The organism is Burkholderia diffusa (assembly GCF_001718315.1).
Lineage (GTDB): Bacteria > Pseudomonadota > Gammaproteobacteria > Burkholderiales > Burkholderiaceae > Burkholderia > Burkholderia diffusa_B.
The window spans coordinates 3,190,136-3,302,873 of the sequence record NZ_CP013362.1; the positions used below are offsets into that span (position 1 = coordinate 3,190,136).

The following is a 112,738-nucleotide window of genomic DNA, read 5'->3' on the forward strand; positions in this document are numbered from 1 at the left end:
AACACTTCCTTGCCGCTCTTCTCGCTCTTCACGTAGCCGCGCGCGATCAGTTTTTTCAGCGCGTAGGTCGCGACGTGCGTATCCTCGATATTGAGCACGAAGCAGATGTCGGCAAGCTTTTTCTTGCGTTCGCGATGGCTTACGTGGTGCAGCAGCGACACCTCGACCGCCGTCATATCCTTCGCACCGGCGGCCGACATGCACCGCACCATCCATCGGTTGAATGCGTTGCCGGCCATGATGAGCCCGTATTCGAGTTCCGACAGCTCCGCGCTCGAATCGGAAACGAGGTGTTCGGATGACACGATCTTGGTCGGAGGACGCTTCATGGAAAGGCAGCGCAAGCAGGATGTCAGGGTGTGCCGAGTGTACGACAGAAGCCGCGACATACGAGCTAGGCAAAAACGCTTATTGGGAAGTTGTCGATATTTTATTGACAATGTGCGCTAACATTGCCGTCCGAACCGTGCCAGTCCGATGACGCAACCCCGCATTTATCCGCTCGGCGATGCCGCCCTCGTCTGCGAGGTGCCGCCGCCCGCCACGCTCGATTGCCAGCGCCGCGTCTGGGCCGTCGCCGAGGCCGCGCGCGCATGGCCCGACGTGATCGACGTCGTGCCGGGCATGAACAATCTGACGATCGTATTCGATGCGCTCGCCGCGACGGCCGAGTCGTTCACGCCCGCGCTGCGCGACGCATGGGAAACCGCCGACGTCGAGCACGCGGACGGCCGCGAGATCGAGATTCCGGTCCAATACGGCGGCGCAGCCGGCCCCGACCTCGCGGCCGTCGCCGCACACACGGGGCTGTCGGCCGATGAAGTCGTCGCGCGACACGCCGCCGGCGAATACGTCGTGTTCTTCATCGGCTTCCAGCCGGGTTTCGCGTATCTCGGCGGCCTCGATGCGTCGCTGCACACGCCGCGCCGCGCGGCGCCGCGCCTGGAAGTGCCGGCCGGCTCGGTCGGCATCGGCGGAGCGCAGACGGGCATCTACCCGGCCACGTCGCCCGGCGGCTGGCAGCTGATCGGCCGCACGTCGCACGTGCTGTTCGACCCGGCGCGGCCGCAGCCGACGCTGCTGCTGCCCGGCGACCGCGTGCGCTTCACCATTGCCGGAGTCGACGCGACATGACCCAGAATTCAGCACCGGGCACGATCGAGGTGCTCCGCGCCGGCCCGCTGTCGACCGTGCAGGATCTCGGCCGCCGTGGCATGCGCCATCTCGGCGTCGCGCAGGGCGGCGCGCTCGACGGCCTCGCGCTCGAAGTCGGCAACCGGCTGGTCGGCAATCGCCCCGACGCGGCGGCCGTCGAAATCACGATCGGCCCGGCCGCGTTCCGCTTCACCCGCGCGACGCGCATCGCGATCACCGGCACCGAATTCGGCGCGACGCTCGACGGCAAGCCCGTGTATTCGTGGTGGAGCCTGCCGGTCGACGCCGGGCAGACGCTCGTGCTGCCGGCCGCGAAACGCGGGATGCGTGGCTACCTGTGCATCGCGGGCGGCATCGATGTGCTGCCGATGCTCGGTTCGCGCAGCACCGATCTTGCGTCGCGCTTCGGCGGCCTCGGAGGCCGCGCGCTGCGCGACGGCGATCGGCTTCCGGTCGGTGTGCCGCCGGCCGGCGCCGGCTGCCTCGCGGCCGATGCGCCCGAATTCGGCGTGAAAGCGCCCGCGTGGTGCGCGTTTGTGCGCGTCGACGAACCGCCGCGCCGCCACCGGCCCGCGCATGCGCCGTGGGCGATGCCCGTGCGCGTGCTGCCGGGCCCCGACTACGCGTCGTTCGCGGCCGATTCTCAGCAGGCGTTCTGGGACGAGGAATGGCTCGTCACCGCGAACAGCAACCGGATGGGCTATCGTCTCGCCGGCGCCGAGCTGGTACGCGAGCGGCCGGTCGAGCTGCTATCGCACGCGGTGCTGCCCGGCACGATCCAGGTGCCGCCGAACGGCCAGCCGATCGTGCTGATGCACGACGCGCAGACCACCGGCGGCTACCCGAAGATCGGCACGGTGATCCGCGCGGATCTCTGGAAACTCGCGCAGGCGCGGCTCAACCTGCCGATCCGCTTCGTGCGCACGACACCCGATGCCGCGCGCGCCGCGCTGACCGCGGAACGCGCCTATCTGCGGCAGATCGACGTCGCGATCGAGATGCGCGAGGAGACCCGCCGCCGCACGCAATCGCGCGCGGCGTGACAATGGCGGAAGCAGGACGAAGGACGCGCCACGCCATCAGTGGACGAGGAACATCATGGAAATCGATCTGAATGCCGATCTCGGCGAAGGATGCGGATCGGACGAGGCGCTGCTCGACCTCGTCACGTCGGCGAACATCGCGTGCGGCTGGCATGCAGGTGGCGCCAACGCGATGCGCGACTGCGTGCGCTGGGCCGTGCAGAAGGGCGTGTCGATCGGCGCGCATCCGAGCTTTCACGATCCGGAGAATTTCGGTCGCAAGGAAATGCAGTTGCCGGCCAGCGACATCTATGCGGGCGTGCTGTACCAGCTCGGCGCGCTGTCGGCGATCGCGCAGGCCGAGGGTGGCCGCATCGCGCACGTGAAGCCGCACGGCGCGCTGTACAACCAGGCCGCGCGCGACCCGATGATCGCCGACGCCGTGGTGTCCGCGATCCACGACTTCGATCCGTCGCTTGCCGTGTTCGGGCTCGCGAACAGCGTGTTCGTCGCGGCCGCGCGGCACGCGGGGCTCGCCGCGGTGGAGGAAGTGTTCGCCGATCGCGGCTATCGCGCGGACGGCTCGCTGGTGCCGCGCAGCCAGCCCGGTGCACTGATCGACGACGAGGAAGCGGTGCTCGCGCGCACGCTCGACATGGTGCGCGAGCGGCAGGTGCGGGCGGTGAGCGGCGAGTGGGTGCCGCTCAATGCGCAGACCGTCTGCCTGCACGGCGACGGCCCGCATGCGCTCGCGTTCGCGAAAAGGATTCGTGCGGCGCTGGAGGCGGCGGGTGTCGATGTCGTCGCTCCGGGCGCGCTGGAGGCCGGCGAAGACGCGTGAGCGGCGCGCAAGCTGCGCTGCGCTCGACAAAAGCCGCCGCACAAAAGAAAAAAGCGCCCTCGTGGCGCTTTTCCGTTGGCGCGATCGCTGCGGCTTCGCCGTCTGTCGATTCTCGCCCCCCGAAACCGTCTGTCGACGGTGACCGGAAAATCTTCCGGATTAAAAAACGTCCGCCGCCGCCCGATTTACTGCTTACCCCGGTTGGACGACGGAGCGTCGCTTATTCGCAAGTCGGCCTGCATGCGTTGTTGTTGTCCGACGATGGTTGGCCCCGCCGTACATGCAGACGCTTTCCGCGGCCGACACGTGTGCACCACGTGCCGGCAACGCGCTCACCCCGCGCTTTGTTTTCTGCTACCCCGTAGAACTTTTTCTATTCTTTTCATTTTTTCAACTTGTGGATCGAAGAATAGATATTGGCCGAACGGGATGTCAATCGTTTGAAACGCTATTTTCTGACGAATCGAGGGTTTTCCTTATCGAATCGCACGCCCATACAGGCGTTTGACGCTGCGCGCGCAGCGTCGATCAAACAGGGGAGGATCGGTTCGGGCCCGCCGGCGTCGCTCAGTTCGCGTCGACGCTGTAACCTTGTTGACGCAACAATTCGAGCACGCCGCGCGGGCCGCCCAGATGTAGCGCGCCGATGGCGACGAATACCGGCCGGTTCGGCGCGGCGATTGCCGTCATCCGCGCAACGAAGCGCCGGTTGCGTTCGTACAGGATCTTGTTGTCGATCGACGCCGACAGCGCCTTCGAACGGGCCAGCCGCTCGCTCTTCGCGACCGCCCACGCTGAAATCGCATCAGCGTCGCCAATTTGCCACAGCCGGTGCAGCGCCTTGATGTCGTCGGCGTTCTGCGCCGGCGTCTGCACCATGTCCTGCGCGAGCATCTCGCGCTGTTCGGCGAGCGTCAGCCCGGTGAACGCGCGCATCTGCTCGGCGAGCGTCTCGAGCCCTATCACCCGGCCACCCTTTTTCTTCAGGAACACGTTCTGCAGTTGCGCCTCGGTGCCGTACTCGGTCTGCAGGCCGGCCGACAGCGAGTCGTAGGTCTCGACGACCAGCGCCGCGAGCCACGGCCGCATCCGGCGGATCTCCGCGAGCGCGGCCGGATTGCCGCGCAGGCGCCCCGCGAGGCGCTGCCACAGCGGCTCGGGCAACAGGCGCTGCAGGCACGGGTAGCGGCACACGCCGTACTTCGACACGTCGTCCTGCGATTCGAGCAGATCGTCCGGCGACAGCTCGAGCGCGAGCGTCGGCGACGCCGCAAGCGCCCCGAGGATGCGCGGCCGGAACGGCTGAGCGGGTGGATAGTCGGACGGGTCGCCCGTATGCAGCGTGCCGAGCACGTACAGCGTGACCTTGCCCTTCGTAGCCACGTAGAACGGCATGCGCGCGGGCTGCACGCGCACCGTGCCGCGCGCGACCGTGCCGTTGGACACGGAAGGCGCATGGAAGCCCGGCAGGCTCATGCCGGGCGGCGGAACCTGCGACGTATGGATCGGCGAACTGGCCGGCGCACGCCCTTCGGCACGCGCGGCCTCGACGGGAACGACGAGGCCGGCCGCGACGCACGCGCCCGCCAGCGCCGCACCCGTGACCGTGCGCACGCTCCAGCGCCGTGCGTTGCGGCACGCGCGCATCACCCGCGCGCGGCCGGCCCCCGAACGGCGCACGCCGGACGCGCGCGCCGCCAAACCATCAGGCATTCGCCTCCCCCACCTCCTCGGCGCGATGGCAGGCCACGCGGCGTCCGTCGACGTCGCGCAGCTGCGGTTCCTCGACACGACAGCGCTCGATCGCGTACGGGCAGCGCTGGTGAAACGCGCAGCCTGACGGCGGATTGAGCGGCGACGGCAGCTCGCCCTGCAGCTTGATCTGCACGCGGCGGTCTTCCTCGAAGATCGCCGGCGTCGCCGACATCAGCGCGCGCGTGTACGGATGGCGCGGACGCGCGTAGATCGTCGCCTTGTCGCCGAGTTCGGCGACGCTGCCGAAGTACATCACCATCACGTCGTCGGCGACGTGCTCGACCACCGACAGGTTGTGCGAGATGAACACGTAGCTCGTCTTGAACTGCTCCTGCAGATCCATGAAGAGGTTCAGGATCTGCGCCTGGATCGACACGTCGAGCGCGGACACCGGCTCGTCGGCAACGACGATCCGCGGATCGAGGATCATCGCGCGCGCGATCGCGACCCGCTGGCGCTGACCGCCCGAGAACATGTGCGGATAGCGCTTCGCGTGCTCGGGCCGCAGGCCGACCGTGCGCATGATCTGCGCGATGCGCGACGCGCGCTCGGCCGCCGTCAGGTTCGTATTGATCTCGAGCGGCTCGGACAGCGTTTGCTCGACCGTCTTGCGCGGGTTCAGCGACGCGAACGGATTCTGGAACACCATCTGCACGCGGCGGCGCAGGTCGGCGACCGTCTCGCGGTTCGCGCCGGCCACGTCCTTGCCGTCGATCGTCAGGTGGCCCGACGTGGGTGTTTCGATCATCGTGAGCTGGCGCGCGAGCGTCGATTTCCCGCAGCCCGATTCGCCGACGACGGCGAGCGTCTTGCCGCGCTTCAGCGAGAACGACACGCCGTTGAGCGCCTTCACCGTGCCCTGCCCGAACATCCCGCGCTTGACCGTGTAGTGCTTTGCGAGCTGATCCGCGACCAGCACCGCTTCCTCGTCGTGCGGCGTGGCGCGGACTTCCTTATCTGCATTCATCGTGCGCCTCCCGTCAGGTCGAGGTTGGAAACGTTGAGCGGCTTGATGCAGCGCGCCCGCATCGCATCGTTGGCCGGCACCAGCGTATCGAGCGCCGGACGCGCCTTGCGGCAATCGTCGACGACGTACTTGCAGCGCGGCGCGAACAGGCACCCGGACGGGCGATCATCGCGGCCGGGCACCATCCCCGGCAATGCGGCAAGGCGACGCGCCCCCTGATTGTGCTCGGGAATCGCCGCGAGCAGCGCTTCGGTGTACGGATGATGCGGCGCACGGAAGATGTCCGGCACGCGATTGGTCTCGATGACCTCGCCCGCATACATCACCGCGACGCGCTGCGCGACCTCCGACACCACGGCCAGGTCGTGCGAGATCAGCACGAGCGCCATCCCGCGCTCCTTCTGCAGCTTCACGAGCAGATCCATGATCTGCGCCTGGATCGTCACGTCGAGCGCGGTGGTCGGCTCGTCGGCGATCAGCAGCTTCGGGTTGCACGCGACCGCCATCGCGATCATCACGCGCTGGTTCATCCCGCCCGACATCTGGTGCGGGAACGCCGTGATGCGATTCTTCGCGTCGGGAATGCCGACCTGATCGAGCAGCTCGAGCGCGCGCCGATGCAGCGCGTCGCCGCGCAGGCCTTCGTGCAGCTTCAGCACTTCCTTGATCTGGTAGCCGACCGTGTAGCTCGGATTCAGGCTCGTCAGCGCGTCCTGGAACACCATCGCGATGTCCTTGCCGACGATCTTGCGGCGCGCTTTCGGCGACGCCTTCAGCAGGTCCACGCCGTTGAACGTGACCTCGTCGGCCGTCACCTTGCCCGGCGCGTCGATCAGGCCCATCAGCGCCATCATCGTCACGCTCTTGCCGGAACCCGATTCGCCAACGACGCCCACCACCTCGCCCGGCGCGATCGACAGGTTGATCCGGTCGACGGCGGGCAAGCCGTTGAAGTTCACCGCGAGATTGCGGATGGTCAGGAGATTCTGGGTCATGTCAGGCCATCCGCTTCAGTTTGGGATCGAGCGCATCGCGCAGCCCGTCGCCGAGCAGGTTGATCGCGAGCACCGAAATCAGGATCGACAGGCCGGGCATCGTCACGATCCACCACGCGTTGTCGATGTAGTCGCGCGCGGACGCGAGCATCGCGCCCCACTCGGCGGTCGGCGGCTGCACGCCGAGGCCGAGGAAGCCGAGTGCCGCGGCGTCGAGAATGGCCGACGAGAAGCCGAGCGTCGCCTGCACGATCAGCGGTGCCGTGCAGTTGGGCAGCACCTGCGAGAACATCAGGCGCAGCGTGCCGGCACCGGCCACGCGCGACGCCGTCACGTATTCCTTCTGCAGTTCGCCGAGCGCGGATGCGCGCGTGAGACGCACGTAGGCCGGCAGCGCGACGATCGCGATCGCGAACATCGTGTTGGTGAGGCCCGGGCCGATGATCGCGACGACCGCGACCGCGAGCAGCAGCGACGGCAGCGCGAGCAGCACGTCCATGATGCGCATCACCGGCGTGTCGGCCCACTTCTGAAAGAACGCGGCGACCAGCCCGAGCACGATGCCGGGGATCAGCGCGAGCACGACCGACACGAAGCCGATCCAGAACGACATGCGCGCGCCGAACATCAGGCGCGAAAGGATGTCGCGGCCGGCTTCGTCGGTGCCGAGGATGAACTGCCAGTTGCCGCCCGCGAGCCACGCGGGCGGGATCTTCACGTAGTCGCGGTATTGCTCGACCGGGCTGTGCGGCGCGATCAGCGGCGCGAGGAGCGCGACCACGATCAGCGCCAGCACGACGATGCCGGCGCCGACGGCGCCCCGGTTGCGCGAGAAGTTGGCCCAGAACTCGCGCAGCGCGAGCGCACGGCCGCCGGCCGGCGCGGATTCGCTCGGCAGGGTGTTTTGCAGATTGCTCATGGAATTACCTCGTGTGGCGGATGCGCGGATTCAGCACGCCGTACAGCAGGTCGACGACCAGATTCACGACGATCACGAGCGTCGCGATCAGCAGGATGCCGCCCTGGACGACCGGATAGTCGCGGCGGCCGATCGCATCGATCAGCCACTTGCCGACGCCGGGCCACGAAAAGAGCGTCTCGGTCAGCACGGCGCCAGCAAGCAGCGTGCCGATCTGCAGGCCGATCACGGTGACGACCGGGATCAGCGCATTGCGCAGCGCATGCACCACGACCACGCGCGCGGGCGACAGCCCCTTCGCGCGGGCGGTGCGGATGTAGTCTTCGCGCAGCACTTCGAGCATCGACGAGCGCGTCATCCGCGCGATCACCGCGAGCGGGATCGTGCCGAGCACGATGGACGGCAGGATCAGGTGGCTGAGCGCCGACTTGAACGAGCCTTCGTCCGGCGCGAGCAGCGCGTCGATCAGCATGAAGCCGGTCGGATGCGGGAAGTCGTATTCGACCGCGATGCGCCCTGACACGGGCGTCCAGCCGAGGTATGACGAAAACACCATGATGAGGATCAGCCCCCACCAGAAGATCGGCATCGAATAGCCGGTGAGCGCGGTGCCCATCACGCCGTGATCGACGACCGAGCCGCGCCGCAGCGCGGCGACCACGCCGGCCGGCAGCCCGACCACGAGCGCGAACACGAGCGCGCAGAGCGACAGCTCGACGGTCGCCGGGAAGCGCGCGAAGAACTCGCCCGCGACACTGGTGTTGGTGATGATCGACGTGCCGAGGTCGCCATGCAGCGCCCGGCCGATGTAGTGGATGTACTGCAGGGGCAGCGGCTGGTCGAGCCCGAGGCGTTTCATCGCCTCTGCATGCATCGCGGGATCGACGCCGCGCTCGCCCATCATCACTTCGATGGGATCGCCCGGTATCAGGTGAATCAGCGCAAACGCCAGGATGGTGATGCCGATGAAGGTCGGAATCACCATGCCCACGCGGCGCAACACGAATGTGAACATGATGCGTCTCGTATTTTCTCGTGGGAAATGTGCGACCGGCGACGAGGGGCTTTTGGCCCCTCGCCGCCGGATGAGTTCAAGCCGGTCTTCTCGATGACGACAGCTTACACGGGCCGTGTTACTTCACGCCGACTCCGTCGAAGCGCGCATAGCCGAGCGGCTCGATGCGCATGTCGACCACGTTCTTGCGTACCGGCTGGTAGACCGTCGAGTTCGCGATCGGCGAGAACGGCAGCTGCTGCGCGAAGATCTGCTGGGCCTGCATGTAGATCTTCGTGCGCGCGTCCTGGCCCGTCGTCGTGCGACCCTTCTGGATCAGCTCGTCGAACGGCTTGTAGCACCAGTGCGAGAAGTTGTTGCCCTTGATCGCCTCGCAGCCGAGCAGCGTGCCGAGCCAGTTGTCGGGGTCGCCGTTGTCGCCCGTCCAGCCGATCAGCATCGTGTCCTGCTCGCCCGTGTGCGCGCGCTTGATGTACTCGCCCCACTCGTACGTGACGATCTTCGCCTTCACGCCGATCTTCGCCCAGTCGGCCTGGATCATCTCGGCCATCAGGCGGGCGTTCGGGTTGTATGCGCGCTGCACCGGCATCGCCCACAGCGTGATGTCGAACCCGTTCGGATAGCCGGCCTTCGCGAGCAGCGCCTTCGCCTTCGCGGTGTCGTTCGGGGCCATCTTCAGGTTCTTGTCGTACGACCATTGGGTCGGCGGCATCGGCGCGCTGGCGGCCTGGCCCGCACCCTGATAGACGGATTCGAGGATCGCCTTCTTGTTGATCGCCATGTCGAGCGCCTGACGCACTTCGAGCTTGTCGACCGGCTTGTGCTCGACGTTGTACGCGAGGTAGCCGAGGTTGAAACCCGGCTGCGACGGCATGTCGATGCCCGAGTCGGCCTTCAGCGTCGCGATGTCGGCCGGACGCGGATAGCTCATCACCTGGCATTCGTTGCGCTTGATTTTCTGCACGCGCACGCCCGGATCGGGCGTGATCGAGAAGATCAGCTTCGACAGCTTCACCGCGCCCTTCTTCCAGTAGTCAGGATTCCCGTCGAAACGGATCGTCGCGTCCTTCGTGTAGCTGCGGAAGATGAACGGGCCCGTGCCGACCGGCTTCTGGTTGATGTCGGCGGCCTTGCCGGCCTTCATCAGCTGATCGCCGTATTCGGCCGACAGGATCGACGCGAATTCCATCGCCATGTTCTGGATGAACGGCGCGTTCGGCTCGGCCAGCGTGAACTTCACGGTGTACGGATCGACCTTCTCGACCTTCGTGATCAGCTTGTCGAGGCCCATGTCGGTGAAGTACGGGAACGACACCGGATAAGCCTTGCGGAACGCCTGGTTCGGATCGAGCATGCGCTCGAACGTGAACACGACGTCGTCCGCGTTGAATTCGCGCGTCGGCTTGAAGAAGTCGGTCGTGTGGAACTTCACGCCATGACGCAGGTGGAACGTGTACACCTTGCCGTCGGACGAGACGTCCCACTTCTCGGCGAGGCCCGGCTCGACCTTGGTGCCGCCGCGCTCGAATTCGACGAGACGGTTATAGACGGTGAACGTGGCGGCGGTGAAGTCGACGCCGGTCGTGAATTGCGCGGAATCGAAACCCGCCGGGCTGCCTTCTGAGCAGTAGACGAGCGTTTTGTTCGGGATCTGTGCGAATGCAGAACCCGCGACGCCGAACGATGCCGCTGCCACGCCTGCCATGGCGGTAACACGCAGGGTGTGCAACAGACGGTTGTATTCCATGTTTCCTCCAGGTCTCCAGATCGGAACCGGTCCCCCAGGGGCCGGGTACGCGGGATATTACTTGAGCTAGCGATTTTGCAACAAGCTGGAGAAAAAACTCTTCTAGACGCATTTGCGCGGGTTTTTGCGGATGTCTCGCCTGCGCGAAAAGTGCGTCGGCGCGCGCGAGCGGCGAATTCGTTCATCCCGCGCGTGTTTCCTTCGACAACTAAACAATTCGTACGCGGGCGCGAACGATCGCCGCACCGGTTTCGGGCGCCTGCGCGCGCATCATTGCAGCTTTCGCAACGATGGACGCGCTGCAATTCTGCCGTCAGGCCGGCGCGTCGAGATCCGCGCTGCGCGCGGGCACGAACGCGACCGCGACGATCGACAGCGCGAGCCCGGCCATCACGTAATAGGTCGGCGCGAGCGGCGTGCCCGTCACCTTGATCAGCCACGTGACGATGAATTGTCCGAAACCGCCGAACAGCATCACCGCGACGTTGTACGCGATCGACAGCCCCGTCGAGCGCACGTTGGCCGGGAACAGCTCGGCGATCATCGCGCCGAACGGCCCGTAGTAGCCGGCGAGCGTCACCGACAGCACGGCCTGCACCGCGATCAGCCGCCCGATGCTCGGCGCCGCGTCGAGCCACGCGAACAACGGATACATCAGCGCGAGCGTCAGCACGAGCGACCATAGCGACAGCCCCTTGCGGCCGATGCGGTCCGACCACGCGCCCGCGACCGGCGACAGCACCATCAGCAGCAGGTTGCCGACGATCACCGCGTAGAACGATTCCGCATACGGCAGCTTCAGCTGCTTCACCGCGAAGGTCGGCAGATAGCTGATCAGCACGTAGATCGTCACCGTCAGCGCGATCACCGAGCCGAGCCCGCACAGCACCTCGCGCGGATGGCGCGTGAACACTTCGCCGAGCGTCGCGCGGCGTGCGCTTTGCTGCGCATGCAGGAATGCTTCGGAATCCGCCAGATGACGGCGGATATAGAAACCGATTGGACCGATCACGAGCCCGAGGATGAACGGCACGCGCCAGCCCCAGCTGCGCAGCGCGTCGTGCGACAGCCCGCGCGTGACGGCCGCGCCGACCAGCGCGCCGATCAGCAGCGCGGCCGCCTGGCTCGCCATCTGCCAGCTGCCGTAGAAACCGCGTTTCGAGAAAGGCGCGGCTTCGATCAGCAACGCGGTCGCGCTGCCGAATTCGCCGCCCGCGGAGAAACCCTGCAGCAAGCGGCCGAGCACGATCAGGAGCGGGCCGCCGATGCCGATCGCCGCATAGGGCGGTGCGATCGCGAGCAGGAAGATGCCGGCCGTCATCAGCAGGATCACGAGCGACAGCGCGGCCTTGCGGCCCGCGCGATCGGCGTACAGGCCGAACACGATGCCGCCGATCGGGCGCATGAAAAACGCGACGCCGAACGTCGCGGTGGTCAGCAGCAGCGACGAGTATTCACTGGTGGTCGGGAAGAACAGCTCGGCGATCACGACGGTCATGAAACCGAACACCGTGAAGTCGTACCACTCGAGCGCGTTGCCGATCACGGCCGCGGCGACGGCCCGCCGGTTCAGCGCACGCTCGGGCCGGATCGTTTTCGTTGAATTCGCAATCGTCGCCATGCGAGCCTCGTCCTCGTGAATTCGCCGTATCGGGCGGCGCGGCGTGCGGGATGCCGCGGCGCGCTGGTGTGCAGCGAGTGTAGAAAGCGACGGAACCGTTTTCAAGCATAAAAAACGCCCGCCATCGTCCGATGGCGGGCGTTTTGCGGTTTTCGCCACATTGCGGCATCGCACGATGCCGTGTGTTGGCTGCTTCACGGACACGGGCCATGCGATCTGCTTCCACCATTTCGCCTGGCCGTCATTCTCGCCGCCACGAGAGCACTTTCGTCCTCGTCTGATTTCCCGAGCCATTTCTTTCCATTAACTTTCGCCCGATGCCATTCAAACCGCCAGATCACGCGGCGTCCGGCAAGCGCCGCAACGTTGGTCTGTCACAACACGCCTTTCTCGCACACCGTCGTGGACAACAACAAGCTTCCCTATTACAAGGCAAACCGGCTGCTGTGGAAATGGGCGCGATGCGAAGGTGTCGACGGCTGTGAAGTCGTTCGCGAAGCCGGGCTATCGTTGAACAAAGCACCGCCGCCGGTGCCGGCGTCCCCCAAACGCGCCGAACCGGCTCGGCGGCCCGTCAAGTGCCTGACGCACGCAGATCGCATGAACAACATGTTCGACGACCTGCTCGCCGCTGCCGAGGCCCTTGCGCGATTCAAGAAATGGCTCGACACGCCGGAAGTGCCAAGACTCTCCTCGCCCATACCAATAGCAAAGCTCACAAAACACCGAACGATCGCGCCCCTGGATATTCAGGAGATTCCGCGCGCAATGCGCAGACTCTCGATGCCGGTATCGGCGATGCTGATGGAACGGTGGTTTGCCGGGACGCTCAACTATTCGCCGACTGACAAGGACGAAGCGCTATGCATCAATCAGGACGGTCAACCCTATCCTGCCGACATGTATGACATGAGGTCCATCAAGCTCGAATGGATTCTCAAACACGCTCGCGCGAAGGTGCAATACATGGCGCTTCAACAACGTGAGCGGCTCACTACGCCGCGGGCTGTTGAATCACTGTCCAAGTGCTTGTCTCGTGTCAGAGCATCGGACACGACCATTGATACGCTGGCGCTTTGCAACGGAAATCTCGCGGAATTGCACAAACGCTTCCAGTTCCAGTTCGCCGGCGTCGAAAGTACGTTCGGCCAGAAACTGGATGAATTCATTCTGAAACGGCTGACCAATAGCGGACTGCCGGACGATCTGACAGGCGCACTGGGATCGTTCAACGTTTATGCGGCAGTCACCCATGTCGAATTCAATCGCGGAGCAAGCCGCGCCACGATCAATTCGATTTATCTCTACGTGCGCGACAACTATACATTTTCCGACCGGAGCGACGGTCAGTCTCAATACCTCGGACACTGGAACCACAAGCGCGTTGTCCTCGTACCTGCAACCGCTGCAGCCGGAATTGCCGGAATTCGCTGGCTGGACTATCCCGTCGTCGTCGAAGGAAAGCGGTCCCGAGACAACATTTACTATCCGGTCAGGAACAAGTCGTTTCGCGAGTGGCAGCTACGGCATCGACGTGGCGGCGACTTCATCATCTTCTCGGACTACCGCCGCGTGACGCTCTCCCACCCCATCGAGATCGAGTTTCCGTGAGTGCCGCGGCAGAATCCGTCGGTATCGGAACGCTCGCCCTGCTGTTGGCCAGCATTCTTTGCGTGATCGCTTCGATCGCAATGGTCGGCGTGCTGCACTTCATCTGGTCGGGCTACGGTGGCCGAATATACAGCTTACGCCGAATGATCTACGTGTCGATCCGGCGCATCGCCGTCACGCTCGCTACCCTGATTGTGCTGGGCATCGCGTGGCGGTACTGGCATGACGCGCGATTGCGGGCGGCCTGCGGCCTCCAGGATCAGATGACTGAATACTCGCCTGACGGCCGCTATGTCGCGAAATATTGCTACTTCAGAGACACGATCATTCTGCGGCTGTATGGCAACGACAACACGAGGCTTCTTGCCGAGCGAACCTACCGGGACACATCCGGGGTCTTGGTCGGCGTCACCTGGACGCAGAACGCCTTGACCTATCCAGAAGGCGATAACCTCGAGACGATCAAGCTCCCACCCTCCGTTTACGATCGAATGCTGACGCTGCTTCCATAACGCATGCGCGACATCTTGAACAGCCGGCATCCCTCGCCGTCGGCAAATCGTTCCGAGCGGCATCGGCGCGAGCAGAAGCCGTTTTCAAGCATAAAAAACGCCCGCCATCGTCCGATGGCGGGCGTTTTGCGGTTTTCGCCACATTGCGGCATCGCACGATGCCGCCGCGCACGTCAGCCCATCTTCGTGAATGCGCTGCACCAGCCCTTCGCCGATACCTGCTTGCCGGGGAATGCGCCGCACGGGCCCGAAGCGGAGCCCTTCTTGCCCTGGTACAGCATGCAGGCCGCGCAATCCTGGCCTGCTGCGTATTTCGGATACTTCGCCTTGTCGACCTTCGTGGCATCGGCCTTGTAGCCGAGCGCCACCGCGGCCGGATCCGTTTCCGACAGCATCGGCGCATCAGCCAGCGCTTCGCGCGACAGCGCCAGCGCGGACACGGCACCAATGCTCGTAATCAGGAAACTCCGACGGGATGTTTTCATGGGGGACTCGCTCCAACGTTATCGGTTTGAAAGCCGTTCTGGCGACGGCCGTTCGACAGAATAACGCTCAAGCGAATAAATGTGCGCGCCGAAATGCCGGAGATAAGAGATTTCACACGGCCGGCCCGCACGAATGCGGGCCGTGTGCGTCATGCACGCGACGTCATGTCGCCGACACGCTGCGCGAGCGCAAGCGACGCCGTCAGCCCCGGCGACTCGATGCCGAACAGGTTCACGAGCCCGCGCACGCCATGCTGCGCCGCGCCCTGCACGATGAAGTCGGCCGGCGGCTCGCCGGGCCCCGCGAGCTTCGGCCGGATCCCCGCGTAGGCCGGCTGCAGTGCGTCGTCGGGGAGCCCGGGCCAGTATGTGCGGATCGATGTGTAGAACGCCTGCGCGCGCGCCGGATCGACTTCGTAGCGCAACGCATCGACCCACTCGACGTCGGGGCCGAAGCGCGCCTGCCCGGCCAGGTCCAGCGTGAGATGCACGCCGAGCCCCGCGCGGTCGGGCATCGGATAGACGAGGTGCGAGAACGGCGCGCGCCCCGACAGGCTGAAATAGTTGCCGCGCGCGAGATAGAGCGGCGGGACCCAGCGCGGGTCGAGCCCGCGCGTGCGGCGCGCGAGCGCCTGCGCGCCGAGGCCGGCGCTGTTGATCACGCACGCGGCCTCGATTTCGGTCGGCGCGTCGCCACCGGTACGCACCACGAAGCGGCCGCCGCGCAGCACGTCGATCGACTCGACCGGGGATTTCAGCGCGCACATCGCGCCGTCGCGCTCGGCGTCGCCGAGCAGCGCCAGCATCAGTTGGTGACTGTCGACGATACCGGTGCTCGGCGAGAACAGCGCCTCCGCGCATTCGAGCGCGGGCTCGAGCGTCTGCGCCTCGGCGCGCGTGAGCGGCATCAGGTCGAGCACGCCGTTTTCCGCGGCGCGCGCGGCGATCGCCTTCAACTGCTTCACCTGCGCGGCGCTCGTCGCGACGAGCAGCTTGCCCACGCGCCGGTGCGGCACGTGACGCGTCTCGCAGAACTCATACAGCAGGTCGCGCCCGTGCACGCACGATATCGCCTTCAGCGAACCGCGCGGGTAATAAAGCCCCGCATGAATCACCTCGCTGTTGCGCGAGCTCGTGCCCGTGCCGATCGCGTCGGCCGCCTCGAGCACGATGGTTTCGCGCCCGCGCGCGGCCAGTTCCCGTGCAATCGCAAGACCGACGACACCCGCGCCGATCACCACACAATCCATCTGCTCCATGACGTTTCGCGTCGCTTGCGCATCAAGGGGAGAGAAGAGAATTGTACGTCCCGGTTCGCCCGCTTGCCGAACGCATCCGGATCGGCCTGCACGCGTCGCACGGCGACGCACGGCGCGACGCGTGCACGTCGCCGACGCGCACGCCGCCCGCTCAGAATCCGATCGGCCGCCGCTTCGCCGCGCCCTCGTCGGCGCGGATGTCGGACGGTGCGATCGCGTCGCGGCCGTCGAGCCGCGCGGCACCGAACGCATGCAGCAGCGCACGGCGCATCGTGCGCGGCGGCGTCGCGGCCAGCACGTCGAGCGCGTCGTCGTCGAGCGTGTCGGGGAAGCGCCGCCCCCACGCGTGCGACGTGCGGATCTCGTCGTAGATCGTCTGCGCGATCCGACGCGCGCCGGCCGCGTCCGGCGGCGCGATCTCGTACACGTTCATCCGGTTCAGCAGCGGCTCGGGAATCGCCTGCGCATCGTTCGCGGTCGCGACCCAGATCACGTTGCCCGCATCGATCGGCACTTCGGCGAATTCGTCGACGAACGCACGCGCGGTGTCGTGCTCGAGCAACGCGTACAGCGCGCCGAGCGGATCGTATTGCGCATCGCTGCCGGCCTTGTCGATCTCGTCGACCGCGATCACCGGGTTCGCATAGCTGCCGTTGACAAGCGCATCGAACACCTTGCCGGGCTTCGCGTTCTTCCATTGCGACGACGCGCCCGACAGGATCCAGCCGGCCGTCAGCGAACTCATCGGCACGTAGTGATACGCGGTGCCGAGCATCTGCGCGAGCGCCTTCGCGAAATGCGTCTTGCCGATGCCGGGCGGCCCGAGCAGCAGGATCGGCATCAGTTCGAGCCGATCGTCCGTCTCGAGGCACAGCGCGACCTGCTTGCGCACGTCGTCGAGCGGCTCGGTGAAGTTGGGCAGCGCGTCGCCGAGCTGGTCAAACGACGGCATCCGGTTCGGTTTCACGCAAAAGCGCAGATTGCCGGTCTTGAGCATCCGCTCGTAGGTGGCGCGCAGTGCGTCGCTCGCGCTCTCGTTCAGGTCGTTCAATGCGGTCTCGACCTGCTCGAGGTCGTACACCGTGCTGAAGGACGCCACCGCCAGTTCCTGTTTCACCATCGCCGTCGTCATACCAACCTCGCTACCGCTGCCGTCACACGACCATCAGACCCTTACGATTTCAGTGTAGCGATCCCGCATCGGCGCGCAAGCAAGCAGCCGCCCCGGTGTGCTGCTAACACCGCGCGCGCTGCAGCGCCGCGCCGCGCGGCGTATGATCGATGATTCACCGACCGGCCGCCGCGCCGGCCTCGCCACAGCGCCCGCGCGGCGCCGTGCGCTTCGTTTCGAAGGTATGCCGATGTCCATCCCCGCTGCCGTCCCGCGCGTCGACACCGATGCGATCCATGCCGTCGACGCCGCGCTCAAGTCGCGCCGCGCGATTCGCGCGTTCCTGCCGACGCCCGTGCCGCGCGACACGCTCGAGGCGATCCTCGAAGCCGCGAGCCGCGCGCCGTCGGGCACCAACATCCAGCCGTGGCGCGTGTACGTCGCGACCGGCGCGACGCGCGACGCACTCGCCGCGGCCCTGACCGCGGCATACGACGATCCGGCGCGCGATGAGAAATACGTCGCCGAGTACGATTACTATCCGCGCGAATGGGTGTCGCCGTATATCGACCGGCGCCGCAAGGTCGGCTGGGATCTGTATGGTCTGTTGAACATCGGCCGCGACGAAAAGGCCCGCATGCACGCGCAGCACGCGCGCAACTTCCGCTTCTTCGACGCGCCGGTCGCGTTGTTCTTCACGCTCGACCGCGTGATGACGCGTGGTGCATGGCTCGACTGCGGAATGTTCCTGCAGGGCGTGATGACGGCCGCGCGCGCACGCGGCCTCGACACCTGCCCGCAGGCCGCGTTCGTGCCGTTTCACCGGATCGTCGCCGGGCATCTCGGCATACCGGCGAACGAGCAGCTCGTCTGCGGGATGTCGCTCGGCCATGCGGACCCGAATGCGATCGAGAACCGCCTCGTCACCGAGCGCGCGAGCGTCGCCGAATTCGCGCGCTTTTTCGCTTGAAATCGCGTGACGCGCACCTACCTTTCGATCAGGACCGGATCGTGCTGCGAACCTGCGGCGATGCGTCCTGTCACACTACCGCCCGGATCGATCGGGCGTAAGATGTGCGTCCGTTCCCCGCTACCCCGCGTTTCCGGAGAAGTTTCATGCTGAAACACGGCCTGGCCGTCCTGCTGCTCGCGAGCGCCGCGCTCGCGGCCCATGCGCAGAGCCCCGCACCGGCCACCGTCGCATGGGAGATCCAGGTAGTGCGCGACGGTCAGACGATCGACACGTTCCAGCAACGCACCACCGTGGGTCAAACCCGTACCGACACCCATCGCTATCCGTCCGCCGTGCCCGTCGGCTGCGGCAATGCCGCGCGCGTCGTGCCGACCGAGCGTTCGCGCTCGGTGACGGTCGCGCCGCTCACCGTCGACGACGCCGCGCATACGGTGTCGCTCGCGCTCGACGTGCAGGAAACCCTCGACGACGAAAACGCGACGCGCAGCGATCCGTGCCTGCCGACGTCGCCGCGACAGATCGTCGCGAGCCATCCGGGGCTGTCGGTCGGCGGCGACGCATGGACCGACTGGACGCTCGTCGAGCAGCATCCGCATCTCGTCTACCGCGTGCGCGCGCACGTCGCGAAGGACTGAACGCCATGTCCGCCGACGCCCTGTCCTTGCCGTTCGCCGAACCGCACGCCGCGCCCGACGAAATCACCGCGGTGAGCTGGAACCTGCACAAGGGCCGCTCGCCGCTCGGCTTCACCGCATGGAATGCGATGCGCAACTGGATGCAGTCGACGCACGCCGACGTGTATTTCCTCCAGGAAGCGATGGCGCGCCGCATGCCGCGGCCGATGCTCGCGCCCGGCTTCGGCGCGCCGATGGACGACGCGGTCGACGACGTATGGCACTGCCAGGCCACCGAGATCGCGCAGGCGCTCGACTGGCAGATCGCGCTCGGACCGAACGTGTTCAAGCCGTCGTGGCGGCACGGCAACGCGATCCTGTCGCCGCATCCGCTCGATCTCGGCGGACGCTGGGACATCTCCGCTCACCGCTTCGAACGGCGCGGGCTGCTGGTCGCGCGCGCGACGCTCGCGGGCGCACGGCCCGTCACGCTGCTGTGCGCGCACCTCGCGCTCACGCGTGCGGCGCGGCTGCGCCAGATGCACTGGATCGCGCACTGGATCGTGCGCAATGCGGGCGACGACCCGCTCGTGCTCGCCGGCGACTTCAACGACTGGCGCAACGATTCGGTCGCGCTGTTCGGCGAGATCGGGCTGTCCGAGGTCGCGACGCTGCTCGGCCAGTCGGGCCGCACGTTCCCTGCGTTCTCCCCCGCGCTCGCGCTCGACAAGATGTTCGTGCGCGGGCTGACGCCGCTCGAATGGCAGGCGCCGTCCGGCGAAACCGCGTGGCTGTCGGATCACCTGCCGTATATCGCGCGGCTGCGCCTCGATGCGCAGTGACCGGTAGCGCGGTCAGGCCGCCGCCCTCTGCCTCGTCGCGGCGATCACGCCCGGCCCGAACTTCTTGATGATTTCGCAGCTGTCGCTCGCGGGTCGGTGCAGCCTCGGCGCGATGCTCGCCGCCGATCAACGAAAGCAAGTTGCAAGGTTGCGTTGCGCCAAATCCGCGCAGCCGCGCGGGTCAAGCCCGCATCTGCCCCAAGCAGGGTAAAATAACCAGTTCGTCAATCGTCTGTCATCGAGAAGGCGCGTGTCCGACGCGCCGGCCGGCCGATCTGCGATCGGGCCGACGCACTCGGTTTTTTTGCCCGTTTTTGGGCCCGTTACACGCGTTAGCGACGCGCGTCCGTTTTCAAAGCCATGAGCAAATACGACACCGCCACCGTCCAATCCGTCCATCACTGGACCGACACGCTTTTCAGCTTCACCTGCACCCGTGAGCCGAGCCTGCGCTTCAACAACGGCGAATTCACGATGGTCGGCCTCGAGGTCGACGGCAAGCCGCTCGCGCGTGCCTACTCGATCGTCAGCCCGAACTACGAAGAGCACCTCGAATTCTTCAGCATCAAGGTCCAGAACGGCCCGCTGACGTCGCGCCTGCAGCACCTGAAGGTGGGCGACTCGGTGCTGATCGGCAAGAAGCCGACCGGCACGCTCGTCGCCGACAACCTGCTGCCCGGCAAGACACTGTGGATGCTGTCGACCGGCACGGGCCTCGCGCCATTCATGTCGATCATCCGCGACCCGGACATCTACGACCGCTTCGACAAGGTCATCCTGACGCACACCTGCCGCCTGAAGGGCGAGCTGGCGTACATGGACTACATCAAGCACGACCTGCCGGGCCACGAGTACCTGGGCGACATCATCAAGGAAAAGCTCGTCTACTACCCGACGGTCACGCGCGAGGCGTTCGACAACGAGGGCCGGATCACCGACCTGATCGCAACGGGCAAGCTGTTCACGGACCTCGGCGTGCCGGCGTTCTCGCCGGAAAACGACCGCGTGATGCTGTGCGGCAGCACCGCGATGCTGAAGGACACGACGGACCTGCTGAAGCAGGCGGGCCTCGTCGAAGGCAAGAACAGCGCGCCGGGCCACTACGTGATCGAACGCGCATTCGTCGACTGATCGAACCCCGAATTTTTGCCGCATCAAGAACCGGAGCAAAAGCTCCGGTTTTTTTTCGTCCCCACTTGGCGAATTCGTAACAAACCACGATCATTCCATGTCAAATCGTTACATTTGGATACGGGCTGTCCAGGTGCTTTCGTGTCGGTATTTTTCCTACAACAGCTTCACTCCGATTATTCACATTTACCCTTAAATGTCCGCCTGACATGACTTTTTAAGAAATTTTGAGATATTATTCGGCCCGCGTGGTTGCCGTTCCGGCGGTCATTGAAGGGTCGGATTCAAACGTTACAAGATGTAACTTTTGTTACCCGGACATGGGGCGATTCTCTGGCGGCGACCGTCATCGAAACGGCAGCCGATCCACGCAGCCAGCCGGTGCCTGAACCGCTTTCTGACAGCAGGGAGAGTCATGGATACGTCGCTCAACGCGCCCACGGGCGCTCATGCCCCGTTCCCGTCGCAGCCGCTCGTGCACGGCTGCGACGCAGCCGCGCCCGCGGCCGAAACCCTGCCCGAACGCGACACGTCCGCCGCCCGGATCGCGGCGCTGTCCCTTCAGTTGATGGCCGCCGACGAGGCGGCCCGCCGCCATCTCGCCGGCGAGCTGCATGACGGACTCGGCGCCGAACTCACCGCCGCGCGCTTCGCGCTGGCAAACGTTCAAACGTGGCTGCCGGCAGATGCGCCGGACGGCTGCCTGCGCGCGCTCGAGCTGGCGCAGCAGGCGCTCGACTCCGCCACCGACGCCAACCGCCGGCTGATCGACGAGCGCGACACGCCGGCGCTTGACGGCGGCGTCGTCGGTGCCCTGTCGGCATGGGTCGACAATCACACGGCCCGCACCGGCCTGCGCACGAGCTTCGTCTGCGCGGCCGACGCGCGGCTCACGCAACTCGGCGGCGCCGGCGCGCTCGCCATCTTCCGCGTCGCGCAGGAAGCGCTGTCGAACGTCGCGAAGCATGCGCGCGCGACGTCCGTCGACGTGCAGATCGACACAGACGACTCGCATATGTCCCTGATCGTCACCGACGATGGGACCGGTTTCGCTCGTAGCCGGCGCACCGGCTACGGACTTGCCGGGATGCGCGCACGCTGCGAGGCGTTCGGCGGCACCTTCGACGCGAGCGCACCGGAAGCGGGCCGCGGCACGCGCGTCACCGCGCGCTTCGCGTGGGACTCGCTGTTCGCGGTGCCGGCGGCCGCGCGCCGCGCATCGCTTTCATGAGGCCGTCATGAGCCTGAACATCCTGCTCGTGGACGATCACGCGATCGTCCGTCAAGGGATCCGCCACCTGCTGATCGACCGCGGCATCGCGCGTAACGTGACCGAAGCCGAGACCGGCAGCGATGCGGTGGCCGCCGTCGACCGCGAGGCCTTCGACGTGATCCTGCTCGACATCTCGCTGCCGGACACGAACGGCATCGAGGTGCTCAAGCGCATCAAGCGCAAGCTGCCGGGCGCGCCGGTGCTGATGTTCTCGATGTATCGCGAGGACCAGTACGCGGTGCGCGCGCTGAAGGCCGGCGCGGCCGGCTACCTGTCGAAGACGGTGAATGCCGCGCAGATGATCGGCGCGATCCAGCAGGTCGCGGCCGGCCGCAAGTATGTGAGCCCGGCGATGGCCGAGGCGCTCGCCGAATACGTGTCGTTCGAGAACGAACCGCTGCCGCACGAAAAGCTGTCCGACCGCGAATACCAGACGCTCTGCATGCTCGCGTCGGGCAAGCGCCTCACCGACATCGCGAACACGCTGTCGCTGTCGGTGAAGACGGTCAGCGTGTACCGGTCGCGGCTGCTCGAGAAGATGCGGCTGTCGAACAACGCGGAGCTGACCTTCTACGTGATGAGCAACCGGCTCGTCGACATGGCGCCCGCGTCGGGCGCCTGATTCGTCGTCCTCGCCGTGCCGGGCGGCGCCGCACACAAGCGCTTGTTTTATCGGACGATTCCCGAGCGCGCCGCTGCGCCGCAGCGGGCCTTCCACGCCAAATCGGCTAAAATCGCGGGTTTTCACTCACTCGGCGCCGCCGGCCTCGCGCGCGCTGGAAACTCATCCGCAATGTCCCTCTTCCGCAAGAAAAACGTCGATCGCATGATCGCCGGCGCGCACGCCGCCGGGCTCAAGAAAGCGCTCGGTGCAATCGACCTCACCTTCCTCGGCATCGGCGCGATCATCGGCACCGGCATCTTCGTGCTGACCGGCACGGGCGCCGTGCAGGCCGGCCCCGCGCTGATGCTGTCGTTCGTGATCGCCGCGATCGCGTGCGGCCTCGCGGCACTGTCGTACGCCGAATTCGCATCGACGATCCCGGTCGCGGGCTCGATCTACACGTACTCGTACGCGACGCTCGGCGAGCTCGTCGCGTGGATCATCGGCTGGGACCTGATGCTCGAATACGGCCTCGCGGCATCGGCCGTGTCGGTCGGCTGGTCGGGCTATCTGCAATCGCTGCTGCAGGGCTTCGGGCTCACGCTGCCGACCGTGCTGACGGCCGCGCCCGGCGCGATTCCGGGCGTCGTCACGTGGTTCAACCTGCCGGCGTTCCTCGTGATGCTGGTGATCACGACGCTGCTGTCGATCGGGATCCGCGAGTCGACCCGCATCAACAACATCATGGTGTTCATCAAGGTGTCGGTCGTGCTGCTCGTGATCGCGGTCGGCATCTTCCACGTCACGCCGGCGAACTGGAAGCCGTTCATGCCGCACGGCTGGAACGGCGTGTTCGGCGCGGCGGCCGTGATGTTCTTCGCGTTCATCGGCTTCGATGCGGTGTCGTCGGCGGCCGAGGAAGTGAAGAATCCGAAACGCGACCTGCCGATCGGCATCATCGCGTCGCTCGCGGTGTGCGCGGTGCTGTACGTGACGGTCGCGGCGGTCGCGACCGGCATCGTGCCTTCGGCGGAGTACGCGAACGTGTCGCACCCGATCTCGTACGCGCTGCAGATCGCCGGCGAGAAGTGGGTCGCGGGCTTCATCGATCTCGGCGCGGTGCTCGGCATGCTGACCGTGATCCTCGTGATGAGCTACGGCCAGACGCGGATCATCTTCGCGATGTCGCGCGACGGTCTGTTGCCGGCGGCGCTGTCGCGCGTGCATCCGCGCTACGCGACGCCGTTCCTGACGACCTGGCTCGTCGGCCTGTTCTTCGGGCTGATTGCCGCGCTCGTGCCGCTGAACGTGCTCGCCGAGCTGATCAACATCGGCACGCTCGCCGCGTTCTCGATGGTGTCGATCGCGGTGCTGGTGCTGCGCCGCACGCACCCGGAACTGCCGCGCGCATTCCGCTGCCCGGGCGTGCCGGTGGTGCCGATCCTCGCGGTCGGCGCGTGCCTGTTCCTGATGCTGAACCTGCAGCCGGTCACGTGGGCCGCGTTCGGCATCTGGCTCGTGATCGGCCTTGCGATCTACTTCCTGTATTCGCGCCACCGCTCGAAGCTCGCGCTCGGTCAGCACGACGCGCATTGACCGCTGCCGCTGCGCGCGCACGCCGCGCGCGGAACGGTGCGACACCTCGCGGGGCCGAATCCCGGCCCCGCGCACTTCCCCTTCTCCACCTCCCGAGCGCCGGCCGCGACACGCGCGCAGCGGGTTCATCGCCGCGAATCCGGTTTTCCGAATTCGCGCGCATTCAACGCATTTCAATCAATTAAACAACGCATCGTGCACCGCGATTAAATTACCAATAAACGACAAAAAATAATCCTGGAATCTTCATTGACCTAATTCGACCGCGAAACTAGTATTCAGACCGATCACCGCCGAAATGCCCGCCCAGCCTTGCGCCACCGAACCGCCAGGCCGTCGCGCGCAGCGCGCGGCATGACGAAAACGATATTGCGGGGGCCATCCTTTCTCGATTTAAATTCTTACATAAATTCCCGAAGCCAAAACTCCGGAAACCGTTATCCGATTTTTATCGAATCGGATAATCCGTTCGCGCGTTCGTATCGAATTGCCTCCGCATGGAGGCATGGTGCAGTACTGTCCGAAGTTCAACTGGAACCTGAGAGGTCAGTCATGAACAATACTTTGGTCAATGTCACGGCAAAGACCGAGATCAACGCTGCCAACAGCACGATCGCCGAGCTCAAGGAGTATCAGAGCCGGAACTGGGCGATCGGCATGAACGGGGATACGCTCGCGCCGGACGGCTTCCTGTCCTTCTTCACCGAGCGCAGCCTGCCGTTCAGCTACTACGTGCGGGCGCGAGGCGTCTCCGTCGGCGAGCCGAGTGCGTACACGGCGAACATCGAAACGCTCACGCAGCACATCGCCGCGATCCGCGCCGCCGAGTCGAACCTCGTCGCCGCGACGATTCGCGAACTCGAACTGTACAAGTCGCGGAACTGGGCGATCGGGCTGAACGGCACGACACTGCAGCCGGACAATTTCCTGCCGTTCTTCGGCACCCGCTCCGTGCCGTTCGAATATTACGTGCGCAGCGGCGGCGTCGAACTCGGCTCGCCGAGCGCCTACGACACCAACATCCGCAACCTGAAGCAGTACCTCAGCGCGCTGTGACCGTCGCGATGTGCCGTCCCGCCGGGCACCCGCACCGCCCCGGCGGGTAGGCCTGCGCCGCCCCGCCCACGCCGGACGGGGCGGCGCACTGACTCCCCATGCACTGCGCGGGCGAACCCGCTTCACCGCATCGTTCCCGCCATCGTCCGGCATCCGGGCATCCCGTCGTTTCGCTCATTCGCCGCCTTGCGCCGCGCCGATCCGCACGGCCGCCTGCACGCTTGCGCCGGGCGGTTCATAATCCCGCCATCGAACGACGGGCCGGAGCGATCGGGCCCGTCAAGCAACAGGAAGCGAATGATGGAAAGCGTCGATCTCGATGTACTGAAATCCAGCGCGCGGTGGCTCGACGAAGGGCGCCGCGTGCTGCTCGTGACGGTCGTGAAGACGTGGGGCTCGTCGCCCCGCCCCGAGGGCGCGATGCTCGCGGTGCGCGAGGACGGCCTCGTGGTCGGCTCCGTGTCCGGCGGCTGCATCGAGGACGACCTGATCGCCCGCGTGCATGCAAGCGGGATCGCGCCCGATGCGCGCCCCGAGGCCGTCAAGTACGGCGTGACGGCCGAAGAGGCGCACCGCTTCGGGCTGCCCTGCGGCGGCACGATCCAGCTCGTGCTGGAGCCGCTCACGCGCGACAGCGGGATCGCCGCCCTGTGCGCGGAAGTCGAAGCCGGCCGCCTCGTCACACGCACGATGACGCTCGCGACCGGCCGCGCGTCGCTGTCGCCCGCGCAGGCGACCGACGGGCTCGCGTTCGACGGCGAGCGGCTCGTGACGATCCACGGGCCGCGCTACCGGATGCTCGTGATCGGCGCGGGACAGTTGTCGCGCTATCTGTGCCAGATCGCGGTCGGGCTCGATTATCAGGTGACGGTCTGCGATCCGCGCGAGGAATATACGGATGCGTGGGACGTGACGGGCACGCGCGTCGTGCACACGATGCCCGACGACACGGTGCTCGACATGAAGCTCGACGCGCGTTCGGCCGTGATCGCGCTCACGCACGACCCGAAGCTCGACGATCTCGCGCTGATGGAGGCACTGAAGACGCCCGCGTTCTACGTGGGCGCGCTCGGCTCGCGGCGCAACAACGCCGCCCGGCGCGAGCGGCTGCTCGAATTCGATCTCAGCGAGGCGGAACTGGCGCGGCTGCACGGGCCGGCCGGCATCTACATCGGCAGCCGCACGCCGCCGGAAATCGCGATCTCGATCCTCGCCGAGGTCACGGCCGCGAAAAACAACGTATCGCTGCCGACGATCCTGCAGGTCGAGGGCGCGAAGGCCGCGCGCGAGATCGCGGCAAACAGCGGCGCGGCCTGCGGCCTCTGAGGCCGCTCGCCGACGCGGCGCGGCCGCGCCGCAGGGCCGCCATGCGCAGGCGGGAAACCGGCGCGCGTCGCTGGTCGAATCAGGCGAGACCCGCAGCAAGCGCCGCAGCGACGGAGCCGACCACCAGCACGACGCCGACCGTGCGGCGTTTGTTCAGCTCCGTCCACAGCAGCACGCCCGTCAGCGACAACAGGATCAGCGAACCCGCGATCGTGTCCATCAGCAGCACCCAGCCGAGATTCATGCCGACGCCGCGATGCAGGTTGTTCAGCGTGGTCAGGAACGTATTTCCGGTGCGCTTCACCGATACGTAGCCATTCCCGACCCAGTATTCGGCCTGCAGGTTCTGATGTGGACCGAACAGGCCCATCTGCCAATGCTCCGGCTGCATCACGCGCTTGTCGCCCCAGGCGACGGGCTGCGCGGGCTCCTTGCGCACGCGGCCGGGCCGTCCGTCGAAGTGCAGTTCGCGTTGCAGCCACTTCGTCATCGCAGCCGGCGACTTCGGCGCCGGGTCCGGCAACGCGATCTGCATCTGCTCGACCTGCGGCTCGCCGGTCGGAATCTTCAGCGGCGGTGCACGGTGGTTGAGCAGCACGCCCGTCACGCCGAACAGCAGCCCGAGCACCGCGCCCCAGAGCCCGACCCAGCCATGCACCTTGCGCAGCCATTTGATGAAGGTCGCGCGGCGCGAGCGCTGGCGGCGCGCCGCCAGTTCGGCATCGCTCAGGGGCCGTGCGGCCGGATGCAGCACGGTGACGCCCGCGGGGGGCCTGCCCGCCTGCGGCGGGGCGATCGTGTCGGGCGCGTTCACGCGAGAATGTCCATTCGTTCAAAGCAACGGGCGGCGCACGGAAAACATGCGCCGCCCGGATAACATGAAAATGAGAATGGGTATCATTACATAATTGACGCGGCCGCTCAATCCTCTGCGCATGCCGCGCCGACGGCAAAATCCGGCGATAGCCGACAAAAGCCCGCGAATTGCACGCCGATCAGGGTCAATGGAAGAGAAATGCCGGCGAAATGATCGCGAAAGGCCGGGACAGCATTTCGCAAGAAAAAACGCGGCCGGCGAACGCTCAGCGGCGCAGCGGCGGTAGCGGAAAGTGCGGCGCGGCGTCGCCCGGCTCCGGCTCGGTCCGGTCGAGCGCGTACAGCCACGCCAGCAGATCGGCGACGGCCTGATAAAGCTGCGGCGGAATCCGGTCGTCGAGATCGACCTGCATCAGCAGCGACACCATCTCCGGCGCGGTATGCACGTACAGCCCGGCATCCCGCGCGCGAGCGACGATCATCTCGGCGAGCAGGCCGTAGCCTTTCGCAACCACGCGCGGCGCGGTATCCCCCCCCTTCGGATCGTAGACCAGCGCGGCCGCGCGCTTGCGGGACGTCATGCTCATCACGGCACCTCGCCGTCGGCGCCCGGCGTGCCGCCGCCGGCCGCGCTGCGCGCATACGCGGCGGCGGCGGCCTGCGCGACGAGCGGGTCGAAGCCGTCCGGTTCGTCGCCGACCGCACGGATCGACAGTCCGCCCAGCTGCAGCCCCGATCCCTCGAATCGTTGCCGCAACGCAGCCTCGTTCCGCGTAAGCCGGTCGGCGCCGGCCGAATTCGCCCGCAGCCGTGCGACGAGCTGCGCGCCGTTCAGCACCAGCTCCGCGTCGACCGTGCCGAGCGACGGCAACGTGAGCGTGAGCCGCGTGCGCCATGCGATCCCGTTCCCTGCGTCGTCAGCGCCGCGCGACGCGTGCCCGCCCGGATCGTCAGGCTCGATCGTCCAGTCGAGCCGTGCGCCGGGCCATGCCTCGCCCGCCCAGCGGAACTGGTCGGTCGCGAGCGCATCGAGCTGCTGTCGGACGATCGGCACGGCGGCAGGATGCACGGGAGCCGGCGCCTGCGGATCGGCCGACGCGGCGGCCAGTTCGGCGCGCGCGGGCGTCCAGCGCGCGTCGGGGCGCTCGCCGAGCGGGTCGGTCGTCGCGGCCGTGGCCGTCGCCGCACCTTGCCGAGCGGCAGCCGCGTTCTGCGCAAGCTCGCGCGGCACCGCACCGCCCGGCGCGGACGCGCCCGGCTGCGCGGCGGTTCGCGCCACCGTCGGCAGCGGCAGGCGCTGCGCGAGCAGTTCGTCGAGCACGTCGGGTGCGTCGTGCTGCGCGGCATCCGGGGCGGGCTGCACCGGCGCGGTCGCGAGGCGCGCCTGCGGTTCGCGCATCAGCGCTGCAAGCGGGCGCTGGCCGGCCAGCCACTGCGCGAGATGGGATTCGTAAAAGAGGCCGCTTTCGCTCACGGCCCGCGCGAGCGCCGCACGCAGCGCCGCGACGGGCGGCGCGGTCGCCGCATCGCGCGCGGCTGCAACGTCGGACGCGGAAGTGGCGCTGGCGGGCGTGGTGGCGGACGCAACCGGACCGGCGGCCGGCTGCACGTCCGGCGGCACGGCCGCCGCCGTGCCCAACAGCACGGCAGGATCGGCCAGCAGCGGCGTGCGCCCGGCGATCACGGGCGTCGCGACGCCGCCCGAGCGCGAGATCGCGTCGAGCACGAGCGCGACATCGGACAGCGCGGTCTGCGCGGATGCCGGCGGCGGCGCCGGCGGGGCCCCTGTCGAAGACGGCAACGGCGCGCCGGTGCCCGGCGTGCCGACCTGCACGGTCGCACCGCCGCCGGCGGGCGCCGTCACGGGGCCGGTCAGCAGGCTGTCGAGGCGACTCGCCAGCAGGGCGGCCGCAACGGAGTCGATACCGGTCATGATCGGAGCCTGCTCACCTCAGCCACATCGTTGCGAAGCCGGGCACGCGGCAACCGCCGCCCCGGCAAACGGGCACTACCCGCGAGCGCGGTAGAGATCGGTCAATACCTGAGTCGAGCGCCGCGCCTCGAACAGCGCGGACAGCCGCGCAACGTCCGGGCTCGCGAGATCGCGGATCGCGGCGTCGTCGGCGAGGATGCGGCGGATCAGCCCGAGCTTGCGGCCGAGGTCCGCCTGGTCGAGCGCGACGCCCGGATCGGCCTCCTTCAGCCCGTCGACGAGACGCAGGAATTCGGCCTGCAACTCCGGCAGCGCGCTCCAGTCCGCGCCGCGCGCCGCTGACAGCATGCGGCTCGACACGGCCGCGAGCGCCTCGTAGCGAGCGAAGTATTCGGCCTTGAGATTCATCGTGCCGCGCCCGCCGCCTGTTGCGCGGCCATGCGCGCGACTTCCGGAGCGATGCCCGTCCATGCTTCCTCGAGCGTCGCGAGCAACCCGTCGACCTCGACCAGCATCGCGTCGCTCGAGTGCATGTTGGCTTCCAGCAGGCGACGGACGATATACGTATACAGCGCGTCGAGGCGCCCGGCGATCTGGCCGCCCGCGTCGCGGTTCAGCGACGCCTGCAGGCCGCTCTCGACGATCCCGATCGCCTTGCCGATCGCCTCGCCGCGTGCGGGCACGTTGCCCTGCTGCAGGTGCATGCGCGCGAGTGCGATCGCCTGGCGCGCGCCCTGGTACAGCATCGCGATCAGCCGGTGCGGGGAGGCGCCCATCACCCCCGTCTCGACGCCGACACGCGCGTACGCACTGGCTCCAGCGTGTCCTGGGGAAAACATGCGCTTCTCCTTGTGATGCGTTGGCTATGCGGTGGCCGCCGCCCTGCGATGCACGACGCGGCCCTGTTCCAGAGTTATCGGAAGGGAATTGAAAAGCTTTAGGCGCACGGCCCGCCGGCTGGCCGTGCCCCCGGGGTGGCCCGTCGGCGCCGGATGGCCGTCCCCGGATGGCCGTCCCCGGGTGCCCGTCGCGTCACACCGACATCTGCATGATGTCGTTGTATGCGCTCACGAGCTTGTTGCGGACCTGGAGCCCGAACTGGAAACCGATGTTGGCCTTCTGCATGTCGACCATCACGTCGTTCAGCGACACGTTCGCCGCGCCGACTTCGAACGCCTGCGCCTCGCCGAGCGCGTGCTTCTGGTCGCCGCTGATCTTGTCGAGCGACGCCTTCATCGCGCTCGCGAACGTGCCGGCCGTCGCCGCGCCCGAACCGGCGAGCGCCGCCGTCGGGCTCGCGAGGCCGCCGCTCGCCTGCGCGGCCATCGCCTGCATCTGTTGCAACACCGAACCGATTCCGCTGACGTTGGCAGCCATGCTGTCCCCATACATATAAGAAAAGAGACCCGGACGCGCCGGGCGGTCAGGCGGCGCCGCACGACGCGCACCATGCCGGATCGCGAAAAAGGATAGCAGCGCGGCGCGCGCCAAAGCCGCGAAAGTACGGGGGAAACCCCGCTCTTTTCGGTCGATCGGAGTCCGGCCCCGGTCCCGATAATCGCATCGTGTCATTGTCCGTCCGCTCGTCCGAGCGGCTCAGTCGTCCCGCTCCGGAGAAATTCCACGCATGGATTCGCAGGCCAACTCGCTGATCAACCCCGACGCCCGCACGGGCCTCGCCAGCCCGGTGCCAGGCGCCACCGCGGCCGCCGCGTTGCCGGGAGCAGGCGGCGCCGGCGCGGACTTCGGGTTCGGCGGCTTCGCGGAACGCATCCCCGGCATCACGCGGATGAAGGGCAACCCGAAACTGCCGTTCGTGATCGCCGTCGCGCTCGCCATCGCCGCGATCACCGCGCTCGTGCTATGGAGCCGCGCGCCCGACTATCGCGTGCTGTACAGCAACCTGTCGGACCGCGACGGCGGCGCGATCATTACCGCGCTCCAGCAGGCAAACGTTCCATACAAGTTCGCCGACGCCGGCGGCGCGATCCTCGTGCCGTCCAACCAGGTGCACGAAACGCGCCTGAAGCTCGCCGCGATGGGCCTGCCCAAGGGCGGCTCGGTCGGCTTCGAGCTGATGGACAGCCAGAAATTCGGCATCAGCCAGTTCGCCGAGCAGGTGAATTACCAGCGCGCGCTCGAAGGCGAGCTGCAACGCACGATCGAGTCGATCAATGCCGTGAAGACGGCGCGTGTGCATCTCGCGATCCCGAAGCCGTCGGTGTTCGTGCGCGACAAGGAAGCGCCGAGCGCGTCGGTGTTCGTCGACCTCTACCCGGGCCGCGTGCTCGACGAGGGCCAGGTCCAGGCGATCACGCGGATGGTGTCGTCCGGCGTGCCCGACATGCCGGCCAAGAACGTGACGATCGTCGACCAGGACGGCAACCTGCTGACGCAGACCGCGTCGGCCACCGGCCTCGACGCGAGCCAGCTCAAGTACGTGCAGCAGGTCGAGCACAACACGCAAAAGCGCATCGACGCGATCCTCGCACCGATCTTCGGCGCCGGCAACGCGCGCTCGCAGGTCAGCGCGGACATCGATTTCTCGAAGCTCGAGCAGACCTCGGAAAGCTACGGCCCGAACGGCACGCCGCAGCAGGCCGCGATCCGCAGCCAGCAGACCAGCAGCGCGACCGAACTCGCGCAGGGCGGCGCATCGGGCGTGCCGGGCGCGCTGTCGAACACGCCGCCGCAGCCGGCTTCCGCGCCGATCGTCGCCGGCAACGGCCAGAGCGGGCCGCAGTCGACGCCCGTCAGCGACCGCAAGGACCAGACGACCAACTACGAGCTCGACAAGACGATCCGCCATGTCGAGCAGCCGATGGGCAACGTGAAGCGGCTGTCGGTCGCCGTCGTCGTGAACTACCAGCCGGTCGCCGACGCGAAGGGCCACGTGACGATGCAGCCGCTGCCGCCCGCGAAGCTCGCGCAGATCGAGCAGCTCGTGAAGGACGCGATGGGCTACGACGAGAAGCGCGGCGACTCGGTCAACGTCGTGAACAGCGCGTTCTCGACCGTCAGCGATCCGTACGCCGACCTGCCGTGGTGGCGCCAGCCGGACATGATCGCGATGGCGAAGGAAGCCGCGAAGTGGCTCGGCATCGCGGCGGCCGCGGCGGCGCTCTATTTCATGTTCGTGCGCCCGGCGATGCGCCGCGCGTTCCCGCCGCCCGAGCCGGCCGCGCCGGCACTCGCGGCGCCGGAGGATCCGGTCGCGCTCGATGGCCTGCCCGCGCTGGAACAGGCGGACGAGCCCGATCCGCTGCTGCTCGGCTTCGAGAACGAAAAGAACCGCTACGAACGCAACCTCGACTACGCGCGCACGATCGCCCGCCAGGATCCGAAGATCGTCGCCACCGTCGTGAAGAACTGGGTGTCCGATGAACGCTGAAGGCCTGACCAAGAGCGCGCTGCTGCTGATGTCGATCGGCGAGGAAGAGGCCGCTGAAGTATTCAAGTTCCTCGCGCCGCGCGAGGTGCAGAAGATCGGCGCCGCGATGGCCGCGCTGAAGAACGTCACGCGCGAGCAGGTCGAAGGCGTGCTGCAGGAGTTCGCGAAGGAAGCCGAACAGCACACCGCGCTGTCGCTCGATTCGAGCGAGTACATCCGCTCGGTGCTGACCAAGGCGCTCGGCGAGGACAAGGCCGGCGTGCTGATCGACCGGATCCTGCAGGGCAGCGACACGAGCGGCATCGAGGGCCTGAAGTGGATGGACTCGGCCGCCGTCGCGGAACTGATCAAGAACGAGCATCCGCAGATCATCGCGACGATCCTCGTGCACCTCGACCGCGACCAGGCGTCCGAGATCGCGTCGTGCTTCACCGAACGGCTGCGCAACGACGTGATGCTGCGGATCGCGACGCTCGACGGCATCCAGCCGGCCGCGCTGCGCGAGCTCGACGACGTGCTGACCGGCCTGCTGTCCGGCAGCGACAACCTGAAGCGCAGCCCGATGGGCGGCATCCGCACCGCGGCCGAGATCCTGAACTTCATGACGAGCAATCACGAGGAAGGCGTGCTCGAAAGCGTGCGCCAGTACGACGCCGACCTCGCGCAGAAGATCGTCGACCAGATGTTCGTGTTCGAGAACCTGCTCGACCTCGAGGATCGTGCGATCCAGATGGTGCTGAAGGAAGTCGAATCGGAAACGCTGATCATCGCGCTGAAGGGTGCGCCGCCCGCGCTGCGCCAGAAATTCCTCGCGAACATGTCGCAACGCGCGGCCGAGCTGCTCGCCGAGGATCTCGACGCGCGCGGCCCGGTGCGCGTGTCGGAAGTCGAGACGCAGCAGCGCCGCATCCTGCAGATCGTGCGCAACCTCGCCGAGAGCGGTCAGATCGTGATCGGCGGCAAGGCGGAAGACGCATATGTCTGATTCCGCGCGCGACCGCGCCGGCACCCTGACCGCGTACCAGCGGTGGGAGATGGCGTCGTTCGATCCGCCGCCGCCCCCGCCGCCGCCCGACGACGCGGCCGCGGCCGCCGCCGCGCTCGCCGAGGAACTGCAGCGCGTGCGCGACGCCGCGCATGCCGAAGGCCATGCGGCCGGTCACGTCGAAGGCCAGGCGCTGGGTTACCAGGCCGGTTTCGACCAGGGCCGCGAGCACGGCTTCGAGGCCGGCCAGGCCGAAGCCCGCGAACAGGCCGCGCAGCTCGCGGCGCTCGCCGCGTCGTTCCGCGAAGCCGTGTCGAGCGCCGAGCACGATCTCGCGTCCGACCTCGCGCAACTCGCGCTCGACATCGCTCAGCAGGTCGTGCGCCAGCACGTGAAGCACGATCCCGCCGCGCTCGTCGCGGCCGTGCGCGACGTGCTCGCTGCCGAACCGGCGTTGTCCGGCGCGCCGCATCTCGCGGTGAATCCGGCCGACCTGCCCGTCGTCGAAGCCTATTTGCAGGACGATCTCGACAAGCTCGGCTGGAACGTGCGCACCGACGCATCGATCGAGCGCGGCGGCTGCCGCGCGCACGCCGCGACGGGCGAAGTCGACGCGACGCTGCCCACTCGCTGGCAGCGCGTCGCCGCCGCGATCGGCAAGGTGAGCGCATGGTGACGCCCGCGCCGACGCCCGAATCGATCCTGTACGACGGCATGACGCCGCTCGAGCGCGAGCTCGCGCTCGCGTCGTTCGGCCCCGAGAGTCCGCACGGCGCCGCGCATGACGCGCCGGCGCATGCGGCGGATGCCGCGGCCGACACGCCGCGCGCGCCGCACAATCCGCACATCGCGCACTGGCGCACGCACCTGAGCGGGCTCTCGGCCCGCAGCCACCGCGCGCTGCCGCTGCGGCCCTGCGGGCGTCTCACGCGCGCCGCGGGCCTCGTGCTCGAGGCGATCGGCCTGCGCCTGTCGGTCGGTGCCGAATGCACGATCGAATTGCCGCCCGGCAGCACGCTGCCGCATGCGGAAGCGGAAGTCGTCGGGTTCTCCGGCGATCGCCTGTTCCTGATGCCGACCACCGACGTCGCGGGCGTCTTGCCCGGCGCGCGCGTGTGGCCGCTGGAGGCCGCACCCGTCGCCGATCCGCTCGCGGGCGCAAAGCGGCTGCCGGTCGGCTGGGAAATGCTCGGGCGCGTCGTCGACGCGTCGGGCCGCCCGCTCGACGGCCTCGGCCCGCTTGCATCGAAGGTCGACGCGCCGCTGTCGGCGCCGTCGATCAACCCGCTCGATCGCGAGCCGATCCACCACGTGCTCGACGTCGGCGTGCGCGCGATCAACGCGCTGCTCACCGTCGGCCGCGGGCAGCGGATGGGCCTGTTCGCGGGCTCCGGCGTCGGCAAGTCGGTGCTGCTCGGCACGATGGCGCGCTACACCAGCGCGGAAGTGATCGTGATCGGACTGATCGGCGAACGCGGCCGCGAAGTGAAGGAATTCATCGAACAGATCCTCGGCGAAGACGGGCTCGCGCGCTCGGTCGTCGTCGCGGCGCCGGCCGACGTGTCGCCGCTGCTGCGGATGCAGGGCGCCGCATACGCGACGTCGCTCGCCGAGTATTTCCGCGATCAGGGCAAGCACGTGCTGCTGCTGATGGATTCGCTCACGCGCTACGCGATGGCGCAGCGCGAAATCGCGCTCGCGATCGGCGAGCCGCCCGCGACCAAGGGCTATCCGCCGTCGGTGTTCGCGAAGCTGCCCGCGCTCGTCGAGCGCACCGGCAACGGGCCCGAGGGCGGCGGCTCGATCACCGCGTTCTACACGGTGCTGACCGAAGGCGACGACCAGCAGGACCCGATCGCCGACTCGGCGCGCGCGATCCTCGACGGCCACATCGTGCTGTCGCGCGCGCTCGCCGAAGCCGGCCACTATCCGGCGATCGACATCGAGGCGTCGATCAGCCGCGCGATGACCGCGCTGATCGACGAAACGCATCTCGACCGCGTGCGGCAGTTCAAGCAGATGCTGTCGCGCTACCAGCGCAATCGCGACCTGATCGCGGTCGGCGCGTACGCGGCCGGCCGCGACGCGCAGCTCGACCGCGCGATCGCACTCTACCCGCGCATCGAATCGTTCCTGCAGCAGGGCTTTCGCGAATGCGCGCCATTCGCGTCGAGCCTCGGCGCGCTCGATGCGCTGTTCGACGTACACGGAGGCTGACCACGATGGCACACGGCTTTCCCCTTCAACTGCTGCTCGATCGCGCGCAGGAAGATCTCGACACGGCCGCGAAGCAGCTCGGCACCGCGCAGCGCGACCGCACCGCGGCCGCCGACCAGCTCGAGGCGCTGCTGCGCTATCGCGACGAATACCACGCGCGCTTCGCGCAGTCCGCGCAAAGCGGCATGCCGGCCGGCAACTGGCGCAACTTCCAGGCGTTCATCGACACGCTCGACGCGGCGATCATGCAGCAGCGCAACGTGCTGGCCGCGGCTGAAGTGCGCATCGACGAGGCGCGCCCCAACTGGCAACAGAAGAAACGCACCGTCGGTTCATACGAAATCCTGCAGGCGCGCGGCGTCGCGCAGGAAGCGCAGCGTACGGCGAAGCGCGAACAGCGCGACGCCGACGAACACGCCGCGAAGATTCTGCGCATGCGGGCCGATGCGGCCCGCTCGGCGTAACCGCTCACCGCTTTCGAACGAGAGAATCGTCATGCCTCCACTGCCACTGCTCGGCGTGCTGCTCGACACCGCCGGCACCGCACTCAAGGCGATCCGCGACGCGGGTTCGTCCGCTTCCGCCAAGTCCGCCGGCAACGATGCCGCAAGCAGCCCGGCCGCCATGCCGTTCGCGCAGACGCTGAAGCAAAGCGTCGTCACGCGGCGCGACGCTGCAACCGCCGGCACGCCGGACGTCACGACGAAACCGGCTTCGTCGACCTCCGCCGCCGGCACGAAATCCGCCGGCCACGACGACGACCCGTCGACCGAAGCCGCAATCGCGCCCGTCAATCCCGACGCGGCCGCGCTCGCCGCGGCAGCCGCCGTGCAGGCGCAACTGCAGGCGCGCGCGAGCGACGCGGCGCCGGCCGATGCCGATACCGCTGCCACCGCCGTCGCCACGACAGCGAAGGCCGTGTCCGGCCAGGCCGACGCCACGGCCGCGCTGACGACTCACGCAAGCAAGGATGCGGCCGCCGAGCCTGCCGTGCCGGTGTCGGGTCGCGACACGCTGCAGGCGGCGCTCGCGAAGCTGACCGGCGGCGCGGGCGCAATCGCGATGCCCGCGACCGGCACGGCAGCGACGGCGGCAGCGCCCGCGGCGACGACGTCCGCATCGGCCGCCGGCGCGTCGCCGACGCCGAAAGTCCCGACTTTCGACCGCACGCTCGCCGACGCGAAGGGCGCGCTCGCGACGCAGCAGGCGCCCGCACAAGCCACCGCAACGGCGCTGCAGGCCGGTGCCACGGCCCAACCCGCCGCGCAGCATGCATTCGCGGCCGTCGAAGAAACCGCCAGCCCGGCCCCCGATGCGACGGTCGCTGCCGCCGCAACGGCTGCGGCAGCCGCACAGGCGAACCTCCAGGCATCGCCCGCCGCAAGCTCGATCGCCGCGGCCAACGCACACGTGCTGGCGCCGCACGTCGGCACGGCCGACTGGACGGATGCGCTGAGCCAGAAGGTCGTGTTCCTGTCGAATGCGCACCAGCAGAGCGCCGAGCTGACGCTGAACCCGCCGGATCTCGGCCCGCTGCAGGTCGTGCTGCGCGTCGCGGACAACCACGCGCACGCGCTGTTCGTGTCGCAGCACGCGCAGGTGCGCGACGCGGTGGAAGCCGCGCTGCCGAAACTGCGTGAAGCGATGGAAGCGGGCGGGCTCGGCCTGGGCAGCACGACCGTCAGCGACGGTGGCTTCGCGTCGCAGCAGCAGAACCCGCAGCAAAGCTTCGCCGGCGGCCGGTCGCCATCGCGCGCGCGCGCCGGATCGTCAGCCGTCGATGCACCGGTCGACGTCGCGCAATCCGCAGCGGCCGGCGCGACCGTGAGCCGCGCGGGCCTCGTCGATACGTTCGCCTGAGCATTGCGTCGCTCGCGCGCCGGTATGTGCCGGTGCGCGCCGCTCAGCGGCCGTGCGCCGCCGCGGCCGTCTCGCCGCGCGGCACGACGCCCCGGCGCGACGCGACGATGAAGTCCGCCGCGCGCTCGCCGATCATCACCGACGGCGCATTCGTGTTCCCGCCGATTAGCGTCGGCATCACCGACGCATCCACCACGCGCAACCCTTCGACGCCCCGCACGCGCAGTTGCGGATCCACGACCGCACGCGCATCGGAGCCCATCCTGCACGTGCCGACCGGGTGATAGATCGTGTCGGCATGCGCGACGATCGTCGCGCGCAGCTCGGCTTCGCGCTGGTCAGCCCGCGTGTACAGCTCGCGCCCGCCCTGCGACGCGAGCGGCGCCTGCGACAGGATCCGGCGCATCGCCTGTGCGCCGCGTACGAGCAGGTCGAGATCGCGCGTATCGCTGAAGAAGCGCGGATCGATCAGCGGCGCGTCGCGCGCATCGCCGCTCGCGAGCGCGACCGTGCCGCGGCTGAACGGGCGCAGCGCGCACACGTGCAGCGAATAGCCGAAGCCCCAATGCATCTTGCGGTTGTGGTCGTCGACGAGCGCGGTGCAGAAATGCAGCTGCAGGTCCGGACGATCGAGCGACGGATCGCTCTTGATGAAGCCGCCGGCCTCCGCGACGTTGCTGGTCATCATTCCGGTGCGGCTCGAGAAGTAGCGTGCGAGCGCCGGCGTCATCTTCGCGATCCCGCGCAGGCAGACGCCGACCAGCTCCGACGAATTCACGCGCGTGTTGATGATGAAGTCGATATGGTCGATCAGGTTGGTGCCGACGTCCGGCGCGTCCTGCACGACGGCGATCCCGTGCCGGCGCAACTGCTCTGCCGGACCGATCCCCGAGCACATCAGCAGCTGCGGCGAATTGAACGCGCCCGCCGACAGGATCACTTCCGCGCGTGCGCCGAGCGTCTCGACGCGCCCGTCGCGCGACACCGCGACGCCAACCGCGCGCTTGCCGTCGAAACCCACGCGCAGCACCGTCGCATCGGTGATCACGTGCAGGTTCGGCCGGTTGCGATCGTAGATGTAAGCGCGCGCGACGCTGCAGCGCGAGCCGTCGCGATGCGTGACCTGATAGAAGCCGACGCCTTCCTGCGTCGCGCCGTTGAAGTCGTTGTTGAGCGGATAGCCGGCCGCGTGCGCCGCCTGGATGAATCGTTCGGAGAACGGATTGCGAAAACGCAGATCGGACACCGTCAGCGGGCCGTCGGCGCCGTGCCACGCATCGGCGCCGCGCACGTTGCCTTCCGCGCGGCGGAAATACGGCAGCACGTCCTGCCAGCCCCAGCCCGTCGCGCCGAGTTGCGCCCACTCGTCGTAGTCGCCCGGGTGGCCGCGCGTGTAGATCATCGCGTTGATCGCGCTCGAGCCGCCCATCCCGCGCCCGCGCGGCTGGTAGCCTCGGCGGCCGCCGAGGCCCGGCTGCGGCACCGTCTCGTAACCGTAGTTCGTGCCGAGCTTGAACGGCACGAGCGCCGCGATCCCCACCGGCATGTTGACGAGCAGGTTGCGCTCCGTGTGCGAGCCGGCCTCGATCAGCGCGATCGTCGCGTCGGGGCATGCATCGGCGAGGCGGCTGGCGAGGCTCGAGCCGCCGGATCCTCCGCCGACGATGATGTAGTCGTATTGCATGTCACGTCTCCTTCGTGTCATGAACGGCGCCCGGCGCTGACCGGCTCCCGCTTGTAATGTTCGGGCATTGTAGGAATGGCCGTCGTGCGCGCGGCACGCCGATTCAAGAGCGATTCCTCTAAACGCCCGCGTGAACTAAATTTAAGATGTATCGATTGAAGCGATGCGATGCACCGGCCGACAGAAGCCGCGCCGTCGCGAAACTGGGGAGACGACGATGCAGCGCGACGTTCTGCAGGCCGCGTGCCGACCGGGTTGTCCGGACGCACCGCGCGCGGCCCGCATTTCATTTCAAACGGATGCCCGGACGGCGACGTGCAACACCGTGCGCGCGGCCGGCCGAAATCGAACGACGCCGCGTATCGCCGACCGTTTGGACGGCTCGTCGCACGCGCCGCACGGCCTGCCGGTGTGCGCGTCGCCGCGCGTATCGCACTGCCCTGCTTCGGTGCGCAGGCAGGTGCCCGCCGCGTGCCGTCGAGTGCCGGCAGGACATCGCAACCAGCCGTACGCGCGGGCCGTGCAATCCCGTTTTCGGATGCGAGCACCGTCGCGCGGATGCGACGCTTGCCGCATGCACCGCCCCGTTTTCGATCGTGCATCGCATCCGGCGCCCTGCCATGCGACGCGCGCCATCCTGACCCGCCCCGCCACGCTCATCGAGCGGGTACGTGCGACCTGACTGCTGGCCCGCGTGCCACGCCCAACTGGAGGAGACGACATGAAGAACGACATGCCCGAACTGGCCCCGCAAGCGCTGCCGTCGGTCGATGCGCTGACGTCGCTGCTGCGCGACCAGCGCGCGGCCTACCTGCGCGCGCCGTACCCGGAGTGGGACACCCGCGCGCAGCACCTGCGCGCGCTGCGCACGATGCTGATCGATCACGCGGATGCGCTCGCCGATGCGATCAGCGCCGACTTCGGGCATCGCGCGAAGCAGGAAGTGCTGCTGTCGGAAATCTGGATGGCGAAGGAAGAGATCGACGACGCGCTCAAGCACGGCAAGCGCTGGATGAAACCGATCCGCAAGCCGATGAACAAATGGCTGCGGCCGGCACGCGCGAAGGTGCTGCCGCAACCGCTCGGCGTGGTCGGCATCGTCGTGCCGTGGAACTATCCGATCCTGCTCGCGGCCGGACCGCTGATCTGCGCGCTCGCAGCCGGCAACCGCGCGATCGTCAAGATGTCCGAACTGACGCCGCGCACGTCGGCGCTGTTCGAACAGCTGATCGCGAAGACCTTCTCGCGCGACCATGTCGCGGTCGTGAACGGCGATGCGCAGATCGGCGCCGCATTCACCGCGCTGCCGTTCGATCATCTGCTGTTTACCGGCTCGACGCACGTCGGCCGCCACGTGATGCGCGCCGCGGCCGACAATCTCACCCCCGTCACGCTCGAGCTCGGCGGCAAGTCGCCCGCGATCATCGGCCCGAACGCGCGCTTCGATGCGGCCGTCGACGCGATCATCGGCGGCAAGACGCTGAACGCGGGCCAGACCTGCATCGCGCCCGACTACGTGCTGCTGCCGCGCGGGATGGAAGCCGCGTTCATCGAGCGCGCGCGCGCGCGTTTCGCGAAACTGTATCCGGACCTGTCAACCAACGGCGACTACACGACGATCGTGTCGCAGCGCCATTACGCGCGGCTGCAACAGCTCGCGACCGATGCGCAGGCGGCCGGCGCGCAACTGCATCCGCTGTCGGATGCGCCGTCCGATCCCGCGTCGCGCCGCTTCGTGCCGTGTGCGGTCACGCAGGTGCCGGCCGCGTCGCAGCTGATGCAGGAGGAAATCTTCGGGCCGCTGTTGCCGCTCGTGCCGTACGAACGACTCGACGAAGCGATCGCATACGTGAATGCGCGTCCGCGACCGCTCGCGCTGTACCTGTTCGACGAGGATGGCGGCACGGTCGATCGCGTGATGCGCGAAACGATCTCCGGCGGCGTGACGGTCAACGATGCGTTGCTGCACATCGCGTGCGGCAGTTTGCCGTTCGGCGGCGTCGGCGCGAGCGGGATGGGCGCGTATCACGGCTACGACGGCTTCGTGACGTTCTCGAAGATGAAGCCCGTGCTCACGCAGGCGCGCCTGAATACTCGCGGGTTGATCGCGCCGCCTTACGGCAAGCGCTTCGCCGCGGTGATCAGGATGATGCTGAAGTTCTGAGCGAAGCGGCGCGGGCCGCACGCAACGTGCGTCGGCCCACCGCAGAATGGCCGCGCGGCGATGCTGCCGCGCGCGCCGTCACACGGGCCAGAGCGGCCCTTCCTGCATCGCGCCGATCTGCTCGCGCAGCTCGAGCACGCGCGCTTCCCAGTAGCGATGCGTGTTGAACCACGGGAACGCGGCGGGAAACGCCGGATCGTCCCAGCGGCGCGCGAGCCAGGCCGCGTAGTGGATCAAGCGCAGCGTGCGCAGCGCCTCGACCAGATGCAGCTCGCGCGGCTCGAATTCGCAGAAGTCCTCATAACCGGCGAGCAGATCCGCGAGTGCACGTGATGCGCCTTCGCGATCGCCGGGCAGCAGCAGCCACAGATCCTGGACCGCCGGCGCCATCCGGCTGTCGTCGAAGTCGACGAAATGCGGGCCCGCGTCGGTCCACAGCACGTTGCTCGGATGACAGTCGCCGTGCGTGCGCAGCAGGCGGATCTCGCCCGCACGCTCGAACGCGGCCTCGACGCCTTCGAGCGCGAGCGTCACCGCCGTCTCGTAGGCGGGCCGTACGTCGTCGGGAAGGAAATCGTGCGCGAGCAGGTAGTCGCGCGGCTCGTAGCCGAACGTGCGGATGTCGAGCACGGGACGCGCGACATACGGCTGCGTCGCGCCCACCGCGTGAATCCGGCCGATGAAGCGACCGAGCCATTCGAGCGTGTCGCTGCGGTCGAGGTCGGGCGCACGGCCGCCGCGCCGCTCGAAGATCGAGAAGCGGAAGCCATCGAACGCGTGCAGCGTGCGACCGTCGATAACGCGCGCGGGTACCGCCGGAATCTCGCGCGCGGCGAGTTCGGCGACGAACGCGTGTTCTTCCAGGATCGCTTCGTCCGACCAGCGCGCGGGCCGGTAGAACTTCGCGACGACGGGCGGGCCGTCCTCGATGCCGACCTGGTAGACGCGGTTTTCGTAGCTGTTGAGCGCGAGCAGGCGCCCGTCGGTGCGCAGGCCGGCCGGCATCAGCACGCTGTCGAGCGCGTCGAGCACGCACTCGGGCGTGAGACCGGCGAACGGTGGGCCGGCGGGAGCTGCGGGGGCGGAAGTGAGGTCTTTCATGCCCCGCATTGTGCCGTCAGCCGCGCCGAAACACGAGCGTCCGGCGCGGCACGCGCGCTCAGTGGATCGCGGCGCCGGCCGGCAAAACGGATTCGCCGGTGTCGATCAGGTCCTCGAGAAAGAACGGCTCGGTGTTGAGTTCCTTCGACTCGCCCGGCACGCCCGCGTACCAGGTCACCATGGCCATGTCGCCCAGAACGCGCTGAACGATGCCGCGCGCGCCCTTCGGCACCGCGATATGGGTAGTGCAGACAATCGACCCGACATGCATGATGGTTCCCCACTCTTGAAACTTGAAACCCGGCTCGCTGGCGAGCCGGCAAATGCACGATCCGCGCCGCCCTCGTCGGGGTGGTGCGCGTGATCCCATTGTTCACGGTTTATCGAAGCGCGAAAAGAAGAAGAAGCGGGCGAAGTGCCGCGAATTCGTCGAATGTCTCCAATCAACCACTGCGCCGCGCGTGCGCTTGCACGGGCGGATACCCCCATCATACCCTGTCGAATGTGACCGTCCGCCGAATCCGGCTGCACGGGCGGCGCCGGCCTCCGCGGAAGGTGTTGCGCCGAACGGCCGCCCTGCGTTACCTTTGACGCTCATTCGCGTTCAAGCGCATTTCGACACGATGCAACCGCTCACGTCCGCTCTCGCAAATTCCCGGCCGCAGTTCGACTCGCGGCCGCAGGCGTGCGCGCATCCGTCGGTCCTCCCTCCTCCTGTCGCACCGCCGCTCGTCGGCGCCGCGCCGCCCCCGCCGGCGGCACGCGTCGGCTGACCAGCCGGCTTTCGGTTTCCGTTTTCCATTCGCCCGGTTGCGGCCGTTCGCGCGTTACCGCGCACGGCGCATTGCCGCACGCGCGACATGGAACGTTTCGATCCGTTCGACAGGTGGATTCACATGGTTTCGTTCAAACGCGCGCTCGCCGCGCATGGCGCAACGTCGCTCTTCGTATTGCTGTGGAGCAGCGGCGCGATCTTCGCTGAACTCGGTCTGCGTCACGCATCCGCGTTCGTCTTTCTCACCGCACGATTCGCGCTCGCATCACTCGTGCTGCTCGTGCCGGCCGTCATGCGCGGGCGCTGGCTGCCGCCGCGCGGCGCGCGACGCATGGCCGCGCTGACCGGCCTGCTGATGATGGGCGGCTATTCGATCTTCTATCTGCTCGCGCTCGAGCGCGGGATCGCGCCGGGCGTGCTGGCGACGATCCTCGGCGTGCAGCCGATCCTCACGCTCGCGATCGTCGAGCGGCGCTGGCGACCAATGCGCGTCGCCGGGCTCGGGCTGTCGCTGGCCGGGCTCGCACTCGTCGTGTGCCGCGGCGTGCGCGGTACGGGCCTGCCGATCATCGGCGTCGCCTGTGCGCTCACCGCGCTTGTCGCGCTGACCGCCGGCTCGCTGCTGCAAAAGCGCATGCGCGCAGCCCCTGCCGACGTGCTGCCGCTGCAGAACGCGATCGGCCTCGCGCTGTGCGTGGCGATCCTGCCGTTCCGGCCGGTCTCGCTCCAGATCGGCTGGGCGTTCATCGTCTCGCTGCTGTGGCTCGGCATCGTGATCTCGGTGATCGCGCAGTTGCTGTTCTACCGGTTGATGCAACGCGGCGATCTCGTCAACGTGACGAGCCTGTTCTATCTCGTGCCCGTCGTCACCACGCTGATGGACGCTGTCTGGCCTGGCAACCGGCCCGAACCGCTCGCGCTCGCCGGCATGGGCGCGATCGTCGCGGGGCTCGCGCTCGTGTTCCGCACACCGGCCGTTCGCACGCGAGCCGATCGCGCGTAAGCGAACGGGCCGCCGCGCTCGCGAGTGCGGCGGCCCGCATCGACATGTGCTGTGCGCGACTTTTTCGGCGCGAACCGAAAGGAACGGGAAAGAATGGTGCAAGGCATTCGTCCGACTTGCCGGAAAATGCGGAATTTCCCCGGGTTTTCCGCATACTTTTAATGGTTCGGATAGCGAAAAACGCAGCGAGGTTGCCTATACTCGAATTGACCGCCCCGTTCGCAATCGGGGGCGGCGCAACATGAGAAATGCCCGGCATGGAGCTGGAAGACGCGCGTGCGCCTGTTCCGGCCGGCTACGGAGACACGCATGACGACCTATTTCACGATCGGCGACTTCATCCTGTTAATTCCGATGGCGCTGGCCGGCGCGCTATTTCTCGGCGCGGTGCCGTGCGCAACCGAATTCCGCCACAACCTGCTGCGCGTGCTCGGCGTGATCCTCGGCGTCGGCGTTGCGGTATTGCTGGTCGAAGGCCTGCCTGCGCTGCTTTAGCGACGCGTCGGCATGCGCGGGTCACGCCGCTGCATCGCAGCAACGCAACCGTTCGTGTGCGTGCGCAGCGATACGGAATGCGATGGTTCGCATGCCGTATCGACTGTTCTCGATACCGATCAGATCGCCTGATCGGTGGACGGTTTTTCCCACAGATTGATGCCGCCCTCGGTCGCGTAGCGATCGATCTCCGCGAGTTCGTCGGCCGAGAAGTCGAGATTCTTCAGCGCACCGACGTTTTCACGCACCTGCTCCGCACGGCTCGCGCCGATCAGCGCCGACGTCACGCGGCCATTGCGCAACACCCATGCAAGCGCCATCTGCGCGAGGCTCTGCCCGCGCCGCTGCGCGATGCCATTGAGCTTGCGCACATGCTCGAGGTTGTCCGCGCTCAGGTGCTCCTGCTTCAGCGAGCCGCCGCCCGGCTTGTTTACGCGCGCATCGGCCGGCACGCCGTTCAGGTATTTGGACGTCAGCAGCCCCTGCGCGAGCGGCGTGAACGCGATGCTGCCCGTGCCGATGTCGTCGAGCGTGCCGAGCAGATCGTGCTCGATCCAGCGGTTCAGCATGTTGTACGACGGCTGGTGGATCAGCAGCGGCACCTTGTATTGGGCGAGCAGTTCGGCCATCTCGCGCGTCTTCGCGGCCGAGTACGACGAGATGCCGATGTACAGCGCCTTGCCCTGCTGCACGGCCGATGCGAGCGCGCCGGCGGTTTCCTCGAGCGGCGTGTGCGCGTCGAAGCGGTGCGAATAGAAGATGTCGACGTAGTCGAGCCCCATCCGCTGCAGGCTCTGGTCGAGGCTCGCGAGCACGTACTTGCGCGACCCGCCGCCGCTGCCGTACGGCCCCGGCCACATGTCCCAGCCGGCCTTCGTCGAGATCAGCAGCTCGTCGCGGTACGGCCGGAAATCTTCCTTCAGCAGCCGGCCGAAGTTGGTTTCGGCGCTGCCGTACGGCGGCCCGTAGTTGTTCGCGAGGTCGAAGTGATTGATGCCGAGGTCGAACGCGGTGCGCAGGATGTCGCGCTGCGTGGCGATCGGCGTCGAGTCGCCGAAGTTGTGCCATAGACCGAGCGACAGGGCGGGCAGTTTGAGCCCGGATTTGCCGCAGGTGCGGTATTGCATGTCGGCATAACGTTCGGAAGCTGCTTCGTAGGCCATGAGTCGATTCCGTGAAGACGTCGGGGATGGGACGCGCACCGCGCGCGAACATCGCGCGCGGCGGCGAGGGAAACGTACGACGGTTATGGTATCGAACGTGGCCGACGCGCGCACGGCAATGGACGCCGCCGCGTGCGTCGCCTACACTGCGGCGTCTCGAATCACCGTTACAGCGAGGTTGGTATGTCCCGGGTCATCTCGGTTGCGCTGCTCGTCGGCGGCGTCGTGCTGCTGTATTTCGGCGGCCAGTCGTTCCATTCGATCAACGACAACGTGTCGCGCTTCTTCACCGGCTCGCCCGCCACGAAGACGATCCTGCTGATCGCAGGCGGCGCCGTCGCATCGCTGATTGGCCTGATCGGCCTCGCGATGCCGACCAACAAGCGCTGATCTCGCGGCCGCGCGATACACGAAGGCGCCCCGCATCGCGCGAGCAGCTGCACAAAACGCAACGGGCGGCCCAGGCCGCCCGTTTGTTCGTCCGCCCGCGCGGCCGCAGTGCCGCATCGGACAACCGGCGCGGCCGCATCTCCGCCCGCACGCTGCTAGAACTGCACCTCCGGCTTCGCCGCCGAACGCGTGCCCGGTAACGGCCGGTTGCTCAGGCCGTGGTACGTATAGACGAGCGAGAACTTCACCTGGTCGGAGCGGTTTTGCCCCGCCGAATGCAGCGTGTTGCAGTGGAAGAACACGACGTCACCCGTCTGAAGCGACGGACAGGTTGCCGCATCGATCATCTTGCGGTTTTCCGGCAAGTCGCCGCGGAAGAACTTCGCGTCGTCGAACGCTTCCGGCCCGAATTCGGCCGTGTGCGAACCCGGCACCAGCCAGAGCGCGCCGTTTTCGTTCGTTTCCGGCCCAAGCGCGAGCCACACCGACACCATGTCCGCGCGTTCGAACGACCAGTAGCGGAAGTCGCGATGCCAGCCCGTCAGGCTGCCGTACGCGGGGTGCTTCGTCATCATGCAATTGTGATGCGCGCGTGACAGCACCGGCTGCTCGCCGAAGTACTCGCGCATCCACGCGCCGATTTCGGGCGCGATCGCACGCGCGGCGAATGCCGGATCGCGCGTATAGGCGTCCAGCAGCCGCCGCACCGTATGGCCGCCGGGCGCATGCTTCGACTCGGGCGCGCCCGGGTAGCGCAAATCCGCCTCGAACTCGATCGGCTCTGCCGCTTCCTGCAACTGGCGCACCGCGATCTGCTTGAGCGCCGCGCACTGCGCCTCGTCAACGAGGCCGCGCGCCACGACGAAGCCGCGCTCGCGCAATTCCGCGACTTGCGCGCGGATCGATTCCGACTGCAATGGAGACGACATGGGATGCCAGACGTTTATCGTGTGAATGTGACGATTGTAAATCGGCGCCGGATGCCACGAACAGCGCCATTGTCGTGCGCAGGGGCATGCCAATCGTCGATTTGATCTGGCGCAAGGGAACTGTGCGGCGCGGCGCGAGCCTCAGCGACAGGCGGTATGCGGCGACCCGCTTGCGGCACAAGGGTTTATCGCGACTTTTGCACGTCACGAATCCCTTGTAGCCTGTCGCGGCCTGTCAATTCTGGCGGGCGCGGCGCGCGACGAGTTTCGGTAAGATCCGTTGCGCCATCCGAGGCCGTTCATACCAGTGCGTTCTTCAAGGGCGCCATCCATACAAGCGAAGCATCGTTCACATGCCATTCCGTCTGACTTCCCGTTTCAACCGCACTGCGAAGCGCGTCGCGCAGTCCGCTCCCGTCCGCCCGCTGCGCCATCATCGCGCACGCACGCAGGCGCTCGCCGAGCACACGCACGCGCACAGCCGGCTGGACGGCATCCGCGCGTGGTTCCACGCGTTCTTCTCGATGATGAGCGCGCAGGCGTTCGCACGCCGCGCCGGCCTGCGCTCGCTGCTGCAGAAGCCGTCATCGCTGCGCGCGCTCGCGCTGCGCCGCACGCTGGGGCCGCAGCGGCGCGTCAATCGCCCGCGCCGCCTCGCGGCCAGCAACGGCTGGTTCGGGTTCAGCGCACGCTGAGCCCACGTCGGCGGGCGGTGCTCGCCACGATCGCAGCGATGCCGTCATCCCGTCGGCGATCGACGCGCATAAAAAAACCCCGGCATGCCGGGGTTTTTTCATTTCGGGCGAACGACGCTTACGCGACGCGCGCCGTCGGCTCCACGCCGGCCGCTTCGGCCAGCGCGAGCGCCTTGTCGGTCGCTTCCCACGAGAATTCCGGCTCTTCGCGGCCGAAGTGGCCGTAAGCTGCCGTCTTCTCGTAGATCGGGCGCAGCAGGTCGAGCATCTTGATGATGCCCTTCGGACGCAGGTCGAAATGCTCGCGCACGAGCTTCGTGATCACCGCATCCGACACGCGGCCCGTGCCGAACGTGTTGACCATCACCGAAGTCGGCTCGGCGACGCCGATCGCGTACGACACCTGGATCAGCGCGCGCGATGCGAGGCCTGCCGCGACGATGTTCTTCGCGACGTAACGGCCGGCATACGCCGCCGAACGGTCGACCTTCGACGGATCCTTGCCCGAGAACGCGCCGCCGCCGTGCGGTGCGGCACCGCCGTAGGTGTCGACGATGATCTTGCGGCCCGTCAGGCCGCAGTCGCCCTGCGGACCGCCGATCACGAACCGGCCGGTCGGGTTCACCAGGAACTTGATGTCGCCCTTGATCAGGTCGGCCGGCAGCGTCGGCTTGATGATTTCCTCGATCACGGCTTCGCGCAGCGCCGGCAGTTCGATGTCCGGTGCGTGCTGCGTGGACAGCACGACGGTGTCGATCGAATCGGGGCGGCCGTCGACGTAGCGGACGGTGACCTGCGACTTCGCGTCCGGGCGCAGCCACTGCAGGCGGCCGTCGCGGCGCAAGCTCGCCTGGCGCTCGACGAGACGGTGCGACAGGTAGATCGGCAGCGGCATCAGTTCCGGCGTTTCGTCGCATGCGTAACCGAACATCAGGCCCTGGTCGCCCGCGCCTTGATCGAGGTTGTCGTCATGCGCGCGGTCGACGCCTTGCGCGATGTCCGGCGACTGCTTGTCGTACGCGACGAGCACCGCGCAACCCTTGTAGTCGATGCCGTACTCGGTGTTGTCGTAGCCGATGCGCTTGATGGTGTCGCGCGCGATCTGGATGTAATCGATGTTGGCCGTCGTGGTGATTTCACCGGCCAGAACGACGAGACCCGTGTTGCACAGCGTTTCGGCTGCAACGCGGGAATATTTGTCCTGCTCGAGGATGGCGTCGAGAATCGCGTCCGAGATTTGGTCCGCGACCTTGTCCGGATGGCCTTCGGAGACGGATTCGGACGTGAAGAGATAATCGTTTGCCACTTTTTCAGGCTCCTGTGTGGTTACGGTTGGTTTCACGTAGCCAGCTTCGTTGGGCCTGAAGCGGCGACGCTTTAGCGGATTACCAGGACCGGGCAGCGCGCTTCGCGCCAGCCGGCTTCGCCCCGCAAGTTGTCAGTTAACTCGGCGAAGCCCGTATTATAGCGGCTTTCGTGAATTGTCACAGAGCGCCGCCCGTGCTGCATCTTCCGCTGTCCTACCCCCCTGTTCGCAACGTGCCGGCCAGCCGGTCCCACGGAGACTCCGCATGCTAGGCCGCCTCGGCACGCACCTCGCCATCGGCTTGCTGAAGCTGCTCGCCCTGCTGCCGTACGGCCTGACCGCACGGTTCGGCGACGGCCTCGGCTGGCTGCTGTACCAGATTCCCAGCCGGCGAAAGCGCATCGTACATACCAATCTGAAACTCTGCTTCCCCGACTGGAGCGACGAACGGCGCGAGGAAGTGGCGGGCCAGCACTTCCGCCACGCAATCCGCAGCTACGTCGAGCGCAGCGTCCAGTGGTTCGGCTCCGAGCGCAAGCTCGCGAAGCTGATCCAGGTAGACAGCGCCGTCGACCTCACCGATCCGGATCTGCCCCCGACGCTGTTCCTGGGCCTGCATTTCGTCGGCATCGAAGCCGGCTCGATCTGGCTGAACCGTTCGCTGCAGCGCCGCTGCGGGTCGCTGTACCAGCCGTTCTCGAATGCGGTGCTCGAGGAAGAGGCGAAGAAGGCCCGCGGGCGTTTCGACGCCGAGATGGTCGGCCGCGCGGACAGCGCGCGCGTCGTGCTGCGCTGGCTGCGCGACCGCAAGCCGGTGATGCTCGGCGCCGACATGGACTATGGTCTGCGCAATTCGACGTTCGTACCCTTCTTCGGTGTGCCGGCGTGCACGCTGACGGCCGTCGGCCGGCTCGCGAAGACGGGCCGCGCGCAGGTCGTGCCGTTCATCGGCGAGGTGCTGCCGAACTACAAGGGATACCGGCTGAAGGTGTTCAAGCCGTGGGACAACTACCCGACCGGCGACGACGATCTCGACGCGCGGCGGATGAACGAATTCCTCGAGGAGCAGATTCCGCTGATGCCCGAGCAGTATTACTGGGTGCACAAGCGCTTCAAGACGCGCCCGCCCGGCGAGCCGAGCCTCTACTGAGTCGAACCCGCGGGCGCGCCGTCAGAGGCGTGCCTGCGCCCGTGCCACCTTCGGCACGCCTTTCGCTCGCGCCTGCCAGAGATCGTAGGCCAACTGCTGCGCGAGCCACAGGTCCGCCCTCCCGCCGTTTTCCTCCCCAAGCCACGCTTCGAGACGCAGGGCCATTTCAGGCGAAATGCCGGCGTGGCCGTGCAGGATGCGCGACAGCGCCGCGCGCGTGACGCCGAGCTGCGCGGCGGCTTCGGTGACGGTCAGGCCAAGCGCCGGCAAAACGTCGTCGCGCAGCGATTCGCCCGGATGAGGCGGATTGAAGATGCGTGTCATGGCGTCGAATAACCTCAGTGATAGTCTTGATAATTGACCAGGACGACATCGGGACCCTCGAACCTGAACGTCAGGCGCCAATTGGCGCTCACGCTCACCGAGTAGCAGCCCTCCAGCCCGCCGGCGAGGCCATGCAAGCGCCAGCCCGGTACGTTCATGTCGCACGACCGGCTCGCCATGTCGAGGCGCGCAAGCTGGCGCCGTAATCTCGGGGCATGATCGGGCCGAATGCCCGCCTTGCTACCGTTCGTGAAAAACGCTTCCAGCCCCTTGTGCTGCCATGACTTGATCATGGGCCTCCCACACTCGAGTGCGATACGGATGGCATGGCCCACATGGCGTATAGCCAGACTATACGAATCGCCTGATTGATTTGTCAATTTGACCGGTACGAAAGCACGCACGCGGCTCATCCCGCGCACTGGCGATGGTTGGACGCGCGCCGCCGGCTTAGCCTGTCCCGATGAAGTCCGCCTCATCGCATCGCCTCAATCTGCGCGCTCGCCTCTCGAGAAACCAGTCGGCCGATTGACCGATATTCCCCGCTTGCTCCCTGAGCGACGCCCGACACCGCGCGCAGCGCGGGACGCCCCTGTCGGCTGCATGTATCATTTGCGGTTGAGATCAGCACGACGAACGACGCCGCCCGGGAGGCCGGCTCGCACGTCGATCGTGCCGACCGCCCTGTTCGCCATGGAACTCCGGACCCAGTGAAACTCTCGTTCACCAAGATGCACGGCGCGGGCAACGACTTCGTCGTGCTCGACAGCTATTCGCGCGCGCTGCCGCCGCTCACCGACGCGCAGGTGCGCGCGCTCGCCAACCGACACTTCGGCATCGGCGCCGACCAGTTGCTGCTCGTCGAGAAGCCGACCGTCGACGGCGCGGATTTCAAGTACCGGATCTTCAATTGCGACGGCGGCGAGGTCGAACACTGCGGCAACGGCGCGCGCTGCTTCGTGAAATTCGTCAGCGACCATGGCCTGACCGACAAGCGCAGCGTGCGTGTGCAGGTGATGAAGGGCTTGATCACGCTGACGATGCAGGACGACGGCGAAGTGGTCGTCGACATGGGCGCGCCGGTGTTCGCGCCGGAGCAGGTGCCGTTCGACGCGTCGGGGCTCGACGGCCGCGCCGAAGGCAACGACACGCTGTGGCCGCTCGACGTCGGCGGCCATACGCGCTGGATCTCGACGGTGTCGATGGGCAACCCGCACGCGGTGCAGGTCGTCGACGATGCCGAAGCCTGGCCGGTGCTCGACGAAGGCCCGCTGATCGAGCGTCACGCGCGCTTCCCGCAGCGGGTGAACGCCGGCTTCATGCAGATCGTGTCGCGCAACGAAGTGAAGCTGCGCGTGTACGAGCGCGGCGCGGGCGAGACGCTCGCGTGCGGCACCGGCGCGTGCGCGGCGGTGGCGGCCGGCATCCGGCGCGGCCTGCTCGATTCGCCGGTGACCGTGCACACGCACGGCGGCGCGCTGACGATCAGCTGGGACGGCGCGCGCGACGAAACCGCCGCGCTGATGATGGCCGGCCCCGCCACGACCGTGTTCGAAGGCGAGATCGACCTGAACGTCTGACCCTTCAACGTCCTGATAACTGAACGCTCCAGCCACATGAACGATCGCGAAGTCGCCGACTACTTGCTCGCCAATCCCGAATTCTTCGCGCAACACGCGGAACTGCTCGCGACGATCCGTCTCGCGAACCCGCACGGCAAGGCCGCGATCTCGCTGCAGGAGCGGCAGATGGAGATGCTGCGCGACAAGAACAAGCATCTCGAGCGCCGGCTCGCCGAGCTCATGCGCTACGGCCACGAGAACGACAGCCTGTCCGCGAAGTTCAGCCGCTGGACCGCGCGCGTGATCGCGGAACGCGACCCGTACGCACTGCCGCGCACGATCGCCGAAGGCATCGCCGACGTGTTCGACGTGCCGCAGACCGCGCTGCGCGTATGGGACGTCGCCGACACCTACGCGCAGGCCGATTTCGCGCGCCAGGTCGGCGAGGAAGTGCGCCTGTTCGCGAACGGGCTGTCGACGCCGTACTGCGGCGCGAACACCGGTTTCGAAGCGGCCCAGTGGCTCGCGCCCGCGCTTGCGGCACCGGCCGCGAACGCGGCGGAAGGCGCCGAAACCGCGCCGGCCGGCGACGGCGCGGCCACGTCGGTCGCGCTGCTCGCGCTGCGCGCGCCGCTCGGCGGCGCCGACGCCCCCGCGTTCGGCCTGCTCGTGCTCGGCTCGCCCGATCCGCGCCGCTTCCACGACGGAATGGCAACCGACTTCCTCGCGCAGATCGCCACGCTCGCGAGCGCCGCGCTCACGCGCCTGCTGCCGCACTGACACCGCGCCCATGACTGACGATCCGATCGCCGCCTACCTGTCGAACCTGAAGCACGTCAGGCAGTTGTCGGAACACACGCTGCGCGCGTACACGCACGAACTCGACGAACTGAAGAAGCTCGCCGCCGGCCGCGCGCTCGATGCGCTCACGGCCGCCGACATGCGCGGCGCGGTCGCGCGCGCACATGCCGGTGGGCTGTCCGCGCGCTCGATCTCGCACCGGCTGTCCGCGTGGCGCGCGTTCTACCGCTGGCTCGCGCAGCGCATCGAGATGCCCGCGAACCCCGTCGCCGCGGTGCGCGCGCCGAAACGGCCGAAAACGCTGCCGAAGGCGCTGTCGGTCGACGACGCATCCGCACTGATGGACGCGCCGCTCGCCGGCACGACCGAAGGCATCCGCGATCACGCGATACTGGAGCTGTTCTATTCGTCCGGGCTGCGCCTGGCCGAACTGGTCGGGCTCGACGTCAGGTATACGGAGGCGGACGGCTACCGCTCGGCCGGCTGGCTCGATCTCGCCGAAGCCGAAGTCACCGTGCGCGGCAAGGGCAACAAGGAACGCAAGGTGCCGGTCGGCCGCAAGGCGATCGACGCGCTGAACGCGTGGCTCGCGGTGCGCGACGAATTCGTGAAGCACGATCCGCATCCGCTGTTCGTGTCCGTGCGCGGCAACCGGATGGCACCGGGCGTCGTGCGCGACCGCGTGAAGCGCGCGGCGCTGGCCGCGGGGATCCCTGCCAACGTCCACCCGCACGTGCTGCGCCATTCATTCGCCACGCACGTGCTGCAGTCGAGCGGCGACCTGCGCGCGGTGCAGGAGCTGCTGGGCCATGCGAGCGTCGCCGCGACGCAGGTCTACACGTCGCTCGACTTCCAGCATCTCGCGAAAATTTACGACAGCGCGCATCCGCGCGCGAAGAAGCGCGACTGACGCGCGTCCCTCCCTACCCGCCGCGCACGGCGGCCGGCCACGGCCGGCGCCGTCCGCGGCCTCTTTCGATCCGATCATGCAAACCGTCACACTCAGACCGTCCAAGGACAAATCGCTGCTGCGCCGGCATCCGTGGATCTATGCCAATGCGATCGACCGCGTCGACGGCACGCCCGCGCCCGGCGCCACCGTGATCGTGCGCGCGCACGACGGCCGCTTTCTCGCGCGCGGCGCGTACAGCCCGCAGTCGCAGATCCGCGTGCGCGTGTGGAGCTTCGACGAGAACGAGCCGATCGATCACGCGTTCTTCAAGCGCCGCGTGCAGCGCGCGGTCGCGCACCGCACGACGATGGTGTCGGGCACGGGCGCGGTGCGGCTCGTGTTCGGCGAAGCCGACGGGCTGCCGGGGCTGATCGTCGACTACTACCTCGCGGACACGGCCGAACCGGACGCCGCGCCGCGCGGCCAGCTCGTGTGCCAGTTCATGGCCGCGGGCGTCGACGCGTGGAAGGACGCGATCGTCGCGGCACTCATCGGCGCGACCGGCTGCCCGAACGTGTACGAACGCTCTGACGTGTCGATCCGCGGCAAGGAAGGGCTCGCGCAGACGACCGGCGTACTCGCGGGCGACGCGCCGCCCGCGACGCTGATCGCGAACGAAAACGGCGTGCGTTATCACGTCGACGTGCCGAATGGCCACAAGACGGGCTTCTATGTCGACCAGCGCGACAACCGCGCGCTCGTCGCGCAATACGCGGCCGGCCGCGACGTGCTCAACTGCTTCTGCTACACGGGCGGCTTCTCGCTCGCGGCGCTCAAGGGCGGCGCCAAACGCGTGGTGTCGATCGACTCGTCGGGCGACGCGCTCGCACTCGCGCAACAGAACGTCGTGGCCAACGGCTTCGACGCCGAACGCGCGACCTGGCTCGACGCGGACGCGTTCAAGACGCTGCGCCGCCTCGTCGACGAAGGCGAGCGCTTCGACCTGATCGTGCTCGATCCGCCGAAGTTCGCGCCGACCCGCGACAGCGTCGACCGCGCATCGCGCGCATACAAGGACATCAACCTGAGCGGCTTCAGGCTGCTGCGTCCGGGCGGCCTGCTGTTCACGTACTCGTGCTCGGGGGCGATCGACATGGATCTGTTCCAGAAGATCGTCGCGGGCGCGGCGGCCGACGCGAAGGTCGATGCGCGAATCCTGAAGCGGCTCGGCGCGGGCGTCGATCACCCGCTGCTCGCCGCATTCCCGGAAGGCGAATATCTGAAGGGCCTGCTGTTGCAAATCGTCTGATCGCCCCGATCTACGCGCACACTCGCGTCCGCCGGCCCTTGCCCGCTGGCGGCCCCGCGCTCGAGCCTGTCGTCCGGACGACGGGCGAGGGCTTGACAGGTATGTTTCAATGGATGGTTGTGCGCCCCGGCTCGCGAGTCGACGGCGCGACGCACACATCCTGGTTTTGACCCCGATTCACGAACCACAGGCGACCGACATGGCCACTCCCGTCACCATCCTCACCGGCTTCCTCGGCAGCGGCAAGACGACGCTGCTCAAGCGCATCCTGAACGAACAGCACGGCATGAAGATCGCCGTGATCGAGAACGAATTCGGCGAAGAAAACATCGACAACGAGATCCTCGTTCAGGACACGAACGAGCAGATCATCCAGATGAGCAACGGCTGCATTTGCTGCACCATCCGCGGCGACCTCGCGCGCGCGCTCGGCGATCTCGCCGCGAAGAAGCGCGAAGGCAAGCTCGACTTCGACCGCATCGTGATCGAAACGACCGGCCTCGCGAACCCGGGCCCGGTCGCGCAAACCTTCTTCATCGACAGCGAGATCGCCGACGATTTCCTGCTCGACGCCGTCATCACGCTGGTCGACGCGAAGCATGCGAACGCGCAGCTCGACGAACACGAAGTGGTGCAGCGCCAGGTCGGCTTCGCCGATCGCCTGTTCATCACGAAGTCGGACCTGGTCGACGACCAGGCCGTCGCAGCGCTCAAGCATCGCCTGATGCACATGAACCCGAAGGCGGCGATCAAGGTCGTGAACTTCGGCGAAGCGGACATCAAGGAAATCTTCGACCTGCGCGGCTTCAACCTGAACGCAAAGCTCGAGATCGATCCGGACTTCCTCGCCGAGGACGACCACGCGCACCATCACCACGATCACGACCATGATCACGATCACGCGCATTGCGACCACGATCACGGTCAATGCGCGCACGATCACGACCACGGCCATCACAACCACCACCACGCGCACCACGACGACAAGATCAAGTCGTTCGTCTATCGCAACGACCGCCCGTTCGACCCGAACAAGCTGGAAGACTTCCTCGGCGGCATCCTGCAGATCTACGGCGAGCGGATGCTGCGCTACAAGGGCGTGCTGTACATGAAGGGCGTCGACCGCAAGGTCGTGTTCCAGGGCGTGCACCAGATGATGGGCAGCGACCTCGCCGCAAAGTGGCTGCCGGTCGAGAAGAAGACCAACAAGATGGTGTTCATCGGCGTCGACCTGCCGCAGGACCTGATCACCGACGGCCTCGACGCCTGCCTCGCCTGAGCGGTCGGGCCGCTGTCGCGGGCCCTCCATGCGGCCGCCTTCACGGGCGGCCGCGGCGCTTGCGCGGTGCCTTTTCCGGGCAGGGTTTCGCCGTCATCGCTTTTTCGCGATTTGCGCGTTATATTTTCAAGATATTGGCGCAGCCGACGGGGATCGACCCGATACGGCGCCCGCTTGCGATTCAGTTACAATACGTGCCCGCTGGAGTACGGCAATAACAGGCCCGGTTCTTGCTGAACCATTACCCGGGCATCGCAACCGCGCCGGATCGCCCATCCGCCACCCGGCCGCGGCCGATGCGATCTGCCGCGCAGCACCGGTTCGCCGCGCGCGCAAGTCCGCGCCAGGGCTATCCTGGTATTTGAGAACCGGTTTTCCAGAGGCTTTCGGCCCCGCGGCGGCAAATCGCAAATGATTGCAAGCGCAGTTGCGGGTAATCCCAAAGTGCAGGCAATATCTCCTGATTTGCCGCACATTGAAGAAGCAAGCAGATGACGAAGAAACTCTTGACCGAAGCCGAAATCCTGAAGATGAGCGACAAGGATTACATGAATGAGGATCAGCTCGCCTTCTTCAAAAATCGGCTCGAACAGTTGCAGGCGGACATCCTCAAGAACGCAGGCCAGACGACCGAGAACCTGCGCGAGACGGTGATCGTGCCCGATCCCGCCGATCGCGCGACGATCGAGGAAGAGCACGCGCTCGAGCTGCGCACGCGCGATCGCGAACGCAAGCTCCTCAAGAAGGTTCAGCAGTCGCTCGCCCGCATCGATTCCGGCGATTACGGCTGGTGCGAGGAAACCGGCGAGCCGATCGGCATCCCGCGCCTGCTCGCGCGCCCGACGGCCACGCTGTCGCTCGAGGCGCAAGAGCGCCGCGAGCTGCGCCAGAAGCTGTTCGGCGACTGATCGAGCGGCGTTCCGCTCCGACACGCTGCTTCCCGAAAGCGCGCGGCCTGCCGCGCGCTTTTTGTTTTTCCGGCACCGGTCCCGGCTAGCCGGCCGATTTGCCTCCCCTCTTGATATCCCGGCGCCCGCCCTAAAATGAAACGGATGCGCGCCGGGCCGCTCCCCGGCGCACTGCGATTCATGCGGCGGCGCCACGCGCCGCCCGACTCTTCCCCGTTTTTCTCAAGGAACGCAGATGGAGCAATTTCACGGCACGACCATCGTTTCGGTCCGGCGCGGCGACAAGGTCGCGCTCGGCGGCGACGGCCAGGTAACCCTCGGCAACATCGTCATGAAGGGTGGCGCGCGGAAAGTGCGGCGGATCTACAACAACCAGGTACTGGTCGGATTCGCGGGCGGCACCGCCGATGCGTTCTCGCTGCTCGATCGCTTCGAGGCGAAGCTCGAGAAGCACCAGGGCAACCTGACCCGCGCGGCCGTCGAACTCGCGAAGGACTGGCGCACCGACCGGATGCTGCGCCGCCTCGAGGCAATGCTGATCACGGCCGATGCAACCACCACGCTCGTCATCACCGGCAACGGCGACGTGCTCGACCCGGAAGGTGGCATCTGCGCGATCGGTTCGGGCGGCGCCTATGCGCAGGCCGCGGCCCGCGCGCTCGCGGAGAACACCGAGTTGTCCCCGCGCGAGATCGTCGAGAAGTCGCTCGAGATCGCCGGCGACATGTGCATCTACACGAACCACAACCGCATCATCGAAACGATCGAGTAAGGACCGCACCATGAGCACCATGACCCCTGCCGAGATCGTCTCGGAACTCGACAAGCACATCATCGGCCAGGACAAGGCGAAGAAGGCGGTGGCCGTCGCGTTGCGCAACCGCTGGCGCCGCCAGCAGGTCGCCGAGCCGCTGCGCCAGGAAATCACGCCGAAGAACATCCTGATGATCGGGCCGACGGGCGTCGGCAAGACCGAAATCGCGCGCCGCCTCGCAAAGCTCGCCGACGCGCCGTTCATCAAGATCGAGGCGACCAAGTTCACCGAAGTCGGTTACGTCGGCCGCGACGTCGACAGCATCGTGCGCGACCTGATCGAGATCTCCGTCAAGCAGACGCGCGAATCCGAGATGCGCAAGGTGCGCAGCAAGGCGACCGACCAGGCGGAAGACCGCATCCTCGACATCCTGCTGCCGCAGCCGCGCGCGGTGGGCTTCGGCGGCAACGCGGATCACGCGAACGACGACAACAACGCGACGCGCCAGACCTTCCGCAAGCGTCTGCGCGAAGGCCAGCTCGACGACAAGGAAGTCGAACTCGACCTCGAGCAGCCGTCGGTGGGCATGGACATCATGGCGCCGCCGGGGATGGAAGAGATGACCGAGCAGATCCGCTCGATGTTCTCGAACCTCGGCAGCGGCAAGAAGCAGCGCCGCAAGGTGAAGATCAAGGAAGCGCTGAAGCTGCTGACCGACGAGGAAGCGGCGAAGATGCTCAACGACGAGGAAGTGAAGACGAAGGCCGTGCAGAACGTCGAGCAGAACGGCATCGTGTTCCTCGACGAGATCGACAAGATCACGTCGCGCAACAACGAAGGCAGCGGCGGCGAAGTGTCGCGCCAGGGCGTGCAGCGCGACCTGCTGCCGCTCGTCGAGGGCACGACGGTCAACACGAAGTACGGGATGGTGAAGACCGATCACATCCTGTTCATCGCGAGCGGCGCGTTCCATCTCGCGAAGCCGAGCGACCTGATTCCCGAACTGCAGGGCCGCTTCCCGATCCGCGTCGAGCTCGACTCGCTGTCGGTGAAGGATTTCGAGGCGATCCTCGTCGCGACCGACGCGAGCCTCGTCAAGCAGTACCAGGCGCTGCTCGCCACCGAGGACGTGCAGCTCGAGTTCGCCGAAGACGGCATTCGCCGCCTCGCCGAGATCGCGTACGCGGTCAACGAGAAGACCGAGAACATCGGTGCGCGCCGCCTGTACACGGTGATCGAGAAGCTGCTCGAGGAAGTGTCGTTCTCGGCCGGCAACCATGCCGGCGAGCGCGTGACGATCGACGCGAAGTATGTCGATCGCGCGCTCGGCGAAGTGGCGCAGGACGAAGACCTGTCGCGCTACGTGCTGTAACGCGCGCGGTGTCGAATGCGAAACGGGCGGCCCGGCGGGCCGCCCGTTTTCGTTGGTGCGCCCGGCCGATGCCGCCGCGTCGGTTACTGCCGCACCGGCTTCTTCGCGAGCTTGCGTTGCAGCGTGCGGCGGTGCATGTTCAGCGCGCGCGCGGTCGCCGAGATGTTGTTGTTGTTCTCCGCCAGCACACGCTGGATGTGCTCCCATTCGAGCCGGTCGACCGACAGCACCACGGGATTCTCGAGCGCCTCGTCGGCCTGCACTTCGCTCGCGTTGGTCTGCAGCGCGGCCAGGATCGACTCGACGTTCGCGGGCTTCGCCAGATAGTTGTCGGCGCCTTCCTTCACCGCCTGCACGGCGGTCGCGATGCTCGCGTAGCCGGTCAGCACGAGGATCCGCGCGTCGGGCTGCAGGTCGCACAGCGGCGCGATCAGGCTCAGGCCCGAATCGTCGCCGAGATGCAGGTCGACGGTGATGAACTGGAACTTGCCGCCGGCCGCCAGCCGCAGCGCCGCCTCCTTGTCGTGCGCCTGCTGGACCGCGTAACCGCGGCGCTCGAGGCCGCGCGCGAGCGTGCCCGCGAACACCTCGTTGTCGTCGATCACCAGGAAATTGTTCTCGCTCATGTGGTTTCTCCGTCTACGTGTTGGTTGAGGCGGCCGGCACCGCGATACGCGTCACCGGCAGGCGCAGCACCGCGCGCGTGCCGCGGCCGGGGGTGCCGGCAGCGCGGCTGTCCGGCGTGGCCGCCGTTCGTTCGGTCGCGCGCTGGCCCGACGCAGTTGCCGCGTGTCCGTTCGCGCCGCCGCCGGCGCGCCCGTTGCCGCCCGCCGCGCGCGGCGCGACATCGGACAGCTCGATCTCGCCGCCGAGACGAGCGGCCGCGCTGAACGCGAGGTACAGGCCGACCCCGTGCCCGCCCTGCGTGCTGTCGACCGGCATCGAGCCGAGCGATTCGCGCAACGCGGCCGGAATGCCGGGGCCGTCGTCGCATACCTCGAATTCGATCCGGTCCGCGGCGCGCTCGTGGTGCGCGAGCTTTGCGGCCAGCGTCACGCGGTGCGGGCTCGCCCGCGCGGCGTTGTCGAGCAGGATCGTCAGAATCTGGCCGGCCGCGACGGTGTCGTCGAGCCCGACGCCCGACGGGCGCGCACCGAGCAGTTCGAACTGCACGTGCGGATGCCGCAGGCGCCAGTGCTCGACGAACGTGTCGAGCCAGTCGTCCACCGGCTGGCGGCTCGCCGGCGCGCTCGCCCGGCTGCGCAGGCGCGCGAGCGCCGACGTGCAGAGCGTCATCTGTTCTTCCAGCACCTTCAGGTCGGCCTCGTAGCGCGCGAGCCCCGGATCGGCGCGTGCCGCGTCGCGCAGCTCCTCCGCGAGCATCGCGATCGTCGACAGCGGCGTACCCATCTCGTGCGCGACGGTGGCGGCCTGCACGCCGAGCGCAACCGCCCGCTCGTCGCGCAGCAGGTGCGCCTGCGCTTCGCCGAGCGCCGCATCGCGCTGGCGCAGCGCATTCGACATGCGCGCGACGAACCACGCGATCAGCCCGACGCTGACCATGAAGTTCGCCCACATCCCCGTGCGGTAGTAGTCGAACAGGTTCGCCGGGTTGTCCATGTTGAGCGGCACCGAATCGAAGCCGAGCGCCGCGTAGCATGCGACCGCGAACGCCGCGAGCCAGATCATCAGATGCCACGGCAGCACGGCCGCCGCGATCGCGAGCGACGGTAGATACAGCGACACGAACGGATTGGTCGTGCCGCCCGACAGGAACAGCAGCGCCGACAGCGCGCCGAGGTCGACCCACAGCTGGCCGAGCAGCTCGAAATTGGTCTCGGGGCGCGCGCGCAGCACACGCACCCAGGTCAGCGCGTTGAAAACGATTTCGAGCGCAATGACCATCAGCATCGCCGGCAACGGCAGATGCACGCCGAAATAGGTCTGCACGACGCCGATCGTCACGAGCTGGCCGATGATCGCGAGATTGCGCAGCCAGAACAGGTGACTGAGGTTGACGCGCCCGGTGGTGGTAATTCGTTGCATCCGAGCAGTTTACCCGTTTAGCGCCCGGCGCCTCTACCGGGGGCCGGACCAGTGAGGACGGCGCACCGGGCGAACGTGCGCCGAACCGGGTGATACGGGCTCGCGCCGCCGTCAGCCGGCCGCGCGTGCCATGCGTTGGGCGATCTCGTCGGCGAGGCACTCCGGGCAACGGCAGCGCGTACCGGCCGCCGGCGGCGCGCCGCCGGACAGGGTCGGCATCGACGCGCACCAGCAGTCGAACGGCTGCGTGCGGGCGCCGCAGTCGAAGCCGCGCCCGCAGTGCGGGCAACGCGCGCGGCGCGGAGTCGAACGGGCGTCGGCGGCGGTATCGGTCATGGCGGAAGCGCGGAAACGGGCGAACGTCACCCTACGCGACAAGCATAGCGCGGCGGACGGATTTTGCACGTCGGCCGTCCGGCCGATGCGTGCGGCCAACGCCGGCCGCCGGGCGGTCCGCCCCGCCGCCGCGCGGTTCCCGTGCAGGGTCCGGCACCATGACCGGCGGGCCGCTGCGCGGGGCGACGGGCCCGCGCGATCGGCCGTCCGGCCAGCCCAAAAACCCGATGCTGCGCTGCGCCACTCCTGTACAATTCGCCCTGTTTCAACCGTTCCCAGCCAGAGCCGCCGCCATGTCCGAGCCCATCGACCTCTCGCAGATCGCCCCCACGCTGAAGGCAGAAATCCTCGCCGAGGCGCTGCCGTACATCCGCCGGTACCACGGCAAGACGGTGGTCATCAAATACGGCGGCAACGCGATGACGGAAGAGCGGCTCAAGCAAGGCTTCGCGCGCGACGTGATCCTGCTGAAACTGGTCGGCATCAATCCGGTGATCGTCCACGGCGGCGGTCCGCAGATCGATCACGCGCTGAAGAAGATCGGCAAGGCCGGCACCTTCATCCAGGGCATGCGCGTGACCGACGAAGAGACGATGGAAGTCGTCGAATGGGTGCTGGGCGGCGAAGTCCAGCAGGACATCGTGATGCTGATCAACCATTTCGGCGGCCACGCGGTGGGCCTCACGGGCAAGGACGGCGGCCTGATCCACGCACGCAAGCTGCTGATGCCGGACCGCGACAACCCGGGCCAGTACATCGACATCGGCCAGGTCGGCGAAGTCGAAGCGATCAACCCGGCGGTCGTGAAGGCGCTGCAGGACGACGCGTTCATTCCGGTGATCTCGCCGATCGGTTTCGGCGAGGACGGCCTCTCGTACAACATCAACGCGGACCTCGTCGCCGGCAAGCTCGCCACGGTGCTGAACGCCGAGAAGCTGCTGATGATGACCAACATCCCCGGCGTGATGGACAAGGACGGCAACCTGCTGACCGACCTGTCCGCGCGCGAGATCGACGCGCTGTTCGAGGACGGCACGATCTCGGGCGGCATGCTGCCGAAGATCTCGTCGGCGCTCGACGCCGCGAAGAGCGGCGTGAAATCGGTGCACATCGTCGACGGCCGCATCGAGCATTCGGTGCTGCTGGAAATCCTGACCGAGCAGCCGTTCGGCACGATGATCCGCTCGCATTGAGCGCGCGCCGCAAAACCACTCGTCCCGACCTGCCGGCGTCGCTGCGACGCCGGCGCATCTCCCGCAGCCGCCCGCGCGCCGGCGCGCCCGTCTGGCTGTTCGATCTCGACAACACGCTCCATCACGCATCGCACGCGATCTTTCCGGAGATCAACCGCGCGATGACGCAATACATCGTCGACGCGCTGCAGGTCGGGCGCGCCGAAGCCGACCGGCTGCGCACCGGCTACACGCAGCGCTACGGCGCGGCGCTCCTCGGCCTCACGCGCCATCATCCGATCGACCCGCACGACTTCCTGCGCGTCGTCCACACGTTTTCCGACCTGCCCGCGATGCTGCGTGCCGAGCGCGGCCTCGCGCGCATCGTCGCCGCGCTGCCGGGCCGCAAGTTCGTGCTCACCAACGCGCCCGAGAACTACGCGCGTGCGGTGCTGCGCGAATTGCGCATCGAGCGGCTGTTCGAGCGCGTGATCGCGATCGAGCACATGCGCGACCGTCGCGCATGGCGCGCGAAGCCCGACCACACGATGCTGCGCCGGATTTTGCGCGCCGCGCACGCGCGGCTCGAAGACGCGATCCTCGTCGAAGATACCCGCAGCCACCTGAAGCGCTACAAGCGCCTCGGCATCGGCACGGTATGGATCACCGGCCATTTGCCGGGCCATCTGCCGAACATCGGCCGCCCGCATTATGTCGACCAGCGCATTCGTTCGTTAAAATCGCTCCGACTGGGCACACGATCGGGGCGACAGAAATGCAGCCGACTTACCCGCAGGACCAAGCCGTAACGGAAGAACAGGCCACACCGTCCCGCCCGCGCCCGAAGCCGGGCGAGCGCCGCGTGATGATCCTGCAGACGCTCGCCGCGATGCTCGAGGCGCCGAAGCCGGAAAAAATCACGACGGCCGCGCTCGCGGCCCGCCTCGACGTGTCGGAAGCCGCGCTGTACCGTCATTTCACCAGCAAGGCGAAGATGTACGAAGGCCTGATCGAGTTCATCGAGCAGGCACTGTTCGGGCTCGTCAACCAGATCGTCGCGAAGGAGCCCAACGGCGTGCAGCAAGCGCGCACGATCGCGCTGACGATGCTCAATTTCGCCGCGAAGAATCCGGGCATGACGCGCGTGCTGACGGGCGAGGCGCTGGTCGGCGAGGACGACCGGCTCACCGAGCGCGTGAACCAGCTGCTCGACCGGATCGAGGCAACCGTCAAACAGTGCCTGCGGGTCGCGCGTACCGAGGCGCAGGCGCCCGACGGCGCCGCGCCGTTCGTGCTGCCGGCCGACTACGATCCCGCCGCGCGCGCGAGCCTGCTCGTCAGCTACGTGATCGGCAAGTGGCACCGGTTCGCGAAAGGCGGGTTCCAGAAGTCGCCCGGTGAGCAGGCCGACGCGCATTTGCGGCTGATCCTGCAGTAGCCGGGCGCGGCCGGCCCGCGAAATCCGCGCCGCGCGGAATTCCGCTATACTCCTCCGACCTGCCGCCACGTTGGCGGCGGGTCGGAAGCGCGCCGATTTGCTGACTCGATTGCGGGCGCGCGAACCGACGGGCCTCGATGCGTCTTCGTCCCGGCGGTTCACTACAAATGCGGCTAAAGAGGTCGTCAGCCGCGCATCTTCGCCTCCGCGCATCGCCGACACCGTTTAGCCGCCCAGTCATAAGGCGGAACGAATGGAATCGATCGGCATCGTCGCTCCACAGACCATGCACTTCGCCGAACCGCTGCGCTTGCAAAGCGGCAGCGTGATCGGCAACTATCAGCTCGTCGTCGAGACCTACGGCGAGCTCAACGCCGCGCGCTCGAACGCGGTGCTCGTCTGCCACGCGCTCAACGCGTCGCACCACGTCGCCGGCATCTACGCGGACGATCCGCGCAGCACCGGCTGGTGGGACAACATGGTCGGCCCGGGCAAGCCGCTCGACACCAACCGCTTCTTCGTGATCGGCGTGAACAACCTCGGCTCGTGCTTCGGCTCGACGGGCCCGATGAGCATCGATCCGTCGTCCGGCAAGCCGTATGGCGCGCGCTTTCCGGTCGTCACCGTCGAGGACTGGGTGCATGCGCAGGCGCGCGTCGCCGACGCATTCGGCATCGAGCGCTTCGCCGCCGTGATGGGCGGCAGCCTCGGCGGGATGCAAGCGCTCGCGTGGAGCCTGATGTATCCGGAGCGGGTCGCCCACTGTATCGACATCGCGTCGACGCCGAAGCTGTCCGCGCAGAACATCGCATTCAACGAGGTCGCGCGCTCGGCGATTCTGTCGGACCCCGACTTCCACGGCGGCGACTACTACGCGCACGGCGTGAAGCCGAAGCGCGGCCTGCGCGTCGCGCGGATGATCGGCCACATCACGTATCTCTCCGACGACGACATGGCCGAGAAATTCGGCCGTGCGCTGCGCCGCGCGGACGGCGCGCTCGACGCGTACAACTTCAGCTTCGACGTCGAATTCGAGGTCGAGTCGTACCTGCGCTACCAGGGCGACAAGTTCGCCGACTACTTCGACGCGAACACCTACCTGCTGATCACGCGCGCGCTCGACTACTTCGACCCGGCAAAGGCGTTCGACGGCAACCTGACGGCCGCGCTCGCCCACACGCAGGCGAAGTACCTGATCGCGAGCTTCTCGACCGACTGGCGCTTCGCGCCCGCGCGTTCGCGCGAGATCGTGAAGGCGCTGCTCGACAACAAGCGCACGGTCAGCTACGCGGAGATCGATGCGCCGCACGGCCACGACGCGTTCCTGCTCGACGACGCGCGCTATCACAACCTGCTGCGCGCGTATTACGAACGAATCGCCAACGAGGTGGGTGCATGAACCAGCAAGCGCTGAACTCCCTGTCCGCACGTGCGGACTTCCGTGCGATCGCCCGCTGGGTCGAACCGCGCTCGACCGTGCTCGATCTCGGCTGCGGCGACGGCTCGCTGCTGTCGCTGCTGTCCGAGGAACTGGACGTGTCCGGCTACGGGATCGAACTGAACGACGCCGGCGTGCTCGCGAGCGCGAAGAACGGCATCAACGTGATCCAGCAGAACCTGGAAGACGGCCTGCGCCTGTTCGAGGATCACAGCTTCGATTTCGCGATCCTGTCGCAAACGCTGCAGACGATCCACCAGACGGCCGCGATCCTGCGCGAAACCGCGCGTGTCGGGCGAGAATGCATCGTGTCGTTCCCGAATTTCGGCTACTGGGCGCACCGGCTGTCGGTGCTGCGCGGCCGGATGCCGGTATCGAAGTCGCTGCCTTACCAATGGCACAACACGCCGAACGTCCGGGTGCTGACGATCAAGGATTTCGAGGCGCTCGCGCCGGAAGTCGGCGTCACGATCCTCGATCGCATCGTGCTGCACGAAGGCCAGCCGATTCGATGGGGAGCGAACTGGCGTGGTAGTCTTGCTGTCTACCGCGTCAAGCGCAGCTGAGCCGGGGAGCCGTTGACGGATGATCCGGCCCGCACCCGCGTGCGGCCGCCCCTCCCGCGCCGTGCGCGCCGCCTGCGCTGCCGCCGCAATCAGTCAACGCTACCCAGTTCCTGTCCATGTCCAAAACGCCACACGAGGCGCCCGCACTCACCGCTCACGAGGATCACCCCGGCTGGCGCGCCTATCTGAACACGCACATGCTGATCTGCGTGTTCCTCGGTTTCGCGTCGGGGCTGCCCCTGTTCACGCTCGTCTACCTCGTGCAGGCATGGCTGCGCTCCGAGGGCGTGAACCTGAAGGAAATCGGCCTGTTCGCGCTGATTCAGTTCCCGTATACGTGGAAGTTCCTGTGGGCGCCGCTGATGGACCGCTTCATCCCGCGCCTGCCCGGCTGGCGGCCCGGCCGCCGGCGCGGCTGGATGCTGCTCACGCAGGTGCTGGTCGCCGGCGCGATCGCCGCGCTCGGCTTCGTGTCGCCGCGCGACTCGATCTGGACGGTCGCCGCGCTCACGACGCTCGTCGCGTTCTTCGGCGCAAGCTCCGACATCGTGATCGACGCATATCGCCGCGAACTGCTGCGCGACACCGAGCAGGGCCTCGGCAACGCGGTGCACGTGAACGCGTACAAGCTCGCCGCGCTGATTCCCGGCTCGCTGGCGCTGATCCTGTCCGACCACATGCCGTGGGACGTCGTGTTCGCGATCACGGGCGCATTCATGCTGCCGGGCATCCTGATGACGCTCGTCGTGCGCGAGCCCGAGGTGGCCGGCGCGCCGCCGCGCAACCTGCGCGACGCGATCGTGCTGCCGTTCCGCGAATTCATCCAGCGCGACGGCTGGAGCGGCGCGCTGCTCGTCATCGCGTTCATCTTCCTGTTCAAGATCGGCGACACGATGGCGACCACGCTGTCGACGTCGTTCTTCCTCGACATCGGCTTCACGCGCACCGAAATCGGCATCGTCGCGAAAACCACCGCGCTCGTCGCGAGCGTCGCCGGCGGCATCATCGGCGGCATCTGGCTCGTGAAGATCGGCATCGGCCGCGGGCTGTGGATCTTCGGCGCGCTGCAGATGGTGTCGACGCTCGGCTTCGCATGGCTCGCGCAGGTCGGCCCCGGCTCGCCGGTGCTCGCGCTGCTCTATGACTTCACGGTCGCGGCCAGTCACGCGCTCGCGTCGTTCCTGTCGATCTTCGGCTTCGAGGTCACGCCGCATCTGAGCCCGATGACGGTCGCGCTCGCGCTCGTCTACGCCGCCGAAACGTTCACCACCGGCCTGACGATGGCCGCGTTCGTCGCGTATATCGCCAGCACGACCGACCCGCGCTACACGGCCACGCAGTTCGCGCTGTTCACGAGCCTCGCATCGGTGCCGCGCACACTCGCATCGGCCGCGAGCGGCTTCATCGTCGCGAAGATCGGCTGGTTCGACTACTTCATCGTATGCACCGCGCTCGCGATCCCCGGCATGCTGCTGCTGTTCAAGATCGCGCCGTGGAACGGCACCGCGCGCAACGGCGAGGCCAGCCGTGCGCAATGATCGACTGCATCGCGCGGCGCGCGTCGCCGCCGTGCTGGGCATCGGCATCGCGACGCTCGGCGCGGCGGGCAGCGTGCAGGCGGCCGATACCGGTGCGGCCGCGCCGGGCTCGACGCCCGTCACCGCAACGTCCACGCCCGCCGCTCCCGCCGCTGCCGTTGCGCAGTCCGCCGCCGAAGCCGCGCAGCCGAGCGGCGCAGCCGTGCCCGCGAAGGCCTATACGCCGACGTCGCAGCAGGTGCGCTACGGCGATGCGATCGCATTCCGAACGCTGATCCCGTCGCCGCTGCTCGAACAACTCACCGCGAGCGAATACGCGCAGATCGTGCAGGCAGCCGCCGACAGCGACCGCCTGCTGCCCGCGAACCAGCCGCGCGTGAAGCGGCTGCGCGCGATCGTCATGAAGCTCGCGCCGTATTCGGTGAAGTGGAACGATCGCGTGAAGAACTGGGCATGGGACGTCAACGCGATCCGCTCGCGCGACATCCGCGTCACGTGCCTGCCGGGCGGCAAGGTGCTGGTGTACGGCGGGCTGCTCGATCGCGTGCGCCTGAACGACGACGAGTTCGGCGTGCTGCTTGCGCACGGCATCGCGCATGCGCTGCGCGAACACGCTCGCAGCAATTTCAGCACGACGTCGCAAACGTCGTTGCGCGCGGCCGCGCTGCCGCCGCTGTTCGGCGTCGGCGATCCGCTGCCGCAGGCGCTGAACCTCGGCGCGCGTCTGCAGACGCTGCGCTACGACCCGACCGACGAAACCGAAGCCGATGTGATCGGCGGCGACATTGCCGCCCGCGCGGGCTTCGATCCGCGCGCGGCGATCACGCTGTGGGACAAGCTCGCGGCGGCGACGCGCGCGAACCGGACGTCGGGCTTCATCTACATGCATCCGTACAGCGCCACGCGGCGGCAGGATCTGCTGAACCGCCTGCCGGACCTGATGCCGCTGTATGCGAAGGCGGTCGGCAAACGGGTCGACACGCTGCCCGACTATGCGGGCATCAGCGCGCAGCGGCGCAAGATCGTGCGGCGCTGAGCGCCGCATCCGCCGGTTTTCCGGGCGCGCATCAACGGCGCATGAAGCCGGGCGCTACGCGCCGACTCCCGACTCGACGGGCCGGCTGCCGCTTTCGCGCATCCAGCGCACGTCGTCTCCCGGGCTGCGGCCGAACAGCCGCTTGAACTCGCGGCTGAACTGCGACGCGCTCGCATAGCCGACCCGCGCCGCGGCCGCACCTGCCCCGAGGCCGTCCTGCACCATCATCAACCGCGCCTGGTGCAGGCGCGCGGCCTTCACGTACTGCATCGGCGACGTCGCCGTCACATGCTTGAACTGCGCGTGGAAAACCGCGAGGCTCATGCCGGCCTCGCTCGCGAGCGTCTCGACGTCGAGATCGGCCGTCAGGTCCGCATGGATACGCCGCAGCGCCTTCGCGATGCGGCCGAAATGATGTTGCTGGACGAGCGCCGCGCGAATCGCATCGCCCTGCGCGCCCGTCAGCACGCGGTACGCGATTTCGCGCATGATCGCCGGCCCGAGCACGCACGTGTCGTGCGGCGACGCGAGCACTTCGAGCAACCGCACCACGGCGTCGGCGAGCGGCGCATCGAGCGGCGTCGAATAGACGCCGTGCGGCTCGCTGGCCGCCGCGCCGAGCGTCTCGTCGAGCAGGATCGCGAGCTCGGCGATCACCGCGAGATCGATGCGGATCGAGATCGCGAGAAACGGCTCGTCCGTGCTCGCGAAGGTCTCGCATTCGAACGGCAGCGGCACCGACAGCACGAGATACTGCTGCGCGTCGTAGACGAACGAGCGGTCGCCAAGGTAGCCGAGCTTGCGACCCTGGCACACGACGACGATGCTCGGCTCGTACAGCACCGGCATGCGCGGCACGGGGCGGCTCACGCGGATGAAGCGCACACCGTCGAGCGCCGCCAGCGTATCGCCCTCGTTCGGCGCGAGGCGCGAATGCAGCTCGATCATGCGGCGCCGCACACGGTCGCCCGAGTCGTCGAAAAGGGGCTGGAAGCTCATCGGCGTCGTCCTGTCCGGCAAGAGAATCAGGCTTGCAATGTAGCACCCTGAACGCATTTTGACGGCCGTTCGCGCGCAATTCGAGAGGAATAGGCAAATCTTCGAGACCTTCGTGTATTTCGCCGACGCGGCCCGCTCCGTACGATGGGCATCTGTCTCGCCGCGTCGCCACATGACGCGGCGGCAGTCTGATTCGCCGGAAGTTTTCCCGGACAAGGAGCCCCTGCATGAGCACAACTTACGCTTACGCGGCGACCGACGCGCAGTCGCCGCTCGCCCCGTTCGAATTCCAGCGCCGCGCGCTGCGCGACCTCGACGTCCAGATCGAGGTGCTCTACTGCGGCGTCTGCCACTCGGACCTGCACCAGGCCCGCAACGAATGGCGCAACACGATCTACCCGGTCGTGCCGGGCCATGAAATCGTCGGCCGCGTGACCGCGACCGGCTCGCAGGTATCGCGCTTCAAGGTCGGCGAGCTGGTCGGCGTCGGCTGTCTCGTTGATTCGTGCCGCACCTGCCCGAGCTGCGCGGAAGGCCTCGAGCAGTATTGCGAGAACGGCTTCGTCGGCACCTACAACGGCCAGGACCGCGTGACCGGCGACGTCACGTACGGCGGCTATTCGACGCAGCTCGTCGTCGACGAGGCATTCGTGCTGCGCGTGCCCGACACGCTCGACCCGGCCGGCGCTGCGCCGCTGCTGTGCGCGGGGATCACGACCTATTCGCCGCTGCGCCAGTGGAACGTCGGCCCTGGCAAGAAGGTCGGGATCGTCGGCCTCGGCGGGCTTGGCCACATGGGCGTGAAGCTCGCGCGCGCGATGGGCGCGCACGTCGTTCTGTTCACGACGTCGCCATCGAAGATCGAGGACGGCAAGCGCGTCGGCGCGCATGAAGTGGTGATCTCGAAGGACGAAGCGCAGATGAACGCGCATCTGAACAGCTTCGACTTCATCCTGAATACGGTCGCCGCCCAGCACGACCTGAACCCGTTCCTGCACCTGCTGAAACGCGACGGCACGATGACGCTCGTCGGCGCACCGGAGCACGACCATCCGTCGCCGCAGGTGTTCAACCTGATCTTCAAGCGCCGCCGCCTCGCGGGCTCGCTGATCGGCGGGATCGCCGAGACGCAGGAAATGCTCGACTTCTGCGCGGAGCACGGCATCACGTCGGATATCGAAGTGATTCCGATGCAGCAGATCAACGCGGCTTACGAGCGGATGCTGAAGAGCGACGTGAAGTACCGGTTCGTGATCGACATGGCGTCGCTCAAGCAGTAAGCGACGCGCCACACGAAACGGGCCGCATGTTGGACATGCGGCCCGTTCTGCATCCGGCGAGCGGACGGCTCGACTGCCACGCGCGCGGCGCGGCGGCGGCGATCACTTCTTGTAGTCGTAATCCACCGTCAGCGGCGCGTGATCGCTGAACTTGATGTCCTTGAATATCGACGTGCGCTTCGCGGTGGCGGCCACGCCCGGCGTCGCGATCTGGTAATCGATCCGCCACCCGACGTTCTTCGCGTATGCCTGGCCGCGATTGCTCCACCACGTGTATTGCTCGGGGCGCGGGTCGAGCGTGCGGAACACGTCGACGTAGCCGACATCGTCGAACAGCTGCGTGAGCCACGCACGCTCTTCCGGCAAGCAGCCCGAATTCTTCTGGTTGCTCTTCCAGTTCTTGATGTCGATTTCCTTGTGCACGATGTTCACGTCGCCGCACAGGATCACCTCGCGCTTCTTCTTCAGCTCGGCGAGATGCGGCATGAACTCGTCCATGAAGCGGTACTTCGCCTGCTGGCGCTCTTCGCCGCTCGAGCCGGACGGCACGTACACCGACACGACCGACAGCTTGCCGTAACGCGCCTCGACGTAGCGCCCCTCGGCGTCGAATTCGCTGCTGCCGAAGCCGATGATCACGTCATCGGGCTCGTGGCGGCTGTACACGCCCGCGCCGCTGTAACCCTTCTTCTCGGCATGGTGGAAATAGCTCCTGAAGCCGTGCGGCTCGACGAATTCGGCCGGCAGGTCGTCGGCCGACACCTTGATTTCCTGCACGCACACGCAATCGGCGTTCTGTTCGCCGAGCCACTCGAAAAAGCCCTTCTTCGCGGCGGAGCGGATGCCGTTCAGGTTGGCGGTAATCACTCGCATCATGTCGGGTTCCGTTGTTCAGTTCTGTTCAGTTCGATGTTCTTGCAGGATCGCGTCCTAGCGGATCTTCACGCCCTCGAGCTCCGGCTTCGCCGGCGGGAATTCGAGCTTCATGTCGGTCATCGTGCGCAGCAGCAGCTCGGCGATCATCACATTGCGATGCGTCTTCGAGTTCGCCGGGATCACGTACCACGGCGCATGCTCGGCCGACGTCGCGGCGAGCGCGTCACGGTACGCGGACTGGTACGCGTCCCAGTGCTTGCGCGCGTCGAGATCGGAGATGTCGAACTTCCAGTGCTTGGTCGGATCGTCGATGCGCGCCTGCAGCCGCGCGCGCTGCTCGTCCTTCGAGATGTGCAGGAAGCACTTGACGATCGTCGTGCCGTTCTCGAACAGCATCGTCTCGAAATCGCGAATCTGCCGGTAGCGGCGCTCGCACTCCTTGCTGTCGATCGCGTCGAGCACGCGCGGCACGAGCACGTCTTCGTAATGGCTGCGGTTGAAGATCGCGAGTTCGCCCGCGGCCGGCGCCTGCATATGCACGCGCCACAGGAAGTCGTGCACGGCCTCGATCGGCGTCGGCGCCTTGAACGACACGACACGCAAGCCGAGCGGGTCGACCTCGCGGAACACTGCACGCACGGTGCCGTCCTTGCCGCTGGTGTCCATTCCCTGCAGCACGAGCAGCACACGCTTCTTCTGCTGCGTGTGCAGGCGTTCCTGCTGTACGTCGAGCTCGGTCGACACGGCCGACAGCCGTTCGCGGTCGGCCTCCTTCGACCCCGACGAGAACGGCTTCGCGGCCGGATCGAATGCATCGAGGCTGAATGCGGCGGCTTCCTTCTCGCGCGTGCTGTACGGCACGCGGAAATCGTCGAGCGACGGTTGTTTGGCCATTCGTTTCTCCGTAGAACGGTGCAATGCACACGCACACGATAACGCATGCACCAAAACGACGGGCCGCCCCGAACAGATTCGGCGGCGGCCCGTCGTCAGGCGCGGTTCAGGCGCGCGACCATGCTCAGCCGAGCTTCTTCTTCAGCAGTTCGTTGACCTGCTGCGGATTGGCCTTGCCCTTGGTCGCCTTCATCGCCTGGCCGATCAGCGCGTTGAACGCCTTTTCCTTGCCCGCGCGGAACTCCTCGACCGACTTCGCGTTCGCCGCGAGCACCTCGTCGATGATCGCTTCCAGCGCGCCGGTGTCGGAGATCTGCTTCAGGCCCTTCGCGTCGATGATGCGGTCGGCCGCGGCTTCGTCGGTCGCCTTCTCGTCCCAGATCGTCGCGAAGATTTCCTTCGCGATCTTGTTCGAGATCGTGCCGTCGGCGATGCGCTGCAGCACCAGCGCGAGCTGCGCGGCCGACACGGGAATCGCGTCGATCTCGATGCCGTCGCGGTTCAGCTGCGACGACACGTCGCCCATCAGCCAGTTCGCGGCGATCTTCGCGTTCGCCGCGCCGGCCTTCGCGACCACGGCCTCGAAGTATGCGGCCATCGCCTTGCTCGACGTCAGCACACCCGCGTCGTACGCGGACACGCCGTACTGCTCGACGAAACGCTGCTGCATCGCGGCCGGCAGCTCGGGCATCCCGGCCTGCACGCGCTCCACCCAGTCGCGGCCGATCACGAGCGGCATCAGGTCGGGGTCGGGGAAGTAGCGGTAGTCGTGCGCGTCTTCCTTGCTGCGCATCGAACGCGTCTCGCGCTTGTCCGGATCGTAGAGGCGCGTTTCCTGCACGACTTCGCCGCCGTCCTCGATCAGTTCGATCTGGCGGCGCACTTCGTAGTTGATCGCTTCCTCGAGGAACCGGAACGAGTTCAGGTTCTTGATCTCGGCGCGCGTGCCGAACTTTTCCTGGCCGACCGGGCGCACCGACACGTTCGCGTCGCAGCGGAACGAGCCTTCCTGCATGTTGCCGTCGCAGATGCCGAGCCACACGACCAGCGCGTGCAGCGCCTTCGCGTAAGCGACGGCCTCGGCCGCGCTGCGCATTTCCGGCTCGGTGACGATCTCGAGCAGCGGCGTGCCCGCGCGGTTCAGGTCGATGCCCGTCATCCCGGCGAAGTCTTCATGCAGCGACTTGCCTGCATCTTCCTCGAGGTGCGCGCGGGTCAGGTTGACGGTCTTCTCGTACGCCTGCTTGCCGGCCTTTTCGTTGGCGGGCACCTGGATCGTGATCTGGCCGCCCTGCACGACCGGAATCTCGTACTGGCTGATCTGATAACCCTTCGGCAGATCGGGGTAGAAATAATTCTTGCGCGCGAAGATGCTGCGCGGCGCGATGGTCGAGCCGATCGCGAGGCCGAAGCGGATCGCACGCTCGACCGCGCCGCGGTTCAGCACCGGCAGCACGCCCGGCAGCGCCAGGTCGACCGGGCAGGCCTGCGTGTTCGGCTCGGCGCCGAACTGCGTCGACGCGCCGGAGAAAATCTTCGAGACGGTCGACAGTTGCGCGTGCGTCTCGAGACCGATGACGACTTCCCATTGAGTCATATGCTTACACCCCCGCCGGAACTTGCTTGTGCCAGTCGGTCGCGCGCTGGAACGCGTCGGCGACCTGCAGCATCCGGGCTTCGTTGAAATAGTTGCCGATGATCTGCAGACCGACCGGGCGCTTCGCGTTCGCGCCGGCGCCGAAGCCGCACGGCACGCTCATGCCGGGCAGGCCCGCGAGGCTCACCGACAGCGTGTAGATGTCCGCGAGATACATCTGCACCGGATCGTCGCCCTTCGCGCCGAGATCCCATGCGACCGTCGGCGACGCCGGGCCCATGATCACGTCGCAGGACTTGAACGCTTCCTGGAAATCGTTCGCGATGATGCGGCGGATCTTCTGCGCCTGCAGGTAGTACGCGTCGTAGTAGCCGTGCGACAGCACGTAGGTGCCGACGAGAATCCGGCGCTTCACCTCGGGGCCGAAGCCTTCGGCGCGCGACTTCTTGTACATGTCGAGCAGGTCGCCGTATTGCGCGGCGCGGTGGCCGAAGCGCACGCCGTCGAAACGCGACAGGTTCGACGACGCCTCGGCCGGCGCGATCACGTAATACACGGGGATCGACAGTTCCGTCTTCGGCAGCGACACGGGCACGAGCGTCGCGCCGAGCGCCTCGTACTGCTTGAGCGCCGCGTCGATCGACGCGCGCACGTCGTCGGCGAGGCCGTCGCCGAAGTATTCGTTCGGCAGGCCGATGCGCAGTCCCGCGAGCGGCTTGCCTGCCTCGTTGCCCGGCGCCCACGGCTGGCCGAGGTGGCGCGTGAAGTCTTCGTCGTCGCGCTCGAGGCTCGTCGAGTCGCGCTCGTCGAAGCCGGCCATCGCGTTGAGCAGCAGCGCGCAGTCGGACGCGCTCTGCGCCATCGGGCCGCCCTGGTCGAGCGACGACGCGAATGCGATCATCCCGTAGCGCGACACGCGGCCGTAGGTCGGCTTGATGCCCGTCACGCCCGCGAACGACGCCGGCTGGCGGATCGAGCCGCCGGTGTCGGTGCCGGTCGCGGCCGGCGCGAGACGCGCGGCGACGGCCGCCGAGCTGCCGCCCGAGCTGCCGCCCGGCACGGCGTTCGTGTCCCACGGGTTCTTCACGGCGCCGAACGCCGAATTCTCGTTGGACGAGCCCATCGCGAACTCGTCCATGTTGGTCTTGCCGAGCGTGACCATGCCGGCCGCCTGCAGGCGGGCCACGACGGTTGCGTCGAACGGGCTCTCGTAGTTCGCGAGCATCTTCGAGCCGGCGGTCGAGCGCCAGCCGCGCGTGACGAACACGTCCTTGTGCGCGATCGGCAGGCCGGTCAGCGCGCCGCCCGCGCCGCGCGCGAGTTCGGCGTCGGCGGCCTTCGCCTGCGCGAGGGTGAGGTCGGCGTCGACGTGGACGAACGCGTTCAGGTCGCGTGCCGCTTCGATCCGTTTCAGGTAGAGCTGCGCGAGCTCGACGGCCGAGCATTCCTTGGCGGCGAGCGCAGCGCGCAGTTCGGTCAGGCTTTTTGCGTGCATTGAGTGTTTTCCTGGGAATTCTGGGTGGCGCGCGGCGCGAAGGCGGCGCGCTTGTCATCGAATGCTTACTCGATCACCTTCGGCACGAGATACAGGCCGTCCTGGACGGCCGGCGCCGGACGCTGGTTGTCGTCGCGATTGACGACTTCCGTCACGGCGTCGTCGCGCAGGCGCTGCGCGACTTCCTGGATCTGTTCGATCGGGTGGGCGAGCGGCGCGATGCCGGCGGTGTCGACCGCCTGCATCTGCTCGACGAGGCCGAAGAATTCATTGAGCTGGCCGAGCGTATGCTCGGCGTCGGCGTCGGCCATTTCGAGTCGCGCCAGGTGCGCGATGCGTTTCACATCGGTCAGGGTCAGGGCCATGCGATCACCGGAAAAACAAGGCTGCGCAGCGCATCGAAAGCAGCGCTGCGGCGGGGGGTTGGAGGGTGCGATCCCACCCTCAAAAATCGGGGCCGAAGCGGCAAAAATACCGTCCGTTTCGATTCAAATACCGCGAAATTATAAGGTATCATTACGCGTTCGACCCAAACCCGGCAGCCTTTTCCCGCACCGTTTCGCCCGCTTCGGCAAGCCGTGCGTGCTTCGTGCGATTCCCGGTAGACATTACTCGCAGCTTCGTGCGCCGCGGCGGCCGCTTCCGCCGCGTTTCCCGAGGCTGTTATTTTTTCCGCTGCCGCCCTCAGCGTTCGCTATGCAGGGCCGGCCCAGAGCGAAACAGGATTCTGAATGTTCGGTTTTTTGCGCAGCTACTTCTCCAACGATCTGGCGATCGACCTCGGCACCGCAAACACCCTGATCTACATGCGCGGCAAGGGCATCGTGCTCGATGAGCCGTCCGTCGTGTCGATTCGCCAGGAAGGCGGCCCCAACGGCAAGAAGACGATCCAGGCGGTCGGCAAGGAAGCCAAGCAGATGCTCGGCAAGGTGCCCGGCAACATCGAGGCGATCCGGCCGATGAAGGACGGCGTGATCGCCGACTTCACCGTCACCGAGCAGATGATCAAGCAGTTCATCAAGACGGCGCACGAGTCGCGCATGTTCTCGCCGTCGCCGCGCATCATCATCTGCGTGCCGTGCGGCTCGACCCAGGTCGAGCGCCGCGCGATCAAGGAAGCGGCGCACGGCGCCGGCGCATCGCAGGTCTACCTGATCGAGGAGCCGATGGCGGCCGCGATCGGCGCCGGCCTGCCGGTGTCGGAAGCCACGGGCTCGATGGTCGTCGACATCGGCGGCGGCACGACGGAAGTCGGCGTGATCTCGCTCGGCGGCATCGTCTACAAGGGCTCGGTGCGCGTCGGCGGCGACAAGTTCGACGAGGCGATCGTCAACTACATCCGCCGCAACTACGGGATGCTGATCGGCGAACAGACCGCCGAGGCGATCAAGAAGGAAATCGGCTCCGCTTTCCCGGGCTCCGAAGTCAAGGAAATGGAAGTGAAGGGCCGCAACCTGTCGGAAGGCATTCCGCGCAGCTTCACGATCTCCAGCAACGAAATCCTCGAAGCGCTGACCGATCCGCTGAACCAGATCGTGTCGTCGGTGAAGATCGCGCTCGAGCAGACGCCGCCGGAACTCGGCGCCGACATCGCCGAGCGCGGGATGATGCTGACGGGCGGCGGTGCGCTGCTGCGCGACCTCGATCGCCTGCTCGCGGAAGAAACCGGCCTGCCGGTGCTCGTCGCCGAAGATCCGCTCACCTGCGTCGTACGCGGTTCGGGCATGGCGCTCGAGCGCATGGACAAGCTGGGCAGCATCTTCTCGTACGAGTGATCGCCTAAGCAGTCCCGTTTGAGATGACGCACCCGCGGCGTGGCCGGATCGCTCGTTCAGAACGAACCGCCACGCCGTTTGCGCGTCTGAGCATTATTTAACCGATCCCACGCGCCCGGCGCCGACCATGGAATACAGTCCGCCGCCCCTCTTCAAGCAAGGTCCGCCCGCGCTCGCGCGGCTCATCTTCTTCGTCGCCCTCGCCATCGCGCTCCTCGTGTCGGACGCGCGCTTCAGCACGCTCGAAATTGTCCGCGGCGTGCTCGGCACCGTGCTGTACCCGCTGCAGCGCGCGGCGCTCGTGCCACGTGACCTGTTCATGGGCGCGGCCGACATCGCCGTCACGGGTGCATCGCTGCGTCACGAGAACGACGCGCTGCGCAAGCGCAACCTGCAGCTGTCCACGCAGGCCAACCAGGCCGCGGTGCTCACGCAGGAAAACATGCACCTGCGCGCGGTGCTCGAGCTGCGCCAGCACATCGCGACGCAATCGACGCCCGTCGAGATCCAGTACGACACGAGCGACCCGTTCACGCAGAAGATCGTGATCGGGCAAGGTTCGCAGCAGGGCATCCAGAACGGCGCGCCGGTGGTCAGCGAGGACGGCGTGGTCGGCCAGATCACGCGCGTGTTCCCGCTGCAGGCCGAAGTCACGCTGATCACCGACCGCGATCTCGCGATTCCCGTGCAGGTGCTGCGCACCGGCCTGCGCAGCGTGATCTACGGCACGCCGAAGGGCGATTCGCTCGACCTGCGCTTCGTGCCGACGAGCTCGGACCTCGTCGCCGGCGACGAACTCGTGACGAGCGGCCTCGACGGCGTGTACCCGCCGGGCCTGCCGGTCGCGAAGGTCGTGCGCGTCGACAAGCTCGCCGATACCGCGTTCGCGCGCGTGACCTGCGCGCCGGTCGCCGCCGTGCGCGGCGCGCGCCAGATGCTCGTGCTGCACTATCAGAACGACGTCCCGCCGCGCCCGGCCGAGCCCGAGCTGGCCGCCGAGAAGAACGCGAAGGGCAAGAAGGGCGCCAAGGCCGCTGCGAAGGGCGAAAAGGGCGACAAGACCGAAAAGGCCGACGCGAAAGCGGCCGCCGCGGCCGCGCCCGGCGCGAAACCCGCGCCGCCGGCCGCCGCCGCTCCGGCCACGCCCGCCGTCGCGCCCGCGAAGCCCGCGGCCGGGCAACCAGGAGCCCAGCGATGAACCGCCCGCAATACATCCTGCAGCCGGTCAACCCGTACTTCATCGTCTTCAGCCTCGCCGCCGCGTTCCTGCTGAACCTGATGCCGTGGGGCCGCCTGCCCGGCGTACCGGATTTCGTCGCGCTCGTGCTGCTGTTCTGGAACATCCACCAGCCGCGCAAGGTCGGGATGGGCGTCGCTTTCGCGCTCGGCATCCTGATGGACGTGCACGACGCGGGGCTGCTCGGCGAGCATGCGCTCGCCTATACGCTGCTGTCGTACGGTGCGATCACGATCCACCGGCGCGTGCTGTGGATGCCGATCGGCGTGCAGGTGCTGTACGTCACGCCGCTGCTCGTCGGCGCGCAACTGGTGCCGTTCGTGATCCGCCTCATGATGGGCGCCGCGTTTCCCGGCTGGCGCTATCTGGTGGACGGCTTCGTCGAGGCCGCGCTGTGGCCGATTGCGAGCCACCTGCTGCTGATGCCGCAACGCCGCCCGGTCGACCCGGACGATACGCGCCCCATCTGAGCCGGACCGACCTTGAATACCCGCCGCCCCCACGCCCGCGCGCCGCGCTCCGGGGCGGCTCTTCGCCCGCGCACGGCCCTCCTCGCCCGCGCACGGCCAGATCGATCGTAACCGCATGACCGAATTCAACGACACCCAACAGCAGCTCTCGAAGTTCCGCCTGCGCGTCGCGGCGGCGGGCGTGTTCGTGTTCGTCTGCTTCGGGCTGCTCGCGAGCCGCTTCTTCTACCTGCAGCTGATGCAGCACGGCAAATACGCGCTGCAGGCCGAGGAAAACCGCATCTCGGTCGCGCCGATCGTGCCGAACCGCGGGATCATCACCGATCGCAACGGCGTGGTCCTCGCGAAGAACTATTCGGCGTACACGCTGGAGATCACGCCGTCGAAGCTCGACGACACGCTCGACAACACGATCGACAAGCTGTCCGAGATCATCCCGATCGACGCGCGCGACCGTCGCCGCTTCAAGAAGCTGCAGGAAGACTCGAAGAACTTCGAGAGCCTGCCGATCCGCACGCGCCTCACCGACGCGGAAGTCGCGCGCTTCACCGCGCAGCGCTTCCGCTTCCCCGGCGTCGACGTGCGCGCGCGCCTGTTCCGCCAATACCCGCTCGGCATGACGGCCGCGCACGTGATCGGCTACATCGGCCGCATCTCGAAGCGCGACCAGGATCGCATCGACGCGATGAGCGACGACAACGACAGCGATCAGGAACACTACGATCCGCGTCGCGACGCGAACAACTACAAGGGCACCGACTACATCGGCAAGATCGGCGTCGAGCAGAGCTACGAAACCGAGCTGCATGGCCTCACGGGCTTCGAGGAAGTCGAGGTCACGGCTGGCGGCCGGCCGGTGCGCACGCTGTCGCGCACGCAGGCGACGCCCGGCAACAATCTCGTGCTGTCGCTCGACATCGGGCTGCAGCAGGTCGCCGAGCAGGCGTTTGCCGGCAAGCGCGGCGCGCTCGTCGCGATCGAGCCGAAGACGGGCGACGTGCTCGCGTTCGTGTCGTCGCCGAGCTTCGACCCGAACTCGTTCGTCGACGGCATCGACCAGCAGACCTGGGACGAGCTGAACAACTCGCCCGACAAGCCGCTCCTGAACCGCCCGCTGCACGGCACCTACCCGCCCGGCTCGACGTACAAGCCGTTCATGGCGCTGGCGGGCCTCACGCTCGGCAAGCGCTCGCCGGGCTGGGGCTTCCAGGATCCCGGCTACTTCACGTTCGGCGGCCATACGTTCCGCAACGACGTGCGCTCGGGCCAGGGCTGGGTCGACATGAACAAGGCGATCATGGTGTCGAACGACACCTACTTCTACATGCTCGCGCGCGACCTCGGCGTGAATGCGATCGCGAACTTCATGAAACCGTTCGGTTTCGGCCAGATCACCGGCATCGACATCCAGGGTGAGGCGCGCGGCATCCTGCCGTCGACCGACTGGAAGAAGAAGGCGTTCAAGAAGGCCGCGCAGCAGAAGTGGTTCGACGGCGAGACGATCAGCCTCGGGATCGGCCAGGGCTACAACTCGTTCACGATCCTGCAGCTGGCGCACGCCACGGCGACGCTCGCGAACAACGGCGTCGTGATGAAGCCCCACCTCGTGAAGGAAGTCGAGGATCCGATCACGCGCGGCCGCCATCTGACCGTGCCGAAAGAAAGCGAAACGATCCCGCTCAAGCAAGCCGACATCGACGTCGTGAAGCGCGGGATGGAGAACGTGATCGAGAACCCGTCCGGCACCGCGTACAAGGTGTTCCGCGGCGCACCGTACCTCGCGGCCGGCAAGACCGGTACCGCGCAGGTGTTCTCGCTGCAGGGCTCGAACTACAAGGGCCACCTGCTGGCCGAGCACTTGCGCGATCACGCGCTGTTCATCGCGTATGCGCCGGTCGACCATCCGCAGATCGCCATCGCGCTGATCGTCGAGAACGGCGGCTGGGGCGCGCAGGCCGCAGGGCCGATCGCGCGCCGCGTGCTCGACTTCTACCTCGTCGATCGCCAGAAACCGGAGAACGAGGCGGCCGCCGTCGCCGCCGCCGCGTCGGCGACCGAGCCGATCAACGCACCGGTGATCGGCGATGCATCGAAGACCGTGTCCGTCGCGGCCGGCTTCAAGGCACTGCCGCAGCCCGTCGTGCCGGCCGCGGCCAGCGCGGCGGATGCGGCATCGGCCGCGTCGGCGCCCGATGCGTCGGGTGCGGCCGGGGCAAGCGCGGCGCAGCCGGCCGTCGCGAGCGCCGCGGCGCCGATGGCCGCGAGCCTGCCGCCGATCCGGCGCCCGCACCGGCCGCGCCGGCCCGCCAGCGACGCGCAGCCGCTTGCCACCGCGCCGCGCGACGACAACTTCCGTGCCCTGGCCGCCGCGAAAGCGGCGAACGCCGGCACCGCTCAATAACGGAGAAAGGCATGCAATTCGACAAGCGCGCCTGGCTCGACAAGATCAAGCAGATGTTCGCGGGTTTCGACCGCCCGCTCGCCCTCATCGTGTTCCTGCTGCTGTGCGTCGGCATCGTCACGCTGTACAGCGCGTCGATCGACATGCCGGGCCGCGTCGAGGACCAATTGCGCAACATCCTGCTGACGTTCGTGCTGATGTGGGTGATCGCCAACATTCCGCCGACGACGCTGATGCGCTTCGCGGTCCCGCTGTATTCGTTCGGGGTCGCGCTACTGGTCGCGGTCGCGCTGTTCGGGATGACCAAGAAGGGCGCGAAACGCTGGCTGAACGTCGGCGTCGTGATTCAGCCGTCGGAAATCCTCAAGATCGCGACACCGCTGATGCTCGCGTGGTATTACCAGCGCCGCGAAGGCGGGCTGCGCTGGTACGATTTCGTCGCCGCGTTCGGGATCCTGATGGTGCCGGTCGGACTGATCGCCAAGCAGCCCGACCTCGGCACGGGCCTGCTCGTGTTCGCGGCCGGCTTCTTCGTGATCTATCTCGCCGGCCTGTCGTTCAAGCTGATCGTGCCGGTGCTTGTCGCGGGCGTGATCGCGGTCGGCTCGATCGCCGTGTTCGAAGAGCGCATCTGCCAGCCCGAAGTGCAGTGGCCGCTGATGCACGACTACCAGAAGCACCGCGTGTGCACGCTGCTCGACCCGACCTCCGACCCGCTCGGCAAGGGCTTCCACACGATCCAGGCCGTGATCGCGATCGGCTCGGGCGGCGTGCTCGGCAAGGGCTACCTGAAAGGCACGCAGGCCCACCTCGAGTTCATTCCGGAGAAACACACCGACTTCATCTTCGCGGTGTTCTCCGAAGAATGGGGGCTCGTCGGCGGCCTCGTGCTGCTGACGCTGTACATGGCGCTGATCGCTCGCGGGCTCTATATCGCCGCGCAGGGCGCGACGCTGTTCGGCCGGCTGCTCGCGGGATCGCTCACGCTCGCGTTCTTCGTCTATGCGTTCGTCAACATCGGGATGGTGAGCGGCGTGCTGCCCGTCGTCGGCGTGCCGTTGCCGTTCATGAGCTACGGCGGCACCGCACTCACGACGCTCGGCATCGCGATCGGGATGATCATGAGCGTCGGGCGACAGCGACGGCTGATGAAGAGCTGACGCCACGGCGCGACACATCGCCGCCGGCAGCGCAGTCGCGACAATGAAAAACGGCGCCTCGTGAACTGCACCCCAAAAGTTGGACTAGATCCAACCTTTGGGTTGTTTTTCATTGGGCAGGTCGAATGCGGTACGTGCCGCCCGCTCACTGCGGCGTCGCGCGCGGGCTCACGTGGTCCGTGCCGGCGCCCGATGCCGGCTCTTGCGTCTTCAGGCGCGCGCTCAGCTCCTTGAATTTCAGCCCGGCCGTCTCGTCGCCCTGCGCGGCCGCGGCCGCGTAATACGCGCGCGCGATGTTCAGGTTCTGCGTGACGCCGTCGCCGCCGCGCTCGTAGAACGACGCGGTGACGTACTGCGCGGTCGGCTCGCCCGCGTCGGCCGCCTGCTTGTACCACGCGAACGCCTGCCGGTTGTCGCGCGGCGTGCCGCGCCCGTCGAGGAACTGGTTCGCGAGCGACAGCTCGGCCTGCACGTGCCCCTGCTTCGCCGCGCGCAGGAACCAGCGGTGCGCCTCGGCCGGATTGCGCGCGACGAACTCGCCGTCGTCGAACATCCGCCCGTACACGTACTGCGCATGCGACATGTTCGCGTCGGCCGCCCGTTTCAGCCAGCGCAGCCCTTCGTCGACGTTCGCGGTCACGCCGACGCCGGTGAGCAGCATCATCGCGTAGTTGAACTGCGCGAGCCGGTCGCCGCGTTCGGCCGCGTCGTGGAACTGCACCAGCGCCGCGCGATAGTCGCCGGCGTTGTAGTCGGCCACCGCGGATTGCGTCTCGCGCGCCGGGTCCGGCTTCGCATGCGGCGCATTCTGCGCGACCGCCGCGACGCACACGGCCCACAGCCCGAGCATCGCGCCGATCCGCCCGCGTACGCCGATCGTATGCCGCGCGCCGTCCCCACCGTTCATGACCGCACCTCCTGCAGCGCCTGGCGCGTCGCGCGCAGCAGCCAGCTCACGTCGGCCGACAGCGTGATCATCCGGTAGCCTGCCTCGCGATACTGACGCGCACTCGCGGTATCGCTCGCGAAGATGCCGACCGCGACACCGGCCTGCTTGCCGGCCGCGAGCACGCGCGCCATCGCGGCTTCGACGTCCGGGTGGCGGCTGTCGCCGAGATGCCCGAGGCTCGCCGCCAGATCCGCCGGACCGACGAACAGGCAGTCGACGCCCGGCGTCGCGGCGATCCGCTCGACTTCATCGATGCCGCGCGCCGATTCGATCTGCACGATCACCGCGACCTGCGCGTTCGCCGTCTGCAGGTAATCGCGGCGCATGCCGAATGCCGCCGCACGCACCATGCCGGCCACGCCGCGCAGCCCATCGGGGGAATCCAGCGACGGAAAGCGGGTGAGCCGCACTGCGTGCGCGGCCTCGTCGGGCGTCTCGATGCACGGGAACATCAGCGTGCGCGCGCCGGCATCGAGCGCGCGCTTCACGAGCCACGGCTCGCGCCCCGGCACGCGCACGACGGGCTCGCTCGGCAGGTGCGCGGCGGCCAGCGCGCGCAGTTGCGACGCGACGTCGCGGCTGTCGTTCGGCGCGTGCTCCATGTCGATGCAGAGCCAGTCGTAGCCGGCGTGCGCGAGCGCTTCCGCGGCCGTTTCGCAGCCGAGCGACAGCCACAGGCCGTACAGCGGCTCGTCGCCGTCGTGCAGACGTTGTTTGAGGGAATTGGTGAGCGTGCTCATCGATACGGCCTCCGGGACGGAACGGCAATCGAACGGGACAAGCAACAAGCGAAGCGGGCGCAATACGCGGCGCCGCCAAGCACGGCGGCACCGAACCGGGCCCTGGAACGTCAGTCGGTCGTGGGCGGACGATCTGACGGCGCGGGCCGCGCGGCGGCGGCGCACGGATGCGTTTTCCGGTGCCACGCAGCGATCATAGCGCGGCGTTACGCGAAATGTGGGAACAGGCGGGGAGCGGCGTCCGACAAGGCTTCGCGGCGCCGTGGCAGGCAGCCCGCGCCGGTTGGCGAGGCTGCCGAAAAGACAGGATCAGCGGCCCGGCTGACGCTCGACGTCGGCCCAGCAGTTCGGCGTTTCGTACAGACGAACGCGTTCCAGGCGCAGGTTCACACCGTAATGCGCGTCGTACACGTTCGCGAGGATATCGAACGCGATCGCCGCGAGGTTCTCGACGGTCGGGATCCGGTCGAGCACGACAGTCTTGTGGTCGGCCATCTGCTCGAGGAACGAGCGCACGACTTCGTCGCGCGCGTAGACCAGGAACGCGTGATCCCACTTGTTGACGAGGTGCTCGACCGCGAGCGCCTTCACGTCGGCGAAATCCATCACCATGCCGCGGTCGGGCGCCCCCTCGGTATCGACGAGATCGCCGCGCAGCGTGACTTCGAGCACGTAACGATGGCCGTGCAGATTCCGGCACTGGCTGCGGTGATCGGGAATGCGGTGGCCCGCGTCGAATTCGAGTTTTCGGGTAATCAGCACGATGTCAAAAGCCGTGGCTCAGGGAATGTTCAGATATTTGTGGGTCTGCATCGACAGCCGCCACTGCGGATGCCGCTTGCACCAGTCGATCGCGAGCTTCGTATTGAGATCGCGCGACGGGCCGTCCATCGGCTGCACGAGAAAATACTCGAAATCGAGCTTCGCGTAGTCGGCAAGCCGCTGGTTGTCCTGCGGGATCACGACCTTCAGTTCGTTGCCCTTCGTGACGACGAGCGGCGCGTCGGCCTTCGGGCTCACGCAGATCCAGTCGATCGTCTCGAGCACCGGCAGCGAGCCGTTGGTCTCGATCGCGATCTCGAAGCCTGCCGCGTGCAGCGCGTCGACGAGCGGCTGGTCGAGCTGCAGCATCGGCTCGCCGCCCGTGCAGACGACGAAGCGGTGCGCTTCGCCGTCCGGCCACAGCCCGGCGATCGTCGCCACCAGCGCCTCGGCGTCCTTGAACTTGCCGCCGTTCTCGCCTTCGGTGCCGACGAAGTCCGTATCGCAGAAGCGGCACACGGCGTCCGCCCGATCCTCTTCGCGACCCGACCACAGATTGCAGCCGGCGAACCGGCAGAACACGGCCGGACGGCCAGCGTTCGCGCCCTCGCCCTGCAACGTGTAGAAAATTTCCTTGACCGCGTAAGTCATCGTGCTTCGTCCGGCTCGCGCCGCTCGTTGTCGATCAGAATCCGTTATTCATCCAGCGCTGCCGGCGCACCCGCTTCACAGCGGCGCTTCGGTCACCCGCTCGCCCTTCAGGTAGGCCTCGTAGCCGCGCTTGCGCAGCTTGCAGGCCGGGCATTCGCCGCAGCCGAAGCCCCAGTCGTGCAGTTCCGCGCGCTCGCCCACATAGCATGTGTGCGTCTCGACGCGGATCAGCTCGACGAGCGCCTCGCCGCCGAGTTGCTCGGCGAGTTGCCAGGTCTGTGCCTTGTCCAGCCACATCAGCGGCGTCTCCAGCACGATGCGCGTGTCCATCCCGAGATTCAGCGCGACCTGCAGCGCCTTCATCGTGTCGTCTCGACAGTCCGGGTAGCCCGAGAAATCGGTCTCGCACATCCCGCCGACCAGCACGCGCAAGCCGCGGCGATAGGCAATCGCGGCCGCGATCGTCATGAACAGCAGGTTGCGGCCCGGCACGAACGTGTTCGGCAAGCCGTTCGCCGCGGTCTCGATCTCGATCGTGCGCGTCATCGCGGTATCGCTGATCGCGCCAAGCACCGACAGGTCGATCATGTGATCGTCGCCGAGACGGCCGGCCCAGGCGGGAAACTGACGCTTCAGCGCATCGCGCACGCCTTCGCGACATTCGAGTTCGACGCGATGGCGCTGGCCGTAATCGAAGCCGAGCGTCTCGACCGTCTGGTAGCGTTCCAGGGCCCAGGCCACGCACGTGGCCGAGTCCTGCCCGCCGGAAAACAACACGAGCGCGCCGTCTTTAGCGTCTGTCCGAATCACCGTGATACTCCGTGAATGTGTAGGCTCGCGTCGCGCTGCGCCCCGGGGCCGGCTGCCGCCGGACGGCCCGACGCGTGCCGGCCTGCGCCGGCTCGACCAGTATAGGCAGCGCGGTCGGCCGCGAACGCGGCAGCGCGCTTATACCGCCCATCGCGCGGCATCGTTGCCGCGCGTCACGGCGGCGCCTGCTGGCTGCCCTGCCGTGCGTATGAAGCGGTGCGCTAAGTCATTGAGCGGGCACGGATTTTATCACGCCCCGGCGAATGCTGCCGGGCGCGCCGCCGATGCCGCGCAAACCCACCACAAACGAAAAACCCCAAGAATCTTCCGATTCTTGGGGTTGGAACTGCTGGTGGCCTGGGACGGAATCGAACCATCGACACGCGGATTTTCAATCCGCTGCTCTACCAACTGAGCTACCGGGCCAACGAAGAAGAGAAATTATATCCACCCATCTCCACTTGCGCAAGTATTTTCGCGAAATATTTTACGCGGCGCCTTCCGACGGTTTCTTGCCGAGCTCGACGCCGAGCTGCTTGAGCTTGCGATAGAGGTGCGTGCGCTCGAGGCCCGTCTTTTCCGCGACGCGCGTCATGCTGCCGTTCTCGCGCGCGAGGTGATATTCGAAGTACGCGCGCTCGAATGCGTCACGCGCTTCGCGCAACGGGATGTCGAACGGAATCGCGGCCGTCTGGCCCGCGAGGCCGAGTGCCGAGGCCATGTCGTCGCCGAGCGTCGGCAGCGCGGCCGCGGATGCGACCGCCGCCGGCCCCGATGCTTGCCCGATACCGGGTTTCGCCGCCGCGTTGACGGACACCGGTGCCGCGCCGCGCGCGAGACCGTGCTCGACGGACTTCAGCAGCTTCTGCAGCGCGATCGGCTTCTCGAGGAAATCGAGCGCGCCGATCTTCGTCGCCTCGACGGCCGTGTCGATCGTTGCGTGCCCGGACATCATGATCACGGGCATCGTCAACAGGCCCTGCGCCGCCCATTCCTTGAGCAGCGTGACGCCGTCGGTATCGGGCATCCAGATATCGAGCAGCACGAGATCGGGCGCCTGATTCAGACGGTATTCCCGCGCGGCCTGCGCGTTCTCCGCCGCCTCGACGACATGTCCTTCATCGCTGAGGATCTCCGAGAGCAATTCCCGGATGCCCATTTCATCATCTACCACCAGGATGGTTGCCATTTACGCTGCCTTTGTCTGCACACTTGCTTTTGTCTTTGCGGGAGCCGCCCCGCCCTGCGCGCCGGATTCGGCGCCTGGCGTATCGCTCGCCATCTGCAGGAACAGGATCGACACCTGCGCACCCTCGACGGTCTCGCCGTGCATGCGATTGCGCAGATCGATCCGCGCCCCGTGCTCGTCGACGATTTTCTTGACCGTGGCCAGCCCAAGCCCCGTGCCCTTCGCTTTCGTCGTCACGTAAGGCTCGAACGCGCGGGTCAGGATGCGTGCCGGAAATCCGGGCCCGTTGTCGGACACGGTAAGACGTACCGCGACGCGCGTTTTCCCCTCGGCGTCAGGATCGCCATATTCTACTGTCTTGGTTTCGATCAACACACGCGGATGCGCGACTTCCGCGACCGAATCCTGCGCGTTCTGCAGCAGGTTGTGAATCACCTGGCGCAATTGCGTCGCGTCGCCGCGAATCACCGGCAGCGACGGCGCGAGTTCGGCGACGATCGCGCTCTTGCCTTCGCCCACTCCATATAGCCCGAGCACCTCGCTCGCCAGTTCGTTCAACTGCAGATTCGCGAGGACCGCCGGCGGCGTGCGCGCATATTCGCGGAAGTCGTCGACCATCCGCTTCATCGCGGCCACCTGGTTGACGATCATCGTCGCGCCGCGCTTGAGTACGTCCGCATCGGGCGGTGCGAGCTTGTCGGACAGCTTCATCTGCAGCCGCTCGGCCGACAGCTGGATCGGTGTCAGCGGGTTCTTGATCTCGTGCGCGAGCCGCCGCGCGACCTCGCCCCATGCAACCGAACGCTGCGCGGAAATCACGTCGGAGATGTCGTCGAACACGACGACGTAGCCGGACGTCTGTGGATCGTCCGCCTCGCCCTCGACCGTCGACACGAGGCGCGTGCCGCGCACGAGCAAGGTCAGCGGATCGGCTTCGCCCGGCACCTCGATCGCAAACTGTTGCTGCCAGTGACCGCGATCGCCGCTGCCGCCGTCCGAAGCCGCTTCGCGATCGGCGAATGCCTTGCGCACCATCGCACCGAATTCCGCGACGACGCCGATCCGGTCGAGCGCCGTGCCGATCATCGAGCCGAACGGCTGCCGGAAGATCCGCTCGGCGCCGCGGTTGGCCGTCGTCAGCCGGAACTGACGGTCGAGCACGAACACGCCGGCCGTCAGATTCGCGAGGATGCTCTCGAGATACGTCTTCGAATGCTCAAGCGCGATCCGGTTCTTCTCGACCGCCTGCCGCGCCTCGGACAGCTGGCGCGTCATCGCATTGAACGACTGCGTGAGGAAGCCGAGCTCGTCGCGCGACTTGATCTCGCGCTTCGGCGTGTAGTCGCCTTCCGTGATCTCCTTCGTGCCCTGCGCGAGCAGGAACAGCGGCCGCGCGAGCTGCTGGCCGAGCGCGAGCGCGAGCATCATCGCGATGAAGGTCGCGAGGAACAGCGCGAGCGTCAGCGTGCCGATGTACATCTTGCGCAGCCCCGTGCGACCGAGCGACTTCTCCTGATATTCACGATACGCGCGCTGCACCGCGTCGGCGTTGTGCGCAAGCGTGGGCGGCACCGGCTGCGTGAGCTGCAGAAATCGCTCCGCAGGTTGCAGCAACGACGTCGTCGCATCGGGAATCGGCCGCACGACGCGCAGTCGCAGCGCGCCCTTCGCACCGTGCGCGCGCGGGTCGCCGTCGACCTCGCCCTCGATCGCCGCATACGCGCCGTGTTCGCGCGCCTGGCTCAGCATCAGCGGCGTCGGCAGGTCGTCCGGAATCAGCGCGGCGAAATTGCCCGATGCCTGCGCGACGATGTGCAGGTCGGGCGCCGCGCCGGAGCCGCCACGGCTCGGCTCGACGATCGTCGCGTCCTGCACGCCGAACTGGTCGCGCAGGCGCAAGAGCGTGAGTGTCGTGCCGTTCGTGTTCGCATCGACGCTCGCGAGCTGGTCCGACATCAGCCGCGCCTTCGTCTGCAGATCGGACAGCGACGCGTCGAGCATCCCGCGACCGAGATTCAGGCCGGCCGTCAGCGCGGTCTCGACGTTCACGTCGAACCACGACTCGATACTGCGCGACACGAACTGGTACGACACGATGTAGATGATCCCGCCCGGCACCACGCCGACGAGCGCGAAGAACACCGCGAGCTTCGCAAGCAGCCGCGTGCCGAACTTGCCCTTCCTCAGGCGCACGACGATCATCCCGATCAGCCCGAGCACCACCAGCAGGAACACGAGCGCGACGATGATGTTCATCGCGTACAGCCACGAGTAGTAGCGGTCGAAGAACTCGGTGTTCGCGCTCGCGGCCGCGAGCAGCACGAGCAGCAGCAGCGCCGTGAGCGCGACGGTCGAGACGATCACGCGAACGAGGAGGCTCTTCCCGCTGGCCGCGCGGCGCACTTTATTTAGCACGTTCGGTCACCGTGAAAGTGAAGCGCTTCCAGTCCGACCCGAGCGTCCAGTCGCGGTTGTTCACCGCGTCGACCTGGAACGGCTTCGGCATCAGCGCCGTATCGAGCTGCATGCGCACCGAGGCGGTGTAGGTTTCGCCGGCGCGCACCTGGTTGCGGTCGATCACGTGCCACGACGTGATGTGCCGGACGACCGCGAGCGCGTCCTTCAGCGACGGGAAGCCGAGTTGCAGCCCGCCCGTCGACACGCGGTATTCGCGCGTGAGCGGCTGGAACGAGAGGCGCATCGTCTGCGACACCGACACCGGCTGCTCGTCGAACCAGTACCAGCGCGCGCGCGCCAGTTCGAAGTCGGTCGTGAAATAAAGCGGGATGCCCTTGTTGACGGCATCCTCGAGGTTCGGATTCAGCTCGAAATCGAAGCGGGCATCGAGGCTCCAGCCGCTTCCGTCGGCCTGCAGCGATGCGCGCTGCACGGCGATCGACTCGGCACGCGCCGACCGAACGACAGTCAGGCACAGCGTCAACGCGACCAGCAGGACGGCCGCGAGCCGTAGTGGAAAAAGGTGTTTGATTGTCACCGTTTCTGAAACCGCGCGTAGAAAAATCCGTCGTGATCGGTGTTCTGGTCGAGTGCGCCGGCCGCCCCGCCATGCGCGCCGCCCGGCAGCAGTTGGCCGGGCGCGTCCAATCGTACCGCATCTTCACAGGCCGCTTCAAACCAGCGAGCCTGCAACTCACCTTCCTCGGGAAAGATCGAACAGGTCACGTAGAGCAGTTCGCCGCCCGGCTTCACGAGCGGCCACAACGCCGTCAGGATGCGGCGCTGCTCGGCGACGAGCGCCGCGATGTCGGCTTCTCGGCGCAGCCAGCGAATGTCCGGATGACGACGCACGATGCCGGACGCCGAGCACGGCACGTCCGCCAGGATGCGATCGAACGGACGGCCGTCGTACCACGCGCCCGGCGCACCCGCGTCGCCGACGCGCACGTCCGCCTGGAGCGATAGGCGCGCGAGGTTCTCGCCGATGCGCGCCGCGCGGGTCGCGTCGCTTTCGAGTGCAACGACTTCGGCGTCGGCCAGTTCGAGGATATGCCCGGTCTTGCCGCCCGGTGCCGCGCACGCGTCGAGCACGCGCATGCCGTCGCTCGCACCGAGCCATTCGGCCGCGAGCTGCGCACCGGCATCCTGTACGGACACGACGCCATCGGCGAAGCCCGGAATGCGGTCGACTGGAAGTGCCGATGCGAGCCGCACCGCATGGCGGCCGATCGCGGTCGCGTCGATTCCGCTCGCGCGCAGCGTGTCGAGATACGCGTCGACGGTCGCGCGGCGCGCGTTCACGCGCAGCGTCAGTGGCCCCTGGTGCTCGCCGGCTGCAAGAATCGCCTGCCAGGCGTCCGGCCACGCACGCTTCACCGCATCGACCCACCAGGTGCGGTAATTCCAGCGTGCGACGGGATCGTTCTGCATCGCCGCGACGAGCGAGTGGCGCTCACGCTGGAAACGCCGCAGCACGGCGTTGACCAGCCCCTTCGCGAACGCAAATTCGCGCCGCGCGCCGATCACGGTCACTGCCTGATCGACGATCGTGAATGCCGGATATGCAGCCGCCTCCTCCGGATCGAGCAGCAGCGCGAGCGCACCAGCGAGCACCGCATGCACATGCGCGGGCGGCGCCTTGCTGACGAGCCGGCCGATCAGCCAGTCCGCACTACCGAGACGACGCATCGTCCGGTAAGCGACGTCCTGCGTCGCGCCGCGCGCCAGCGCCTGCGTGCCAGCCGGCATCTGCGCGAACACCGCGGCAAGCGCGGCCGGCAGCGCGGTGCCGCGCCGCACCGCATCGACGGCCTGCCCGGCCGCGTCGAGCGCGAAGCCCAGCGAATCAGGCGCGAGATGCAGCGCGGACAGGCGCGCGGCGCGGCCGGAGGAAGACTGAGCGGAGGAGCGGGTTCGTGTCATCGGAGCAAATTCGGCAAACGGCGCCGCGAGCGGCGGGAACCCTGCAGCCGCGTGGCCGCCGCGATTCCAAACCGCGCATTGTAGCGTGAGGTCATGCGACCCCTTTACGGGGCGCGCAAATGAAACACCCCGCAGCGCGGGGCATGCGGGGTGATGTGTCGAGTGCGACGCGACTTCTTAGTCGAAGCGGCCGGTGCGCGCCATCTCCATCAGGCGCGCGATGCGCTCCTCGGTCGCCGGGTGCGTGGAGAACAGATTCTGCAGACCGCCGCCGTGAAGCGGGTTCATGATCATCATCTGCGCGGTGGCCGGATGCGCTTCGGCCGCCTGGAACGGGATGCCGGCCGCATAGCGATGGATCTTGTCGAGCGCGGTGGCAAGCGACTGCGGATCGCCGGAGATCTGCGCGCCGCCGCGGTCGGCCTCGAACTCACGCGCCCGCGAGATCGCCATCTGGATCAGCGCGCCGGCGATCGGTGCGAGCAGCGCGACCGCAATCCCCGCGATCGGGTTGGCCGGACGGCCGTTTTCGTCGCGGCCGCCGAAGAACATCGCGAAGTTGGCCAACGCCGAAATCGCGCCCGCCATCGTCGCGGTGATCGTCGAGATCAGGATGTCGCGATGCTTGACGTGCGCGAGCTCATGCGCCATCACGCCGCGCATCTCGCGCTCGGACAGCACACGCAGGATGCCCGTCGTCGCGGCGACTGCCGCATGCTCGGGATTGCGACCCGTGGCGAACGCGTTCGGCGCGTCCTCATTGATCAGGTAGACGCGCGGCATCGGCAGGTTCGCGCGCGTAGCGAGTTCGCGCACCATCCGGTAGAACTGCGGCGCCGTGTTCTCGTCGACTTCCTGCGCGTTGTACATGCGCAGCACCATCTTGTCGGAGAACCAGTACGAGAAGAAATTCATGCCGAGCGCGAACAGCAGCGCGATTGTCATGCCGCGCGAGCCGCCGATCATGCCGCCGATCACGATGAACAGGGCCGTGATCGCGGCCATCAGCATCGCCGTTTTGACCCAATTGAACATACCCACTCCTTATCCGTCAGGGGACCCGCCGCACATCACGGTGCACGACGCAAAATTGTAAGCGATTTGTTAGATAAGGTCTTGCCGGAAAAATTCAATTTCAGCGTTGCGTCGCCGCGAGCCGCAGCCCGAGGCCGACGAAAGCGCTGCCCACCGTGCGGTCAAGCCACTTCCTGACGCCCGGCTTGCCGGAAAAGCGCTGCGTGACGCTGCCCGCGACCCACGCGACGATGAACGTCCAGACCGTGCTCATCACGACGAACACCGAACCAAGAGCCAGGAACGCCAGCGCCTTGTGCGGGCTGTCGGCCGACACGAACTGCGGGAAGAACGACACGAAGAACAGCACGACCTTCGGGTTCAGCACGTTGGTCCAGAAGCCCTGCATGAACAACTGGCGCAACGGCTTCGCGGCCGTGACCCGCGCCGCCTCGGCGCCTGCCGGCGCGGCGGCCTGCTTCGCGAGAATCATGCGCACGCCGAGGTAGGTCAGGTAAGCGGCGCCGACCAGCTTGATCACCGTAAACGCGGCGGCCGACGCAGCGAGCAGCGCGGTCAGGCCGAACGCGCACGCAAGCGTGTGCACGCAGCCGCCGGCGGAGATACCAAGCGCGGACATCAGCCCCGCGCCACGGCCCTGCGCGACGCTGCGACCGACGATATATGCCGTATCGGGGCCGGGCGTGACATTCAGCAGGAAAACCGCGAGCACGAAGAAGCCTAAATGGGTGATGCCAAGCATGAGAACCTCGAAACCGGAAAGCGCAGGGAAATTCTACGCGCGCCTGCCGCGCCGCGCGACTCGGCCATCCGGTCGATTGCGCACGACCGGCATGTCGGGTCGAATGGCGCTCAAGACCCGTCGGGCAACGCGAAGCGCTGGCCTGCGGCGAGGGGCGAGCCGGCCAGGAATTCGCGCGCGGGCAGCCGCTTGCCGCCCGGCTTCTGCAGTTGCGTGACGCGCAGCGCGCCGCTGCCGCATGCGACGACCACGCCTTCCGGCGCAGCGTCGACGATCGTGCCGGGCGCCGTGTCGACAAGCGCACCGCGCGCCGCCACCGGCTCAGCCGCCCACAGCTTGATTGCCGCGCCGTCGAGCATCGCGACACCGCCCGGGAACGGGTCGAACGCACGTACCTGGCGCGCGAGCACGTCGGCCGGCTTGCGCCAGTCGAGCACCGCCTCTTGCTTGCCGATCTTTTCCGCATAGGTCACACCGTCGGCCGGCTGCGGAGTGGCAGGCAGCGCGCCGTCGCGCTCGAGCCGCGCCAGCGCGTCGACGATCAGCCGCGCGCCGTCGGCGGCCAGGCGGTCGTGAAGCGTCGCGGTCGTATCGTCGGGTGCAATCGCGACGCGCGCTTCCTCGATCATCGCGCCGGTGTCGAGGCCGACGTCCATCTGCATCAGCGTGACGCCCGTCTCGGCGTCACCGGCCTCGATCGCGCGATGGATCGGCGCGGCGCCGCGCCAGCGCGGCAGCAGCGATGCGTGGATGTTGATGCAGCCCGCACGCGGAATGTCGAGCACCTCCTGCGGCAGCAGCAGGCCGTATGCGGCGACCACCATCACGTCGTGCGGTGTCGTGCGCAGCAGTTCGATCGCGTCGGCCGCCTCCTGCGGGTACTTGCCCGCGCGGCGCAGCGACGTCGGCTGCGCGACGGGCATTCCGTGCTCGACGGCATAGCGCTTCACGGCGCTCGCCTGCAGCTTCATCCCGCGCCCGGCGGGGCGGTCGGGCTGGGTCAGCACGAGCGGCACCGGAAAACCGGCCTCGTGAATCGCGGCGAGTGCGGCCGCGGCGAATTCCGGCGTGCCGGCAAAAATCACGCGCAACGTATGGGTCATGACAGCGTTCGGGATCGGGCTGGGCACACGCGCGTCACATCGCGCGTTCGAGTTTCTTCATCTTCGTCTTGATACGGGTCTGCTTCAGCGGCGACAGGTATTCGACGAACACGCGCCCCATCAGGTGATCCATCTCGTGCTGCACGCATACGGCCAGGAGCCCCTCGCAGTCGAGCTCGAAGGTTTCGCCCTGCTCGTTGAGCGCGCGCACACGCACGTGGTCGGGACGCTCGACTTCATCGTAGATCCCGGGCACCGACAGGCACCCCTCCTCGTACACCTGTTTCACGTCGCTCGACCAGATGATCTCGGGGTTGATGAACGCGCGCAGTTCGTTCTTCTCCTCGGAGACGTCGATCACGATCACGCGCTCGTGTACGTCTACCTGCGTCGCCGCGAGGCCGATGCCCGGCGCGGCGTACATGGTTTCGGCCATGTCGGCGACGAGCTTGCGGATTCGGTCGTCGACCTTGTCGACGGGCTTGGCGACCTTGTGCAGCCGCTTGTCGGGGTAATGAAGAATGTTCAGCAAAGCCATGGTGTTCGGTATTCGGTGGAGCGACGCGCCGCATCGGCCATCCGGCCGGCTGGCGCCGCCGCCGGGATGCAATGAAGATGAGGCGGACGCGCGGTATGTCAACGCCGCGAGTCTGCCTCCTGCAATTGGCCGACGCTCGTGCGCGCGGCCCTGTCGAGTATTTCGGATGATGAAAATTTTATCATGGCGCCACGCTGTCCGCTGGCCGCCGCATTCGAGGGGAACCTCATGTCGCCGCAAGCGCTGACGACCTCCACGCTGCGCGCGTGGCTGCAGCTCGCGCATGCGCCGGGCCTCTCACCCGCCGTGCTGCATGTGCTGCTCGATACATTCGGCTCGCCGGCGGCGCTGCTGCGCGCGCCCGACGAGGCCATCTGCGCGGCGAGCAGCGCGGCTGCCGCACGTGCAGTGCGCGCAAGCGACCGGGACGACCTCGATGCGCGCACCGATGCCGCACTCGCATGGCTCGATGCACCGGGAAACGCGATCGTCACGCTTAACGATCCCGTCTATCCGTCACGCTTGCGCGACCTGCACGATCCGCCGCCGCTGCTATATGTAAAGGGCAGGCTCGATCTGCTGCACGCACGCGGGCTCGCCGTCGTCGGCAGCCGCCATGCAACGCCGCAGGGGCTCGCAGACGCCACGCGCTTCTCGCATGCGCTGTCCGATGCGGGTCTCGTGATCGTCTCAGGTCTCGCGCTTGGCATCGACGGCGCCGCACATCGCGGCGGGCTCGACGGTCGCGCCGGCACGGTCGCGGTGATCGCGACGGGTGCCGATCTCGTCTATCCGGCTCGGCACCGCCCTCTTGCGCACGAAATTGCCGCACGGGGCGCGATCGTTTCCGAATGGCCGCTCGGTACACCCGCGCGGGCGTCGCATTTCCCGCAGCGCAACCGGCTGATCGCCGCGCTCGCGCTCGGCGCGCTCGTCGTCGAAGCCGCGCCGCGCTCCGGCTCGCTGATCACCGCGCGACTCGCGAATGAGCTGGGCCGCGACGTATTCGCGATGCCGGGCTCAATCCACGCACCGCTCGCGCAGGGCTGCCATGCGCTGATCCGCGACGGCGCGAAGCTCACCGCGACGCCGCTCGACGTGCTCGAGGAATACGGGTTGGGCGAATCGGCGGCTCACACGGCCCGCGCCGTGACGAATTCGGGTTCGCGCCCCGATAACGACGCAACAACCAACACGTCAGAGCGGCGCACGGGCGAGCACGCCCGTGAAACGGATTCCGCGGTTCCGGCCGCCGCATCGGCCCAGATCAACGGCACGCCACCAGACAACCCGGCCGAGCGATCCGTGCTCGCGGCGCTCGGATACGGCCCCGTGACATACGAATGGCTTGCCCAGCACACCGCCTTGTCCGACGACGCGCTGCACCGCGCGCTGCTCGGGCTCGAACTGGCCGGCCGCGTTGCGAGCATGCCCGGCGGCCGCTTTGCGCGGCTTGACGCAACGCCCACCCCGCCCGCGTCCGGCGTGCTACAGTCCCCGGCATAGGAGCGGCCGTGCCGCCGACGCTACTCAAGGAATTCCATGCCCGCGCTGAATCTCGACACCGATGCCGATCGGATCGCCGAGCGCCTCGCCGATCCCGATACACTGCTGGTCGCATGTCTGTGCGCCGAATGGTGCGGCACCTGCCGCGACTACCGAACGGCCTTCGACCAGCTCGCCGATGCCCATCCCGACGCCTGCTTCGCGTGGATCGACGTCGAAACCCATGCCGACCGGCTCGACGATCTCGACGTCGAGAATTTCCCGACGATCCTGATCGAGGACGCGAACACCGCGCGCTTCTTCGGCACGGTGCTGCCGCACGCGGCGATCGTCGAACGGATGCTGTCCGACCTGAGCGCCGTGCCCGGCTCGCCGCACGCACCGAAATTGCGCAACATCCTGAATGTCGAGGCGTAAGCCGCGCACCGGCCCGGCTGCTTGTCGCGCCGTTGCGCGCACCGCCGCGCCGGGAGCTTGCCGCCGTTGCGGCCCCCCACTATGATGAGCCGCTTTTTGCACGCCGCGCCGCCGTCGCTGCGGCGTGTGCTATAAAGCCGTCGTAAAAGGGACCCACGCCGGCGAACCCGGTCTACCAACACACATCTGTCATGTCCAAAGCACTGATCATTGCGGAAAAGCCTTCTGTCGCGAACGACATCGCGCGCGCTTTGGGCGGCTTTACCAAGCATGACGAATACTTCGAGAGCGACGAATTCGTCCTTTCGTCCGCAGTCGGCCACCTGCTGGAAATCGCCGCTCCGGAAGAGTACGAGGTCAAGCGCGGGAAATGGAGCTTCGCTCATCTGCCCGTCATCCCGCCGCATTTCGACCTGAACCCGATCGCAAAAAGCGAGTCGCGCCTGAAAGTCCTGACCAAGCTGATGAAGCGCAAGGACATCGACCGCCTGATCAACGCATGTGACGCGGGGCGCGAGGGCGAGCTGATTTTCCGCCTGATCGTGCAGCACGCGAAGGCGAAGCAACCGGTCCAGCGCCTGTGGCTGCAGTCGATGACGCCTCAGGCCATTCGCGACGGTTTCGCTCACCTGCGCAGCGACACGGACATGCAGCCGCTCGCCGACGCCGCTCGCTGCCGCTCGGAAGCCGACTGGCTCGTCGGGATCAACGGCACGCGGGCGATGACTGCGTTCAACAGCAAGGGCGGCGGCTTCTTCCTGACGACCGTCGGCCGCGTTCAGACGCCAACGCTGTCGATCGTCGTCGAACGTGAAGAGAAAATCCGCCGTTTCGTGCCGCGCGACTACTGGGAAGTGAAGGCCGAGTTCGCATGCGCGGGCGGCTTCTATGAAGGCAAGTGGTTCGACCCGAAATTCAAGCGCGACGAGGTCGATCCGGAAAAGCGCGACTCGCGCCTCTGGAGCCTGCCGGCCGCCGAGACCATCGTCGCCGCGTGCCGCGACCAGGTCGGCACGGTGTCCGAGGAATCGAAGCCGTCGACCCAGCTGTCGCCGCTGCTGTTCGACCTGACGAGCCTGCAGCGCGAGGCGAACAGCCGCTTCGGCTTCTCCGCGAAGAACACGCTCGGTCTCGCGCAGGCACTGTATGAAAAGCACAAGGTGCTGACGTACCCGCGTACCGACGCGCGCGCGCTGCCCGAAGACTACATCTCGACGGTGCAGTCCACGCTCGAGATGCTCAAGGAGAGCCACAACTATCTGCCGCACGCGAAGCAGGTGCTCGACAAGGGCTGGGTGAAGCCGAACAAGCGGATCTTCGACAACTCGAAGATCAGCGACCACTTTGCAATCATCCCGACGCTGCAAGCGCCGAAGTCGCTGTCCGAGCCGGAGCAGAAGCTGTACGACATGGTCGTGAAACGCTTCCTCGCGGTGTTTTTCCCGGCAGCCGAATTCCGCGTCACGACGCGGATCACCGAAGTCGCCGGCCATCACTTCAAGACCGAAGGCAAGGTGCTCGTCGAGCCGGGCTGGCTGCAGGTATACGGCCGCGATGCCGAAGGCGCGGATGCGAACCTCGTGCCGGTGCAGAAGGACGAGAAGGTGAAGACGGACGAGATCGCCGCGGTTGCGCTCGTGACGAAGCCGCCCGCACGCTACTCGGAAGCAACGCTGCTGTCCGCGATGGAAGGCGCCGGCAAGCTCGTCGAGGACGACGAGCTGCGCGAGGCGATGGCCGCGAAGGGCCTCGGCACGCCGGCGACGCGCGCGGCGATCATCGAAGGCCTGCTCGGCGAGAAGTATCTCGTGCGCGAAGGCCGCGAACTGATCCCCACCGCGAAGGCATTCCAGCTGATGACGCTGCTGCGCGGGCTCGGCGTGAAGGAGCTGACCGCGCCCGAGCTCACCGGCGAATGGGAATACAAGCTGTCGCAGATGGAGCGCGGCAACCTCGGACGCGACGCGTTCATGCAGGAAATCGCCCGCATGACGCAGCAGATCGTCAAGCGCGCGAAGGAATACGATTCCGACACGATCCCCGGCGATTACGCGACGCTCGAGACACCGTGCCCGAATTGCGGCGGACAGGTGAAGGAAAACTATCGCCGCTTCGCGTGCACGAAGTGCGACTTCTCGATCTCGAAGATCCCGGGCAGCCGCCAGTTCGAAATCGCGGAAGTCGAGGAACTGCTGCGGGAGAAGACGATCGGCCCGCTGTCCGGTTTCCGCAGCAAGATGGGCCGCCCGTTCTCGGCGATCCTGAAGCTCTCGTTCGACGATGAAACGAAGAACTACAAGCTCGAATTCGACTTCGGCCAGGACCAGGGCGGCGAGGAAGGCGAGGCGCCCGACTTCTCCGCGCAGGAACCGGTCGGCGCGTGCCCGAAGTGCAAGGGCCGCGTGTTCGAGCACGGGATGAGCTATGTGTGCGAGCACTCGGTCGCGAATCCAAAGACCTGCGACTTCCGTTCGGGCAAGGTGATCCTGCAGCAGGAAATCACGCGTGAGCAGATGGCCAAGCTGCTGGCCGACGGCCGCACGGATCTGCTGCCGAACTTCAAGTCGTCGCGCACGGGCCGCAACTTCAAGGCCTTTCTCGTGAAGCAGCCGGACGGCAAGATCGGTTTCGAGTTCGAGAAGAAGGAGCCGAAGGCTGCCGCCGCGAAGAAGACGGCGAAATCGGCGACGAAGGACACCGAAACCGTGACGGAAGGCGCCGACGAGAAACCGGCACCGGCCCGCAAGACCGCCGCCCGCAAGACGACGGCGCGCAAGACGGGCTCATGATGCTCCGCCGCGCCCGGGGGGCTTCCCCGGCGCGTCGCAAGCCGAGCGAACGACCATGTGAGTGGCGATAAAAAAACGCGGATCGATCGCTCGATCCGCGTTTTTTCCTGATGCTGGCCGTGCCGGTGCACGACCGCCGCAGCTTGGGTTACAGCGGCGACGGCACCGCGACGCGCGCGCGCGGCGAACGCGCGAGGCGCGGCTGCAGGTTCGGGTCGGTCGATTCGGGCGGCTCGGCACGCATCTCGACGCCGATCGGCGCAGGCGCCGCGCCTTGCGCGGCCCACTGCTCGCCCATCGTCGCGTCGGTCGAGTGGCTGAAATACTCGACGAGGTGATCGATGAACGTGCGCACCTTCGCGGGCAGATGGCGCCGGCTCGGATAGGCGATGTTGATTTCCACCTGCGGCAGCCGGAAATCCGGCAGCAGCCGCACCAGCGCGCCGCGCGCGATGTCGCTGCCGATCAGGTAGCTCGGCAGGATCGCGACACCCATTCCGAGCAGCGCGAACTGGCGCAGCATCGCCGTGTTGTTCGCGACAATCACGTTGGTGGGACGCACGCGCACTTCGCCGTCCGGCCCCGTGAACACGCGCTCGTCCCCCCAGTATTCGGTCGGCAAGCTCAGCGCCGGGTGTTCGGCAAGGTGTTCCGGGTGGGTCGGCACGCCGTGCTTTTCAAGGTAGCTCGGCGTCGCGCACACGGTCATGCAGCCGGTGGTGAGCCGTCGCGTGACGATGCTCGCACTGCGCATCTGGCGCGTGACGACGATGCCGACGTCGAAACCTTCCTCGACGAGATCGACCTGGCGGTCGACCAGCGTCAGATCCGGCACCACTTTCGGGAAATTCTCGGTGTACGACTGCAGGACGGGGGCAAGGTTGTGCAGCCCGAACACGACCGGCGCGACGATGCGCAACGTGCCGACCGGCTCGTGATTGCGCGCGACGACCATCTGCTCGACATCCTCGAGCTCATCGAGAATCTGGCGCGCCCGCTCCAGATAGACCTGGCCCGACTCCGTCAGCGAAAGGCTGCGCGTGGTGCGGTTCAGCAACCGCGTGCCGAGCCGGCCTTCCAGATCGGCGACGTGACGCGTCGCGACCGCGTTGGAGATATCCATTGCACTCGCGGCCCGCGCGAAACTGCCGAGATCCGCAACCTTGACGAACACGCGCATCGACTGCAAATGATCCATAAACGACTCCTGCCGCTGTTACAACTTCAAAAAGTTGAAGCATATGCGTAATTCTCCTACGACAGCGGAAATGATGCAGAGTTGCTCAACAAGGCCCGGCTTGACGATAAAAATAGTCAAAAATCCTCAGTCATCGCGAATGGATGATCCAATTATTCTGATTCGAGCAACAATTGGGTGAACCTCGTCCGGTAAGCGGCCGAATCAGGAAGGACGTGTCTGATGCGACACAACATCGCACTCCGCCGCGTCCGACGGGAGCGGCGCCGGGTCAGGCCAGCGCCGATTGCGGCGGAGCGTAACAACCTGTTAAAAAGACACCACGACGTCCGCCGACGTAGCATCATGTCGGCCCCGGCCGGGCGGGACGGGTGCGCGACGTGCGCCGCCGCCACTGCCGCTTTCAACGCGCGACTCCCGCTGATCATGAAAATTGCCATCCTCGACGACTACCAGGACGCCGTCCGCAAGCTGAACTGCTTCGAGATGCTCGCCGAGCACGACGTGAAGGTCTTCAACAACACGGTACGCGGCCTGGGGCAGCTCGCGAGCCGTCTGGCGGAAGTCGAGGCGCTCGTGCTGATTCGCGAGCGCACGCCGATTTCGTCGCAATTGCTCGCCAAGCTGCCGAACCTGCGCATGATCAGCCAGACCGGCCGTATCTCGAGCCACATCGACCTCGATGCATGTACCGACCGCGGCATCGCGGTGCTCGAGGGCACGGGGTCGCCGATCGCACCGGCCGAACTCACCTGGGCGCTCGTGATGGCCGCCCAGCGCCGCATTCCGCAATACGTCGCGAACCTGAAACAGGGTGCGTGGCAGCAGTCGGGCCTGAAGACGTCGGCGCTGCCGCCGAACTTCGGCCTCGGCCAGGTGCTGCGCGGCCAGACGCTCGGCATCTGGGGCTACGGCAAGATCGGCCGGCTGGTCGCCGGCTACGGCAAGGCGTTCGGGATGAATGTGCTGATCTGGGGCCGCGAGCATTCGCTCGAGGCCGCGCGCGCCGACGGCTACACGGCCGCCGAGAGCCGCGAAGCGCTGTTCGAGCAGAGCGACGTGCTGTCGCTGCACCTGCGCCTGCACGACGACACGCGCGGGATCGTCAAGCAGGAAGACCTGATGCGGATGAAGCCGACGTCGCTGCTCGTCAACACGAGCCGCGCCGAGCTGCTCGAGGAAAACGCGCTCGTCAACGCGCTGTCGCACAACCGTCCGGGGATGGTCGCGATCGACGTGTTCGAGAGCGAGCCGATCCTGCAGGGCTACAGCCTGCTGCGGATGGAAAACGTGATCTGCACGCCGCACATCGGCTACGTCGAGCGCGAAAGCTACGAGCTCTACTTCAGCGCGGCGTTCCGGAACATCCTCGCGTTCGACCAGGGCGACCTGTCGAGCGTCGTCAATCCGGAAGCGCTGACGCCGCGTCGCGTGCGCTGACCGGCGGGGGCCGCGCCCGCCGCGCGGCTCCGCTTCCCCTTCCCCGCCTTCAGGCGGCCACGCGGCCGCCCGTCATCGCGTCGACGCGCGTGAGGAAATGCTCGCCGTCACGCCGTCCGAGGTCGTAGGCATGCAGCATTTGCGACGGACTCGTGTAATCCCAGCTCGAAATCGGCACCTTGCTCGATGGCTGTACATAGAGCCGTCGCTGGTCGCCGTGCGCGACCGTGAACATTTGCGGGCGCGGATACAGCCGCGTAACGAGAACCAGCACATCACCCGGCGATGCGTCGAGCGCGTCGACCGGCACGTTGTCGACCATGCCGCCGTCGAGCACCGGCCGGCCGTCGCGGCGCAGCACCGGCGTGAACGGCGGCGTGCACGACGACTGCAGGATCAGGTCGGCGAGCTCCTCGACGCTCGCGCACGCCTGCGCGCGCACGAACTCGGGCCGGAAGCCGAGGGTGCGCCCGAGCGTCGGGTGCAGCGTCTTGCGCACGTACTTTTCGATGTTGTATGCAACGAGGCCCGCTGCGACCGCGCTGCGCGCGCCGAGCCAGCGCGGCACATGCGACACGCCGATGCGGATCTCCGGCGCGTCGGCGAGCTGCGCGAACGGCTCGCCATAGATGTCGAGCAGCGCCTGACGGTAGATCCGGTAATGCGGAAACACCGGCTCGCGCCCGAACAGGTTGCCCCAGTACGCGTTCTTGCGGTTGTGGCGCAGCGCTTCCTCGTAATAGCGCATCACCCACGCGGCGTCGCGCGTATACAGCATGCAGGCGGTCGCCGCGCCGGCCGAGATGCCGACGATCACGCGCGGACGCAAGCCGAGCGCCGGCCGGGCAACGTCCCAGAAGCCGGCCTGCCACCAGCAGCGATTGCCGCCGCCCGCGAAAACGATCTGATCGAACATCGCGCCGCTCAGCCGACGAGCGCGTAGGTCGACGTCGCGTGAACGGCCATCTTGCCGTCCTCGTCGAACAGCTCGACTTCGCCGAACACCAGATTGCGGCCCATTCGCAGCACACGCGCAGTGACGAGCACGTCGCCCTTGCGCACCGGACGCATGAAATTCGTGTTCAGCGATACGGTGGTCATCGGCCGGAACTCGCCGAGCGCGGCCGAGATCGCGACCACCATCGCGGTGTCGGCCGCGGCCGTGAACACCTGCCCGCAGATGATGCCGCCCGAATGCCGGAATTCGCCGGAAAACGGCAGGCGCATCGTGACGCTGTCGTCGCCGATCGATACGGGGACCAGACCGAGCGAGCGGACCCACGGGGCCAGCAGGCGATCCAGCAATTCGCGGACTGCGTTTTCGTCCATCTTCGAATGCCCAGAAAACGTTGCGCGACCGTCGCGCAACAGATGTGGACGTCATCATACCGGGAGCGCGCCAACTGCGATCGCTCGTTACCGCACGGAGAGCCGCCGGGGGCGTGACGAAGTATTTTCAGGAAATTCGCAGAAAAGGCTTGCCAAGACCGAAATACCCATGCATAATCTTTCTTCTGTTGGGGGCGTTAGCTCAGTTGGTAGAGCAGCGGACTCTTAATCCGTAGGTCGAGTGTTCGAGTCACTCACGCCCCACCAGGAATTCCAAAGGCCGGTCAGCGCAAGCTGACCGGCCTTTTTCCATTTCAGCGCCCCATTCACGCGCCCGCCTGACTCCCGCATCACGGCATGCAATTACATACATGCCTCGCCCCGGACACTTTCCGCTAGAATCGTCCGACAAAATATCACACGACCGGCACGGCGATCGCCGTATCGCCGCCGGCACTGAGAGAGCATGGGACGTCAGACATGGAATCATGTGAACGAGACGCGACCATTCAGAGGGCATGGTCGCGCCGACAGCGGCGCACCCATCGAGTCGCGCCATCCCCCCGATCGCATCCCGCCCCGTCGCACGACGCACACCGCGGATCCGGCCATGCCACGTAAGGACGCGCTCGTCGCACTCGCGCTCGGCGTCGCGCTGCTCGTGGTCGCGGCGATGCTCGCCGTCACCGCGAGCCAAGCGGTGGGCAATCTGGTCCGCGCGCCGGGTACGGTCGTGCGCATCGTGCAGGACAGCGACGCGATGCGTGGATACCGCCCGATCGTCGCCTATCTCGCGAACGACGGCAGCCGCCGGGAAGTCGCCGGCAATACCGCATCGTTCGTCCCGGCGTACGACATCGGCGAAAGCGTGGACGTCCTGGTCGATCCGGCCCATCCGAATCGTCCCGCGCTGATCGATGATTTCACGCAACGCTGGTTTCCCGTTGCGGTGCCGGCACTGCTCGCGGTCGCGTCGCTTGCGATCGGCAGCCTGCTGTACGGGAGCGGGCACCGAAGCCGGCAAGCGGACTCGCTGCACGCACCGGCCGTCGGCAAGCCGGCCCGGCGCCGGTGGAACATCGCGATCGCGCTGTTACCGATCGCGATCGGCACCGGCTTCCTGGCCGGCGCCGGCGCTGCCGGGCTGCGCCAGTGGCAGATCGCCCGCCACTACGCGCACTCGACCGGCCACGTCGTCGAGATCACCGAATCCGCACAATCGTCGCGCACACGCACGTCGCTCTATTCGGCGACCATCGCGTTCACGACCGACAGCGGCCGCGCGGTCACGTTCGCGCAAGGGTCGGCTTCATCGCGCCCCGGACTGTACGAAGGCGAGGTGGTCAACGTGCTGTACGACCCTGTCATGCCCGAACGCGCGGTCATCGACCGCTTCTGGGACCGGTGGGGGCTCACGGCAATCCTGTTCGCGATCGGCGCGCCGTTCCTCGTCGGAGGATTGTTCGCCATCGGTGCGCTGTGGCCCGACCACCGGCCGCACGAACTCGCCGAATGACAATAGCGGAGGCGCCGGGCCGTCCACATCGCGGCCCTGGCCTCACCGCTCCCTGAACGCCTCCACCTTCGCGCGATTCCCGCACGTGCGCATGTCGCACCAGCGTCGCCCGACGCCACGGCCGCGGTCGACGAAGAACCACGTACAGCGGCCGCACTGCCGCACGCGCGCGAAGTCGTCGCCGCGCAGCAGATGCTCGAAGCCGAGCGCGGCCGCGTCGACCCAGCGCGACGCGGCACGCGCATCGGGCCGCCACGCGAAACGGCCATCGACCGCGCCGAACGAACTGCGCCCGATCGCCTCGCGGATGGCCGCCGCGAGCCGGTCCACCGCTCGCGCGCCGCCACCGCCACCGCTCGTCAGATGCGCGAGGGCCGTGTATGCATCCTCGCGAAAATCATGCAGCGCGGCCAGTTCGTCCGCGCCGTCCTGCCGTGAATGACGCGTGAACCGTGCCAAGTCGTCCCGAGTCAGCAACCCCGACTTCGCCGCCCATGCGTACACGGCCGCCCAGTCGACGAGCTTGTCCGCGTCGCGCGTCTTGCCCGTGTCGGCCACCGTGTTGAGGAAGTCGAGCGCCGGATGGCCGCCAACGAAATCGGCCGCGTTCCAGGCGTGCGCCTGTCGCGAAGGCGCGTGTCGAGTAACCATTTATTTTCACCTATCGGTTTCATATCCGGATGAACAGGCGTAACCTGTTATCAACCTAAACAGGTTAGCACGGAGGAACCGATGCTCGATCTCGCCAATCGCTTCGTTTTCGACGGTCACCGGATCGCATGGGGCACGCTCGGCGAAGGGCCGCCGCTCGTGCTCGTGCACGGCACGCCGTTTTCATCGCAGGTGTGGCGCCGGATCGCGCCGTGGCTCGCGCGACGCCATCGCGTGTTCTTCTACGACCTGCTCGGCTACGGCCAGTCCGACATGCCCGACGCGGACGTCTCGCTCGGCCGGCAGAACGTGCTGTTCGGCGCACTGCTCGCCGAATGGAACATTTCGCGCCCGCGCGTGCTTGCGCACGATTACGGCGGCGCGACCGTGCTGCGCGCACACTTCCTCGATGGCATCGCGTATTCGGACCTGACGCTCGTGAACCCGGTCGCGATCGCGCCGCAAGGCTCGCCGTTCGTGCGGCATGTCGCGCAGCACGAAGCCGCGTTCACCGGGCTGCCGGCGTATGCGCACCATGCGCTCGTGTCGGCCTATATCGGCAATGCCGTCGCGCAACCGTTGAGCGACGACGTGCTGTCGATCTATCGCTCGCCATGGCTCACGCCGGCCGGCCAGGCGGCGTTCTATCGACAGATCGCGCAGATGCGCCAGCATTACATCGAGGAAGCGGAGGCACGCTATGCGCCGCCCGACTTTCCTGTGCGCATCGTGTGGGGCGAGGACGACGCGTGGATTCCGCTCGAGCAGGGGCAGGCCCTCGCCGATCGCATCGCCGGCGGCAAGCTGATCCGCGCGCCGCGTGCGGGCCACCTCGTTCAGGAAGATGCACCGGAAGCGATCGTCGCCGCCGTGCTCGACGGACACCTGCAGGATTGATCGCCCACGCAGCCACGTCGCGTGGCGCGTCGGAAGGCCGGCACGCCCTGCGCGAGTGTCGCAACGAACTTCGCGGGTCGCGCGGTCGCCGAACAGCTCGCGCGATGCACCGCCTCGACGACACGGCTATCCGCGACAAACGCCGCATCGTGCGCGGCCGGCGAACGAATGAGCCGGACGAATGACGCCCGCACCGACCACGAAGCCGGTGCGGGCACGGGCACGCTACGCGCCGCTTACCACGGCAGCGAATAGGTCTTCGTGTTCGTGAAGCTCTTCATCGCCTCCTGCACGCCCTCCTTGTAGCCGAGGCCCGAATCCTTCACGCCGCCGAACGGTGTCAGTTCGAGCCGGTAGCCCGGCACCTCGCGCACGTTCACGCTGCCGACCTCGAGCTCCGTGATGAAGCGCGTGATGTTGTCGAAGCGGTTCGTGCAGACCGACGACGACAACGCATAGTCGGTGCTGTTCGACATCCGGATCGCCTCGTCGATATCGCGAAAGCGCATGATCGGCGACACGGGCCCGAACGTCTCGTATTTCACGAGGGGCATGTCGGGCGTCACGCGATCGATGACCGTCGGCGAATACAGCGCGCCGTCGCGCACGTTGCCGACCAGGAGCCGCGCACCGCGCGCGATCGCGTCGTTTACCTGCTGCTCGCAGAACTTCGCGGCCGCTTCATCGATGACGGTGCCCATGTCGACCGACGGATCGGCCGGGTTCCCATAGACCCACGCGCGGGTTTTCTCGACGACCAGCTCGGTGAAGCGATCGGCCACCGCCTCGTGCACGAGCATGCGCTTGATCGCGGTGCAACGCTGCCCCGAGTTCTTGTACGAGCCCGATACGGCAAGCGTGCTTGCCTCGTCGAGATCGGCGTCTTCCATCACGATGATCGGATCGTTGCCGCCGAGTTCGAGCACCGCGCGCCGGTAGCCCATCCGCGACGCGATCGACTTGCCGATCGACACGCCGCCGGTGAACGTGATCAGGTCGATCGCCGGGTTCGTGATCAGTTCGTCCGCGATTTCCTTCGGGTCGCCGGTGATCACCTGCAGCATCTGCGGCGGCAGGCCGGCTTCGTACAGGATGTCCGCGAACAGGTAGCACGACAGCGGCACTTTCTCCGACGGTTTCACGACGATCCGGTTGTTGGTCGCAACCGACGGCACGACCTTGTGCGCGACCTGGTTCATCGGATGGTTGAATGGCGTGATCGCGGAGATCACGCCGAGCAGCGGCTCGCGCTGCGTGTACACGCGGCGCTTCTTGCCGTGCGGCGTCAGATCGCACGAGAAGATCTGCCCGTCGTCCTTCAGCACTTCGCCCGCGCCGAACGTGAGCACGTCGGCCACGCGCCCGGCTTCGTGCGTCGAATCCTTGAGGCACAACCCGGCCTCGGCCGTGATCAGCGCCGCGATCGCGGCAGTGCGCGCACGCACGATGTCGGCCGCGCGGCGCAGGATCGCCGCACGCTCGTGACGCGTGAGCGATGGCCGGTAGGCGCGCGCGACGGCGAATGCGCGTCGCACGTCGTCGAGCGTCGCCTTCGGCACGGTGCCGACGAGCGTTCCGTCGTACGGGTTGCGCACCTCGATCACCGCGTCGCGATGGATCCTTTCCCCATCGATTCGGAGTGCTTCACGATGAACCGTCCCGGCTTCCGTCGATGCTGCAATGGCGTTCATGATGTCTCCCTCGCGGATGCGTCCGCGTCACTGCAGATGGTTGAGCGCGATGTCGATGATGTCGAAGTTGCGCAGTCGCGCGCGGCCCGCGACGTCGGTCGCGACCGGCTTGCTGAAGATCAGCGGCACGATCTGCTCGGAGATGCCGCCGTGCGAGCGCAGCGGCACGTCGAGACCCGACAGGTCGTGCTTGATGCGGCGCGTGCCGAGCACGACGTCCTGCTTCGAAATCACGATCAGGTCGCCCATCCGCGCGGGCGGCAGCTCGAAGCGCGCGCAGCCTTCGGCGCCGGTCAGCACGACCTCGATGCCGTCCACCGCGGCGAGCCGCGCCCGCAGCGCATCGGCATCGGCGGAAGCCGGCACGTAGACGGTCGCGAACGAACCCAGCGCGCCGTGGTGCACGACGTACGGATCGGTGATCGGCAGGATCACGCGCGCGGCGTCGTGGCCGAGCCACTCGTCGAACAGCTCCTGCAGATAGATCACGTTCGGCTCGCCGGTCTCGCCGTCGTGCTTCGCGTTCATTCCGTGGTCGGCCGTGATCGCGACGATCGCGCCGAGCTCGTCGAGCCGCTTCAGGTACGCGTCCATCATTTGATAGAACGCATTCGCGCCGTCCGTGCCGGGCGCGCACTTGTGCTGCACGTAATCGGTCGTCGACAGATACATCAGGTCGATCGGGCGCGTTTCGAGCAGGCGCACGCCGGCCGCGAAAACGAATTCGGACAGGTCCGCGCTGTACACGCTCGGCACCGGCTTGCCGACGAGTTCGAGCACGTTGTCGATGCCGTTTTCCTCGAGGCTTGCCTCGTCGGCCTTCTCCGACGAGAAGCAGATGCCCTTGAGCCCCTTGCCGAGCAGGCGGCGCAGCTTGTCCTTTGCGGTGACGACCGCGACGCGCGCGCCTCGTTCGGCGAAGGTCGCGAGCACGGTGGGCGCGACGAGATACTTCGGATCGTTCATCAGCACCTCGGCGCCGGTGTCGCGATCGTAGAAATAGTTGCCGCTTATCCCGTGGATCGCCGGCGGCACGCCGGTGACAATCGACAGGTTGTTCGGGTTGGTGAAGCTCGGCACCACGCACTCGCCCTTGAGCGCCGTGCCCGGTTTCAGCAGCGTGCGCAGGAACGGCGCGACGCCGGCCTCGGCCGCCATCTCGAGATATTCGTAGGCGCAGCCGTCGACGCAGACCACCACCACGGGGCGGCTCATCCAGTTGTAGCGGCGGCCGTTCACTTCCACGGATACAGGCGTTTCACTCATGACGTTCAGTCCTTTCGGTTCGAAGGGGGTTGAGCTGTCGGCGCCCGCGCCGCGCCGAGGAGGTGTTTTCCATGCTTGACATTAAAATTGATGATTTGTAGATTGTCAACAACATGCAGAGAACAGAAAGCAAAACAACGTAGCAGCAAGAGGGCTGGTCTCCACTCATCCGCCGCTGTCGCGGCGCCACAGTCAAGGGGTCTGAAGATGAACGAAGTGCCGGTACACAAGCGTTTCAATGCATGGGCGACGGGCGCGGCGCGCGTTGCACTGGCCGCCGCGGTCGCGCTTGGCGCCGCGCAGGCCGCACACGCGAAGACGTCACTGCTCGTCTACACCGCGCTGGAAGACGAGGCGATGAAGCCCTACAAGGACGCCTTCGAGAAGGCGAACCCCGACATCGAGATCCGCTGGGTGCGTGACTCGACCGGCTCGGTTACCGCGAAGCTGCTCGCGGAAAAGAACAATCCTCGCGCGGACGTCGTGCTCGGCCTCGCCGCATCGAGCCTCACGCTGCTCGACCTGCAGGGGATGCTGATGCCGTATGCGCCGAAGGGTTTCGATCAGCTCACGCGCAAGTACAGCGACGCGAACACGCCGCCGCACTGGGTCGGCATGGACGTGTGGGGCGCGACGATCTGCTACAACCGCGTCGCCGCGCAGGCGAAGAACATCCCGAAGCCGACGTCGTGGGAAGACCTGACAAAACCGGTCTACAAAGGCGCGATCGTGATGCCGAGCCCGGTGTCGTCGGGTACCGGCTATCTCGACGTCACCGCGTGGCTGCAGACCTTCGGCGAGGATCGCGGCTGGAAATTCATGGATGCGCTCGACAAGAACGTCGCGCAGTATGTGCACTCGGGCTCGAAGCCGTGCACGCTCGCCGGCACCGGCGAATTCCCGATCGGCATCTCGTTCGAGTTCCGCGGCCACGAACTGCAGTCGCAGGGCGCGCCGATCGACCTGGTGTTCCCGAAGGAAGGGCTCGGCTGGGACATGGAAGGCACGGCGATCATGAAGACGACGAAGCAGCCGGACGCCGCGAAGAAGCTCGCCGATTTCATGGCGAGCAAGGAAGCGAACCAGATCACCGCGCGGTGGTGGGCGATCGTCGCGTACCCGGGCGTCGCACGCAAGCTGGCCGGCATTCCCGACAACTATGCGGACCTGCTCGTGAAGAACGACTTCGTGTGGTCCGCGAAGAACCGCCAGTCGATCCTCGAGACCTGGCAGAAGCGCTACGGGGCGAAGACGCAGCAATGATCCAGCGGTAACGCCGCAACCGGCAGCGGGGCCGCGCCACGCGTCGCCCCGCATCCCTTTCCATGGTCGTATCCGGCCCGCGTCCGGGCCGCCCGCAGCGTGGAGGCGTGCATGGCACCCTATCTGAGCGTAGAACGCATCGAAAAGCGGTACAACGACACACAGGTTCTCACCGACATCAACCTGAGCGTGATGAAGGGCGAGATGATCTGCTTCCTGGGGCCGTCCGGCTGCGGGAAAACCACGCTGCTGCGGATCATCGCGGGGCTCGAGGCGCAAAGCGCCGGCCACATCATGCAGGACGGCCGCGACATCTCGCGGCTGCCGCCGCAACTGCGCGACTACGGGATCGTGTTCCAGTCGTACGCGCTGTTTCCGAACCTCACCGTCTACGACAACGTCGCGTACGGTCTCGTGAATCGCAAGATGAAGCG

107 protein-coding genes, 2 tRNA genes and 2 pseudogenes (2 of these 111 cut by a window edge) are annotated in these 112,738 nt (G+C 67.1%); 57 read left to right on the forward strand and 54 right to left on the reverse strand.

From position 1 onward, the window contains the following. Positions 1-329, reverse strand: the 5' portion of a protein-coding gene (locus WI26_RS14690; protein WP_069226265.1) for a winged helix DNA-binding protein. The gene continues 184 nt to the left of window position 1, outside the view; 329 of the gene's 513 nt are visible here — the first part of the coding sequence; its start codon is at positions 327-329; the stop codon falls past the left edge of the window. A gap of 148 nt (positions 330-477) precedes the next feature. Here WI26_RS14690 and pxpB point away from each other — a divergent pair, with 148 nt between their 5' ends. Genes pxpB through pxpA form a run of 3 tightly spaced genes read left to right on the forward strand, consistent with a single transcriptional unit; the run spans position 478 to position 3,018 of the window. Then, positions 478-1,134, forward strand: coding sequence for a 5-oxoprolinase subunit PxpB (gene pxpB / locus WI26_RS14695; RefSeq protein WP_069226266.1), 657 nt, complete (start codon positions 478-480; stop codon positions 1,132-1,134). Next, entirely contained in the window at positions 1,131-2,198 is a 1,068-nt protein-coding gene (locus WI26_RS14700; RefSeq protein ID WP_069226267.1) for a biotin-dependent carboxyltransferase family protein, read from the forward strand. Before pxpB ends, WI26_RS14700 begins: the two co-directional genes overlap by 4 nt. 55 nt (positions 2,199-2,253) lie before the next feature. Next, positions 2,254-3,018: a 5-oxoprolinase subunit PxpA gene (gene pxpA, locus WI26_RS14705; RefSeq protein ID WP_059468573.1), complete on the forward strand. Its 765-nt coding sequence runs from the start codon at positions 2,254-2,256 to the stop codon at positions 3,016-3,018. Between the two features lie 567 nt (positions 3,019-3,585). Here the strand turns inward: pxpA and WI26_RS14710 are convergent. The 7 genes from WI26_RS14710 to WI26_RS14740 all read right to left on the reverse strand — a co-directional run bounded on the left by WI26_RS14710 (position 3,586) and on the right by WI26_RS14740 (position 12,037). Next, a complete protein-coding gene (locus WI26_RS14710) occupies positions 3,586-4,731 on the reverse strand; it encodes a TraB/GumN family protein (RefSeq protein ID WP_069226268.1) in 1,146 nt (381 codons plus the stop codon). Further along, positions 4,724-5,740 (reverse strand): peptide ABC transporter ATP-binding protein, encoded by a 1,017-nt coding sequence (locus WI26_RS14715; RefSeq protein WP_059468575.1) that lies wholly within the window; start codon positions 5,738-5,740, stop codon positions 4,724-4,726. Before WI26_RS14715 ends, WI26_RS14710 begins: the two co-directional genes overlap by 8 nt. After that, positions 5,737-6,735 (reverse strand): ABC transporter ATP-binding protein, encoded by a 999-nt coding sequence (locus tag WI26_RS14720; protein ID WP_059535050.1) that lies wholly within the window; start codon positions 6,733-6,735, stop codon positions 5,737-5,739. The genes WI26_RS14715 and WI26_RS14720 overlap by 4 nt, the downstream gene beginning before the upstream one ends. A gap of 1 nt (position 6,736) precedes the next feature. Continuing rightward, complete coding sequence (locus WI26_RS14725) at positions 6,737-7,654, reverse strand: ABC transporter permease subunit (RefSeq protein ID WP_059468577.1); 918 nt, start codon at positions 7,652-7,654, stop codon at positions 6,737-6,739. A gap of 4 nt (positions 7,655-7,658) precedes the next feature. Continuing rightward, on the reverse strand, positions 7,659-8,669 hold the full coding sequence (locus tag WI26_RS14730; RefSeq protein WP_060102920.1) for an ABC transporter permease subunit: 1,011 nt from the start codon (positions 8,667-8,669) through the stop codon (positions 7,659-7,661). Between the two features lie 118 nt (positions 8,670-8,787). Next, on the reverse strand, positions 8,788-10,416 hold the full coding sequence (locus WI26_RS14735; RefSeq protein ID WP_069226269.1) for an ABC transporter substrate-binding protein: 1,629 nt from the start codon (positions 10,414-10,416) through the stop codon (positions 8,788-8,790). A 313-nt stretch (positions 10,417-10,729) separates the two neighbouring features. Beyond that, positions 10,730-12,037, reverse strand: coding sequence for an MFS transporter (locus tag WI26_RS14740; RefSeq protein ID WP_059508330.1), 1,308 nt, complete (start codon positions 12,035-12,037; stop codon positions 10,730-10,732). 402 nt (positions 12,038-12,439) lie between these two features. Between WI26_RS14740 and WI26_RS14745 the strand changes: the two genes are divergently transcribed. After that, complete coding sequence (locus tag WI26_RS14745; protein WP_155768762.1) at positions 12,440-13,648, forward strand: DUF6402 family protein; 1,209 nt, start codon at positions 12,440-12,442, stop codon at positions 13,646-13,648. Continuing rightward, a complete protein-coding gene (locus WI26_RS14750) occupies positions 13,645-14,160 on the forward strand; it encodes a hypothetical protein (protein WP_069226271.1) in 516 nt (171 codons plus the stop codon). The genes WI26_RS14745 and WI26_RS14750 overlap by 4 nt, the downstream gene beginning before the upstream one ends. A 173-nt stretch (positions 14,161-14,333) precedes the next feature. Here WI26_RS14750 and WI26_RS14755 read toward each other — a convergent pair whose 3' ends face one another. From WI26_RS14755 to WI26_RS14765, 3 genes are all read right to left on the reverse strand, one after another. Continuing rightward, positions 14,334-14,645 carry a high-potential iron-sulfur protein gene (locus WI26_RS14755; RefSeq protein ID WP_059508331.1) on the reverse strand — a complete coding sequence of 104 codons (312 nt, stop codon included), beginning with the start codon at positions 14,643-14,645 and terminating at the stop codon, positions 14,334-14,336. 149 nt (positions 14,646-14,794) lie between these two features. Next, positions 14,795-15,904 carry an NAD(P)/FAD-dependent oxidoreductase gene (locus WI26_RS14760; RefSeq protein WP_059915241.1) on the reverse strand — a complete coding sequence of 370 codons (1,110 nt, stop codon included), beginning with the start codon at positions 15,902-15,904 and terminating at the stop codon, positions 14,795-14,797. Positions 15,905-16,055: 151 nt separating this feature from the next. After that, complete coding sequence (locus WI26_RS14765; RefSeq protein ID WP_059468583.1) at positions 16,056-17,036, reverse strand: AAA family ATPase; 981 nt, start codon at positions 17,034-17,036, stop codon at positions 16,056-16,058. A 229-nt stretch (positions 17,037-17,265) separates the two neighbouring features. Here WI26_RS14765 and WI26_RS14770 point away from each other — a divergent pair, with 229 nt between their 5' ends. The 10 genes and pseudogenes from WI26_RS14770 to WI26_RS14810 all read left to right on the forward strand — a co-directional run bounded on the left by WI26_RS14770 (position 17,266) and on the right by WI26_RS14810 (position 26,430). After that, positions 17,266-17,985 (forward strand): nitroreductase, encoded by a 720-nt coding sequence (locus tag WI26_RS14770; RefSeq protein ID WP_069226431.1) that lies wholly within the window; start codon positions 17,266-17,268, stop codon positions 17,983-17,985. Positions 17,986-18,131: 146 nt separating this feature from the next. Next, positions 18,132-18,623: a hypothetical protein gene (locus tag WI26_RS14775; protein ID WP_059541428.1), complete on the forward strand. Its 492-nt coding sequence runs from the start codon at positions 18,132-18,134 to the stop codon at positions 18,621-18,623. Between the two features lie 5 nt (positions 18,624-18,628). Beyond that, positions 18,629-19,444, forward strand: a complete 816-nt coding sequence (locus WI26_RS14780) for an endonuclease/exonuclease/phosphatase family protein (RefSeq protein ID WP_059468585.1) — start codon at positions 18,629-18,631, stop codon at positions 19,442-19,444. 43 nt (positions 19,445-19,487) lie between these two features. Further along, a pseudogene (locus WI26_RS32985) lies at positions 19,488-19,565 on the forward strand (LysE family translocator); the annotation flags it as partial. Between the two features lie 239 nt (positions 19,566-19,804). Further along, on the forward strand, positions 19,805-20,575 hold the full coding sequence (locus WI26_RS14785; protein WP_006751917.1) for a ferredoxin--NADP reductase: 771 nt from the start codon (positions 19,805-19,807) through the stop codon (positions 20,573-20,575). Positions 20,576-20,990: 415 nt separating this feature from the next. Continuing rightward, positions 20,991-21,806 (forward strand): quorum system sensor histidine kinase RqpS, encoded by an 816-nt coding sequence (gene rqpS / locus WI26_RS14790; protein ID WP_069226272.1) that lies wholly within the window; start codon positions 20,991-20,993, stop codon positions 21,804-21,806. Positions 21,807-21,813: 7 nt separating this feature from the next. Continuing rightward, a complete protein-coding gene (rqpR, locus tag WI26_RS14795; protein ID WP_059468587.1) occupies positions 21,814-22,470 on the forward strand; it encodes a response regulator transcription factor RqpR in 657 nt (218 codons plus the stop codon). A 171-nt stretch (positions 22,471-22,641) separates the two neighbouring features. Then, positions 22,642-24,048, forward strand: a complete 1,407-nt coding sequence (locus WI26_RS14800; RefSeq protein WP_059508335.1) for an amino acid permease — start codon at positions 22,642-22,644, stop codon at positions 24,046-24,048. Positions 24,049-24,600: 552 nt separating this feature from the next. Continuing rightward, positions 24,601-25,104: a hypothetical protein gene (locus tag WI26_RS14805; protein WP_059468589.1), complete on the forward strand. Its 504-nt coding sequence runs from the start codon at positions 24,601-24,603 to the stop codon at positions 25,102-25,104. A 300-nt stretch (positions 25,105-25,404) separates the two neighbouring features. After that, positions 25,405-26,430: an XdhC family protein gene (locus WI26_RS14810; RefSeq protein WP_059468680.1), complete on the forward strand. Its 1,026-nt coding sequence runs from the start codon at positions 25,405-25,407 to the stop codon at positions 26,428-26,430. A gap of 79 nt (positions 26,431-26,509) precedes the next feature. On the opposite strand, the gene WI26_RS14815 is transcribed toward WI26_RS14810, so the two are convergent. From WI26_RS14815 to fliE, 6 genes and pseudogenes are all read right to left on the reverse strand, one after another. Next, the gene (locus WI26_RS14815) at positions 26,510-27,244 is read right to left on the reverse strand and encodes a PepSY-associated TM helix domain-containing protein (RefSeq protein WP_059468590.1); all 735 of its coding nucleotides are present in this window, start codon (positions 27,242-27,244) and stop codon (positions 26,510-26,512) included. A gap of 268 nt (positions 27,245-27,512) precedes the next feature. After that, positions 27,513-27,992, reverse strand: a complete 480-nt coding sequence (locus WI26_RS14820; RefSeq protein ID WP_330996128.1) for an EscU/YscU/HrcU family type III secretion system export apparatus switch protein — start codon at positions 27,990-27,992, stop codon at positions 27,513-27,515. Positions 27,993-28,000: 8 nt separating this feature from the next. Then, a pseudogene (locus WI26_RS14825) lies at positions 28,001-29,179 on the reverse strand (flagellar hook-length control protein FliK); the annotation flags it as partial. A 75-nt stretch (positions 29,180-29,254) separates the two neighbouring features. Next, entirely contained in the window at positions 29,255-29,587 is a 333-nt protein-coding gene (locus WI26_RS14830) for a flagellar protein FliT (RefSeq protein ID WP_059468593.1), read from the reverse strand. Beyond that, entirely contained in the window at positions 29,584-30,018 is a 435-nt protein-coding gene (gene fliS, locus WI26_RS14835) for a flagellar export chaperone FliS (RefSeq protein ID WP_069226274.1), read from the reverse strand. Before fliS ends, WI26_RS14830 begins: the two co-directional genes overlap by 4 nt. Before the next feature lie 193 nt (positions 30,019-30,211). Then, complete coding sequence (gene fliE / locus WI26_RS14840; RefSeq protein ID WP_059468595.1) at positions 30,212-30,556, reverse strand: flagellar hook-basal body complex protein FliE; 345 nt, start codon at positions 30,554-30,556, stop codon at positions 30,212-30,214. Between the two features lie 250 nt (positions 30,557-30,806). On the opposite strand from fliE, the gene fliF reads away from it, so the two are divergent. Genes fliF through WI26_RS14870 form a run of 6 tightly spaced genes read left to right on the forward strand, consistent with a single transcriptional unit; the run spans position 30,807 to position 37,632 of the window. Then, entirely contained in the window at positions 30,807-32,570 is a 1,764-nt protein-coding gene (gene fliF, locus WI26_RS14845; RefSeq protein ID WP_069226275.1) for a flagellar basal-body MS-ring/collar protein FliF, read from the forward strand. Further along, positions 32,560-33,555 carry a flagellar motor switch protein FliG gene (fliG, locus tag WI26_RS14850; RefSeq protein WP_059468597.1) on the forward strand — a complete coding sequence of 332 codons (996 nt, stop codon included), beginning with the start codon at positions 32,560-32,562 and terminating at the stop codon, positions 33,553-33,555. The genes fliF and fliG overlap by 11 nt, the downstream gene beginning before the upstream one ends. Next, a complete protein-coding gene (gene fliH / locus WI26_RS14855; protein WP_059468598.1) occupies positions 33,548-34,231 on the forward strand; it encodes a flagellar assembly protein FliH in 684 nt (227 codons plus the stop codon). The genes fliG and fliH overlap by 8 nt, the downstream gene beginning before the upstream one ends. Then, positions 34,225-35,772, forward strand: a complete 1,548-nt coding sequence (gene fliI, locus WI26_RS14860; RefSeq protein WP_069226276.1) for a flagellar protein export ATPase FliI — start codon at positions 34,225-34,227, stop codon at positions 35,770-35,772. The genes fliH and fliI overlap by 7 nt, the downstream gene beginning before the upstream one ends. A gap of 5 nt (positions 35,773-35,777) precedes the next feature. Beyond that, positions 35,778-36,236 carry a flagellar export protein FliJ gene (gene fliJ, locus WI26_RS14865; protein ID WP_059468600.1) on the forward strand — a complete coding sequence of 153 codons (459 nt, stop codon included), beginning with the start codon at positions 35,778-35,780 and terminating at the stop codon, positions 36,234-36,236. A gap of 31 nt (positions 36,237-36,267) precedes the next feature. After that, a complete protein-coding gene (locus tag WI26_RS14870) occupies positions 36,268-37,632 on the forward strand; it encodes a flagellar hook-length control protein FliK (RefSeq protein WP_069226277.1) in 1,365 nt (454 codons plus the stop codon). A 43-nt stretch (positions 37,633-37,675) separates the two neighbouring features. Here the strand turns inward: WI26_RS14870 and WI26_RS14875 are convergent, their stop codons facing one another. After that, on the reverse strand, positions 37,676-39,316 hold the full coding sequence (locus WI26_RS14875) for a GMC family oxidoreductase (protein ID WP_069226278.1): 1,641 nt from the start codon (positions 39,314-39,316) through the stop codon (positions 37,676-37,678). A 721-nt stretch (positions 39,317-40,037) separates the two neighbouring features. On the opposite strand from WI26_RS14875, the gene WI26_RS14880 reads away from it, so the two are divergent. Beyond that, positions 40,038-41,480, forward strand: coding sequence for a coniferyl aldehyde dehydrogenase (locus tag WI26_RS14880; RefSeq protein ID WP_069226279.1), 1,443 nt, complete (start codon positions 40,038-40,040; stop codon positions 41,478-41,480). Positions 41,481-41,558: 78 nt separating this feature from the next. Here the strand turns inward: WI26_RS14880 and WI26_RS14885 are convergent, their stop codons facing one another. Next, positions 41,559-42,581, reverse strand: coding sequence for a serine/threonine protein kinase (locus tag WI26_RS14885; protein WP_419465572.1), 1,023 nt, complete (start codon positions 42,579-42,581; stop codon positions 41,559-41,561). Positions 42,582-42,639: 58 nt separating this feature from the next. Beyond that, positions 42,640-42,852, reverse strand: coding sequence for a hypothetical protein (locus WI26_RS14890; RefSeq protein WP_011886311.1), 213 nt, complete (start codon positions 42,850-42,852; stop codon positions 42,640-42,642). A 625-nt stretch (positions 42,853-43,477) separates the two neighbouring features. Between WI26_RS14890 and WI26_RS14900 the strand changes: the two genes are divergently transcribed. Then, positions 43,478-44,359, forward strand: coding sequence for a DMT family transporter (locus WI26_RS14900; RefSeq protein ID WP_069226432.1), 882 nt, complete (start codon positions 43,478-43,480; stop codon positions 44,357-44,359). 309 nt (positions 44,360-44,668) lie between these two features. Continuing rightward, on the forward strand, positions 44,669-44,854 hold the full coding sequence (locus tag WI26_RS14905) for a hypothetical protein (RefSeq protein WP_014895742.1): 186 nt from the start codon (positions 44,669-44,671) through the stop codon (positions 44,852-44,854). A gap of 119 nt (positions 44,855-44,973) precedes the next feature. On the opposite strand, the gene mgrA is transcribed toward WI26_RS14905, so the two are convergent. Then, positions 44,974-46,017, reverse strand: coding sequence for an L-glyceraldehyde 3-phosphate reductase (mgrA, locus tag WI26_RS14910; RefSeq protein ID WP_059508342.1), 1,044 nt, complete (start codon positions 46,015-46,017; stop codon positions 44,974-44,976). 183 nt (positions 46,018-46,200) lie between these two features. On the opposite strand from mgrA, the gene WI26_RS14915 reads away from it, so the two are divergent. Next, positions 46,201-46,407: a DUF3185 family protein gene (locus WI26_RS14915; RefSeq protein WP_059468606.1), complete on the forward strand. Its 207-nt coding sequence runs from the start codon at positions 46,201-46,203 to the stop codon at positions 46,405-46,407. A gap of 155 nt (positions 46,408-46,562) precedes the next feature. Here WI26_RS14915 and WI26_RS14920 read toward each other — a convergent pair whose 3' ends face one another. After that, on the reverse strand, positions 46,563-47,336 hold the full coding sequence (locus WI26_RS14920) for a phytanoyl-CoA dioxygenase family protein (RefSeq protein ID WP_059541464.1): 774 nt from the start codon (positions 47,334-47,336) through the stop codon (positions 46,563-46,565). 353 nt (positions 47,337-47,689) lie between these two features. Here WI26_RS14920 and WI26_RS14925 point away from each other — a divergent pair, with 353 nt between their 5' ends. Then, positions 47,690-48,031 (forward strand): hypothetical protein, encoded by a 342-nt coding sequence (locus WI26_RS14925; protein WP_059541467.1) that lies wholly within the window; start codon positions 47,690-47,692, stop codon positions 48,029-48,031. Positions 48,032-48,149: 118 nt separating this feature from the next. Here WI26_RS14925 and metK read toward each other — a convergent pair whose 3' ends face one another. Next, entirely contained in the window at positions 48,150-49,337 is a 1,188-nt protein-coding gene (metK, locus tag WI26_RS14930; protein WP_059468609.1) for a methionine adenosyltransferase, read from the reverse strand. Positions 49,338-49,602: 265 nt separating this feature from the next. Between metK and lpxL the strand changes: the two genes are divergently transcribed. Further along, complete coding sequence (gene lpxL / locus WI26_RS14935; RefSeq protein ID WP_059468610.1) at positions 49,603-50,487, forward strand: lauroyl acyltransferase LpxL; 885 nt, start codon at positions 49,603-49,605, stop codon at positions 50,485-50,487. Positions 50,488-50,508: 21 nt separating this feature from the next. Here the strand turns inward: lpxL and WI26_RS14940 are convergent, their stop codons facing one another. Together WI26_RS14940 and WI26_RS14945 are read right to left on the reverse strand one after the other, a co-directional pair. Further along, positions 50,509-50,811 (reverse strand): HigA family addiction module antitoxin, encoded by a 303-nt coding sequence (locus WI26_RS14940; RefSeq protein ID WP_069226280.1) that lies wholly within the window; start codon positions 50,809-50,811, stop codon positions 50,509-50,511. Between the two features lie 14 nt (positions 50,812-50,825). Further along, positions 50,826-51,104 carry a type II toxin-antitoxin system RelE/ParE family toxin gene (locus tag WI26_RS14945; protein ID WP_069226281.1) on the reverse strand — a complete coding sequence of 93 codons (279 nt, stop codon included), beginning with the start codon at positions 51,102-51,104 and terminating at the stop codon, positions 50,826-50,828. Positions 51,105-51,521: 417 nt separating this feature from the next. Here WI26_RS14945 and dapF point away from each other — a divergent pair, with 417 nt between their 5' ends. The 8 genes from dapF to hslU all read left to right on the forward strand — a co-directional run bounded on the left by dapF (position 51,522) and on the right by hslU (position 59,688). Further along, complete coding sequence (dapF, locus tag WI26_RS14950; RefSeq protein WP_069226282.1) at positions 51,522-52,391, forward strand: diaminopimelate epimerase; 870 nt, start codon at positions 51,522-51,524, stop codon at positions 52,389-52,391. A gap of 36 nt (positions 52,392-52,427) precedes the next feature. Continuing rightward, positions 52,428-53,153 carry a DUF484 family protein gene (locus tag WI26_RS14955; RefSeq protein WP_060325252.1) on the forward strand — a complete coding sequence of 242 codons (726 nt, stop codon included), beginning with the start codon at positions 52,428-52,430 and terminating at the stop codon, positions 53,151-53,153. A gap of 10 nt (positions 53,154-53,163) precedes the next feature. Then, positions 53,164-54,084, forward strand: a complete 921-nt coding sequence (gene xerC, locus WI26_RS14960; protein WP_059468613.1) for a tyrosine recombinase XerC — start codon at positions 53,164-53,166, stop codon at positions 54,082-54,084. Positions 54,085-54,160: 76 nt separating this feature from the next. Next, the gene (locus WI26_RS14965; protein WP_069226283.1) at positions 54,161-55,375 is read left to right on the forward strand and encodes a class I SAM-dependent rRNA methyltransferase; all 1,215 of its coding nucleotides are present in this window, start codon (positions 54,161-54,163) and stop codon (positions 55,373-55,375) included. Positions 55,376-55,574: 199 nt separating this feature from the next. Next, positions 55,575-56,654 (forward strand): CobW family GTP-binding protein, encoded by a 1,080-nt coding sequence (locus WI26_RS14970; RefSeq protein ID WP_060325255.1) that lies wholly within the window; start codon positions 55,575-55,577, stop codon positions 56,652-56,654. 491 nt (positions 56,655-57,145) lie between these two features. Further along, the gene (gene dksA, locus WI26_RS14975) at positions 57,146-57,562 is read left to right on the forward strand and encodes an RNA polymerase-binding protein DksA (RefSeq protein ID WP_006477498.1); all 417 of its coding nucleotides are present in this window, start codon (positions 57,146-57,148) and stop codon (positions 57,560-57,562) included. 235 nt (positions 57,563-57,797) lie between these two features. Continuing rightward, positions 57,798-58,334: an ATP-dependent protease subunit HslV gene (hslV, locus tag WI26_RS14980; protein ID WP_006760749.1), complete on the forward strand. Its 537-nt coding sequence runs from the start codon at positions 57,798-57,800 to the stop codon at positions 58,332-58,334. 10 nt (positions 58,335-58,344) lie between these two features. Beyond that, a complete protein-coding gene (gene hslU / locus WI26_RS14985) occupies positions 58,345-59,688 on the forward strand; it encodes an ATP-dependent protease ATPase subunit HslU (RefSeq protein ID WP_059468616.1) in 1,344 nt (447 codons plus the stop codon). A gap of 83 nt (positions 59,689-59,771) precedes the next feature. Here the strand turns inward: hslU and WI26_RS14990 are convergent, their stop codons facing one another. From WI26_RS14990 to WI26_RS15000, 3 genes are all read right to left on the reverse strand, one after another. Further along, positions 59,772-60,314 (reverse strand): response regulator transcription factor, encoded by a 543-nt coding sequence (locus WI26_RS14990; RefSeq protein WP_069226284.1) that lies wholly within the window; start codon positions 60,312-60,314, stop codon positions 59,772-59,774. Between the two features lie 13 nt (positions 60,315-60,327). After that, positions 60,328-61,734 (reverse strand): ATP-binding protein, encoded by a 1,407-nt coding sequence (locus WI26_RS14995; RefSeq protein ID WP_069226285.1) that lies wholly within the window; start codon positions 61,732-61,734, stop codon positions 60,328-60,330. A 111-nt stretch (positions 61,735-61,845) separates the two neighbouring features. Continuing rightward, the gene (locus tag WI26_RS15000; RefSeq protein WP_059468619.1) at positions 61,846-62,070 is read right to left on the reverse strand and encodes a cysteine-rich CWC family protein; all 225 of its coding nucleotides are present in this window, start codon (positions 62,068-62,070) and stop codon (positions 61,846-61,848) included. Between the two features lie 293 nt (positions 62,071-62,363). Between WI26_RS15000 and argB the strand changes: the two genes are divergently transcribed. The 7 genes from argB to WI26_RS15035 all read left to right on the forward strand — a co-directional run bounded on the left by argB (position 62,364) and on the right by WI26_RS15035 (position 69,258). Continuing rightward, positions 62,364-63,263, forward strand: coding sequence for an acetylglutamate kinase (gene argB, locus WI26_RS15005; protein ID WP_006490510.1), 900 nt, complete (start codon positions 62,364-62,366; stop codon positions 63,261-63,263). Further along, a complete protein-coding gene (locus tag WI26_RS15010) occupies positions 63,260-64,051 on the forward strand; it encodes a pyrimidine 5'-nucleotidase (RefSeq protein ID WP_059508347.1) in 792 nt (263 codons plus the stop codon). Before argB ends, WI26_RS15010 begins: the two co-directional genes overlap by 4 nt. Further along, positions 64,018-64,680 (forward strand): nucleoid occlusion factor SlmA, encoded by a 663-nt coding sequence (slmA, locus tag WI26_RS15015; protein ID WP_059508348.1) that lies wholly within the window; start codon positions 64,018-64,020, stop codon positions 64,678-64,680. Before WI26_RS15010 ends, slmA begins: the two co-directional genes overlap by 34 nt. A 253-nt stretch (positions 64,681-64,933) precedes the next feature. Beyond that, complete coding sequence (gene metX, locus WI26_RS15020; protein ID WP_059468622.1) at positions 64,934-66,079, forward strand: homoserine O-succinyltransferase MetX; 1,146 nt, start codon at positions 64,934-64,936, stop codon at positions 66,077-66,079. Beyond that, positions 66,076-66,684, forward strand: coding sequence for a methionine biosynthesis protein MetW (gene metW / locus WI26_RS15025; RefSeq protein WP_059468623.1), 609 nt, complete (start codon positions 66,076-66,078; stop codon positions 66,682-66,684). Before metX ends, metW begins: the two co-directional genes overlap by 4 nt. A gap of 116 nt (positions 66,685-66,800) precedes the next feature. Further along, the gene (locus tag WI26_RS15030) at positions 66,801-68,222 is read left to right on the forward strand and encodes an AmpG family muropeptide MFS transporter (RefSeq protein ID WP_069226286.1); all 1,422 of its coding nucleotides are present in this window, start codon (positions 66,801-66,803) and stop codon (positions 68,220-68,222) included. After that, positions 68,212-69,258, forward strand: coding sequence for a M48 family metallopeptidase (locus tag WI26_RS15035; protein ID WP_059508349.1), 1,047 nt, complete (start codon positions 68,212-68,214; stop codon positions 69,256-69,258). Before WI26_RS15030 ends, WI26_RS15035 begins: the two co-directional genes overlap by 11 nt. Before the next feature lie 54 nt (positions 69,259-69,312). Here the strand turns inward: WI26_RS15035 and WI26_RS15040 are convergent, their stop codons facing one another. Continuing rightward, positions 69,313-70,257, reverse strand: coding sequence for an AraC family transcriptional regulator (locus WI26_RS15040; RefSeq protein WP_059468625.1), 945 nt, complete (start codon positions 70,255-70,257; stop codon positions 69,313-69,315). A gap of 227 nt (positions 70,258-70,484) precedes the next feature. Between WI26_RS15040 and WI26_RS15045 the strand changes: the two genes are divergently transcribed. After that, positions 70,485-71,537: an NAD(P)-dependent alcohol dehydrogenase gene (locus tag WI26_RS15045; RefSeq protein WP_069226287.1), complete on the forward strand. Its 1,053-nt coding sequence runs from the start codon at positions 70,485-70,487 to the stop codon at positions 71,535-71,537. 102 nt (positions 71,538-71,639) lie between these two features. Here WI26_RS15045 and WI26_RS15050 read toward each other — a convergent pair whose 3' ends face one another. From WI26_RS15050 to gatC, 5 genes are all read right to left on the reverse strand, one after another. Then, the gene (locus tag WI26_RS15050) at positions 71,640-72,413 is read right to left on the reverse strand and encodes an exodeoxyribonuclease III (RefSeq protein ID WP_059468627.1); all 774 of its coding nucleotides are present in this window, start codon (positions 72,411-72,413) and stop codon (positions 71,640-71,642) included. Positions 72,414-72,467: 54 nt separating this feature from the next. Further along, a complete protein-coding gene (locus tag WI26_RS15055) occupies positions 72,468-73,307 on the reverse strand; it encodes a polyphosphate kinase 2 family protein (protein ID WP_069226288.1) in 840 nt (279 codons plus the stop codon). Positions 73,308-73,431: 124 nt separating this feature from the next. Then, entirely contained in the window at positions 73,432-74,904 is a 1,473-nt protein-coding gene (gene gatB / locus WI26_RS15060) for an Asp-tRNA(Asn)/Glu-tRNA(Gln) amidotransferase subunit GatB (RefSeq protein ID WP_059468629.1), read from the reverse strand. Positions 74,905-74,908: 4 nt separating this feature from the next. Continuing rightward, positions 74,909-76,399 carry an Asp-tRNA(Asn)/Glu-tRNA(Gln) amidotransferase subunit GatA gene (gatA, locus tag WI26_RS15065; protein ID WP_059468630.1) on the reverse strand — a complete coding sequence of 497 codons (1,491 nt, stop codon included), beginning with the start codon at positions 76,397-76,399 and terminating at the stop codon, positions 74,909-74,911. Positions 76,400-76,464: 65 nt separating this feature from the next. Next, entirely contained in the window at positions 76,465-76,764 is a 300-nt protein-coding gene (gatC, locus tag WI26_RS15070; protein WP_006407213.1) for an Asp-tRNA(Asn)/Glu-tRNA(Gln) amidotransferase subunit GatC, read from the reverse strand. Positions 76,765-77,130: 366 nt separating this feature from the next. On the opposite strand from gatC, the gene WI26_RS15075 reads away from it, so the two are divergent. The 5 genes from WI26_RS15075 to rodA all read left to right on the forward strand — a co-directional run bounded on the left by WI26_RS15075 (position 77,131) and on the right by rodA (position 83,442). Then, complete coding sequence (locus WI26_RS15075; protein WP_004189550.1) at positions 77,131-78,174, forward strand: rod shape-determining protein; 1,044 nt, start codon at positions 77,131-77,133, stop codon at positions 78,172-78,174. A 127-nt stretch (positions 78,175-78,301) separates the two neighbouring features. Beyond that, complete coding sequence (mreC, locus tag WI26_RS15080; protein WP_059468631.1) at positions 78,302-79,372, forward strand: rod shape-determining protein MreC; 1,071 nt, start codon at positions 78,302-78,304, stop codon at positions 79,370-79,372. Beyond that, entirely contained in the window at positions 79,369-79,881 is a 513-nt protein-coding gene (gene mreD, locus WI26_RS15085; protein ID WP_011886346.1) for a rod shape-determining protein MreD, read from the forward strand. The genes mreC and mreD overlap by 4 nt, the downstream gene beginning before the upstream one ends. 115 nt (positions 79,882-79,996) lie before the next feature. After that, positions 79,997-82,282, forward strand: a complete 2,286-nt coding sequence (gene mrdA / locus WI26_RS15090; RefSeq protein ID WP_069226289.1) for a penicillin-binding protein 2 — start codon at positions 79,997-79,999, stop codon at positions 82,280-82,282. An 11-nt stretch (positions 82,283-82,293) separates the two neighbouring features. Continuing rightward, complete coding sequence (gene rodA, locus WI26_RS15095) at positions 82,294-83,442, forward strand: rod shape-determining protein RodA (protein WP_059448422.1); 1,149 nt, start codon at positions 82,294-82,296, stop codon at positions 83,440-83,442. A 145-nt stretch (positions 83,443-83,587) separates the two neighbouring features. Here rodA and WI26_RS15100 read toward each other — a convergent pair whose 3' ends face one another. The 14 genes from WI26_RS15100 to def form a co-directional block, all read right to left on the reverse strand. Continuing rightward, complete coding sequence (locus WI26_RS15100) at positions 83,588-84,349, reverse strand: tetratricopeptide repeat protein (RefSeq protein WP_069226290.1); 762 nt, start codon at positions 84,347-84,349, stop codon at positions 83,588-83,590. Continuing rightward, on the reverse strand, positions 84,346-85,131 hold the full coding sequence (locus WI26_RS15105) for an HpcH/HpaI aldolase family protein (protein WP_069226291.1): 786 nt from the start codon (positions 85,129-85,131) through the stop codon (positions 84,346-84,348). The genes WI26_RS15100 and WI26_RS15105 overlap by 4 nt, the downstream gene beginning before the upstream one ends. 309 nt (positions 85,132-85,440) lie before the next feature. After that, positions 85,441-85,893 carry a 6-carboxytetrahydropterin synthase QueD gene (gene queD, locus WI26_RS15110; protein WP_044847357.1) on the reverse strand — a complete coding sequence of 151 codons (453 nt, stop codon included), beginning with the start codon at positions 85,891-85,893 and terminating at the stop codon, positions 85,441-85,443. An 18-nt stretch (positions 85,894-85,911) separates the two neighbouring features. Then, positions 85,912-86,544: a 7-carboxy-7-deazaguanine synthase gene (gene queE, locus WI26_RS15115; RefSeq protein WP_069226292.1), complete on the reverse strand. Its 633-nt coding sequence runs from the start codon at positions 86,542-86,544 to the stop codon at positions 85,912-85,914. Between the two features lie 75 nt (positions 86,545-86,619). Beyond that, on the reverse strand, positions 86,620-87,354 hold the full coding sequence (queC, locus tag WI26_RS15120; RefSeq protein ID WP_059504443.1) for a 7-cyano-7-deazaguanine synthase QueC: 735 nt from the start codon (positions 87,352-87,354) through the stop codon (positions 86,620-86,622). A 350-nt stretch (positions 87,355-87,704) separates the two neighbouring features. Beyond that, positions 87,705-87,780, reverse strand: a tRNA-Phe gene (locus tag WI26_RS15125). Between the two features lie 61 nt (positions 87,781-87,841). After that, on the reverse strand, positions 87,842-88,543 hold the full coding sequence (gene esaR / locus WI26_RS15130; protein WP_059468638.1) for a response regulator transcription factor EsaR: 702 nt from the start codon (positions 88,541-88,543) through the stop codon (positions 87,842-87,844). Beyond that, positions 88,544-90,958 (reverse strand): sensor histidine kinase EsaS, encoded by a 2,415-nt coding sequence (esaS, locus tag WI26_RS15135; protein ID WP_059468639.1) that lies wholly within the window; start codon positions 90,956-90,958, stop codon positions 88,544-88,546. Beyond that, positions 90,948-91,538 (reverse strand): DUF4390 domain-containing protein, encoded by a 591-nt coding sequence (locus tag WI26_RS15140; protein ID WP_059468640.1) that lies wholly within the window; start codon positions 91,536-91,538, stop codon positions 90,948-90,950. Before WI26_RS15140 ends, esaS begins: the two co-directional genes overlap by 11 nt. Then, positions 91,535-92,923 carry a 16S rRNA (cytosine(967)-C(5))-methyltransferase RsmB gene (gene rsmB / locus WI26_RS15145; RefSeq protein WP_069226293.1) on the reverse strand — a complete coding sequence of 463 codons (1,389 nt, stop codon included), beginning with the start codon at positions 92,921-92,923 and terminating at the stop codon, positions 91,535-91,537. Before rsmB ends, WI26_RS15140 begins: the two co-directional genes overlap by 4 nt. A 177-nt stretch (positions 92,924-93,100) precedes the next feature. After that, positions 93,101-93,958 carry a zinc metalloprotease HtpX gene (gene htpX, locus WI26_RS15150; protein WP_006485774.1) on the reverse strand — a complete coding sequence of 286 codons (858 nt, stop codon included), beginning with the start codon at positions 93,956-93,958 and terminating at the stop codon, positions 93,101-93,103. 100 nt (positions 93,959-94,058) lie between these two features. After that, positions 94,059-94,700 (reverse strand): LysE family translocator, encoded by a 642-nt coding sequence (locus WI26_RS15155; RefSeq protein ID WP_069226294.1) that lies wholly within the window; start codon positions 94,698-94,700, stop codon positions 94,059-94,061. A 110-nt stretch (positions 94,701-94,810) separates the two neighbouring features. Next, a complete protein-coding gene (fmt, locus tag WI26_RS15160) occupies positions 94,811-95,803 on the reverse strand; it encodes a methionyl-tRNA formyltransferase (RefSeq protein ID WP_069226295.1) in 993 nt (330 codons plus the stop codon). Between the two features lie 34 nt (positions 95,804-95,837). Further along, positions 95,838-96,341, reverse strand: coding sequence for a peptide deformylase (gene def, locus WI26_RS15165; protein WP_059508357.1), 504 nt, complete (start codon positions 96,339-96,341; stop codon positions 95,838-95,840). A gap of 183 nt (positions 96,342-96,524) precedes the next feature. Between def and dprA the strand changes: the two genes are divergently transcribed. The 3 genes from dprA (at position 96,525) to WI26_RS15180 (ending at position 101,053) form a co-directional block, all read left to right on the forward strand. Beyond that, positions 96,525-97,847 carry a DNA-processing protein DprA gene (dprA, locus tag WI26_RS15170; RefSeq protein WP_069226296.1) on the forward strand — a complete coding sequence of 441 codons (1,323 nt, stop codon included), beginning with the start codon at positions 96,525-96,527 and terminating at the stop codon, positions 97,845-97,847. 36 nt (positions 97,848-97,883) lie between these two features. Further along, on the forward strand, positions 97,884-98,264 hold the full coding sequence (locus tag WI26_RS15175) for a thioredoxin family protein (RefSeq protein WP_059468646.1): 381 nt from the start codon (positions 97,884-97,886) through the stop codon (positions 98,262-98,264). A 191-nt stretch (positions 98,265-98,455) separates the two neighbouring features. Then, entirely contained in the window at positions 98,456-101,053 is a 2,598-nt protein-coding gene (locus WI26_RS15180; protein ID WP_069226297.1) for a DNA topoisomerase III, read from the forward strand. 148 nt (positions 101,054-101,201) lie between these two features. Here the strand turns inward: WI26_RS15180 and WI26_RS15185 are convergent, their stop codons facing one another. After that, complete coding sequence (locus WI26_RS15185) at positions 101,202-102,251, reverse strand: LysR family transcriptional regulator (protein WP_069226298.1); 1,050 nt, start codon at positions 102,249-102,251, stop codon at positions 101,202-101,204. 426 nt (positions 102,252-102,677) lie between these two features. On the opposite strand from WI26_RS15185, the gene WI26_RS15190 reads away from it, so the two are divergent. Further along, positions 102,678-103,691 carry a D-2-hydroxyacid dehydrogenase family protein gene (locus WI26_RS15190; RefSeq protein WP_060102869.1) on the forward strand — a complete coding sequence of 338 codons (1,014 nt, stop codon included), beginning with the start codon at positions 102,678-102,680 and terminating at the stop codon, positions 103,689-103,691. Between the two features lie 49 nt (positions 103,692-103,740). Here WI26_RS15190 and WI26_RS15195 read toward each other — a convergent pair whose 3' ends face one another. Beyond that, entirely contained in the window at positions 103,741-104,607 is an 867-nt protein-coding gene (locus WI26_RS15195; protein ID WP_069226299.1) for a patatin-like phospholipase family protein, read from the reverse strand. 8 nt (positions 104,608-104,615) lie between these two features. After that, entirely contained in the window at positions 104,616-105,020 is a 405-nt protein-coding gene (locus WI26_RS15200; RefSeq protein ID WP_057924645.1) for a PaaI family thioesterase, read from the reverse strand. A gap of 191 nt (positions 105,021-105,211) precedes the next feature. On the opposite strand from WI26_RS15200, the gene WI26_RS15205 reads away from it, so the two are divergent. Beyond that, a tRNA-Lys gene (locus WI26_RS15205) sits at positions 105,212-105,287 on the forward strand. Positions 105,288-105,486: 199 nt separating this feature from the next. Then, positions 105,487-106,536: a DUF3592 domain-containing protein gene (locus tag WI26_RS15210; RefSeq protein WP_069226300.1), complete on the forward strand. Its 1,050-nt coding sequence runs from the start codon at positions 105,487-105,489 to the stop codon at positions 106,534-106,536. A gap of 42 nt (positions 106,537-106,578) precedes the next feature. Here the strand turns inward: WI26_RS15210 and WI26_RS15215 are convergent, their stop codons facing one another. Continuing rightward, entirely contained in the window at positions 106,579-107,187 is a 609-nt protein-coding gene (locus tag WI26_RS15215; RefSeq protein ID WP_069226301.1) for a CGNR zinc finger domain-containing protein, read from the reverse strand. Positions 107,188-107,268: 81 nt separating this feature from the next. Here WI26_RS15215 and WI26_RS15220 point away from each other — a divergent pair, with 81 nt between their 5' ends. Continuing rightward, a complete protein-coding gene (locus WI26_RS15220; protein ID WP_069226302.1) occupies positions 107,269-108,084 on the forward strand; it encodes an alpha/beta fold hydrolase in 816 nt (271 codons plus the stop codon). Between the two features lie 236 nt (positions 108,085-108,320). Here the strand turns inward: WI26_RS15220 and phnY are convergent, their stop codons facing one another. Beyond that, complete coding sequence (gene phnY / locus WI26_RS15230) at positions 108,321-109,775, reverse strand: phosphonoacetaldehyde dehydrogenase (RefSeq protein WP_069226303.1); 1,455 nt, start codon at positions 109,773-109,775, stop codon at positions 108,321-108,323. Positions 109,776-109,802: 27 nt separating this feature from the next. Continuing rightward, complete coding sequence (gene phnA, locus WI26_RS15235; RefSeq protein WP_059468655.1) at positions 109,803-111,041, reverse strand: phosphonoacetate hydrolase; 1,239 nt, start codon at positions 111,039-111,041, stop codon at positions 109,803-109,805. A 207-nt stretch (positions 111,042-111,248) separates the two neighbouring features. On the opposite strand from phnA, the gene WI26_RS15240 reads away from it, so the two are divergent. Together WI26_RS15240 and WI26_RS15245 are read left to right on the forward strand one after the other, a co-directional pair. Further along, entirely contained in the window at positions 111,249-112,304 is a 1,056-nt protein-coding gene (locus tag WI26_RS15240) for a putative 2-aminoethylphosphonate ABC transporter substrate-binding protein (RefSeq protein WP_059468656.1), read from the forward strand. Between the two features lie 111 nt (positions 112,305-112,415). After that, positions 112,416-112,738: the start of a putative 2-aminoethylphosphonate ABC transporter ATP-binding protein gene (locus WI26_RS15245; protein WP_059468657.1), read on the forward strand. Its footprint extends 760 nt past the window's final position; 323 of the gene's 1,083 nt are visible here — the first part of the coding sequence; it begins with the start codon at positions 112,416-112,418; its stop codon lies off the right edge, out of view.

What these genes read in the sequence shown, in the direction of transcription:
- WI26_RS14915 (WP_059468606.1), top strand. Translation starts at nt 46,201, where the DNA reads ATGTCCCGGGTCATCTCGGTTGCGCTGCTCGTCGGCGGCGTCGTGCTG.
- fliJ (WP_059468600.1), top strand. Translation starts at nt 35,778, where the DNA reads ATGGCACACGGCTTTCCCCTTCAACTGCTGCTCGATCGCGCGCAGGAA.
- WI26_RS14755 (WP_059508331.1), bottom strand. Translation starts at nt 14,645, where the DNA reads ATGAAAACATCCCGTCGGAGTTTCCTGATTACGAGCATTGGTGCCGTG.
- rqpR (WP_059468587.1), top strand. Translation starts at nt 21,814, where the DNA reads ATGAGCCTGAACATCCTGCTCGTGGACGATCACGCGATCGTCCGTCAA.
- WI26_RS15220 (WP_069226302.1), top strand. Translation starts at nt 107,269, where the DNA reads ATGCTCGATCTCGCCAATCGCTTCGTTTTCGACGGTCACCGGATCGCA.
- slmA (WP_059508348.1), top strand. Translation starts at nt 64,018, where the DNA reads ATGCAGCCGACTTACCCGCAGGACCAAGCCGTAACGGAAGAACAGGCC.
- WI26_RS14900 (WP_069226432.1), top strand. Translation starts at nt 43,478, where the DNA reads ATGGTTTCGTTCAAACGCGCGCTCGCCGCGCATGGCGCAACGTCGCTC.
- WI26_RS14740 (WP_059508330.1), bottom strand. Translation starts at nt 12,037, where the DNA reads ATGGCGACGATTGCGAATTCAACGAAAACGATCCGGCCCGAGCGTGCG.
- queE (WP_069226292.1), bottom strand. Translation starts at nt 86,544, where the DNA reads ATGACTTACGCGGTCAAGGAAATTTTCTACACGTTGCAGGGCGAGGGC.
- WI26_RS14765 (WP_059468583.1), bottom strand. Translation starts at nt 17,036, where the DNA reads ATGACGACGGCGATGGTGAAACAGGAACTGGCGGTGGCGTCCTTCAGC.
- WI26_RS14770 (WP_069226431.1), top strand. Translation starts at nt 17,266, where the DNA reads ATGTCCATCCCCGCTGCCGTCCCGCGCGTCGACACCGATGCGATCCAT.
- WI26_RS14955 (WP_060325252.1), top strand. Translation starts at nt 52,428, where the DNA reads ATGAACGATCGCGAAGTCGCCGACTACTTGCTCGCCAATCCCGAATTC.
- esaR (WP_059468638.1), bottom strand. Translation starts at nt 88,543, where the DNA reads ATGGCAACCATCCTGGTGGTAGATGATGAAATGGGCATCCGGGAATTG.
- WI26_RS15030 (WP_069226286.1), top strand. Translation starts at nt 66,801, where the DNA reads ATGTCCAAAACGCCACACGAGGCGCCCGCACTCACCGCTCACGAGGAT.
- WI26_RS14805 (WP_059468589.1), top strand. Translation starts at nt 24,601, where the DNA reads ATGAACAATACTTTGGTCAATGTCACGGCAAAGACCGAGATCAACGCT.
- WI26_RS15055 (WP_069226288.1), bottom strand. Translation starts at nt 73,307, where the DNA reads ATGGCCAAACAACCGTCGCTCGACGATTTCCGCGTGCCGTACAGCACG.
- WI26_RS15100 (WP_069226290.1), bottom strand. Translation starts at nt 84,349, where the DNA reads ATGAACGGTGGGGACGGCGCGCGGCATACGATCGGCGTACGCGGGCGG.
- rsmB (WP_069226293.1), bottom strand. Translation starts at nt 92,923, where the DNA reads ATGACACGAACCCGCTCCTCCGCTCAGTCTTCCTCCGGCCGCGCCGCG.
- metX (WP_059468622.1), top strand. Translation starts at nt 64,934, where the DNA reads ATGGAATCGATCGGCATCGTCGCTCCACAGACCATGCACTTCGCCGAA.
- mreD (WP_011886346.1), top strand. Translation starts at nt 79,369, where the DNA reads ATGAACCGCCCGCAATACATCCTGCAGCCGGTCAACCCGTACTTCATC.
- fliH (WP_059468598.1), top strand. Translation starts at nt 33,548, where the DNA reads ATGTCTGATTCCGCGCGCGACCGCGCCGGCACCCTGACCGCGTACCAG.
- WI26_RS15175 (WP_059468646.1), top strand. Translation starts at nt 97,884, where the DNA reads ATGCCCGCGCTGAATCTCGACACCGATGCCGATCGGATCGCCGAGCGC.
- fliE (WP_059468595.1), bottom strand. Translation starts at nt 30,556, where the DNA reads ATGGCTGCCAACGTCAGCGGAATCGGTTCGGTGTTGCAACAGATGCAG.
- WI26_RS14970 (WP_060325255.1), top strand. Translation starts at nt 55,575, where the DNA reads ATGGCCACTCCCGTCACCATCCTCACCGGCTTCCTCGGCAGCGGCAAG.
- WI26_RS14885 (WP_419465572.1), bottom strand. Translation starts at nt 42,581, where the DNA reads ATGAAAGACCTCACTTCCGCCCCCGCAGCTCCCGCCGGCCCACCGTTC.
- WI26_RS14830 (WP_059468593.1), bottom strand. Translation starts at nt 29,587, where the DNA reads ATGAATCTCAAGGCCGAATACTTCGCTCGCTACGAGGCGCTCGCGGCC.
- WI26_RS15155 (WP_069226294.1), bottom strand. Translation starts at nt 94,700, where the DNA reads ATGCTTGGCATCACCCATTTAGGCTTCTTCGTGCTCGCGGTTTTCCTG.
- WI26_RS14890 (WP_011886311.1), bottom strand. Translation starts at nt 42,852, where the DNA reads ATGCATGTCGGGTCGATTGTCTGCACTACCCATATCGCGGTGCCGAAG.
- WI26_RS14760 (WP_059915241.1), bottom strand. Translation starts at nt 15,904, where the DNA reads ATGGAGCAGATGGATTGTGTGGTGATCGGCGCGGGTGTCGTCGGTCTT.
- WI26_RS14735 (WP_069226269.1), bottom strand. Translation starts at nt 10,416, where the DNA reads ATGGAATACAACCGTCTGTTGCACACCCTGCGTGTTACCGCCATGGCA.
- WI26_RS14920 (WP_059541464.1), bottom strand. Translation starts at nt 47,336, where the DNA reads ATGTCGTCTCCATTGCAGTCGGAATCGATCCGCGCGCAAGTCGCGGAA.
- fmt (WP_069226295.1), bottom strand. Translation starts at nt 95,803, where the DNA reads ATGACCCATACGTTGCGCGTGATTTTTGCCGGCACGCCGGAATTCGCC.
- mreC (WP_059468631.1), top strand. Translation starts at nt 78,302, where the DNA reads ATGGAATACAGTCCGCCGCCCCTCTTCAAGCAAGGTCCGCCCGCGCTC.
- WI26_RS15210 (WP_069226300.1), top strand. Translation starts at nt 105,487, where the DNA reads ATGGGACGTCAGACATGGAATCATGTGAACGAGACGCGACCATTCAGA.
- mrdA (WP_069226289.1), top strand. Translation starts at nt 79,997, where the DNA reads ATGACCGAATTCAACGACACCCAACAGCAGCTCTCGAAGTTCCGCCTG.
- rqpS (WP_069226272.1), top strand. Translation starts at nt 20,991, where the DNA reads ATGGATACGTCGCTCAACGCGCCCACGGGCGCTCATGCCCCGTTCCCG.
- phnA (WP_059468655.1), bottom strand. Translation starts at nt 111,041, where the DNA reads ATGAGTGAAACGCCTGTATCCGTGGAAGTGAACGGCCGCCGCTACAAC.
- WI26_RS14810 (WP_059468680.1), top strand. Translation starts at nt 25,405, where the DNA reads ATGGAAAGCGTCGATCTCGATGTACTGAAATCCAGCGCGCGGTGGCTC.
- WI26_RS15185 (WP_069226298.1), bottom strand. Translation starts at nt 102,251, where the DNA reads ATGGATCATTTGCAGTCGATGCGCGTGTTCGTCAAGGTTGCGGATCTC.
- WI26_RS15075 (WP_004189550.1), top strand. Translation starts at nt 77,131, where the DNA reads ATGTTCGGTTTTTTGCGCAGCTACTTCTCCAACGATCTGGCGATCGAC.
- dprA (WP_069226296.1), top strand. Translation starts at nt 96,525, where the DNA reads ATGGCGCCACGCTGTCCGCTGGCCGCCGCATTCGAGGGGAACCTCATG.
- xerC (WP_059468613.1), top strand. Translation starts at nt 53,164, where the DNA reads ATGACTGACGATCCGATCGCCGCCTACCTGTCGAACCTGAAGCACGTC.
- WI26_RS14870 (WP_069226277.1), top strand. Translation starts at nt 36,268, where the DNA reads ATGCCTCCACTGCCACTGCTCGGCGTGCTGCTCGACACCGCCGGCACC.
- WI26_RS15045 (WP_069226287.1), top strand. Translation starts at nt 70,485, where the DNA reads ATGAGCACAACTTACGCTTACGCGGCGACCGACGCGCAGTCGCCGCTC.
- WI26_RS14990 (WP_069226284.1), bottom strand. Translation starts at nt 60,314, where the DNA reads ATGAGCGAGAACAATTTCCTGGTGATCGACGACAACGAGGTGTTCGCG.
- WI26_RS14715 (WP_059468575.1), bottom strand. Translation starts at nt 5,740, where the DNA reads ATGAATGCAGATAAGGAAGTCCGCGCCACGCCGCACGACGAGGAAGCG.
- fliS (WP_069226274.1), bottom strand. Translation starts at nt 30,018, where the DNA reads ATGTTTTCCCCAGGACACGCTGGAGCCAGTGCGTACGCGCGTGTCGGC.
- WI26_RS15105 (WP_069226291.1), bottom strand. Translation starts at nt 85,131, where the DNA reads ATGAGCACGCTCACCAATTCCCTCAAACAACGTCTGCACGACGGCGAC.
- WI26_RS15180 (WP_069226297.1), top strand. Translation starts at nt 98,456, where the DNA reads ATGTCCAAAGCACTGATCATTGCGGAAAAGCCTTCTGTCGCGAACGAC.
- WI26_RS14880 (WP_069226279.1), top strand. Translation starts at nt 40,038, where the DNA reads ATGAAGAACGACATGCCCGAACTGGCCCCGCAAGCGCTGCCGTCGGTC.
- mgrA (WP_059508342.1), bottom strand. Translation starts at nt 46,017, where the DNA reads ATGGCCTACGAAGCAGCTTCCGAACGTTATGCCGACATGCAATACCGC.
- WI26_RS14945 (WP_069226281.1), bottom strand. Translation starts at nt 51,104, where the DNA reads ATGATCAAGTCATGGCAGCACAAGGGGCTGGAAGCGTTTTTCACGAAC.
- WI26_RS14965 (WP_069226283.1), top strand. Translation starts at nt 54,161, where the DNA reads ATGCAAACCGTCACACTCAGACCGTCCAAGGACAAATCGCTGCTGCGC.
- WI26_RS14875 (WP_069226278.1), bottom strand. Translation starts at nt 39,316, where the DNA reads ATGCAATACGACTACATCATCGTCGGCGGAGGATCCGGCGGCTCGAGC.
- WI26_RS15000 (WP_059468619.1), bottom strand. Translation starts at nt 62,070, where the DNA reads ATGACCGATACCGCCGCCGACGCCCGTTCGACTCCGCGCCGCGCGCGT.
- fliF (WP_069226275.1), top strand. Translation starts at nt 30,807, where the DNA reads ATGGATTCGCAGGCCAACTCGCTGATCAACCCCGACGCCCGCACGGGC.
- gatB (WP_059468629.1), bottom strand. Translation starts at nt 74,904, where the DNA reads ATGACTCAATGGGAAGTCGTCATCGGTCTCGAGACGCACGCGCAACTG.
- gatA (WP_059468630.1), bottom strand. Translation starts at nt 76,399, where the DNA reads ATGCACGCAAAAAGCCTGACCGAACTGCGCGCTGCGCTCGCCGCCAAG.
- def (WP_059508357.1), bottom strand. Translation starts at nt 96,341, where the DNA reads ATGGCTTTGCTGAACATTCTTCATTACCCCGACAAGCGGCTGCACAAG.
- pxpB (WP_069226266.1), top strand. Translation starts at nt 478, where the DNA reads ATGACGCAACCCCGCATTTATCCGCTCGGCGATGCCGCCCTCGTCTGC.
- htpX (WP_006485774.1), bottom strand. Translation starts at nt 93,958, where the DNA reads ATGTTCAATTGGGTCAAAACGGCGATGCTGATGGCCGCGATCACGGCC.
- WI26_RS14800 (WP_059508335.1), top strand. Translation starts at nt 22,642, where the DNA reads ATGTCCCTCTTCCGCAAGAAAAACGTCGATCGCATGATCGCCGGCGCG.
- WI26_RS14720 (WP_059535050.1), bottom strand. Translation starts at nt 6,735, where the DNA reads ATGACCCAGAATCTCCTGACCATCCGCAATCTCGCGGTGAACTTCAAC.
- hslU (WP_059468616.1), top strand. Translation starts at nt 58,345, where the DNA reads ATGAGCACCATGACCCCTGCCGAGATCGTCTCGGAACTCGACAAGCAC.
- fliG (WP_059468597.1), top strand. Translation starts at nt 32,560, where the DNA reads ATGAACGCTGAAGGCCTGACCAAGAGCGCGCTGCTGCTGATGTCGATC.
- WI26_RS14785 (WP_006751917.1), top strand. Translation starts at nt 19,805, where the DNA reads ATGAGCAAATACGACACCGCCACCGTCCAATCCGTCCATCACTGGACC.
- phnY (WP_069226303.1), bottom strand. Translation starts at nt 109,775, where the DNA reads ATGAACGCCATTGCAGCATCGACGGAAGCCGGGACGGTTCATCGTGAA.
- WI26_RS14905 (WP_014895742.1), top strand. Translation starts at nt 44,669, where the DNA reads ATGACGACCTATTTCACGATCGGCGACTTCATCCTGTTAATTCCGATG.
- WI26_RS15195 (WP_069226299.1), bottom strand. Translation starts at nt 104,607, where the DNA reads ATGTTCGATCAGATCGTTTTCGCGGGCGGCGGCAATCGCTGCTGGTGG.
- WI26_RS15190 (WP_060102869.1), top strand. Translation starts at nt 102,678, where the DNA reads ATGAAAATTGCCATCCTCGACGACTACCAGGACGCCGTCCGCAAGCTG.
- rodA (WP_059448422.1), top strand. Translation starts at nt 82,294, where the DNA reads ATGCAATTCGACAAGCGCGCCTGGCTCGACAAGATCAAGCAGATGTTC.
- WI26_RS14995 (WP_069226285.1), bottom strand. Translation starts at nt 61,734, where the DNA reads ATGCAACGAATTACCACCACCGGGCGCGTCAACCTCAGTCACCTGTTC.
- WI26_RS14775 (WP_059541428.1), top strand. Translation starts at nt 18,132, where the DNA reads ATGCTGAAACACGGCCTGGCCGTCCTGCTGCTCGCGAGCGCCGCGCTC.
- WI26_RS14925 (WP_059541467.1), top strand. Translation starts at nt 47,690, where the DNA reads ATGCCATTCCGTCTGACTTCCCGTTTCAACCGCACTGCGAAGCGCGTC.
- metW (WP_059468623.1), top strand. Translation starts at nt 66,076, where the DNA reads ATGAACCAGCAAGCGCTGAACTCCCTGTCCGCACGTGCGGACTTCCGT.
- gatC (WP_006407213.1), bottom strand. Translation starts at nt 76,764, where the DNA reads ATGGCCCTGACCCTGACCGATGTGAAACGCATCGCGCACCTGGCGCGA.
- WI26_RS14725 (WP_059468577.1), bottom strand. Translation starts at nt 7,654, where the DNA reads ATGAGCAATCTGCAAAACACCCTGCCGAGCGAATCCGCGCCGGCCGGC.
- WI26_RS14780 (WP_059468585.1), top strand. Translation starts at nt 18,629, where the DNA reads ATGTCCGCCGACGCCCTGTCCTTGCCGTTCGCCGAACCGCACGCCGCG.
- WI26_RS14940 (WP_069226280.1), bottom strand. Translation starts at nt 50,811, where the DNA reads ATGACACGCATCTTCAATCCGCCTCATCCGGGCGAATCGCTGCGCGAC.
- argB (WP_006490510.1), top strand. Translation starts at nt 62,364, where the DNA reads ATGTCCGAGCCCATCGACCTCTCGCAGATCGCCCCCACGCTGAAGGCA.
- WI26_RS15040 (WP_059468625.1), bottom strand. Translation starts at nt 70,257, where the DNA reads ATGAGCTTCCAGCCCCTTTTCGACGACTCGGGCGACCGTGTGCGGCGC.
- hslV (WP_006760749.1), top strand. Translation starts at nt 57,798, where the DNA reads ATGGAGCAATTTCACGGCACGACCATCGTTTCGGTCCGGCGCGGCGAC.
- fliI (WP_069226276.1), top strand. Translation starts at nt 34,225, where the DNA reads ATGGTGACGCCCGCGCCGACGCCCGAATCGATCCTGTACGACGGCATG.
- dksA (WP_006477498.1), top strand. Translation starts at nt 57,146, where the DNA reads ATGACGAAGAAACTCTTGACCGAAGCCGAAATCCTGAAGATGAGCGAC.
- pxpA (WP_059468573.1), top strand. Translation starts at nt 2,254, where the DNA reads ATGGAAATCGATCTGAATGCCGATCTCGGCGAAGGATGCGGATCGGAC.
- WI26_RS14710 (WP_069226268.1), bottom strand. Translation starts at nt 4,731, where the DNA reads ATGCCTGATGGTTTGGCGGCGCGCGCGTCCGGCGTGCGCCGTTCGGGG.
- WI26_RS14730 (WP_060102920.1), bottom strand. Translation starts at nt 8,669, where the DNA reads ATGTTCACATTCGTGTTGCGCCGCGTGGGCATGGTGATTCCGACCTTC.
- WI26_RS14700 (WP_069226267.1), top strand. Translation starts at nt 1,131, where the DNA reads ATGACCCAGAATTCAGCACCGGGCACGATCGAGGTGCTCCGCGCCGGC.
- lpxL (WP_059468610.1), top strand. Translation starts at nt 49,603, where the DNA reads ATGCTAGGCCGCCTCGGCACGCACCTCGCCATCGGCTTGCTGAAGCTG.
- WI26_RS15200 (WP_057924645.1), bottom strand. Translation starts at nt 105,020, where the DNA reads ATGGACGAAAACGCAGTCCGCGAATTGCTGGATCGCCTGCTGGCCCCG.
- WI26_RS15215 (WP_069226301.1), bottom strand. Translation starts at nt 107,187, where the DNA reads ATGGTTACTCGACACGCGCCTTCGCGACAGGCGCACGCCTGGAACGCG.
- WI26_RS15240 (WP_059468656.1), top strand. Translation starts at nt 111,249, where the DNA reads ATGAACGAAGTGCCGGTACACAAGCGTTTCAATGCATGGGCGACGGGC.
- WI26_RS15050 (WP_059468627.1), bottom strand. Translation starts at nt 72,413, where the DNA reads ATGATGCGAGTGATTACCGCCAACCTGAACGGCATCCGCTCCGCCGCG.